Annotated in this window: 103 protein-coding genes, 1 pseudogene and 2 CRISPR repeat arrays (1 of these 106 running past the window's edge); of the genes and pseudogenes, 92 read left to right on the top strand and 12 right to left on the bottom strand. The window is 45.3% G+C overall.

Translation table 11 applies throughout. From position 1 onward, the window contains the following. Window positions 1–881: 881 nt before the first annotated feature. The 4 genes from ACMQ5W_RS00585 (at window position 882) to guaA (ending at window position 6,779) form a co-directional block, all read left to right on the top strand. The gene (locus ACMQ5W_RS00585; protein ID WP_419022504.1) at window positions 882–2,675 is read left to right on the top strand and encodes a hypothetical protein; all 1,794 of its coding nucleotides are present in this window, start codon (window positions 882–884) and stop codon (window positions 2,673–2,675) included. Window positions 2,676–2,826: 151 nt separating this feature from the next. Next, a complete protein-coding gene (locus ACMQ5W_RS00590) occupies window positions 2,827–3,366 on the top strand; it encodes a DUF4352 domain-containing protein (RefSeq protein WP_419022506.1) in 540 nt (179 codons plus the stop codon). A gap of 207 nt (window positions 3,367–3,573) precedes the next feature. After that, window positions 3,574–5,082 (top strand): IMP dehydrogenase, encoded by a 1,509-nt coding sequence (locus tag ACMQ5W_RS00595; RefSeq protein WP_419022508.1) that lies wholly within the window; start codon window positions 3,574–3,576, stop codon window positions 5,080–5,082. Window positions 5,083–5,237: 155 nt separating this feature from the next. Beyond that, window positions 5,238–6,779, top strand: coding sequence for a glutamine-hydrolyzing GMP synthase (guaA, locus tag ACMQ5W_RS00600; RefSeq protein ID WP_419022510.1), 1,542 nt, complete (start codon window positions 5,238–5,240; stop codon window positions 6,777–6,779). Window positions 6,780–6,918: 139 nt separating this feature from the next. On the opposite strand, the gene ACMQ5W_RS00605 is transcribed toward guaA, so the two are convergent. Further along, window positions 6,919–7,440: a helix-turn-helix domain-containing protein gene (locus ACMQ5W_RS00605; RefSeq protein ID WP_419022512.1), complete on the bottom strand. Its 522-nt coding sequence runs from the start codon at window positions 7,438–7,440 to the stop codon at window positions 6,919–6,921. A gap of 187 nt (window positions 7,441–7,627) precedes the next feature. Between ACMQ5W_RS00605 and ACMQ5W_RS00610 the strand changes: the two genes are divergently transcribed. From ACMQ5W_RS00610 to ACMQ5W_RS00660, 11 genes are all read left to right on the top strand, one after another. After that, entirely contained in the window at window positions 7,628–7,825 is a 198-nt protein-coding gene (locus ACMQ5W_RS00610; protein ID WP_419022514.1) for a DNA-binding protein, read from the top strand. A 5-nt stretch (window positions 7,826–7,830) separates the two neighbouring features. Further along, a complete protein-coding gene (locus ACMQ5W_RS00615; protein WP_419022516.1) occupies window positions 7,831–8,913 on the top strand; it encodes a tyrosine-type recombinase/integrase in 1,083 nt (360 codons plus the stop codon). A 2-nt stretch (window positions 8,914–8,915) separates the two neighbouring features. After that, window positions 8,916–9,236, top strand: a complete 321-nt coding sequence (locus tag ACMQ5W_RS00620; protein WP_419022518.1) for a plasmid mobilization protein — start codon at window positions 8,916–8,918, stop codon at window positions 9,234–9,236. Between the two features lie 7 nt (window positions 9,237–9,243). After that, window positions 9,244–10,398 carry a helicase RepA family protein gene (locus ACMQ5W_RS00625; RefSeq protein WP_419022520.1) on the top strand — a complete coding sequence of 385 codons (1,155 nt, stop codon included), beginning with the start codon at window positions 9,244–9,246 and terminating at the stop codon, window positions 10,396–10,398. A 448-nt stretch (window positions 10,399–10,846) separates the two neighbouring features. Further along, window positions 10,847–11,953 (top strand): plasmid recombination protein, encoded by a 1,107-nt coding sequence (locus ACMQ5W_RS00630; protein WP_419022522.1) that lies wholly within the window; start codon window positions 10,847–10,849, stop codon window positions 11,951–11,953. A 253-nt stretch (window positions 11,954–12,206) separates the two neighbouring features. Then, on the top strand, window positions 12,207–12,521 hold the full coding sequence (locus tag ACMQ5W_RS00635) for an ArsR/SmtB family transcription factor (RefSeq protein WP_419022524.1): 315 nt from the start codon (window positions 12,207–12,209) through the stop codon (window positions 12,519–12,521). 89 nt (window positions 12,522–12,610) lie between these two features. After that, window positions 12,611–13,612, top strand: coding sequence for a permease (locus tag ACMQ5W_RS00640; protein ID WP_419022526.1), 1,002 nt, complete (start codon window positions 12,611–12,613; stop codon window positions 13,610–13,612). Between the two features lie 19 nt (window positions 13,613–13,631). Beyond that, a complete protein-coding gene (locus ACMQ5W_RS00645) occupies window positions 13,632–13,976 on the top strand; it encodes a thioredoxin family protein (RefSeq protein WP_419022528.1) in 345 nt (114 codons plus the stop codon). 3 nt (window positions 13,977–13,979) lie between these two features. After that, window positions 13,980–14,378 (top strand): arsenate reductase ArsC, encoded by a 399-nt coding sequence (locus ACMQ5W_RS00650; protein ID WP_419022530.1) that lies wholly within the window; start codon window positions 13,980–13,982, stop codon window positions 14,376–14,378. Window positions 14,379–14,899: 521 nt separating this feature from the next. Continuing rightward, window positions 14,900–15,556, top strand: coding sequence for a hypothetical protein (locus ACMQ5W_RS00655; protein ID WP_419022532.1), 657 nt, complete (start codon window positions 14,900–14,902; stop codon window positions 15,554–15,556). Between the two features lie 187 nt (window positions 15,557–15,743). Further along, window positions 15,744–16,310, top strand: a complete 567-nt coding sequence (locus ACMQ5W_RS00660) for a hypothetical protein (RefSeq protein WP_419022534.1) — start codon at window positions 15,744–15,746, stop codon at window positions 16,308–16,310. Between the two features lie 83 nt (window positions 16,311–16,393). On the opposite strand, the gene ACMQ5W_RS00665 is transcribed toward ACMQ5W_RS00660, so the two are convergent. Further along, on the bottom strand, window positions 16,394–16,948 hold the full coding sequence (locus ACMQ5W_RS00665; protein ID WP_419022536.1) for an ABC-three component system protein: 555 nt from the start codon (window positions 16,946–16,948) through the stop codon (window positions 16,394–16,396). A gap of 255 nt (window positions 16,949–17,203) precedes the next feature. Between ACMQ5W_RS00665 and ACMQ5W_RS00670 the strand changes: the two genes are divergently transcribed. The 9 genes from ACMQ5W_RS00670 (at window position 17,204) to ACMQ5W_RS00710 (ending at window position 26,167) form a co-directional block, all read left to right on the top strand. Beyond that, entirely contained in the window at window positions 17,204–17,662 is a 459-nt protein-coding gene (locus tag ACMQ5W_RS00670; RefSeq protein ID WP_419022538.1) for a DUF1801 domain-containing protein, read from the top strand. A gap of 195 nt (window positions 17,663–17,857) precedes the next feature. After that, window positions 17,858–18,367 (top strand): pyridoxamine 5'-phosphate oxidase family protein, encoded by a 510-nt coding sequence (locus tag ACMQ5W_RS00675; protein ID WP_419022540.1) that lies wholly within the window; start codon window positions 17,858–17,860, stop codon window positions 18,365–18,367. Between the two features lie 43 nt (window positions 18,368–18,410). Further along, a complete protein-coding gene (locus ACMQ5W_RS00680) occupies window positions 18,411–19,940 on the top strand; it encodes a PucR family transcriptional regulator (protein ID WP_419022542.1) in 1,530 nt (509 codons plus the stop codon). Between the two features lie 179 nt (window positions 19,941–20,119). Then, on the top strand, window positions 20,120–20,959 hold the full coding sequence (locus tag ACMQ5W_RS00685; RefSeq protein WP_419022544.1) for an EamA family transporter: 840 nt from the start codon (window positions 20,120–20,122) through the stop codon (window positions 20,957–20,959). A 65-nt stretch (window positions 20,960–21,024) separates the two neighbouring features. Further along, window positions 21,025–21,726, top strand: a complete 702-nt coding sequence (locus ACMQ5W_RS00690) for a lactate utilization protein (protein WP_419022546.1) — start codon at window positions 21,025–21,027, stop codon at window positions 21,724–21,726. 164 nt (window positions 21,727–21,890) lie between these two features. Then, the gene (locus tag ACMQ5W_RS00695; protein WP_419022548.1) at window positions 21,891–23,282 is read left to right on the top strand and encodes a YfcC family protein; all 1,392 of its coding nucleotides are present in this window, start codon (window positions 21,891–21,893) and stop codon (window positions 23,280–23,282) included. Window positions 23,283–23,297: 15 nt separating this feature from the next. Then, a complete protein-coding gene (locus ACMQ5W_RS00700) occupies window positions 23,298–24,710 on the top strand; it encodes an amidohydrolase family protein (RefSeq protein WP_419022550.1) in 1,413 nt (470 codons plus the stop codon). Window positions 24,711–24,968: 258 nt separating this feature from the next. Beyond that, a complete protein-coding gene (locus ACMQ5W_RS00705) occupies window positions 24,969–25,553 on the top strand; it encodes a DNA-3-methyladenine glycosylase I (protein WP_419022552.1) in 585 nt (194 codons plus the stop codon). Further along, a complete protein-coding gene (locus tag ACMQ5W_RS00710) occupies window positions 25,550–26,167 on the top strand; it encodes a hypothetical protein (RefSeq protein WP_419022554.1) in 618 nt (205 codons plus the stop codon). The genes ACMQ5W_RS00705 and ACMQ5W_RS00710 overlap by 4 nt, the downstream gene beginning before the upstream one ends. A 124-nt stretch (window positions 26,168–26,291) precedes the next feature. On the opposite strand, the gene ACMQ5W_RS00715 is transcribed toward ACMQ5W_RS00710, so the two are convergent. From ACMQ5W_RS00715 to ACMQ5W_RS00725, 3 genes are all read right to left on the bottom strand, one after another. Then, the gene (locus tag ACMQ5W_RS00715) at window positions 26,292–29,408 is read right to left on the bottom strand and encodes an FtsX-like permease family protein (protein WP_419022556.1); all 3,117 of its coding nucleotides are present in this window, start codon (window positions 29,406–29,408) and stop codon (window positions 26,292–26,294) included. A 10-nt stretch (window positions 29,409–29,418) separates the two neighbouring features. Next, window positions 29,419–30,117, bottom strand: a complete 699-nt coding sequence (locus ACMQ5W_RS00720; RefSeq protein ID WP_419022558.1) for an ABC transporter ATP-binding protein — start codon at window positions 30,115–30,117, stop codon at window positions 29,419–29,421. A 189-nt stretch (window positions 30,118–30,306) separates the two neighbouring features. Then, on the bottom strand, window positions 30,307–30,942 hold the full coding sequence (locus ACMQ5W_RS00725; RefSeq protein ID WP_419022560.1) for a TetR/AcrR family transcriptional regulator: 636 nt from the start codon (window positions 30,940–30,942) through the stop codon (window positions 30,307–30,309). 193 nt (window positions 30,943–31,135) lie between these two features. Here ACMQ5W_RS00725 and ACMQ5W_RS00730 point away from each other — a divergent pair, with 193 nt between their 5' ends. The 37 genes from ACMQ5W_RS00730 to ACMQ5W_RS00910 all read left to right on the top strand — a co-directional run bounded on the left by ACMQ5W_RS00730 (window position 31,136) and on the right by ACMQ5W_RS00910 (window position 75,735). Next, window positions 31,136–31,495 (top strand): molecular chaperone Hsp90, encoded by a 360-nt coding sequence (locus ACMQ5W_RS00730; protein ID WP_419022562.1) that lies wholly within the window; start codon window positions 31,136–31,138, stop codon window positions 31,493–31,495. 128 nt (window positions 31,496–31,623) lie between these two features. Further along, on the top strand, window positions 31,624–33,153 hold the full coding sequence (locus ACMQ5W_RS00735; RefSeq protein ID WP_419022564.1) for a BCCT family transporter: 1,530 nt from the start codon (window positions 31,624–31,626) through the stop codon (window positions 33,151–33,153). Between the two features lie 331 nt (window positions 33,154–33,484). After that, the gene (locus ACMQ5W_RS00740; RefSeq protein ID WP_419022566.1) at window positions 33,485–35,347 is read left to right on the top strand and encodes a response regulator; all 1,863 of its coding nucleotides are present in this window, start codon (window positions 33,485–33,487) and stop codon (window positions 35,345–35,347) included. Window positions 35,348–35,374: 27 nt separating this feature from the next. Further along, a complete protein-coding gene (locus tag ACMQ5W_RS00745; RefSeq protein ID WP_419022568.1) occupies window positions 35,375–36,166 on the top strand; it encodes an SDR family oxidoreductase in 792 nt (263 codons plus the stop codon). A 21-nt stretch (window positions 36,167–36,187) separates the two neighbouring features. Next, on the top strand, window positions 36,188–37,078 hold the full coding sequence (locus tag ACMQ5W_RS00750; RefSeq protein WP_419022570.1) for a LysR family transcriptional regulator: 891 nt from the start codon (window positions 36,188–36,190) through the stop codon (window positions 37,076–37,078). A gap of 563 nt (window positions 37,079–37,641) precedes the next feature. Further along, the gene (locus ACMQ5W_RS00755) at window positions 37,642–38,868 is read left to right on the top strand and encodes a PLP-dependent aminotransferase family protein (RefSeq protein ID WP_419022572.1); all 1,227 of its coding nucleotides are present in this window, start codon (window positions 37,642–37,644) and stop codon (window positions 38,866–38,868) included. Continuing rightward, window positions 38,862–39,635, top strand: a complete 774-nt coding sequence (locus ACMQ5W_RS00760; protein ID WP_419022574.1) for an HpcH/HpaI aldolase family protein — start codon at window positions 38,862–38,864, stop codon at window positions 39,633–39,635. Before ACMQ5W_RS00755 ends, ACMQ5W_RS00760 begins: the two co-directional genes overlap by 7 nt. A 21-nt stretch (window positions 39,636–39,656) precedes the next feature. Continuing rightward, window positions 39,657–41,099, top strand: a complete 1,443-nt coding sequence (locus ACMQ5W_RS00765; protein WP_419022576.1) for a Na+/H+ antiporter NhaC family protein — start codon at window positions 39,657–39,659, stop codon at window positions 41,097–41,099. Between the two features lie 261 nt (window positions 41,100–41,360). Further along, the gene (locus ACMQ5W_RS00770) at window positions 41,361–42,710 is read left to right on the top strand and encodes a hypothetical protein (protein WP_419022578.1); all 1,350 of its coding nucleotides are present in this window, start codon (window positions 41,361–41,363) and stop codon (window positions 42,708–42,710) included. A gap of 108 nt (window positions 42,711–42,818) precedes the next feature. Next, window positions 42,819–43,958 carry an exonuclease SbcCD subunit D gene (locus ACMQ5W_RS00775; protein WP_419022580.1) on the top strand — a complete coding sequence of 380 codons (1,140 nt, stop codon included), beginning with the start codon at window positions 42,819–42,821 and terminating at the stop codon, window positions 43,956–43,958. Further along, entirely contained in the window at window positions 43,955–46,717 is a 2,763-nt protein-coding gene (locus tag ACMQ5W_RS00780) for an AAA family ATPase (RefSeq protein WP_419022582.1), read from the top strand. Before ACMQ5W_RS00775 ends, ACMQ5W_RS00780 begins: the two co-directional genes overlap by 4 nt. A 163-nt stretch (window positions 46,718–46,880) precedes the next feature. After that, window positions 46,881–47,900: a hypothetical protein gene (locus ACMQ5W_RS00785; RefSeq protein WP_419022584.1), complete on the top strand. Its 1,020-nt coding sequence runs from the start codon at window positions 46,881–46,883 to the stop codon at window positions 47,898–47,900. A 2-nt stretch (window positions 47,901–47,902) separates the two neighbouring features. Then, window positions 47,903–48,043: a DUF3990 domain-containing protein gene (locus ACMQ5W_RS00790; protein WP_419022586.1), complete on the top strand. Its 141-nt coding sequence runs from the start codon at window positions 47,903–47,905 to the stop codon at window positions 48,041–48,043. Next, on the top strand, window positions 48,013–48,261 hold the full coding sequence (locus tag ACMQ5W_RS00795; protein WP_419022588.1) for a DUF3990 domain-containing protein: 249 nt from the start codon (window positions 48,013–48,015) through the stop codon (window positions 48,259–48,261). Before ACMQ5W_RS00790 ends, ACMQ5W_RS00795 begins: the two co-directional genes overlap by 31 nt. Then, window positions 48,258–48,401 carry a hypothetical protein gene (locus ACMQ5W_RS00800; RefSeq protein ID WP_419022590.1) on the top strand — a complete coding sequence of 48 codons (144 nt, stop codon included), beginning with the start codon at window positions 48,258–48,260 and terminating at the stop codon, window positions 48,399–48,401. The genes ACMQ5W_RS00795 and ACMQ5W_RS00800 overlap by 4 nt, the downstream gene beginning before the upstream one ends. 9 nt (window positions 48,402–48,410) lie before the next feature. Then, complete coding sequence (locus tag ACMQ5W_RS00805; RefSeq protein WP_419022592.1) at window positions 48,411–48,728, top strand: hypothetical protein; 318 nt, start codon at window positions 48,411–48,413, stop codon at window positions 48,726–48,728. 72 nt (window positions 48,729–48,800) lie between these two features. After that, complete coding sequence (locus tag ACMQ5W_RS00810) at window positions 48,801–48,986, top strand: hypothetical protein (RefSeq protein ID WP_419022594.1); 186 nt, start codon at window positions 48,801–48,803, stop codon at window positions 48,984–48,986. 68 nt (window positions 48,987–49,054) lie between these two features. Next, entirely contained in the window at window positions 49,055–49,468 is a 414-nt protein-coding gene (locus ACMQ5W_RS00815; protein WP_419022596.1) for a UPF0158 family protein, read from the top strand. A 118-nt stretch (window positions 49,469–49,586) separates the two neighbouring features. Further along, window positions 49,587–51,878 (top strand): DEAD/DEAH box helicase, encoded by a 2,292-nt coding sequence (locus ACMQ5W_RS00820; RefSeq protein WP_419022598.1) that lies wholly within the window; start codon window positions 49,587–49,589, stop codon window positions 51,876–51,878. Window positions 51,879–51,884: 6 nt separating this feature from the next. After that, window positions 51,885–52,625: an AAA domain-containing protein gene (locus ACMQ5W_RS00825; RefSeq protein WP_419022600.1), complete on the top strand. Its 741-nt coding sequence runs from the start codon at window positions 51,885–51,887 to the stop codon at window positions 52,623–52,625. A 195-nt stretch (window positions 52,626–52,820) separates the two neighbouring features. Further along, window positions 52,821–53,598: a CRISPR direct-repeat array (repeat unit 33 nt; unit sequence GTCTTGCTCCGCATGGAGCAAGTGGATTGAAAT). A 493-nt stretch (window positions 53,599–54,091) separates the two neighbouring features. Then, a complete protein-coding gene (locus tag ACMQ5W_RS00830; RefSeq protein WP_419022602.1) occupies window positions 54,092–54,415 on the top strand; it encodes a nucleotide pyrophosphohydrolase in 324 nt (107 codons plus the stop codon). Then, window positions 54,415–56,100 carry a DNA/RNA helicase domain-containing protein gene (locus tag ACMQ5W_RS00835; protein ID WP_419022604.1) on the top strand — a complete coding sequence of 562 codons (1,686 nt, stop codon included), beginning with the start codon at window positions 54,415–54,417 and terminating at the stop codon, window positions 56,098–56,100. Before ACMQ5W_RS00830 ends, ACMQ5W_RS00835 begins: the two co-directional genes overlap by 1 nt. 24 nt (window positions 56,101–56,124) lie before the next feature. Then, window positions 56,125–56,637, top strand: a complete 513-nt coding sequence (locus tag ACMQ5W_RS00840) for a DUF6933 domain-containing protein (RefSeq protein ID WP_419022606.1) — start codon at window positions 56,125–56,127, stop codon at window positions 56,635–56,637. Further along, complete coding sequence (locus ACMQ5W_RS00845; RefSeq protein ID WP_419022608.1) at window positions 56,634–58,109, top strand: sensor histidine kinase; 1,476 nt, start codon at window positions 56,634–56,636, stop codon at window positions 58,107–58,109. The genes ACMQ5W_RS00840 and ACMQ5W_RS00845 overlap by 4 nt, the downstream gene beginning before the upstream one ends. Next, on the top strand, window positions 58,109–58,813 hold the full coding sequence (locus ACMQ5W_RS00850) for a winged helix-turn-helix domain-containing protein (RefSeq protein ID WP_419022610.1): 705 nt from the start codon (window positions 58,109–58,111) through the stop codon (window positions 58,811–58,813). The genes ACMQ5W_RS00845 and ACMQ5W_RS00850 overlap by 1 nt, the downstream gene beginning before the upstream one ends. Window positions 58,814–58,879: 66 nt before the next feature. Continuing rightward, window positions 58,880–59,299, top strand: a complete 420-nt coding sequence (locus ACMQ5W_RS00855) for a hypothetical protein (RefSeq protein ID WP_419022612.1) — start codon at window positions 58,880–58,882, stop codon at window positions 59,297–59,299. A 304-nt stretch (window positions 59,300–59,603) separates the two neighbouring features. Continuing rightward, window positions 59,604–60,215: a response regulator transcription factor gene (locus tag ACMQ5W_RS00860; protein WP_419022614.1), complete on the top strand. Its 612-nt coding sequence runs from the start codon at window positions 59,604–59,606 to the stop codon at window positions 60,213–60,215. Further along, window positions 60,212–61,189 carry a sensor histidine kinase gene (locus ACMQ5W_RS00865; protein WP_419022616.1) on the top strand — a complete coding sequence of 326 codons (978 nt, stop codon included), beginning with the start codon at window positions 60,212–60,214 and terminating at the stop codon, window positions 61,187–61,189. The genes ACMQ5W_RS00860 and ACMQ5W_RS00865 overlap by 4 nt, the downstream gene beginning before the upstream one ends. A 77-nt stretch (window positions 61,190–61,266) precedes the next feature. After that, window positions 61,267–62,031: an ABC transporter ATP-binding protein gene (locus ACMQ5W_RS00870; protein ID WP_419022618.1), complete on the top strand. Its 765-nt coding sequence runs from the start codon at window positions 61,267–61,269 to the stop codon at window positions 62,029–62,031. Beyond that, window positions 62,021–63,997, top strand: coding sequence for an FtsX-like permease family protein (locus ACMQ5W_RS00875; protein ID WP_419022620.1), 1,977 nt, complete (start codon window positions 62,021–62,023; stop codon window positions 63,995–63,997). Before ACMQ5W_RS00870 ends, ACMQ5W_RS00875 begins: the two co-directional genes overlap by 11 nt. Window positions 63,998–64,002: 5 nt before the next feature. Continuing rightward, window positions 64,003–65,985, top strand: a complete 1,983-nt coding sequence (locus ACMQ5W_RS00880; RefSeq protein ID WP_419022622.1) for an FtsX-like permease family protein — start codon at window positions 64,003–64,005, stop codon at window positions 65,983–65,985. 82 nt (window positions 65,986–66,067) lie between these two features. Next, complete coding sequence (locus ACMQ5W_RS00885; protein ID WP_419022624.1) at window positions 66,068–67,345, top strand: amidohydrolase family protein; 1,278 nt, start codon at window positions 66,068–66,070, stop codon at window positions 67,343–67,345. A 129-nt stretch (window positions 67,346–67,474) separates the two neighbouring features. Continuing rightward, on the top strand, window positions 67,475–70,786 hold the full coding sequence (locus ACMQ5W_RS00890) for an SNF2 helicase associated domain-containing protein (protein WP_419022626.1): 3,312 nt from the start codon (window positions 67,475–67,477) through the stop codon (window positions 70,784–70,786). A gap of 11 nt (window positions 70,787–70,797) precedes the next feature. Then, window positions 70,798–71,289, top strand: coding sequence for an L-2-amino-thiazoline-4-carboxylic acid hydrolase (locus ACMQ5W_RS00895; RefSeq protein WP_419022628.1), 492 nt, complete (start codon window positions 70,798–70,800; stop codon window positions 71,287–71,289). Window positions 71,290–71,402: 113 nt separating this feature from the next. Further along, window positions 71,403–71,705: a YunC family protein gene (locus ACMQ5W_RS00900; protein WP_419022630.1), complete on the top strand. Its 303-nt coding sequence runs from the start codon at window positions 71,403–71,405 to the stop codon at window positions 71,703–71,705. Window positions 71,706–71,915: 210 nt separating this feature from the next. Next, window positions 71,916–73,208, top strand: coding sequence for an MFS transporter (locus ACMQ5W_RS00905; RefSeq protein ID WP_419022632.1), 1,293 nt, complete (start codon window positions 71,916–71,918; stop codon window positions 73,206–73,208). Between the two features lie 145 nt (window positions 73,209–73,353). Next, window positions 73,354–75,735: a response regulator gene (locus tag ACMQ5W_RS00910; RefSeq protein ID WP_419022634.1), complete on the top strand. Its 2,382-nt coding sequence runs from the start codon at window positions 73,354–73,356 to the stop codon at window positions 75,733–75,735. Window positions 75,736–75,786: 51 nt separating this feature from the next. On the opposite strand, the gene ACMQ5W_RS00915 is transcribed toward ACMQ5W_RS00910, so the two are convergent. Further along, window positions 75,787–76,116: a hypothetical protein gene (locus ACMQ5W_RS00915; protein WP_419022636.1), complete on the bottom strand. Its 330-nt coding sequence runs from the start codon at window positions 76,114–76,116 to the stop codon at window positions 75,787–75,789. Between the two features lie 489 nt (window positions 76,117–76,605). Between ACMQ5W_RS00915 and cas5 the strand changes: the two genes are divergently transcribed. From cas5 to ACMQ5W_RS01000, 17 genes and pseudogenes are all read left to right on the top strand, one after another. After that, a complete protein-coding gene (gene cas5, locus ACMQ5W_RS00920) occupies window positions 76,606–77,211 on the top strand; it encodes a CRISPR-associated protein Cas5 (protein ID WP_419022638.1) in 606 nt (201 codons plus the stop codon). Beyond that, window positions 77,201–79,324, top strand: a complete 2,124-nt coding sequence (locus tag ACMQ5W_RS00925) for a hypothetical protein (RefSeq protein ID WP_419022639.1) — start codon at window positions 77,201–77,203, stop codon at window positions 79,322–79,324. Before cas5 ends, ACMQ5W_RS00925 begins: the two co-directional genes overlap by 11 nt. An 18-nt stretch (window positions 79,325–79,342) precedes the next feature. Then, window positions 79,343–80,215: a type I CRISPR-associated protein Cas7 gene (locus ACMQ5W_RS00930; protein ID WP_419022641.1), complete on the top strand. Its 873-nt coding sequence runs from the start codon at window positions 79,343–79,345 to the stop codon at window positions 80,213–80,215. Then, complete coding sequence (locus tag ACMQ5W_RS00935) at window positions 80,203–82,368, top strand: DEAD/DEAH box helicase (RefSeq protein ID WP_419022642.1); 2,166 nt, start codon at window positions 80,203–80,205, stop codon at window positions 82,366–82,368. Before ACMQ5W_RS00930 ends, ACMQ5W_RS00935 begins: the two co-directional genes overlap by 13 nt. Window positions 82,369–82,420: 52 nt before the next feature. Then, window positions 82,421–82,885 (top strand): annotated as a pseudogene (cas1, locus tag ACMQ5W_RS00940) (CRISPR-associated endonuclease Cas1); the annotation flags it as partial. 12 nt (window positions 82,886–82,897) lie between these two features. Then, entirely contained in the window at window positions 82,898–83,188 is a 291-nt protein-coding gene (gene cas2 / locus ACMQ5W_RS00945) for a CRISPR-associated endonuclease Cas2 (protein WP_419022644.1), read from the top strand. A gap of 165 nt (window positions 83,189–83,353) precedes the next feature. Beyond that, window positions 83,354–84,142: direct repeats of the CRISPR family, unit length 33 nt; unit sequence GTCGCACTCCGCATGGAGTGCGTGGATTGAAAT. Window positions 84,143–84,761: 619 nt separating this feature from the next. Continuing rightward, a complete protein-coding gene (locus ACMQ5W_RS00950) occupies window positions 84,762–85,184 on the top strand; it encodes a hypothetical protein (RefSeq protein ID WP_419022646.1) in 423 nt (140 codons plus the stop codon). 10 nt (window positions 85,185–85,194) lie between these two features. Beyond that, window positions 85,195–86,466 (top strand): MFS transporter, encoded by a 1,272-nt coding sequence (locus ACMQ5W_RS00955; protein ID WP_419022648.1) that lies wholly within the window; start codon window positions 85,195–85,197, stop codon window positions 86,464–86,466. Window positions 86,467–86,715: 249 nt separating this feature from the next. Continuing rightward, on the top strand, window positions 86,716–87,438 hold the full coding sequence (locus tag ACMQ5W_RS00960) for an ATP-binding cassette domain-containing protein (RefSeq protein WP_419022650.1): 723 nt from the start codon (window positions 86,716–86,718) through the stop codon (window positions 87,436–87,438). Between the two features lie 2 nt (window positions 87,439–87,440). Beyond that, window positions 87,441–88,364: a SufB/SufD family protein gene (locus tag ACMQ5W_RS00965; protein ID WP_419022651.1), complete on the top strand. Its 924-nt coding sequence runs from the start codon at window positions 87,441–87,443 to the stop codon at window positions 88,362–88,364. Beyond that, a complete protein-coding gene (gene mutY / locus ACMQ5W_RS00970) occupies window positions 88,364–89,395 on the top strand; it encodes an A/G-specific adenine glycosylase (protein WP_419022653.1) in 1,032 nt (343 codons plus the stop codon). The genes ACMQ5W_RS00965 and mutY overlap by 1 nt, the downstream gene beginning before the upstream one ends. Window positions 89,396–89,442: 47 nt before the next feature. Further along, a complete protein-coding gene (locus ACMQ5W_RS00975) occupies window positions 89,443–90,837 on the top strand; it encodes a L,D-transpeptidase family protein (RefSeq protein ID WP_419022655.1) in 1,395 nt (464 codons plus the stop codon). Between the two features lie 186 nt (window positions 90,838–91,023). Continuing rightward, on the top strand, window positions 91,024–91,836 hold the full coding sequence (locus tag ACMQ5W_RS00980; protein ID WP_419022657.1) for a hypothetical protein: 813 nt from the start codon (window positions 91,024–91,026) through the stop codon (window positions 91,834–91,836). Window positions 91,837–91,992: 156 nt separating this feature from the next. Then, on the top strand, window positions 91,993–93,513 hold the full coding sequence (locus ACMQ5W_RS00985) for an AbgT family transporter (RefSeq protein WP_419022659.1): 1,521 nt from the start codon (window positions 91,993–91,995) through the stop codon (window positions 93,511–93,513). A 10-nt stretch (window positions 93,514–93,523) separates the two neighbouring features. Further along, a complete protein-coding gene (locus tag ACMQ5W_RS00990) occupies window positions 93,524–94,711 on the top strand; it encodes a M20 family metallopeptidase (RefSeq protein ID WP_419022661.1) in 1,188 nt (395 codons plus the stop codon). A gap of 156 nt (window positions 94,712–94,867) precedes the next feature. Then, window positions 94,868–95,317 carry a MarR family winged helix-turn-helix transcriptional regulator gene (locus ACMQ5W_RS00995; RefSeq protein ID WP_419022663.1) on the top strand — a complete coding sequence of 150 codons (450 nt, stop codon included), beginning with the start codon at window positions 94,868–94,870 and terminating at the stop codon, window positions 95,315–95,317. A 21-nt stretch (window positions 95,318–95,338) separates the two neighbouring features. Then, the gene (locus ACMQ5W_RS01000; RefSeq protein ID WP_419022665.1) at window positions 95,339–96,682 is read left to right on the top strand and encodes an MATE family efflux transporter; all 1,344 of its coding nucleotides are present in this window, start codon (window positions 95,339–95,341) and stop codon (window positions 96,680–96,682) included. A gap of 47 nt (window positions 96,683–96,729) precedes the next feature. Here ACMQ5W_RS01000 and ACMQ5W_RS01005 read toward each other — a convergent pair whose 3' ends face one another. Both ACMQ5W_RS01005 and ACMQ5W_RS01010 read right to left on the bottom strand, forming a co-directional pair. Continuing rightward, the gene (locus ACMQ5W_RS01005; protein WP_148493408.1) at window positions 96,730–97,353 is read right to left on the bottom strand and encodes a phosphoribosyltransferase family protein; all 624 of its coding nucleotides are present in this window, start codon (window positions 97,351–97,353) and stop codon (window positions 96,730–96,732) included. Window positions 97,354–97,407: 54 nt separating this feature from the next. After that, window positions 97,408–98,811: an MATE family efflux transporter gene (locus tag ACMQ5W_RS01010; protein ID WP_419022667.1), complete on the bottom strand. Its 1,404-nt coding sequence runs from the start codon at window positions 98,809–98,811 to the stop codon at window positions 97,408–97,410. Window positions 98,812–98,897: 86 nt separating this feature from the next. Here ACMQ5W_RS01010 and proC point away from each other — a divergent pair, with 86 nt between their 5' ends. The 8 genes from proC to ACMQ5W_RS01050 all read left to right on the top strand — a co-directional run bounded on the left by proC (window position 98,898) and on the right by ACMQ5W_RS01050 (window position 105,462). Beyond that, window positions 98,898–99,686 carry a pyrroline-5-carboxylate reductase gene (gene proC, locus ACMQ5W_RS01015; protein ID WP_419022669.1) on the top strand — a complete coding sequence of 263 codons (789 nt, stop codon included), beginning with the start codon at window positions 98,898–98,900 and terminating at the stop codon, window positions 99,684–99,686. A gap of 556 nt (window positions 99,687–100,242) precedes the next feature. Continuing rightward, window positions 100,243–100,659, top strand: a complete 417-nt coding sequence (locus tag ACMQ5W_RS01020; RefSeq protein ID WP_419022671.1) for a YjdF family protein — start codon at window positions 100,243–100,245, stop codon at window positions 100,657–100,659. 35 nt (window positions 100,660–100,694) lie between these two features. Then, window positions 100,695–100,949 carry a TfoX/Sxy family protein gene (locus ACMQ5W_RS01025; RefSeq protein WP_419022673.1) on the top strand — a complete coding sequence of 85 codons (255 nt, stop codon included), beginning with the start codon at window positions 100,695–100,697 and terminating at the stop codon, window positions 100,947–100,949. A gap of 91 nt (window positions 100,950–101,040) precedes the next feature. Continuing rightward, window positions 101,041–101,664, top strand: coding sequence for a class I SAM-dependent methyltransferase (locus ACMQ5W_RS01030; RefSeq protein ID WP_419022675.1), 624 nt, complete (start codon window positions 101,041–101,043; stop codon window positions 101,662–101,664). 293 nt (window positions 101,665–101,957) lie between these two features. Then, window positions 101,958–102,620, top strand: a complete 663-nt coding sequence (locus ACMQ5W_RS01035) for a TetR/AcrR family transcriptional regulator (protein ID WP_419022677.1) — start codon at window positions 101,958–101,960, stop codon at window positions 102,618–102,620. A gap of 88 nt (window positions 102,621–102,708) precedes the next feature. Further along, window positions 102,709–103,953, top strand: a complete 1,245-nt coding sequence (locus tag ACMQ5W_RS01040; protein ID WP_419022679.1) for an MFS transporter — start codon at window positions 102,709–102,711, stop codon at window positions 103,951–103,953. A 144-nt stretch (window positions 103,954–104,097) separates the two neighbouring features. Further along, on the top strand, window positions 104,098–104,901 hold the full coding sequence (locus ACMQ5W_RS01045; RefSeq protein WP_419022681.1) for a DUF6179 domain-containing protein: 804 nt from the start codon (window positions 104,098–104,100) through the stop codon (window positions 104,899–104,901). Further along, window positions 104,902–105,462, top strand: coding sequence for a DUF6323 family protein (locus tag ACMQ5W_RS01050; RefSeq protein WP_419022683.1), 561 nt, complete (start codon window positions 104,902–104,904; stop codon window positions 105,460–105,462). It abuts the gene before it with no gap. Here ACMQ5W_RS01050 and ACMQ5W_RS01055 read toward each other — a convergent pair. Beyond that, entirely contained in the window at window positions 105,445–106,353 is a 909-nt protein-coding gene (locus ACMQ5W_RS01055) for a ribonuclease Z (RefSeq protein WP_419022685.1), read from the bottom strand. The genes ACMQ5W_RS01050 and ACMQ5W_RS01055 overlap by 18 nt on opposite strands. 106 nt (window positions 106,354–106,459) lie before the next feature. On the opposite strand from ACMQ5W_RS01055, the gene ACMQ5W_RS01060 reads away from it, so the two are divergent. Then, entirely contained in the window at window positions 106,460–107,110 is a 651-nt protein-coding gene (locus ACMQ5W_RS01060) for a GDSL-type esterase/lipase family protein (RefSeq protein WP_419022687.1), read from the top strand. A gap of 25 nt (window positions 107,111–107,135) precedes the next feature. On the opposite strand, the gene ACMQ5W_RS01065 is transcribed toward ACMQ5W_RS01060, so the two are convergent. Together ACMQ5W_RS01065 and ACMQ5W_RS01070 are read right to left on the bottom strand one after the other, a co-directional pair. Further along, window positions 107,136–107,687, bottom strand: a complete 552-nt coding sequence (locus ACMQ5W_RS01065; RefSeq protein ID WP_419022688.1) for an NUDIX hydrolase — start codon at window positions 107,685–107,687, stop codon at window positions 107,136–107,138. Window position 107,688: 1 nt separating this feature from the next. Beyond that, a complete protein-coding gene (locus ACMQ5W_RS01070) occupies window positions 107,689–108,234 on the bottom strand; it encodes a TIGR00730 family Rossman fold protein (RefSeq protein ID WP_419022690.1) in 546 nt (181 codons plus the stop codon). A 169-nt stretch (window positions 108,235–108,403) separates the two neighbouring features. On the opposite strand from ACMQ5W_RS01070, the gene ACMQ5W_RS01075 reads away from it, so the two are divergent. After that, window positions 108,404–108,625: a hypothetical protein gene (locus tag ACMQ5W_RS01075; protein WP_419022692.1), complete on the top strand. Its 222-nt coding sequence runs from the start codon at window positions 108,404–108,406 to the stop codon at window positions 108,623–108,625. Between the two features lie 67 nt (window positions 108,626–108,692). On the opposite strand, the gene ACMQ5W_RS01080 is transcribed toward ACMQ5W_RS01075, so the two are convergent. Then, window positions 108,693–109,079 (bottom strand): helix-turn-helix domain-containing protein, encoded by a 387-nt coding sequence (locus ACMQ5W_RS01080; protein ID WP_148493394.1) that lies wholly within the window; start codon window positions 109,077–109,079, stop codon window positions 108,693–108,695. Window positions 109,080–109,307: 228 nt separating this feature from the next. Between ACMQ5W_RS01080 and ACMQ5W_RS01085 the strand changes: the two genes are divergently transcribed. The 4 genes from ACMQ5W_RS01085 to gap all read left to right on the top strand — a co-directional run. After that, a complete protein-coding gene (locus tag ACMQ5W_RS01085; protein ID WP_148493393.1) occupies window positions 109,308–109,679 on the top strand; it encodes a helix-turn-helix domain-containing protein in 372 nt (123 codons plus the stop codon). Beyond that, window positions 109,628–110,242 carry a sigma-70 family RNA polymerase sigma factor gene (locus ACMQ5W_RS01090; protein ID WP_148493392.1) on the top strand — a complete coding sequence of 205 codons (615 nt, stop codon included), beginning with the start codon at window positions 109,628–109,630 and terminating at the stop codon, window positions 110,240–110,242. Before ACMQ5W_RS01085 ends, ACMQ5W_RS01090 begins: the two co-directional genes overlap by 52 nt. 99 nt (window positions 110,243–110,341) lie before the next feature. Then, window positions 110,342–114,649, top strand: coding sequence for a PAS domain-containing protein (locus tag ACMQ5W_RS01095; protein ID WP_419022694.1), 4,308 nt, complete (start codon window positions 110,342–110,344; stop codon window positions 114,647–114,649). 89 nt (window positions 114,650–114,738) lie between these two features. Next, window positions 114,739–115,343, top strand: the 5' portion of a protein-coding gene (gap, locus tag ACMQ5W_RS01100; protein ID WP_148493390.1) for a type I glyceraldehyde-3-phosphate dehydrogenase. It continues 415 nt past the right edge of the window; 605 of the gene's 1,020 nt are visible here — the first part of the coding sequence; its start codon is at window positions 114,739–114,741; its stop codon lies off the right edge, out of view.

The following is a 115,343-nucleotide window of genomic DNA, read 5'->3' on the forward strand; positions in this document are numbered from 1 at the left end:
AATTTCTTCATTTTAAGAATTCCTCCCTCTTTTTTGTTCGTTTTGTAAGATTATAGTTATGCGCTTTTTTGCACAAAACTTACAAATGAAATGATAGTTCACAATGATCTTAGGGGAAAGGCATAGAGGTGTTGGGGTTTTGATGTTTCTGATGTGGATTTAGGGGATTTTAATTGTAAAGGGAACCTGGAGGGAATGGGGCCATGGCTTTAGAGAATGTTCAAATTAGGTGCTATTTCCAGAAGATTTATGGTAAAATGGAGGTATATAACAAGCGTGTAGTAAATGAAAACGCCCAGGTGCGAAAGATAAGTGAACATGGAATCCCCGGGTCTTTCGCACCTCAATATGGTAGAATATGCTTAAAATGTAGGAATGAATCGTCACTTTAAAGACTTGGTTATATATATGGTTTCTGTATTTAGTGTATGATTCTCCCATGACTACCATATTTTGCGGTCGCATCCTCATGGATGCGTGGATTGAAATTTACAATGATCTTAGGGGTCGGGGGTGGATTTACATCAAGAAATTAAATTTTAAATTGTTTTGATGATGGTTAGTGCAAAAACAAGAAAAAGGCCAAGTGGGTATCCTTGACCTTTTCTCGCCATTAAAACCGCATAACTCTAGGTTGCATTTTAATAGAATTTTGGTGTTTTGCTTTGAACAAAGCAAATTGTAGATTGTGAGACCAGTTTAATGTCTGCAATCCACTATTACATTATACAGAAAAATCAAAAAAAAGTAAGCTAATGATTAAAAACGGAACATTTTGTTTACGTTTAACTACATCGATATGGGAAGAATTGTATTGGTGACAATGTAAAAGATTTATGTTAGAATAAATCTATTGATAGAAACTAGAAAGGAAAGAAAATATGAAAAAACTAATGGCGTTAGTATTATCAGTTGCAATGGTGATTTGTGCATTGCCAGCGACAATTTTTGCCGACGATACGGCAGCAACTGCAACTGACTTAAGCACAGCGACGATTGCCGCTATTGCAGACGTTACTTATACTGGTAAAGAAATTACACCAGAAGTGAAAGTGACATTGGACGGAAAAGAGGTAGCAGCAACAAACTATGATGTTGCATACGAAAGCAACACAAATGTTGGTGCAGCGAAGGTAACTATAACGGGAAAAGCTCCCGCTTATACCGGCAGCGCAACAAAGAACTTCAACATTGTAGAAAAAGCTTTCAGCAACGCAAATAAGCCGACGATCACGATTCCTACACAGCTGACAGGCGCAGAGGAAATTAAAGGCGTAAAGATTACTTGGAATGGTAATACCCTTGCAGAAGGCACTGACTTTACGATTGAGCAGCCTGCAGAAAAACTTACAGCAGGGACAGAAACTGCAGCAATTTCATTCAAAGGAAATTATGCAGGAACAATTACGCACCAGTTCAATGTAGTAACCAATGATTTCAGCAAAGCTGCTGTATATTTTGAGCAGATCAACCAGACATACACTTTTGATGGAACTGAGCAGAAACCTGCAATCAGAGTAGAACTTGGCGGCAAAACCCTTGTAGAGAATACGGATTATACTGTAGAATACATGAACAATGTGAACGCTGGAACTGCGAATATTGTTGTAACAGGAGCGGGCTCCTATGCGGGAACAAAAGGTGTTTCTTTTACTATTAATAAGGCAAAATTAGCAGATGCTATTTTGACGATTAGCCCAGATTCCTATGGCACTACAGGACAGCCTATCATGCCTACTTATACAGTAAAACTTGGAGGCTATGACCTAAAGGCGACAGACTATACAGCAAATGCAACAAATAATGTAAATACGGGTACTGCGACATTGACTTTGACTGCAACTGAAGCAGGCAACTTCACTGGGGCAATCAGCGGCACATTTACAATTGCAGGTAAAGACGTTTCAACATTAGACATCGCTTTAACTGGCGCTGACAATCTGAAGTATGACGGAACGGCAAAAACACCAGCGGTTGCTGTAAAAGATGGAGCTAAGACCCTTGTTCAGGGTACAGATTACACGGTTACCTATGAGAACAATGTAAACGCAGGTACTGGCAAGGCGATTGTGAAGGGGATTGGCACATATGCTGGCGAAAAGACTTTGGAGTTCAAGATCAAAGGTGCAGACAGCAAAGTGATTACTGGATATACTACTTATACAAGATACACGAACAGTGTTTCATTCAACCTCAATGCTAGAATTTCAACTGCAGAAGCAGGCGTTACTTTCAAGTACACTTCAGCTGATCCTGAGGTTGCAACTGTTGATGAAGATGGATATGTGACCATTGAAAATACAGGTGTTGCAAAGATTACTGTTGAAACTGTGGGAACAAAGACTTCTGATCCGGCATCAAAGGTAGTAACTGTGAAGGTGAAACCTGTAAAACCGGGCGTAGCCCTTTCAAAGCCTGCCAAGAAGCAGATCAAAGTACAGATTACAAAAGTAAAAGGTGCAACAAAATATGAAGTTAGATACGGCAGAAACGGTAAGTATTATTCTAAATACGTTAAACATATCGACAGCAAGTATACGAAGACTTCAACAACTTTGAAAAACCGCACGTCTGGAAAGACATACTATGTCAAAGTTCGCGCTATCAAAGTGTTGGATAATGGGGATACCTTAGTTGGTAATTGGTCCGCCAATAAAAAGATCAAAGCAAAATAACTTGCTACAAATTTCATAACAAAACAAGTAACGTGGCTGCTCCAAGGGAGCGGCCACTTTGCATATCTTCACAAAAATCTCATTTGCATTCGATGGAATCTTCAAGTTATAATGATATTGTAATTAAAGATAACAGTGATAGGAGAAAGATATGAAACACAAAAAATTGCTGGCAGTCTTGCTTGGAATCATGTTGGCTTTGACATTTACGGCATGTGGAAGCGACGATAAAGAACCCGGGCCGCTTTTAAATGAACTGAAAGAAGCAGAGTTTTATCAAGGGGAACTTACCACCGGGATGGTTGGTGATACGATGAAGAATTCCTTCTTCGAATGGAAAGTGAATTCCGTCAAGACAGAGACAGAACTGAGTGGAAAGTCTGCTGGTGCAGGCAAGAAATACGTAGTTGTCAATATTTCGGTGAAAAACACCACGAAAGAGTCTTTTGTAACAGGCAACTATGACTTCATTGGATACATGGAAGCATCAGAAGACGGACATTTGGACACAGCTGACAGCTTTTACGACGATATGTACCCAGATGAAACCGACCTGGCAGCGGGCAAGACTTTGACAGGGGATATCGTGTTCCTTGTAGACGAAGATGTGGACGAGATTGTCATGGACTATATGGAGTTTTACGGTGACGAGAGCATAGGCAATACCAACTGGGTAGATCTCAAATTATAACTAAATTTTTAGTCTTTCAGGCCGGGCTCTTTGCACCGGCTTGAAAGATTTTATCTTTGCTGCGAGAAAGGGTAAATTTACCCTTGCAAATGACAATAAAATAGTATAAAATAATTGGAAACATGAGACGGCACGCGCTATAAAAAGCCGTCTATTTTCATAAGTAATTTGTATTTCAATATTATTTTTAGGAGAGGAGAACAACACATGGCCCACTATTTTAATGAACCATCAAGAACTTTCAACGAGTATCTGTTAGTACCAGGCTATTCATCAAAAGACTGCAGAATTGAGAATGTCAGCCTGAAAACCCCTATTGTAAAATATAAGAAGGGTGAAGAACCCAAGATTACAGCAAATATTCCACTGGTTTCAGCAGTGATGCAGGCCGTATCAGACGATAAGATGGCAGTAGCACTTGCAAAAGAAGGTGGAATTTCTTTTATATTCGGTTCACAGAGCGTGGAAAACCAGGTCGAGATGGTGAAACGCGTAAAGTCCTACAAGGCTGGATTTGTTAAGAGCGACACCAACCTGAGACCGGATCAGACTTTGACGGATGTATTAGAACTGAAAGCCAGGACAGGCCATTCCACCATTGCGGTAACAGAGGATGGAACAGCAGAAGGCCGAATCCTCGGTCTGGTAACCAGCAGGGACTATCGTGTCAGCAGAATGGATCCAGACACGAAGATCAGTGAATTTATGACGCCTTTTGAGAAGTTGATTTACGCAAAGGAAGGCTGCACCCTGAGCGAAGCCAACGATATCCTTTGGGATAATAAGCTTAATGCAGTACCTGTCATCGATGATAACCAGAGACTGACTCATTTTGTATTCAGAAAAGACTACGACAATCACAAATCAAATCCTAATGAACTTCTCGATTCTCACAAGAGATATGTGGTAGGCGCAGGTGTCAATACTCGCGACTACGAAGAGAGAATCCCGGCTCTCGTTGAGGCAGGTGCCGACGTACTCTGTATCGACTCTTCTGAAGGATATTCTGAGTGGCAGCTGGATACAATCAAATGGGTGAGAGAAAGATACGGCGACACTGTCAAAATCGGAGCAGGTAACGTCGTAGATAAAGACGGCTTTAATTTCCTTGCAGAAGCAGGCGCTGACTTTGTTAAAATCGGTATCGGCGGCGGTTCCATCTGCATCACGAGGGAGCAGAAAGGCATCGGCCGCGGTCAGGCTTCCGCAGTGATCGAAGTGGCAGAAGCGAGAGACGAATATTTCAAGAAAACGGGCGTTTACGTGCCAATCTGTTCTGACGGCGGCATCGTTTACGATTACCATATGACCCTGGCGCTGGCCATGGGGGCGGACTTTATCATGCTGGGCAGATATTTCGCCAGATTTGATGAATCACCTACAAACAAATTGAACATCAACGGAAATTACGTCAAAGAGTACTGGGGCGAAGGTTCCAACCGTGCTCGCAACTGGCAGAGATACGACCTGGGCGGTGACGCCAAGATGAAATTTGAAGAGGGTGTCGATTCCTACGTTCCGTACGCCGGTTCACTTCACGACAATGTAAACCTCTCTCTGAACAAAGTGAAAGCAACCATGTGCAACTGCGGCGTTCTCTCTATTCAGGAACTGCAGAAAGACGCCAAGCTGACGTTGGTATCTGCAACTTCTATCGTAGAGGGCGGAGCACATGATGTTATTCTTCGTGACAGCAGTCAGAACGCAATCAGATAGCACCCAAAATTGCCTGTAACGGTGTTTGGCTTCAGCTGTGCACTCCCCACGTGCGTACAAGTACGCTCTGGGGCGCACAGCTTTGCCGTCTTGTTACAAACAATTTGTGGGCACTATCCGTATATATAGAAACTAATTTAACATAGGGAGTGTGTATGAATAAAGAATTGATTATTGTTTTGGACTTTGGAGGTCAGTATAATCAGCTGATTGCGCGCCGTGTGCGCGAATGCGGCGTTTACTGTGAAGTTCAGCCTTATACAATGTCGATTGACGATATAAAGAAAAAGAACCCGAAAGGGATCATTTTAACTGGTGGACCGAACAGTGTCTACGATATGGCATCACCGCATTATGACAAAGCGTTGTTCCAGTGCGGGATTCCAATTCTGGGTATTTGTTATGGTGCGCAGCTGATGGCCTGGAGTTTGGGCGGTCAGGTAAAGACTGCACCAGTGAGTGAGTACGGCAAAACGGAAGTAACCGTTGCCAGCAGGAAGACTTTGATGAAGGATGTCCCTGACACGACCATCGCCTGGATGAGTCACACAGACTACATCGAAAAAGTTCCTGAAGGCTTTGAAATCACGGCACACACACCAGTGTGTCCAGTGGCGGCTTTTGAGTGCGATGAGTTGAAACTCTATGCTACGCAGTTCCACCCTGAAGTGGAGCATTCTCGTCAGGGAAAGGAAATCCTGTCGGCCTTTGTCTATGGCCCGTGTGGGTGCAAGGGTGACTGGCAGATGGATTCTTTTGTCGAGGCAACGATCAAAGAAATCCGCGACAAAGTGGGCGACGGCAAGGTTTTGTGCGCCCTTTCGGGCGGTGTGGATTCTTCTGTTGCAGCTGTGCTTTTGTCAAAAGCCGTTGGCAAGCAGTTAACCTGCGTGTTTGTCGATCACGGTCTCCTGCGTAAAAACGAGGGAGATGAAGTGGAAGCTGTCTTCGGCCCTGAGGGCGCTTATGACTTGAACTTCATCCGCGTCAATGCACAACAGCGTTTTTACGATAAGCTGGCAGGCGTTACGGAGCCTGAAGAAAAGAGAAAAATCATTGGCGAGGAATTTATCCGCGTCTTTGAGGAGGAAGCGCAGAAAATCGGTGCGGTGGATTACCTGGTTCAGGGTACGATCTATCCCGACGTCATTGAGAGCGGACTGGGCGATTCTTCTGTAATCAAATCCCACCACAATGTGGGTGGTCTTCCTGACTATGTGGATTTCAAGGAGATCATTGAGCCGCTTCGCATGTTGTTCAAGGACGAAGTGCGTAAAGCCGGTTTGGAGCTTGGTATTCCGGAGTATCTGGTATTCCGCCAGCCATTTCCGGGTCCTGGTCTTGGCATCCGTATTATCGGTGAAGTTACTGAAGAAAAGGTCAAAATCGTGCAGGATGCAGATTTCATCTATCGTGAAGAAATCGCAGCCGCTGGTCTTGATAAGGAAGTCAATCAGTACTTTGCAGCGCTGACCAACATGCGTTCCGTGGGCGTTATGGGCGATTTTAGAACCTATGATTATGCTGTGGCGCTAAGAGCAGTGACCACTAATGATTTCATGACCGCAGAAGCAGCAAAGCTTCCGTGGGAACTGATCGAAAAGGTGACCACTAGGATCATTAACGAAGTGGATCATGTCAATAGAGTGTTCTATGATTGCACAGGAAAACCACCAGGAACTATAGAGTGGGAATAATGTCGGAGGCTGAAAAAAGCCAGTAATACCGGGCTTTTTCAGCGCCTAACCCCCGCTGTGGCAACGATTTGGCAACACTTTTCATGATTCCATCAAAAATGGACTATCTGATTTTGAAAATCAGATAGTCCATTTTTTGTTATTTATCAGACTTTAGGCCCTCTATCAGCATATCACCCAAAGCCTGTGAGGGAACCTTGGCCCACCGCTGTGTGGTGTCAAATTCGGGGTAGTGATAGCGCCACTGGTCGTATTCCTCCTTGGTGATTTCCCCGGCCTCCAGCTTGGCGGCCTGTTCTCTCCAGGCGGTCAGCATTTTCATCATGTCGTCATAGGTGCGTCCCCTGGACTTGTCCAGCCGCAGACAGATTTCACCGTCTGCCTCGCTGACTTTGAGGCCCCGCAAATCTTCAAGGGCAAAAAGTGTGTGCATAAGCCCGATGTCGCTGTCTATGTCAGGAACGTCAAGCGCCTGGGGCGATACGTCCAGCGTGTGGGCCAGGGCGGAGGTCAAGTCGGCCTTGGGTGTCCGGGTGCCGGATTCATACTGCGCCATGCGGACATCGGCGGTCTTTTCTGGAAAGCCCACCGTCATACCAAGATATTTCTGTGTCATGCCCCGCAGGTTGCGGAGGAACCGTATCCTCTCACCAATCGCCATACCAGCCAACTCCCATCTGTTTTCTTGTCGAAATCAGTATAGCATATCTGTTTAAGGATAGTCAAGCAGAACTTAAACAAAAAAGATAAATATTTTCCTGCAAACCCCTTGACTAAAACAAATAGGTTTAGTATAATGCGAATAAGAAGTTAAACAAATATGATTAACTTCGGAAAGGAGGTCTAACATGAGCGACACCTTTATGCGAGTAGACGACGTGGCGGCAGAGTTGGGCGTGTCCAAGTCCTACGCTTACAAAATCGTCCAAAAACTGAACGCAGAACTGAAAGGCATGGGCTATCTAACCGTAGCAGGCCGGGTCAACAAAAGGTATTTCATGGAAAAGGTCTGCTACGGCGGACGGGACAAAACAGAAAGGAAGTGATTCAAATGGCGGTCTATAAGGAAGAAAAAACCAACACATGGCGGGTCATCTACCGATACACCGACTGGAAAGGGGAGCGCAAGCAATCCCAAAAGCGGGGCTTCACCACCAAGCGGGAGGCCCTGGCGTGGGAGCGGGAACAGGAGCATAGGGCCACTGCCGACCTGGATATGACCTTTGAGAGCTTTGTGGCGCTCTACACAACGGATATGCAAAGCCGGGTCAAGGAGAACACCTGGGGAACCAAGGAGCATATTATCCGTACCAAGCTGCTCCCCTACTTTGGCAAGCGGAAGATGGCGGAAATCCAGTCCAAGGAAATCATGGCGTGGCAGAACGAGATGATAAACTTCCGGGACGAGAGCGGCAAGCCCTATTCCCCGGTCTATCTCAAAACCCTACATAATCAGCTGAGCGCCATTTTCAACCATGCTGTCAAGTATTACAACTTAAAGACAAACCCCGCCGCCAAGGTGGGCAACATGGGCAAGGCCAAGGGGCGGGAAATGCTGTTCTGGACAAAGGACGAATACCAAAAGTTTTCCGATGTGATGATGGACAAGCCCCTGTCCTACTACGCCTTTGAAATGCTCTACTGGTGCGGTATCCGGGAGGGGGAACTGCTGGCCCTCACCCCGGCGGACTTCGATTTTGAGCGGGGTGCGGTTTCCATCTCAAAATCCTACCAGCGGCTAAAGGGCCGGGACGTTATCACCGACCCCAAGACACCCAAAAGCAACCGGGTCATCAAAATGCCCAACTTCCTGTGTGAAGAAATGCAGGACTTCATCAAGAGCATTTATGGAGCCGAACCGACTGACCGTATCTTCCCAGTGACGAAATCTTATCTTCACAGGGAGATGGACAGGGGCGCAAAGGAAACCGGGCTAAAGCGTATCAGAATACACGACTTACGTCACAGCCACATTTCTTTGCTGATAGATATGGGCTTTTCGGCTATCGCCATAGCCGACCGGGTAGGCCATGAGAGTATCGACATCACATATAACTACGCCCACCTGTTCCCGACCCGGCAGACGGAGATGGCGGAAAAATTAGACTGTCTACGGACAGAGGAAGGAGAATAACCATGTCACTCAAAAACAGGGACAACAAAAACCGCTGGCGCAACAAAACGGTTGCGTTCCGGGTGTCGCCGGAGGAAGATGAACAGATTGAAGCTGCGGTGCGGCTCTCCGGGCTGACCAAGCAGGACTACATCACCCGGCGGCTCCTGTGCCGGGATGTGGTGGTACAGGGCAATCCCAGGGTATATAAGGCCCTGCGGAACGAGATGGCCGCCGTCCTGGAGGAACTGCGGCGCATTGAGGCCGGGGGCGGTGTGGATGATGAACTGATGGACACCATCGAACTGATCGCCGCCATCATGGGCGGTATGGGGGAGGACTGATAGATTGATGGAAGATAAGAAAATGAAAACGACTGCCCCGGTTCCATCTGTTGGCGCAGATGGGGGACAGCCGCTCATACAAAAACCTACACCGAGTATAACAGAGGATTGTGCCGAAAACAATCCCCAGGAGAAAGATTTGGACGAAGTGCTGCGGCAAATGCAGAGATTCAGCGACCCGGCGTATCTGCCCACCATTTCCATGAACGACCTTTACGAGAACGTGTACCAGAGCAGGCCGCCGGTCATCGACGGCTTGCTCTACCCTGGGGCCTATCTGTTTGTAGGAGCGCCCAAGGTGGGCAAGTCCTTTCTCATGGCCCAGCTTGCCTACCATGTCGGCGCTGGCCTCCCCCTGTGGGGCTACCCGGTCCATCAAGGGACTGTCCTCTATCTGGCGCTGGAGGACGACCATCGGCGCTTACAGGAACGGCTTTACCGAATGTTCGGGACAGACGGCACCGATAACCTTTATTTTTCCATTTATGCCAAACAGCTTGGTGGGGGCCTGGAGGAACAGTTAAAGAGGTTTGTCCAGGAACACCCGGACACCCGGCTTATCATCATTGATACTCTGCAAAAAATCCGGGAGGCTGGCGGCGACAAGTACAGCTATGGAAACGACTATGACATCATCGGGAAACTGAAACAGTTTGCCGACCAGATGGGCATTTGCCTCCTGCTGGTACATCATACACGCAAACAACAAGCCGATGATAAGTTTGACATGATTTCCGGCACCAACGGCCTGTTAGGGGCGGCAGATGGGGCATTTCTGCTCCAAAAGGAAAAGCGGACGGACAGGGGTGCTACCTTGGAACTGTCCGGGCGCGACCAACAAGACCAACGGCTCCATCTGAACCGGGACATGGAGCGGCTGGTGTGGGAACTGGAACGGGCCGAAACGGAACTTTGGAAAGCGCCGCCCGACCCGGTACTGGAGGCTGTGGCGGCTCTGGTGACAGCGGACAGGTCAACGTGGACAGGGACGGCCACCGAACTTGTCCAGGCCCTCCAACTGGATATAAAGCCCAACACGCTCACCATGCGGCTGAATGTGAACGCTGGGCGGCTCCTGGAGGAATACAATCTCCAGTATGAGAGCAGCCGCAACCGTACCGGGCGGCAGGTCAAGCTGTCCCTCATTCCAAAGGAGGCGTGACGATGGTGACGGTTGTGACGATGATTTTGAGTGTGGGTGCGGTACTGAAAAGACCGTCACCATCGTCACAACCGTCACAGGGAGCGAGGTCGGTAGTCAAGGGGGCATACCTGCGGGTGGAGATTGCCGCAAGGCAATACAACCCGAACCCCTTGACTTCCGGCCTACGGAACACACTTACCGGGTGGAGGGAAAGGCTGTGGCCTTTCCCTCCTGCCCAACGGCGAGTGATAAAGTTTAGGCGGGGTGCAGGGTGCCCTTTTCAAAGGGCGGCCCTGCTGGGGAGGCAACCGCAGTTGCCGGGGCAAAGCCCCCTCCACCCCGTAGGGCGCAAGGGCGCTTTTGATACGAAGTGTCAAAAGTGCTTTTGCGTTACTTTCGCAGAAAGTAACAAAGGCCGCCGATAAAGCGGCGAGAGGAACGGATTGGAAAGGAGCGTGAAAAGCCTTTGCGTAGGACTATCAGCGGCATGGTGGGCAGAGGGTCGCTGACCCACAACAACCGGAACTTTATCGCAGAAAACATCGACCGCACCAGGACGGGGGACAACATTACCTATTGCCATGAGGACTTGAAACAGGTCTATCAAGAACTGTTTGGGGCGGCACTGGAGCGATACAACGACAAGCAGAAACGGAGCGACAGAAAGATTACTGACTACTACGAGCATATCCGTACCGGGAAACAGGAAAAGTTGTTCTATGAGGTCATATTCCAGATTGGGAATGTCAAAGATACCGCCGTTGGGACAGACGAGGCAAAACAGGCCAAGACGGTGCTGGACGAGTTTATGAAAGGGTTTGGGGAGCGCAACCCACAACTGCGGGTGTTCTCCGCTCACCTCCACATGGACGAGGCCACCCCCCACCTACATATTGATTTCGTCCCTTTTATCACCGAGAGCAAGCGGGGGCTTGACACCAGGGTGTCCATGAAAAAGGCGCTGGCGGCCCAAGGCTTCGAGGGTGGCACCAGAGGGGCCACGGAGTTGAATGAGTGGATAAACGCCGAAAAGAAAGTGCTGGCCCAGGTCATGGAGCGGCATGGTATCGAATGGGAGCAGCTTGGCTCCCACAAAGAGCATCTATCGGTACTGGACTTTAAGAAACAGGAGCGACAAGCGGAGGTCAAGGAACTGGAACAATCTATATCCAGACTGAAAAAGAAACAGTTGGATATAGCGGCGGTGGAGCAAATCGAGGCAAAAAATGTCCCTCTTTCCAGCAAAGTAATGATTGACCGAGAGGACTACCAAAATCTGATGACAGCGGCGCAAAAGTATGTTGTACAAGAGAAAAAGACCGGCAGGCTGGAACGGCTGCTCAAGGCCGCTGAAAAGACCATAGCCGACCTAAAGACAAAGTTGTCGGAGGTCATGCGGGAGCGTGACGAGCTGCGTTCTGTCCGAGGTTTTTTGAGTATGGGGGCGCTGGAAAAAGAAAACAGGGACTTGCGCCAGCGAGTCAAGCAGTATCAATCCATCATGGAGCAGCATGGCCTATCCCACTTGTTCGGGAAACGAAAAGACCAGCGGCAATCAAAGGAGGTGCGCTAACCGCCTTGTAGACGCTTAGAGGCTCGTTTGAGGGGTCAGAGGGAAAGTATATAGGTCCCCTCTGGAAAGTAACCGAAAAGCCGCATGGATAGAGACTTTTTCAGCCCCTAACTGTCCACAAACCAGCATTGGCCCAGGAGAGGAAAGGAACATTCCACCCTCTCCTGGGCATTTTTTTGCAAATGGGGGTTGACAATTTAGATGTTTCTGCATATACTAATCATATCAAAAGATTTTGATTTGAGGTAATAGCATGGAAACATATCAAGAGAATGCAAAAGTGTTTAAGGCACTGTGTGACCCCAAGCGCCTTGCCATTTTGGAACAGCTACGCAGTGGAGAAAAATGCGCCTGCGTTCTGCAAGAACCGATGGACTTAACGCAGTCGGGCCTTTCCTATCACATGAAGATACTTTGCGATTCCGGCCTTGTGGCAAGCCGTCAAGAGGGCAAATGGACACATTACCGATTGAACGAGGCTGGGAGGGAAAGGGCTGTAAAGCTACTGCTGGCCCTTACCACGCCGACCACGGAGCAAGCGGACGGTTGTCTTTCCAGCGGCAGATAAACGCCATCAGAAGAGATGGCGTTTATCTAAACACAAAACATCAAAATTTTTTGATATGTTGTCCAACAAAATGAAAGTGAGGTTTCTTTATGGGCGTATGGGAGTTTATCCAAGACCAAGTTTTGGGCATGAAGTGGTTGAATGAGTTGATTGGCAACGTCCTCTCTATGCTGGGGGTGGATATAGCTGGTCGTGTAGGCGGCAGCGTTCAATTTTTTATTTACGATGTGCTGAAAATCACGGTGCTACTCTGCTTTTTGATTTTTGCCATTTCCTACATTCAAAGTTATTTTCCGCCGGAGCGGAGCAAGCGTATTTTGGGACGGTTCCACGGGATTTGGGCCAATATCGTGTCCGCCCTGCTGGGGACGGTGACGCCTTTCTGTTCCTGCTCGTCTATCCCCCTGTTTATTGGCTTTACCAGTGCGGGGCTGCCCTTGGGCGTGACGTTCTCTTTTTTGATTTCTTCTCCGATGGTAGACTTGGGAAGTCTTGTTCTGCTTATGAGTATCTTTGGGGCAAAAGTCGCAATTATCTATGTGGTGGTCGGACTTATCATCGCCGTAATAGGCGGTACAATCATTGAAAAGTTGCATATGGAAAAACACGTTGAAAGTTTTATCATGTCGGCGGGCGGGGTAGATATTGAATCGCCCGATCTGACCCGGCGGGAGCGTGTGATATATGCGAAAGAACAAATGCTAGGGACATTCAAAAAGGTGTTTCCTTATATCCTCGTCGGCGTCGGCATTGGGGCGCTCATTCACAACTGGATTCCCGAAAGCTGGATTGAGGCTGTTTTAGGCAGCAACAACCCATTTGGCGTTATTCTGGCTACACTGGTAGGCGTTCCCATGTATGCGGACATTTTTGGCACAATCCCAGTGGCGGAGGCTCTGCTATCCAAAGGAGCGCAGCTTGGCACAATCCTGTCCTTTATGATGGCGGTCACTACCCTGTCCCTGCCGTCCATGATTATGCTCCGAAAGGCCGTCAAGCCCAAACTGCTGGCCCTGTTCATTGGCATTTGTACGGTAGGAATCATTATCGTGGGCTACCTGTTTAATGCGTTCCAATTCATGTTGATATAATTTTTAGGAGGATTTGATTATGGGACTGTTCGGAAAGAAGAAAGAAGAAACTGCGTCTTGCTGCTGCGGGGGCAACTGCACCCCGGAAACTATGGCCAAGGCAGAGGCGGCCAAGGCCGCCACAGGAATCAAGGTGCTGGGTTCCGGCTGTGCCAAGTGTAACGCGCTGGAGGAGGCCACCCGCGCCGCCCTTGTGGAGTTGGGCATGGATACCACTATCGACCATGTGACGGACTTCACACAGATTGCCGCCTATGGGGTGATGACCACCCCGGCTCTGGTGGTGGACGGCAAGGTGGTGTCCTATGGCAAGGTGCTGAAAAAGGACGAGGCAAAGGCCCTTATCCAAAAGGCCAGGGGGTAACATATGGGACAAAAAACCAAAGTGGCATTTGTCTGTGTTCACAATTCCTGCCGTAGTCAGATTGCGGAGGCTCTTGGCAAGCTGCTGGCCTCCGATGTGTTTGACAGCTACTCGGCGGGGACGGAGACAAAGCCGCAGATCAATCAAGATGCAGTACGGTTGATGAAACAGCTTTATAGCGTTGACATGGGACAAACACAACACAGCAAACTGCTGGCCGACATTCCCCCTGTGGATATAGTGATAACGATGGGGTGTAATGTAGAGTGTCCTTATCTGCCCTGCAAGCGCCGGGAGGACTGGGGTCTGGACGACCCAACAGGCAAAAGTGACACTGAATTTATAGCGGTTATTCAAAGCATTGAACAACATATTTTGCACTTGAAACAGACTTTGATGTGATTGCCAAACCTCGGCACTCATGCTATAATCAAGCTACACACCAGACAGCTTTCCGGTAAAACTGCGGCAACAAAATGGCAACAGAAAATTGGATAGCCCATCATTTATGGGGAATGGAAAGAACTAAAATAATTTGTGCTAAATCGTCCTAACAGAATTGTTTAAGAAACATCTGTTAAGAGCGAGTTTGAATAGTTACACCTAAGCTGTAGAGCCCTTAGATAAAGGGTTTTACAGCTTTTTTTCAAAATTGCATTGTCATTACATTATTTTATTTGATTTCTCTGTGATAGATAGCGGGATATTGCTTATGAGAGTAATTTGCAAGGCCATATGTCGACTGTGGAAAGATGCAAAGCTAATTCAGATTCTAAAATAGAAAATAATGAACGACTGATACTGCTTAATATGTTATTAAGGTGTAGAGTATGAAATATGTCTATTGAAAAATTATTTAAATTTAGATAAAATATATCGTGAATATATAAAATAGGCTAGGATATTGATAGGAGGTAGAATTAATGATTGACAGAATCCTATTAGAGTATAAAAAAAATATTTTTTGGAACGAATTAAATGAATCAGATAAAGAAGAAACAAAATGGCAGACTTTTAAACATAATGCGATGTTTATGCCAGAATATACAGTACTTGGCATTATAATGATTATTTTTGAAGTAATCGCATTAGCTTTGCTTATTTTGAGTAGAATCAACGCCTATAGTATACTTCAATTGGCTGTGATTAGTTATTTATTGTTAACTATTATCATTAGTAATAAGGTAAGGGCGCAGCAAATTACAGATCATCAATATGAGCGAACATATAGTTATGCGCTGGTATTGAAGGAATATCTAGGTAAAGAATATAAGATAAGTGACAAAGACGATTATAGACTGATTTTATCAAGTGTACATGATATGCGAACTGCTGAATCAGATGTATATTTGGCCACACAACCATGCATTACTGTATTAATTGCATTAGTAAGTGCATTTTTAGGAGGAATGTATGGTAAGGCTAATGATACGAAAGAAATATCACTTATTTTTTTTCTTTCATTAGCTGTAACAATAATTTTTATTGGAATTGGATTCTTTATTTTTGGAATGAAGAAAGCTTCAAAAAATAGAATAGCAATGTTATCATTGGAAAATGCGCTTCTAATATTAGCGTAGGGGTTGAAAGATATTCTCAAAGTCCTAAGTATCATAACTGTAAACAAAGATATAAACAACAGAAGAAAGCGATTAGTAAGAAAATACAAAAGAAAAATCAACGCAGAACATAACAGCTCAGAATTCTATGTCAGATGAAATTAAAGAGTTGCTAATAGATAGGTCTATTTGAGGGAAAGAGAAATACATGAAGGAACGAATAGAAGAATTAGAAAAAATTTTTGAAGCGGCTAATGAGCGATTTTTAATAAATAATACAATGCTTTTTGAAACTAGAGTATCAGAAAGAACATTTTGCGGCGCACTAATGATGGAACTAAAGAATATTATTGCTTCTACGAAATTTTCGGATTATTATGTAGATGTTGAATATAATCGTAACATCGGCGGTAAGGTTAAAACAATAAAAAAGACTATTAAAGGATTAGATCAACAGATAGTCACGATTAATTGCGATTTAATTGTACATAGTAGAGGATTGAATATGTGCCATGATAATCTAATTGCATTAGAAATGAAGAAATCAACAGGAAGAAAATGCGATAAAGAAAATGATAGAATAAGATTAGAATGTCTTACTAAAAGCCCTGATCAAGAGGTTTGGAGTTATGACGGAAAAACATTACCGGAATATGTATGCGGGTATGATTTAGGAATATATTATGAGATTAATTTTAATCGTAATACTATATTAATAGAGTACTATCAAAAAGGTGAGTGCTATCGACAATACAAGTGCTGTATTAGCAAATAATGCTATTCGAAAAGACGGTAATTTAAGGATGCTATACAAATGCTGACTTGTGAAATAGATTTTTTGACTAATATATATTTTATTTAATATAAAATCTCTTTGATATAATCAAAATAGTCAACAACATCATGTTTAATTGTTCTTTTAACATGTGATGGTAATGTATCATTAGTTTTCTCTTCAATTTTTAAAGAGTTGTAACTTAAAGGTGTTTCCTGTAGTTCGAGTTGGTCATTATCCAGCTTTGATAATATTTCTTTAATTTCTTCTTCCAAATTAAAGAAAAAATAATTATCTCTTAGATTTTCTTCTAAAATCAATTTTTTCTTTAATTCATACCACAACATGTATTCCTCTTTAGTCCTTGGATTATCAAACTTCGTATGGCATTTCGGACATACTGCAAGAACATTGTTCAAACTATTTACATCACTATCAAGCCTTGGTGATTCTTTTAATTCTTCTTTTTGCTCACTGGTAGGATTCAAGGGGTATATATGTGCAATTTCAAATAACTTGTATATCTTACCATTTTTAAAGTAAGTTAGTTTTTCATTACACAAAGGACAATAACCGTCTACTTCATTGAAAAGTAATAATTTTTCATTGTCTGTATAACTCTTTCTTTTATCTTCCATAAGACTCACCTCTCATAATAATTATATCATGTATAAGATACACAATAAAGATTTATTATTTTGACACTTCACAGAAGTTCTTAAAATAGAGCATTAATTTTTTTATAAGTAGTACAAACTATTTCAATATCTGTTATCACGAGGAAGTATGGATTTTAAACTGAAATTCGCATGGAAGCTACTCATATTAATGAAATGCAGCACATTTCTCCGTAAAGATAACCGTTACATAAAATAAAAAATTAGGAGTTATATATGAGCAGCAAGTACAAGCTAAAAACGCAGCCCACGGATCGCAGTCCTTTGCAAGTAATTTCAATGATCCTAAGCGAAAAAAAGCAAGCGGATGCAAAAATTTTACTTGATATATTTGAGAAAAGTACGGGTGAGTCGCCCGTAGTGTGGGGAGAAAAATTTATCGGGTATGGAACCTACAGATATACCTGTACTTCCGGATACAGCGGTGAAATCTACGCAACAGGGTTCTCTGTCACAAAGAAACAAATAACGCTGCATATCTATCTGGATGAACCAGAGCTTCAAGATTACTTACAGCGCCTGGGCAAAACTACTTCGGGTAAGAGCTGTGTCTATATAAACAAACTTACAGACATTGATACCGCTGTTTTGACAGAAATGATTGGCAGTGCAGTAAAGTACGTGAGGGAACTTTCGGACAACGATTCGAAAAAATCGACAAGTAAAACGGATTGACAAAGAGCAGGTTTACCAAAATATATCAAAGAAAGAAACTGACCGAAAAGAGTTTATTTTCCAGAGGTCAGTTTTTTTATGTCCACTCTAAATAATATTGGCAGCCTTTGTACAGATATTTTAAATATCTATGGTGAAAAGCTGGCACAGATGATAAGATGTATATAGATTATTACAAGAAAGAGGAGAGCGAACATGAACAGAGGAATTACCCGCCGCGAGCGTGAAGTGACGGACAGAAACGAAATCATCGAAATTTTGGACAAGTGCAAAATTGTACATCTAGGTCTTATCGACGAGGATATGCCCTATGTGGTGCCGATGAACTACGGCTATACCATGGAAGAGGGCCAGCTGACCCTGTACATGCACGGAGCGACGAAGGGCCGCAAGACTGACCTGATCAGAACCAATCCCAATGTTTTCTTTGAGATGGAATGCGATGTAACGCCTTTTGATGGAAAAGCTGCCTGCCAGTACGGCACGTCCTACCAGTCGATTATGGGAGAAGGGCGAGCAGAGATTTTAGACGATGTAGAGGAAAAGAAAAAAGCGCTTTCCATCTTCATGAAATCCCAGACGAGCAGGGACTTTGAGTTCCAGGACAAGATGGTTTCCGTGGTCAACGTAATCAAAATCCAGGTCAGTGACTATACTGCCAAACGCCGTCCGCTGCCACCGGCAATGCAGGAAATTACCCAATAGACCTGTTTCAAAATCTGACGACCAAAGAATGGAGAACATACAAATGCTGCGAACCCTGAATACGATTTTGGATATGTCAAAGGAGAGGGGATATGAGGAGCTTTCTGCTGTATTGGAATACGCCATGCCGCAGTTGACCTTGAGGAAAGTTAGTAACGCCGAGATTGCAACAGAAAATTTTACTGAGCCAGATACCTTGTATTTTTGCTGCCAAAATGTCAGTGATGGGCACCACCAAGGGAACGTGATCTATTTTGATGGCGAGGCAGAGATGCATAAGGCGGCCTACCAAATGATGTCCGTCTTGTATGACAGCGAGAAACTGTGGTACGAGAAGGTGATCGAGACAAATTTGCGATTCAACGATATCACGTTAAAAGCACCGGATATCATCACCATGATCAAGTATTTCAATCAGCTGATGCAAAACCCCGTGATCATCTATGACGAGTTTTTCAACATTTCAGCAATCACCCATGAATATTTGAGGGAGTACGACGAAGACGAGACGGATATCCAGAGGCACGAAATGCGCAACCTCTTCTATTATAAGCAGCGCGTGATCTTTCAGAGTGAGGACTGCCCAAAGAAAAGCTGCAACAGACTTCTGTTTCCAGTCATTTCAGAAGGAATGTGGAAAGGCTATCTGGCCATCTTTGATATGGAGACGCCATATGAGGACATGGACATGATGATTCTGGAAATTTTCGCTAACTCTGCGCTGACGGAGATGCGCAGAAGACTGGATCTGCTCAATGTGGAGAAAAAATTTATCAGTGACTTTGTCTATGACGTGATCTATCGAAAAGAGGACAGAGACGAGATAGACAGGCGCGCCAAAAGGCTCCATGTAGCAAAAGATGCCGAGTATGTGATGATCGCAATTAATCCCTTGTGGGCAGATGACCAGAAAAAAGCGGAATCCGAGTTCATGAACGATCGCATCATGAGCAGCGTGCAAAATTACAACAAAGAGTATTTTGAGCAGGATATCGTGACGAAATTCAATACGTCCATCTATATTTTACATAAGGTAAAACAGCACCAGGAAGAGGAAAGTTACGACCATATCAAAAATCACTGCGAAAAAATTATGAAGATGCTTGAGGAGCTATTTGTGAAAATACCCTTTCAAATCGGCATTGGTGAGATAGTGGGCGGATTGGTCAACGTCTCCAATAGTTTTCACCAGGCATGGGCTACCATATCCTATGGAGAAATTCTCAATGGGAAAAAACAAAGCTTTATCGCCTGTTATGCTGATGACAGCCTCTTGAAACTCTTTGGAAGATTGAATGAAATCGGGTGTCTGGAAGAGATGATTCCTGAGAATCTGAGAAAGATCTGCCAGTATGACCTGAAAAATCACACCGAATTTTACCAGACCTTAAAGGCCTATCTGAATTGCAACTGCAACGCAAAGAAAGCGGCAGAGAAGATTTTTGTCCATTATAAGACCATGCTGTACAGGATTGAGAAAATTAAAAACACCTTTGAAATAGACCTGGAGGATTCTAATTCAAGGCTGCTCGTTGAACTTGGCATCCAGTTGCTGGACATCAAGCAAAAGTAAATAGATTCGATTTTAAAGGATATGTTGATACGCAACATATCCTTTTTTGCTGATAATCAGACGATATTTTATCTATTGTGGATAATGATACTGCAGCACATATGTAATATACTTGAACTCATGGATATCCAACAAAATCGAAATAGATATTTAAGGAGACGTTGTTTGAGGAAAAATATATGGTAAGTTTGATAGTAGCAATTGCTGCAAATACGATGATGATTTTTGCAATGAAGTATGCAGAAAATGCGGGCACCAACCGAAATAGCGTGATTTTCTGGAACTATGTTTTCGGAAGCCTTCTGGCGGTCATTTTAAGCGGAGGAATTGAGAGCGGACTGTTTTTCAGAAAGGAACTTGTATTTCCACTCTGTCTGGCTGTTTTCAACGCTTTCTTGATGGTATCGTGTATGTTGACCCAGCAGGTCAGTATCAGTGCCAACGGGGCGGGTATTTCAACCACATATAACAGGCTGGGGGTTTTAATTCCCACAATCCTTTCTATTTTTTTGTTTAAAGAGTACCCTACGATACTAAAAATAATTGGAATTGCCATATCCATAGGGGCAATTTTATACTCTTACGAGAAAAATGAAAGGGGTCTGAAGAAAAATTATGCTCTTCTAGGGGTGATCCTGGTCAGTGGAGGTTTGATTGACTTTGATTCGAAACTGTTAGGCGCTTTTGCAGGAGATGACATGAGAGAAATCTATATCTTTTCTACCTTTTTCTTCGGCGCCTGCATCATGGGAATCATTACCCTGGTGAAGAAATCCAAGATGACCAGACAGGACATCTGCTATGGAGCCATGATCGGCATACCCAACATACTGATTACCTTCGGAGTGGTCAGCGCAGCAGCAAAGCTGGACGCGTATATTGTGTTTCCAGTGTATAGTGGCGCAGTGATATTGCTGGTAAATGGGATCGGCGCCCTTTTGCTAAAAGAGAAGCTGACCAGGCGGGAGCTGGTTTCTACTGGCATGATTGCCATCGCCCTGGTGCTCCTGAACATTTAAGTTGCGTGTAATGAGAGGAATATAGAATGGATAAAAAATCAAATAAGAAAATAAGGATGAGAGATATGGCACATGATGTTAAAGCGATCAGAAATACATTTTATTCTACAAAAGGTAGAAATGCGGTAAAGCAACTGAAAAAGAATGGTTTTGAAGCCTATTATACAGACAACAGGCGGGATGCAGCCAAACTTCTCATCTCTATAATTCCAGATCAGTCTTTAATCGGCGTCGGAGATTCTCACACCGTTTTTGCACTGGATGTGGATGATGCACTAGAAGAAAAGGGATGCACTTTGGTGTTTAACAAAGAAGCGCTGAATTTGCACCGATACAACAGTACGGAAGAGAAGGGGTATATCAAAGCACCGACAAGAGAAGAGGCGAGAGCGCAGCTGGCTGATTTTTTGACCAGCAACGTGTTTCTCCTAGGTGCAAATGCCATCACCATGAAAGGTGAAATCGTCAATATGGACGGTGTGGGAAACCGCATAGCGGGAAGCCTTTATGGTGCAGATCGGATCATCGTTGTGGCAGGCATCAACAAACTGGTACCTGATGAAAATGCAGCAAAAGAGAGAATCCATTTTACCGCGGCCCCGATGAATAAAATTAAGTACGGAGATGAATGTGCATGTGTAAAGACGGGCATTTGCCATGATTGCAGCGGACCCGAACGCATCTGCAACATCATGACGATCTTGCACAGAAAGCCGTTTGACTCCGATTTCCATGTGATTATCGTTGGAGAGGAACTCGGATTTTAGACAAGTTGTGAATTTATCCTTTTTTGGCAATATTGCGATAACTGATTAGCAATTGTGGATAATGAATTCTAAAAGCAGATGTACTATACTGACTATAGGATATCCAGAAAAGCAAAAATTTAAGGGTAATGAAAATGCTATAATATTTAATAGGAGACAAGATCATGAACAAAAGGAAAAAATTTGCTGTACCACACGTGTACATTCTATTATTGGCTTTAGTGGTGATTTGTAGTATACTTTCGTATATCATTCCTGCCGGGCAGTATGATATGATGGATGTCGATGGCCGCCAGGTTGTAGATGCTTCCACCTATCATGCCATTGAGAAGACACCGATCACACTGATGCAAATGCTGACCTCCATCACACGAGGCTTACAGGGAAGCGCACAAATCATATTTTTCATTTTCATCGTGGGAGGTGCGATTGCGGTTATCCAGTCGACAGGCGCACTGGAGGCAGGCATAGGCAGAGTTGCCACCTTGCTGCGAGGGAAAGATATTTTGATTGTTCCCATTGCAATGGGACTGTTCGCTTTAGGCGGAGCCCTATTTGGAATGGGTGAAGAATGCATACCATTGGTACCGATCTTCGTATCCCTGTGCCTGGCCATGGGATATGACTCCATAACTGGAGCCGCACTGGTGCTTTGCGGAGGTGCAATCGGCTTTGCCGGCGAAATGATGAATCCATTTGCATTACAGGTAGCCCAGAGCATTGCCGGTCTTCCAAGCTTATCTGGACTGTGGTTCAGAGCCATTATGTTTACTGTTTTCCTCATTATCACCGTGGCATGGGTGATGCGATATGCCTTAAAGGTTAGAAAAAATCCAAGCCTATCTTCGATGCATGACTTCGACCGAACGAGGGAAGACTTGCTGAACCTTAGCCAGCTGCCGCCTTTTGGAAAGCGGGAACAAGGCATTTTGTTAGTATTTGGACTCACTATTGTGGTCATGGTAGTAGGTGTTCTCAAATATGAATGGTACATGGATGAAATCTCAGCAGCATTTATCGCATGTGCGGTGATCTGTGCAGTGATCGGCAGAGTTGGATTTAACAAATTTGCCGAGGAACTCGGTAAAGGTATGGCTGACATTGCATCAGGAGCGCTGGTCGTGGGCTTTGCAAGAGCTATAGTCATTATCTTAGAAGAAGGAAATATTTTGCACGTCATTTTGCATTCGGCAGCAGGAATGCTAGAAGCTTTACCGTCAGCTTTATCGGCAGTAGGCATGTATATCTTCCAGTGCCTCTTAAACTTTGTCGTAGTATCAGGATCAGGACAGGCAGCGGTCTCCATGCCGATTATGGCACCCCTTGCCGACCTAGTCGATGTCACGAGACAAACCGCTGTAGTTGCATTTTCAGTTGGTAACGGCCTTTCCAATATTTTGACACCAGTTTCAGGTGTTTTGATGGCCAGTCTTGCACTGGCAAAGATTCCATGGGAAAAATTTGCAAAATGGCTTCTGCCGCTGATCGGAATACAGTATTTGATCGGCGCAATATTTGTAATCATTGCTCAATCCATCGAGCTTGGACCATTTTAAGAGAAGGAGAGAATTATGCTGGATTTATTATTGATAAACGGAATGCTCATTACGGTTGATGAGGAAAATACCATCATTCCTAAAGGATATATCGCAGTCAGGGGCGGCGACATTGTAGAGATGGGTTCTATGGACAAGCTGGGGGAATTACCAGAGGCAAAGAAAGTTATGGATATGGACGGGCATGCTGTTTTGCCAGGGCTGATTGATGCTCACGGCCACGGCGGACACTGTCTGACCAGGACTTTGGCAGAGCATATCGAAGAGTGGGATGACATTGCTGAATACATATACTATTCCTGTGCCGATGAGGAATTTTGGTATCATGAAGGGGTTCTGGCCGCTGCGGAGAGAATTAAATTCGGCACAACGACAGGCGTATCGATGATTGGAAGCACGCCGAGAATTGATAGCATCGAGCCATTAGAAGCAAATCTCGCCGGGTCGGTTTCCACGGGGATCAGACAGTTTTCTGGTATCGGTTTTCCCGATGGAAAGTGGCCAAAAAAATCGAGGAAATATAAGAAGGATGGAAGTTTTGAAGAACTGACCATCACCCCTGAACTGGCTGCAGTCAATACGGAGAAGTCCGTAAGGCTGCTCAGGGATAAGTATAAAAGAGGGACTTGCATCGTTGCTCCAGGGCGCATGGGAGCAAGACCAAACGTGAGTAGGGAAATGAATATTTTACAAAATAAGGAGATGCTCAGAATCGCCAAGGAGTACGACGTGCCCCTTCACACCCATGCCTTTGGCGGCGATGTGAAATTCATGTATGAAACCAGCCCGGAGGTTTTGAATCCATCCACATCCCTTACTCACAGCACAGGCTACAGCGACGAGGAATTGGACATTTTGGCAGATACGGGAGCCTATGTATTTCATGGTCCGACCACTTATTCCAATGCAGTCGGACATTGTAAGGTAATGGAAATGCTGGAGCGAAAGGTGAATCTTGCTGTGGTCACCGATGGGACCGCCCCGGATCGAAGCTACGACTTGTGGAGGGATATGAAAAATGTGCAGTTGATTCAGCGGTTCCGCTTCCGGGACGGAGGACTGTTACCTTGCGGCAAGGTACTTCGCTTAGTGACCATGGAACCTGCAAAAGCACTGGGCATCGATAAGATCACTGGTTCTTTGGAAGTTGGAAAGAGGGCTGATATCATCTCTGTGGATGTCATGCAGCCTCATCTTGCACCTTTTGGCGTTATGCCAGTGCAAAAACTCGTTTATCATGCAATGGGTCAGGATGTGGACAACGTGATCATTGAGGGCGAAGTAGTCATGGAGCACAGAGTCTTAACCAAAGTGGACCAAAAGAAAGTCCTCGCGGATGCAGAAAAGTCTTTTAATCTTATGTTTGAGAGATTAAATCGAAGGGATGTCGTTGAAAATCCTAAGTTATATGAACTGAGACAGTATTAGATTACAAGATCTGTTTTAGGTGCAATGCTGTGAATGAATTCTGTTAGAAATAATGGAACTCATTCACAGCATTTTATTTGAATGACGAATAATAGAATGGTACAATGAATATGTAAATTCTTTTAAATTTATAATCTGTTGGGAGGGTACTTTTGAAAAAATTGATAGCTATATGACTTTGCTTGCCATTTTAGAAAGAAATGGAACAGTGGAATATATTTTGTAACGCTTATGTTAAATGAAGAAAGGAATATCATTATGACCAAATGTGCATGGTGTCAATCTGACACTTTATCAGAAACCTATCACGATGAAGAATGGGGAATTCCTCTCCATGATGACCACAAACACTTCGAATATCTGATGATGGAAGTCATGCAATGCGGTCTCAGCTGGACTTTGATGCTGAAAAAGCGGGAGACTTTTCGCAAATGCTTCGATGATTTTGATTATGATAAAATTGCTCTATATGATGATAAAAAAATTGTAGATATTTTGCAGACCGACAATATGATCAAGTCTGAAAGAAAGATTCGCGCTATCATCAACAATGCCATTTTATACAAGCAAATCATCAATGAGTTTGGAACTTTTGACAAGTTTCTGTGGGACTACAGCGGGCACAAAACTATTGTCTACAAAAGCCACCAGAAAACCCATGTGGCAAGCAACGATCTTTCAGAACAGGTCAGTAAAGAACTGAAGCGGCGCGGATTCAAGTATCTGGGCGCTATCACTGTTTACTCCCATCTGCAGGCCTGCGGCATCATCAACGATCATGAAGAGACTTGCTTCAGGTATCAGTATATTATGGATCACTTTCCTGTGGAGGTAAGGGAATGATTGTCTTAAATAAATTATGTATGGGAGAAGCTATGTTAGAAAAAATTGAAACAGTAAAAAAAATTGGTTCGGAAAGCTTTTCCAATGGAGTTAGCATGCTAGAATTTTGGTCATGGGCTCATTCTGATATATTAGGAAATGCAGAAAGAGGCATTCTGGCAGAATTTATTGTGGCAATGGCGCTTCATGCGACAGACAAGTGCAGAACTGAATGGGATGCATATGACGTATTAACAAATGAAGGCATCAAAATAGAAGTTAAATCTGCAGCGTATTTACAAGTTTGGGAACAGCGAAACTACTCAAAAATACAATTTGGCATAAAAACAACAAACGGTTGGGATGCAAATACAAATACCTATTCTCCAGATAAAAAAAGACAGGCTGATGTATATATCTTCAGTCTCTTTAAATGCAAAGATCAGAGGAATGCCAACCCTATGGACTTTTCTCAGTGGGATTTTTATGTAGTCTCTACAAAGGTGTTAAATGAGAAATATCCCAATCAGAAAAGCTTAAGTCTAGCGGGATTAAAAAGGCTTGGAGTTGAACCAATAGCTTTTGAGCAAATTAGCAAGACTGTAAAGGACATATATTTAAAAGATATTAAATAAGATAAAGAGATATCAAATCTAAACAAGAATGATATCTCTTTTAATATCAAAGACAATAAAGTTCTCAAGTACTCACTTGCAGCTCTGCTACATGGGAGGGGTTCTAATGTTTAGATACTTTTTCTTATTCCCGATTTGTCAGCACCTCAGCGGGTGCCACTTTCTTTAGCTTTCCGACGAGCACCATTCTAATTAACAGATACCCCAGCAGGATACTGACGTACACGATTGCATATAACACAGGCGGCCAGGTCAGATCAATGCCGCAGGCCACATTGGCAATGAACATAGGATAGACCAAATCCATGAGCACTTTGGCCAGAGGGAGCAGAACCAAAGAGCCGACCGCGATTAGTAGGAAACTGCCATCCAAGTAGAGTCTGCGGATTTCGTTGTTTCGATAGCCGAAGATCTTCATCAGAGAGATGCTGGAGGCCGAGCGGTCTATCATCACCTTCATCATCTGATATAAGACAATCAGGAAAATCAAAGCGGCAGCGCCAGTCATCATAGATATCAGAGGTATCATGATCTCCATAAAGATTTCTGAACTTTTTTCTACGTCCTCTTTGGTAGAAACAGAATAGAGTCTGCCGGTGTCTACGTCCAGGGCGTGATCTGCGTAGATTACGTTGTAGTAGTCCTCTTCCCGGTCAAAGAGGGCGCGCATGCTGTCAGCATTCATAAAGCAGGTGAGTCCCACAGAATAGGGGACGACCTCCTTTACGACAAAGCCGTAATTTTTTTCACTGATTTCATCGCTGAAGAGGACTTTATCACCGGCAGAAAGTCCATATTTTTCCGCTACGGAAGTAGAAATACTGATTTCATTCTGCTTCTCGCTTTTGATGAATGGAAAAAACGGATTACCATCCTCGATGCCGACGAAGCTGACCTCCATGTTGTATCCCAGGGCCTCCTTTTTTAATCCTTCGATATAGGCGGCATGACCGCCGGCAGGGGCAGACTTAGCAGGATACTTGTATTGATACATATAGGTGTATTTCGTATCTTCTGCATTCTGAACCTGCACGTTGCGGCAGAGTGCGTAGCAGTTGAGTCCCAGTATCAAAATCAACAGGGACACGAAGATACCGGCCAGTACGGCAAAGCAGCTTCGCTTTTCTCTGAGAAATTGTCTGATCTGGAATGCCTGAATGAACCCCAGTCCCTTCAAAACTGCATGATTGAACTTTTTTGCCGGCTGTTCTTTCCGCAGTAAGGACAAAGCTGTGCGTGAAAGCCGTCTGCCTATGATCAGCCTATTGACAATCAATGCAATCAGAGGCGGAAGTATCAACCCATAAATCAGCAGATAAGGACTATAGAAAGTTTCAATGATAGGCGTCGAATAGTAAGAGCGGGAGGCTCCTGACATCACAGTGATGCCCCAGTCTGAGTAGCCCAAAGCCGTTCCGACGATACCACCCAATAGGCAAAGTACCACTGGCAGCATGGTGTAATGGAGCATCAGCTGCTTCCTTTTTATCCCTAAAGCATAGAGGGCACCGATCATGGCACTTTCACGGTCAATAGAATGAATGACAAAGACGGAAATCACATAGGTGAGCAGGATCAAAACAATGGCTCCCGCCATCAGTCCGACATTAATACTGATTGACACATCATCGTTAGCCGCTTTGATTCGAGGGTTGTCAGCCGCCTTGAGAAAATCTGTCAAGCCTTGAATCTTAAAGGGAAAATGCTTATCCATCAGTCGATTTGTCTCTTCTTGCAGCGAGCTGACTCCTGCATAAAAGTCTTCACCTTTTTCCGACAGCTGTTTAGAGCCTACAGCCATGCTTTTAGATCCTGCTGCGATTTGTTCATAACCATTGAAAATCTTTGCGACGCCATCTGTGTAAGCGGTGACGCTGCTGTCGAGACTCTCGTATTCCGTGCGCAGAACTGTGACCGCATCTGTCAAAGCTTTCAGACTCGAATTCAGCTGCAGGATGGCATCGGGCAGAGTATCCATGGCATGATCAAATTCTGAAAAGTTTTTATTGAGCGAGGCAGAGCCTTTTGCCGCTTCTGTAAGGTAACCATTAACCTCAGTCAGATAACCTTTTGCTGTGCCGAGGATTACCTGTGCATCAGGAGACAGATCAGATGGATTCATATCTGCCTTCCTCAGCGCGGCTTCTGCCGCAGAGTGAAACCTTTCATAGGTCACTTGCGCTGACAGCTTCTGCAGGTTTGCGTTGAGATCCCGCGTACCGATCAGCAAAAGAGCTGAAGCCTCTCGTAAATTCGTTATGGAAGCAGACGAGGATGAGAGTTTAGCCGTTGCTGATTCTAGTTCCCTTAAGGTAAAGAGAACTTTTGCGGAACCTTTGACCAGATCGCCGGATTTGTCGTCTAAGGCAGCGAGGCCGGAATAAATGGCAGCGATCCCTATATCGAGCTGACTGGAGCCGTCAGCGAGATCGTCCAGCGTCTTGCTGATGCTGGACGCACCATCAGATAACTCTTTGACGCTTTCTCTCATCTCATCACGATCGGCAGAGGAATCTTTGATCATTTGTTGAAAATAGGGATCCTTCACCTGATCTGTATCGACTTCGATCTGTAGCAGATAGTGTTTTAAGTCATCACTGGAGGTTCCTTTACCAAGACGGTAACTGTAGCGGTATTCTTGACTATGAATCGCCTTGCCGCTCTCACGCAGCTGGTCATAGGCTGAGGAGGTGACGAAGGCCGTGCCGAAGAGTTTGCCGTCGGAGGACATGTCGGACAGATTCTGCAGGCATTGATCGTAGTCTGGTGATGTGGCGATACCGGTGACTGTGTACGCCTCTCCGGCTATAAGCAGCGTGTTTCCGGGTACCAGGTTGTGCGCATCAGCATAGATGCGCTCGATGACGACCTCCTTTTCAGCTTTGGCCAGGCGGCCTTTTTCTAACTCCAAGAGATTGATACGCTGACGATTTTTCATCAGGCGAAGGGTCGCATCGTCTGACATCTGAAAATCAAGATAAAAACAAGGTTCCAGGGATACGTTCATCTCTTTGATTTCGTCCATCTGTCTGTCTGTCAGAGGAAGAAACATTCCAAATTGCCCGTCCTCCAGGTGATGCGCTTCCGCTTTGCGATCTACGGTCTTAATGACGCTTTCGGCAGAAGCGACAGTGCTGACGACCATGAACATCGCTAGGACGATGAGCAAGAACAGAGTCAGATAGCGAAAGGTGTTTGCTTTGAAATCCCGAACTGTTCGTCTGAGTAATATTTTCTGCATCTCTGCCTCCTTACCATTCCAATGCTTCAGCGGAAATCCGTTTTTCGTTCTCATACGCTTCGACAATCTGACCGTCTCTGATTTTTATCACCTTATGTACCATGGCGCTGATTGCGTCGTTATGAGTAACAATTAACATGGTAGTGCCATATCTTTCATTAATTTCTTCCAAGAGTTTGAGCATATCCTTTGCGGCCTTGGAGTCCAGCGCCCCGGTAGGTTCGTCGCAGAGTAAGAGTTTTGGATTTTTTATCAGAGCGCGAGCCAGGGAGCAGCGTTGCTGCTGACCACCAGAAAGCTGGGCTGGAAATTTATCCTGATGTTCGGTCAGCCCGAGAATTTCCAGGAGTTCATAGACATCCAGCGGTGAAGGCGATAGGTAACGGCAGACCTCGATATTTTCTTTGACAGTCAGGTTGGGAATCAGGTTATAGAACTGAAACACAAAGCCCAGGGTATCTCGGCGATAATCAGAAAGGATTTCTGGTGATAGCGAGGTGATTTCCCTGCTGTCAATGCGGATAGAACCGCTGTCCACCGTATCCAGACCGCCGATGATATTAAGCAAAGTGGACTTTCCGGAGCCAGAAGGTCCCAAAATGACACACATTGCGCCTCTTTCTATTTGCGTCGAGATACCGTCCAGAACCTGAACGCAGCTGCTGCCTTCTCCGTAGCTTTTTTTGATATTTTGAATTTCTATAAACATATTGCCTTCCTCCTTAGTGACCCCTGTGCAGTTTTTAAAATAACGGTGTTATGTTAATGTTATTTAAAAAGACCCATGAGGCCTTTTGTAATTATGTAAGAAATATCAAAGAATATACCTTGCGAAGCGTCGCCCCTTACGGGCGTCATGTGGAAATAGGAATCTTTCAGTTCGTCATTTATACGTTTTTTAAATGGTAATTCCTGCTACTAGGGATAGCATACCGCCCCGCAGAAAACGAGTGACGATTTTCAGCTGTTCCTTTGCTCGATCTTTGTCAAAGTCGTGGGAAAGAATGTGAATGACGGAATCGATGAGCAGGTAAGAAAACCAGTGAACAGTACATTCATTAAAGGTATGATCAGTGATGGCACCTGGTGCGAGGACCTTTAACAACAATATGGTTTGGCGATCCATCATCTCTGCAAGCTGGTTAAAAAATACTTGCACGACTGGATGGTCCTGATTGTCTAACAGAATACGGCAGAGCACCTTGTTTTGGTAGTAGAATTCGAGGAATTCTTCTCCGGCACGCACATCTTCGTTTTCATCGGTGATGAGTTCCTGCGCAGGACTGGCAAGTTCTGTCTCATAATGCTCCTTCATCAACGTGAGGATGCCGTCTGTTACAGGCGCGATGACGTTAGCGAACAAATCCTCTTTATCCTTAAAGAAAAAATAGAGTGCGCCTGTGGTGACGCCAGCTTTTGCACAGATTCTGCGCAGGGAGGATTTTTGAAATCCGTATTCTGTAAACTCTGAAATTGCTGCATTGATGAGGTTTTTTTGCGTATCCTCGGAGACCGTCCCGGCTTTTCTTGACATCTGTTCACCTCCTGGTAAATAACAATGTTATTTTACCTTGAATGGATTGATTTGTCAACTCTTCTATTTTCCCGCGGACTGAGCTATGAAAGCGAGATGATTTTTACAGATGAACTGCTGTGTAACATCAATTGCAAAGACTGCATGGTTATGGTAAAATATAGATAAATTTATAAAGAAGGAAGGCGTAGCGATGATAGATAAAAAAGTTTTAGATTTTGTTGTTGGGAAAACCAATGAACTGATTGACGCTGCAACATGCAGCAGCGAAACAAAGGCAGCCGCCCAAAGCTGGCTTGCTGCAATAGGCACGGAAACAGAGGCTGAGGAAACAAAAAAATATGTAGCAGAACTGGAAGAAGACATCATGCCTATTGACACTTTGATCGCCTTTGCAGAATCTGATGCAGGGGCGCAGGTATTCGGTACAGATGCACCAGGTGTAGCGGCTCATGCGAAAGAAATCAAAGCTGCAGGAGGAGCATATTGTGATTGCCCCGCTTGTGCAGCTGTAGGAGAAATTTTGGAAAAGAAGGACCTGCTCCTTAAATAAGACGAACCACAAACAAGGCACCAATCGTCAGCGATTGATGCCTTTGCCTTTTCTGCCTGCAGATGAGACATCGCTGGTAACTCGTGTATCTGGAATTGGAACGGCACATAAAAAGAGAGGAAAAACTATTGAAGACATCAAAATCAGGAAAAGGGAATGCAGTATTTGCAGTTTCCCTGTTAGTAACGCTGCTGACGGCGGCCTGGGCTATTTGCGGCAGCTACAGCTTTATGAACTTTGCGTCTGCTTTGTACGGATTTTTGAGTAAAGATATGGGTTGGCTGTATCTGTTGCTTATCGGCGGTTTTGTCCTGTTCTGTTTGTTTCTGGCTTTCAGCAGATATGGAAATATTAAGCTGGGGGCGGATGATGAAGAACCGGAATATGGGGCTGTATCTTGGTTCGCCATGTTATTTTGCGCTGGCATGGGAGTCGGGCTGGTATTCTGGAGCGTTTCTGAACCTTTAGCCCATTTTTTATCCCCAGACGGCATAGAAGGAGGCACTGGAGAAGCGGCGGATTTCGCCATGCAGGCTACATTTATGCATTGGGGCATCCATCCTTGGACCATTTACGCAATCTGCGGTCTGGCTATAGCATACTTTAGCTATCGAAAAGGGGAAAAGAATTTACTCAGCTGCTCTTTTATTCCTATCATCGGCAGAGAGCGGGTGAGAGGATGGATGGGAAAAACGATTGATATCTATGTGGTATTCCTTACGGTCATGGGCGTTTCATCTTCTCTAGGCCTCGGTGCTCTGCAGATTAACGGAGGCTTGTCTTATTTGTCAGATGTGGAATACAGCCTGAGGGTTCAAATCGTGATTATCGTTGCCGTAACGATAGCGTTTACTATCTCATCTGTCAGCGGCGTAGACAAGGGAATCAAAATGTTATCCAATGGCAATCTGCTATTGGCTGTTTTCCTTGCAGCAGCAGCGTTTTTAATAGGACCGAGGGTCGAAATCGTCAACAGCTTTGTCAGCGGCGTGGGTTCGTATCTTTCGGGAATTTTAGAAGAAAGCTTCAAATTTCATCTCTATGGTGACAACAGCTGGATTATCAACTGGCGCGTATTCTACTGGGCCTGGTGGATTTCCTGGGGACCTTTTACAGGAAGTTTCATCGCTAGAATCTCCAGAGGCAGGACCATTCGACAATTCATGATTGGCGTTTTGCTGGTGCCTACCGTATTCTCCTGTATCTGGTTTGCAATTTTCGGAAACCTGGGAATCAGTCTGGCAATAAAACGCGTATTTTCTCTGGATGCATTATCAGAGATGGTTGCAACACCAGAAACAGCTTTGTTTACCATTCTGAATGAATATCCAGTTGGGGTGGTGCTGTCGGTGATAGCAGTCGTTTTGCTGTTTACATTCCTGATTACCTCGGCAGATTCTGGATCCTTTGTCCTCGGTATGTTTACGTCGGACGGCGATGAGAATCCATCTACTAAGAGAAAAGTCACTTGGTGTGTTGTCATTTCCCTGCTTGCGGTTGGATTTCTAGTAACCGGCGGCCTTTCATCGGTGCAGACCATATCGCTTGGTATTGCCTTCCCATTTTTATTTATCATGCTGGTATGCTGTTGGTCCTTGTTAAAATGTCTGAGAAAAGAAGGAAAAACCTATCGAAATAGAGTGGAAAGAAAGCTTTGAGGAGAACAATGTTTCAGTATTAAGCGCCGCGCGTCTGAGGCTGATGGCGCTGTAAGTTCGCAATGAAGTGTATAGAGCAGCCGCAGAGCAAAAGCGGCTGTTCTATTTTTTTGATGCCGATGGCACAAATAATGGTCCCAGAGCTGCAAGAAGTGGTATAATGAACGCATAACCTAACGGCGTTGCCGCAAGGAGGCGTTCATTGAATCATGACGTTCGATTCCATTTTCAGAGGTATCGTCATGGTATAATGAACGCATCGATCTAACGAAATTGCCCGCAAGGTTGAAATAATGGAAACCCTGCATTTAGAGAGAAAGAAGGTTCGGCTATGTGGCACGTGGAAACAGATTACTTCGCCCTGGCGGTGTTCCTCATCATGCTGATTAAAAAGCGTCGCATCAAGAAGGATATCAACTTTCAGGACAATGTATTTTCAATGGTATTGATTCTGAGCATCATCAGTGTGACGGTGGATATCATCGCCTCAACAGCAATGAACGACGTTACCAATTGGTGGATTTATCAACTGACCATGACGACTTATGTCATCACCATACCGATGTTGGCGGCCATTTGGGTATGCTATACTGTGGCATTGATTTACCACGACAACATAAAGAAAGTGAAATATATCATAGCAGCTGTAATGACTCCATTTTTAATTTATATGATATTGGCACTTTCCAATCCAGTAACGGGCTGGTTCTTTCACTTGACAAAAGATATTGAATACTCACGCGGACCATTGTTTATCTCGGTGGGTGTCGGTTTGATTATGGTCTATTCTATCGTGGGAATTGTACTTGTCTTGTGGAACAGAGAGCGGATAGAACCGAAATCCAACATCCTTCTGCTGATATCCTTTTTTGCGGTATCGGCAATATCAATCTGGGTGCAGTTAGCGAATCCGGGTTGGTTAATTATCAACGCGGCCTATGCCGTGGTATATGTTTTTTGCGACATGACGATAGAAGAACAGCGGAGAGATCTCCTCTATGAGCAGATTAACAGACAGAATCAGTCTCTGGAAGATGCAGTGAAAAAAGCAGAGATTGCAAATATGGCAAAGTCCGACTTTTTGGCAAAGATGAGTCACGACATGCGAACACCGATGAATGCCATCATCGGGTTATCCAATCTGGCATCAGACACAGAGGATGTATCAGAGCTGAAAGACTATATGACAAAGATTCATACGTCGGGAAAACAACTGCTGAGTCTGATCAACGATGTTTTGGATGTAAATCGCATTGAAAATGGGAAGTTGGAGATCCATCGGGAATCAATCATGCTCTCTGACTTGCTTCAGCAGTGTGCTATTTCCAGTCAGACTGTGGCTGAAGAAAAAGGTGTCACGTTTCTATTGGAAAAAAAGAAATTCACAGACGACCTTGTCTGCGTAGATACTGTCAAAATCATGAAGATCCTTACAAATCTGCTCTCTAACGCCGTGAAGTTTACGCCAAAAGGAGGGCGAGTGACTTTGTCTGTTGAAAAAATCGATGACGGAGGAGCTGTTGTTCCGTATCACATATCTATTGCAGACACAGGCATCGGCATGAGTGAGGAGTTTGTCAGCCATATCTTTGAACCCTTCACACAGGAAAAAAGAGAATATGTGACAAACTACACAGGGACAGGTCTGGGGATGACTATTGTAAAAGAACTGGCCGATTTTCTCGGATGCAGCCTAGAGCTACACAGCCAGCCAGGAACGGGCACGGAAATTATCCTGGATATAGGGTTTCCATTGGCGGAGAAGCAAATTGCAGCTAGAAGAGAATCTGCTGAAACAGAGGAAACTGTTGGCGGACGAATTTTAGTGGCCGAGGATCATCCGCTTAATAGAGAAATTATCGCAAAGCTGCTAAAAAAAGAAGGCTATCAAGTAGAATTGGCAGAGAATGGAATAGCATGTATTGATTTGTTCCAAAGCCGCGGAGCGGGATACTATGACTTGATTTTGATGGATATTCGCATGCCGGAGATGGACGGTTTGACAGCAGCAAAAACGATTCGTCAAATGAAGACGAAAGATGCTGCATCGATTCCTATTGTAGCCATGACTGCCAATGCCTTTGATCAGGATATCGAGAATTCTATGGCAGCGGGGATGAATGCGCATCTTTCAAAGCCAATTGAGCCGGATTTGCTCCAGGCAGTGCTAAAGCAGCAAATGCGTCAAAAATGATAGTAAAATAGAAACAGGGGTGATGAGATGAACGAAAAAAATGCAATCGTGACCGGGGCTTCAAAGGGAATTGGCTTTTCCCTTGCTAAGGCTTTGCTGACAGAAGGATATACAGTCTTTGGGCTTTCACGAAAGCCGGGCAGTCTGGAGGAAGTAAGATGGATGACTTGCGATGTGACAGATAAAGAAGATGTGAAGCAAGTCTTTGCAAAGATTGTGAAAGATGCGGGCAGGATTAATCTCTTGGTCTGCAATGCAGGAATCGGTATTTCGGGAGCCGCGGAATTCACTTCGGCAGAAGATTACGCCCGTCAGATGGAGGTCAACTTTATGGGTGCCGTCTGCTGTGCTTTGCAGGCTGTACCTTTGATGCGAGAGCAGAGAAGTGGCAGGATTCTCTTCATTTCCTCTCTCGCGGCAATTTTCCCCCTGCCTTTTCAGAGCTTTTATTCGGCCAGCAAAGCAGCAATCAATGCTTTCAGCGATGCTTTGGGACTGGAACTGCGTCCCTTTGGGGTGGAGACCAGCACCTTGATGCTCAACGATGTGAAGACAGAATTCACCGATAACCGCCGAAAAACCGCAACGGGCGACGATGTCTACGAGGGAAGAATCGGCGCTTCTGTTGAGAAGATGGAACAGTCAGAACGTAGCGGTATGTCGCCTGATCAAGTTGCAGAGACGGCGTGTAAGCTGCTGAAGAGAAGACATCTGCCCTCCCATAAGATTGTGGGCATGTCCAACGAATTTCTCGGATTTTTGTGTCGTATATTGCCGACGAATCTAATGCTGTACCTGCTGGGAAAAATATATGGCTGATAATCATGAAAGGAGCCGGCTATGACGCTTTATCCATGGTATGTATTTATTACGGTAGCAGAGCAGAAAAGCTTTGTAAAAGCTGCTCGCATATTGAACGTCACACAATCAGCTGTCAGCCACACCATCGCTAAGCTGGAAGCGGAGTACGGCTATTTTCTTTTTGTTAGAAACCGAAATAACGTGGAGCTGACCACAAACGGCAAACTGATGATGCCCTATGTACGCAATTTACTAGCCTGTATGGAATCTTTGGATCAGGAGATTGCCAACTTGGGCAATATCAGCAAAGGTCAGGTCAAGGTTGCAGCCTTTAACAGTGCGACGCTGTCCTGGATTCCGGAGATATTGAAAGAATTCCAACAAGAGTATCCAGGCATCAGAGTGATTGTAAGACAAGCTGGGGATAAGAATATCCAGCGCATGATTCAGGCGGGGGAAGTGGACCTGGCCTTCGTCTCCAAAGACATGATAGACAGCAATACTCTTTTTTTTCCGCTGCACAAGACACCGCTCGTCTGCCTGACGCCGAAGGATTATACGCCGATCAATGGCAAGAGCATTACAGCAGAGGATTTGAGAGGAAAGCCTTTGATTCTGCAGTCAGAGGGATACGATACGGAAATGATTAAATTCTTACGGCAAAATAAACTACCGGTTGAAGCGGATTTTCGAATTGAAGTGGATGCAACTTGCCACGCCTATGTGGAAAAGGGCTTCGGCTTCTGCATTGCACCGCTGATGACCTTTCACTGTAATCCGAGGGATGTGAGCGTGTGGCCCATTGAGCCTGCCTATATGCGTATCATCGGTTTGGTAACTGTCTTTCCCGATTTTATTTCTCCCGCCGCCAGTCTGTTTAGAGATCACATTATCAGATATATGTCAGACTCACAGCTGATGAATGTATAGAGTTTTATTACAATAAACTGCTTCAGTGAAAGCCGCTGAGGCAGTTTTTTTGTCCCCAAAAGGCAGATACATGAGAATTTGCTCAACTTAGTATGATTTTCTGATGTATCTGACGGGTGGATGCGATGGGATTTGCAAGGGTGCGTTATGCAGGATTGGCAAAAATCGCTCTTTTGGTTACGCAGGCGGCCCGGTCAAAGGCGGTTTTGCGTAACTGCAGTCGCCTGGGCAAGGGTGCGTTACGCAGATTCGGTTGGTTTGCGGAGTTTCGTTAAGCAGTTCGTGGCTGGACGCCCGCAAATGCGTAACAGGCCCAGACTGTGCTAGTGACAGTTACGCAAGATTGGGCTGGTTTGCGGAGTTCTGTTAAGCAACCTGTGGCTGGACGCCTGCAAATGCGTAACAGCCTCACGCTGGGGTACATTGATTGCTCTGATAGTTGAGTAATTACTCATGTTTACATGGTTATAAATGCGCTTTTCTACAACCGGGAGTGCGCTTATAATGATTATAACAACAGAAGATTCAGATAATTGGACTAAAAACACAAGGAGGTAATCATTATGAGTGAATTTGCGAAGAGAGTTTCAGTGATGGCAGAGGAAGTAAAGAACCTGAAGGTTTTAACGGAGTCCTTGGTATCGCCTGACATCATTTCTTTTGCTGGAGGTGCACCGGCAAAAGAAGCCTATCCTTTTGAAGTCATCGGCGACATTGCCAAAGAAGTGTTTCGGCCGGATGCCAGGGGGTTCGGCTCCGTGGTCTACGGCACGACCATGGGTGTGGCCTCTCTCAGAGAGGCTGTGAGAGATGTTTTGCTGGCGCCGCGCGGGCTCAGTGTGGACATCGACAATATCATGATTACAGCAGGGGGGATTCAGCCCATCAATATGCTCTGCCAGTTGTTTATCGATCCTGGCGACACCATCCTGGTGGAAACGCCGACCTTTGTGCACACCAGCATGATCTACAAGATGTTTCAGGCAAATCTGGTACCTTGTGAAATGGATGACGATGGACTGGTCATTGCAGACATAGAAGCGAAAATCAAGAAATATCATCCGAAGATGATCTACACCGTGCCGACCTTCCAGAACCCGACAGGTGTTACCCTGACCCAGGAGAGAAGAAAACAGCTGGCTGAGCTGGGAAGCAAATACAATGTCATTATTTTAGAAGACGACCCGTACAGAGAAATCAGGTACAGCGGGGAGGAACTGATTCCGATCAAAGCCTTTGACCAGACAGGGAATACTGTCTTTGCCGGCAGCTTTTCTAAGATCTTTGCTCCAGGCAGTCGTCTGGGCTTCATGGTGGCCAGTGACGAATTTATGGATAAACTCTGCAACATCAAGCTGGGCACGGACACCTGCACCAATACCATGACCCAGACCATCGCCGGCGAATTCTTCAAGCAGGGGTATTATCCGCGGCACCTGGAAAATCTGAAGAATTTGTACAGAAGCAGAAGAGATGCTATGGTAAAAGCTCTGGATGCTTACTTCCCGGAAGGAACAAAACATACCTATCCAGATGGCGGCTACTATGTATGGGTGGAATTGCCGAAGGAACTGGATACAGGAAAACTAGCGCCGGAAGTGGCAGAAAAGCTGAATATCTGCTACGGAGACGGCTCCATCTTCTTCAGTGAAGGAAATCCGGAAGGCGCTGGCAGCAACTGCATGAGAATGAACTTCAGCGGGCAGACAGAGGAATCTATCACAGAAAATCTGGAAAAGTTAGGCAACTTCTTTAAAGTGAAACTGCAGCAAGGAGGTGCATCATGTTAAATTCTTTGAGAAAAAAGTTTGAAAAGGGCGAGCAAGCCATCGGTACATTTTTCTGTATGAGCAACGTGGCAGTGATGGAATGCCTGGGGTATACAGGGCTCGATTACGTCATCATCGACACGGAACACGGAGTCTTTGACACCCAGCCTATGAGTGACCTGATCAAAGCTGCCGAACACGGCGGCATCACACCTCTGGTCCGTATTGCAGACGTGACACACAAAGAAATCCAAAGAGCTGTGGACAATGGTGCTGGAGGCCTGATCGTGCCATGCCTTCGGGATATCGAAGATATCAGGAAACTGGTTGATCTGGCAAAATTTGCGCCGATCGGAAACAGAGGTTTCATCAAAAGCCGCGGCTGCGGGTTTGGTAACGAACCCTGGGCAATGGGAACTTTGGAAGAGTACATGGCGAACAGCAATGAAAAGGTATTGGTGCTGCCCCAGTGTGAAACCGTGGAATGCCTGGAATCCATCGAGAAAGTCGTCGCCATCGACGGCGTGGACGGCATCTTTATTGGTCCATTTGACCTGTCTATAACCATGGGGATTCCGGCGAAATTTGATAAACCGGAATTCAAGGCGGCCGTGGATCGTATTTTGAAAGCCTGCAAGGCTGTCGGAAAGCCGTGCTTTATCTTTACAAACAACGCCGAGGAATCCAGGAGATACCTGGAGGCAGGTTTTGACGCTGTAGCAAACAGTATCGATTCGGTAATCATCACGGAGGCATACAGGTCTTTCGTGAACAAAATCCGCGGCTAGCGGATGGGAAAGGAGGAAAAAATGGAAGAGAAAAAATATCCTCTCGTATTTAGAGGGAGTAAGGCAATGAGCCTGATTCCCCTGGTTGTAATGATCGCTTTTGCAGTCTACTTCTTTGGTTTTGCAGGCGTTTATGACACTTTGGCTCTGGCCCTTGGGGGACTGGTCGCTTTGATTATCGGCAGTTTCTTTGCCAAAAATATTTTGTCCTTTTGGGACGCAGCCATCGGCGGCATGGCTGATGAACTGGGAAACGTCCTTGCACTGATTTTGCTGGTAGTTGGCATCTTTGGCAAGATGATGACGAGAGGGCACATTGCAGAAGGATTTGTCTGGATCGGTGATTCCCTCAACGTGAGCGGCAGCACCATCTGCGTGTTTGCCTTTATCGTTACTGCCATCATTGCTACGTCCACAGGAACGTCTATCGGCACGATTTTGACTATGGTACCGATTTTAATGCCTGTTGCTTCCATTATGGGGGCCAACATGAACATTTTGATCGGCGCTATTATGAGCGGCGCTCTGTTTGGGGATTCCATCGGTCCGGTTTCCGACGTAACCATCGCATCATCACAGACTCAGGAGTTCAGAGACGGCGCCAGACCGGATATCGGGGGCGTTGTAAAAGCCAGGATAAAATATTCGCTGACTGCCGCAGCGCTGTCCATCGTATTGTTTTTCATATTTGGAGGCGGCGGTGAGATGACGGCGGAGAGCAAAGCCCTGCTGACACAATACTCCGATCCTAAGGGCCTGCTGATGCTCATACCGATGGTCGTTTTGCTGCTGGTGGCATTTAAGACGAAAAGCATATTCCTGGCGGCTACCGTCGGAATCGTCGTCGGCACCATCGTAGGTCTGGTTTCCGGCATCATGCATCCGTCGGATATTCTGATGGTAGAGGACGGCGGTATGAGCGGCTTTATCATCGATGGCATCAACAACATGATTGGAACGGTTCTGGCAGTATATATGATTGTGGCTATGATCGGCATCCTCAAGAGCTGTGGTATGATGGACTCCATCGTCACAAAGCTGACAAACAGCAAAGCCGGCAAAAACCCGCTGGGCGCAGATTTGATGATTTCATTGGGCACAGCGATAACCAGTTTGATGCTGGGCTCCATGAACGGACCTTCCTGCCTGATGTATGGTCCCATTGCCAACGAAGTAGGGAAAGGGGCGGGCCTGCATCCCTATAGGCGTGCAAATCTGCTAGCCTGCTTCTCATCGACTTTGCCAGCTATGAATCCATTTTCCAGCGTATTTGTCATTCTCACTCTGGGCGGTGTAAGCGGCGTGGTCGAGCAATACAGCTTCATTGACCCGGTCAGCCCAATGTCACTGCCGGGCGGCATGTTCTACTGCATGATGTTCCCGCTGGTATTCTTCGTCACCATGTTCACCGGCTGGGGGAGAGAATTTGAAGGAGAAAACGGGGAGATTGTGAAGAAAAAATAAAAAACTGGACGGCAGTGATCCCTGGGTTACCCGTCATTGCATCCATTTTGCGCGAAAGCATCTATCAATCTGGCAACGGCATTCCCTTTGCTGTCCAAAATTGTCAGGTGCTTTTGTCTTTTTTGTGATATGACGGGGAAGGGGGAGGATGCTTTCGTATTGATAACTCTTTTTAGACAAAAACAGTTGAAATTGGATTTATTTTACTGTATAATAATAACAGTTAAATAATGTAATTTTATTGCCGAAAGGAGTACAACCATGGGAGTATATCTTGGATTAAGTATCATACCAGAAAGGATTGCCGACGAAGAATGGGCGGCGGTATATCAAGAGACGCTGAAACTAACCGCCCAATATCCCTTTATGGACATAGTCGACGGAGAGCGGAACGGATTAACGTATTCATTTGTCAGGCCGGCACAGCATCGTAGCAACATTGAGGGCGGTTATGACGGCTGGCTGTCAGTGGGGGATCTTCGTACCTTCGCCGGAACAGAATGTTTTACGGTACTTTCAGATTTGGAGGCATATCGTAAGTCTTCAAAACGGGCAAAGGACAACGGTGCTGATGTGTGGCTGGGGGACTTGAACCGTGACATCGATGTGACCAGGCCATCTACCGGTTCATCGATATGGTTTTCTAAGACATGCGGGAGGGATTCCTGGAAGTATCTGATCGCAGTGGCATGTCTGATCATTTCCCGCTTTCCGAATGCGGCAAAGGTTTCTTACGATGTGAATGCCGCATTGTGCAGGAAGGCTGTGAACTGGGCGAATATGTATTTGGACAGGCCCATCGACGTGCCTGACACGGCGGTGAGGGAAAAACTGATGAAGCGGCTTGTCCTGGCAGGGGTTCCGCGGCAGCAGCTGCTCAATGCATTTTTTCAGCTGACCATTGAAGAGAAGGATCCGCAGATGGGGCAGTATATTCTGAGGGAGTTCTCAGAGGAAGAAATACGGCAATACTATCAAGAGCGACTTGCGATTGAAGGCTGTGCGGACGACGCTTTCTTTGAGTATCTCTATATGGGCTTTGACTTTGGCGATCTCTGCGATATCATTGCTGAGGAGGGAGCTTCTGACCTTGCCAGGACACTGTTGAAAAATGAATTGAAGGCGCGGGAGCACGGTGAATCGACGCAGTACAGTTATTACGATTTCTATGGAAGAGCCAGGCAGACTGGCCGAGAGATACATGAAGAGCAGCGCTTGCAATATGAGAAGTATGACATCGTGTATTATGAGGATCTGTGTAAATTTACATCTGGATGCAGAATAGATCCTGACCTGGAAGCACATATCAAGAAAAATTTTATGAAAGTCCGCAGGGAAGGGATAGAAGAAGCAAAGGCCTTTGTCAGTCTGAGCAGAATCGAAAGGGAAAATTGGTTTATACAAAACGCAAGACATCTTCGTCTGACGGAAGACACCTGGAACTACATTTTCGACAGAGTCATGGATGATAACAATATCCGGCGTTTTGTCGCACTTTTCACAGCACCGGACTACACATTTGGAGATAGCGACAATATGAATATCATCATCAATCATATTCCGGTTTTGGATTATTATTGGGAGGCGTCAAAGCCTGCCACCTGGAATTAAAAAATGGGTAAAAAATCAGGCAGCAGGTTGCTGTCTTTTTTCTGCTAAAATCCCTCAATCTGTGGTAAGATGAAAGGAAGAGATTGTTTAAATACAGAAGGAGTTACGATGAAATTTATACATTTATCTGATCTTCACCTGGGAAAACGCGTCAACGAGTTTTCTATGATCGAAGATCAGCAATATATTTTAAATCAGATTGTTGAAATTGCAGCCAGGGAGAAACCAAACGGGGTATTCATCGCAGGGGACGTCTACGACAAATCCGTGCCGCCCACAGAGGCGGTGCAGCTCTTTGACGATTTTCTCGTCCGCTTGGCAGAACAAAGCCTGCCAGTGTTCATCATCAGCGGAAACCACGACAGCGCGGAACGTGTTGCTTTTGGCAGCAGGCTCATGACTGAAAGTAGCATCTATCTATCACCAGTTTACGATGGATCTGTAAAATCTGTGACTTTGGAAGACAAATATGGCAAAATCGATATCTATCTGCTGCCGTTTCTGAAGCCGGCTCACGTGCGGCGCTTTTTCCCTGAAGAGGTAATTGACAGCTATACGGATGCCATGAGAGTGGCGATTGAACATTTAAACTTGAATCCGGACAGACGGAACGTTTTGATCACCCATCAATTCGTAACAGGTGCAGTGCGCAGTGAATCAGAAGAAATTTCTGTAGGCGGGGCTGACAATGTAGATGCCTCTGTCTTTGATGCCTTTGATTATGTGGCTCTGGGTCACCTTCACAAGGCGCAGAGCGTGACCCGCGAGACAATCCGTTATTGCGGAACGCCGCTGAAATATTCTCTTTCAGAAGCAAGTCATGAGAAGTCAGTGACCATAGTGAATCTTGCTGCAAAGGGCCAGGTATCGGTGGATACGCTACCCCTTGTACCGCTTAGGGACATGCACCAGATCAAAGGCACCTATGAAGAGGTCACTTTGAAGCGTTTTTATGAGGGAACGGACTATCAGGAATCTTATATGCATATCACTTTGACCGATGAAGAGGATATCCTAGATGTGATAGGAAAACTGCGGGCAATCTATCCCAATCTCATGAAACTGGATTTTGATAATGAACGAAACTGCGCTAATGGAGAAACTGAGGGGACGGATTCCGTGCAGCAGAAATTCCCCATAGAGTTGTTTGCAGAACTCTATGAGAAACAGAACAACCAGCCCATGAGCCAGGTGCAGGAGTGTTTTTTGGCGGAACTGATTGAAACGATTTGGGAGGAGGAGCGATGAGACCGATAAAATTGACGATTTCGGCCTTTGGGCCTTATGCCGGCAGGCAGGTTCTGGACCTGGACAAGCTGGGGACAAAGGGAATCTATCTGGTTACAGGGGATACTGGAGCGGGAAAGACCACCATTTTTGATGCCATTACCTTTGCTCTCTATGGGGAAACTAGCGGAGACACCCGCAGGAGCGACATGCTCCGATCAAAATACGCTGCAGACGATGTGCCGACGGAGGTGGAACTTTCCTTTATCTATGGCAGCAAAGAGTATACCGTGTGCAGAAATCCGGAATACCAGCGTCCGGCCAAAAGGGGAGGGGGTATGGTCACCCAGAAAGCAGATGCCCAGTTAACGTATCCCGATGGAAATATCGTGACTAAGACCAAAGATGTGACAACTGCAGTGGAGTCGATACTGGGTGTAAACCGAAATCAGTTCACCCAGATTGCCATGATTGCCCAGGGGGAATTTTTGAAACTGCTTCTGGCGCCCACAGAAGATCGGAAGAAGATTTTTCGCAAGATTTTCAAGACAGAGCTGTTCCAAGAGCTACAGGAGCGCCTCAAATCGGAGTCAGGCAAGCTGTCCCACAGGTATGAAGAAATCAAAAACAGCATCAGTCAGTATCTTGACGGACTGACCATTGATGAAAACGAAGGACTATTGGAAAACGCAAAAGAATCCGATGTATTGTTAGCTGAATTAATTGAAAAAGTTGACGATATAATCGCTTGTGACCAGGCAGAGAAAGACAAAATCGAGGGCGAAATCTCTAAAAACGAAAAATGGCTCACGCAAGTCAATGTAGATCTGGGCAAGGCAGTAGATGTGGAACGGACTGAGGCCGCCTTGAAGGAGGCAAGTTCCGCTTTGCAGGAAAAGACTGAAAAACTGCAGCAGCTTTTGGCAAAGTACGAAACAGAGCAGAAGCGGGAGCCAGAGCAAGCCGCTTTGCGCCAGCAGGGCGCCTTAGCAGAAAACGAACTGCCTCAATATGATCAGTTGGAGCAGGTGCAGAAGGAGTTGGATGCCAAGCGAAAGGCTCTTGAGACGACATTGAATCAAAGGGAAGAGCAGAGGAATCAGCATGGAAAGTGTGAATTGTCGTTAAACGATGCGAAGAAGAAGCTGGAAGTGGTCAAGGATGCCGGCAGAGAAGAAGTGGTCTTGAAAGGCAGACTGCAGCAGGCAGAAAGCAGGCTGAAAGCCGTGGAGGGATTTTCAGAGGCTTTGACGGAATGGGAGCTGCTCGCAACAGGTCTCGCAGAGGCACAGAAAAAGTATCTCGCCGTCGCTGAAAAGGCGGAAACATTACAGCAGAAGTATCAGCAGATGAACAGGGCATTCCTCGACGAACAGGCTGGCATTCTAGCATCGACTTTGGAGGCAGACATGCCATGCCCGGTGTGCGGTGCGACGGAGCATCCGTCGCCAGCGGCGAAGACAGCCGATGCCCCTTCGGAAACTGATCTGGAAAAGGCAAAAAAGAAGAGTGAAGCGGCACAGGCAGATGCTGCTTCTTGCAGTGCCGAGGCCAGCACCCTTGGGGGCAAGGTTACTGCGAAGGAAGAAGAAATCAAGAAGAAAGGAGCGGAGCTCTTTGACGAGGTGGTCTTTGCGGGACTCGACAAGAAAATCGCTGGGGAAATGGATGAAAGTAAATCGCAGATTGGCGAATTAAACGAGTTTCTGCGACTGGAGCAGGAAAAACTGCAGCAAAAAGCACGGCTGGAGGAGCAGATTCCAAGACTGGAAACAGATCTTCAAAAACGCCAGGAGACGCTGGCAAGGCTGGTTCAACAGTCCGCAGCTTTAGAAGGTGAAATCAAGGAGAGCGAGAAGAGGCTGGATTCTATAGCAGGCAGACTGAAATATGAAAGCAAGGTCCAGGCAGAAAAGCAAGTTAAGAAACTGCAGTCTGAAGCGGATGCAATTCAGAAATCCATAGAGCGGGCCAGGAACCAATTCTCTATCTGCAAAGAGGAAGTGAGCGCTCTGCAGGGACGAGTGGACAGCCTTTCTGACCAACTGGCAAAGGCACCGGAATATGATGTCGGTGTTATGCGGCGCAGGCAAGCTGAACTGACGGAAGAGAAGAAAGCCTTGAGCGAGTCATTTACAGGGATTTCGGCGCGGATTGGGTCCAACAGCGCAGCCCTTGAGAAAATCCGCAGGCAGGCGGAGAATTTGGCAGAAATCTCGGAAAAATGGGGCTGGGTCAAGGTTCTTTCCAATACGGCAAACGGCAATCTCGGCGGCAAAGAGAAAATTATGCTGGAAACCTACGTGCAGATGCGGTACTTCGATTTGGTCATTCAGCGCGCCAACAGGCGGCTGATGGTTATGAGCAGTGGACAGTATGAGCTGAAACGGCGAAATGAGGCGGAGAACAATCGCAGTCAGAGCGGCCTGGAACTGGATGTCATCGACCACTATAATGGGTCACAGCGCAGCGTGCGTACCCTGTCCGGCGGCGAGTCCTTCAAAGCCTCCCTCTGCCTAGCTCTGGGCCTTTCTGACGAAATCCAGTCCTCGGCAGGGGGTATCCGCCTGGACACCATGTTCGTAGACGAGGGCTTCGGCTCTCTGGACGATGAATCTCTGCAGCAGGCCATCCAGGTACTGGCAGGCTTGTCCGAAGGAAACAAGCTGGTAGGCATCATTTCCCATGTGGGCGAACTGAAAGAAAAGATTGAGAAGCAGATCGTGGTGAAAAAGAATAGAGCAGGAGGCAGTCGGGCGGAGATCAGAGTGGAAGCGTAATCGCAGGCTGTAAATCGTTTGAAATTTGTGATAAAATATATTAAAAGTATTCATTCTGAAGGATAAATATGTGGAGAAGATTGATATAAGATATAGCTAACTAATTGTTTGATTCATAATTGTATGCCATATCGTAAAAACATACAGATAACGGAGGTTTACTATGGCGAATAGTTCGTTAAAGGGTCATGCATTAGAGTATTTTGTAAGGACGCTATTGTATCATTGTGGTTTTAAAGCTGTGCCGTCCGACGGCTTGCTTGTTTTTGATGGATCGGCGGGACAAATGATACAGGGCTTGGGGGAGTGTCATAATGCAGATGTTTTAGTTTCGCCACCAATTCAAACTCCTTTTTATTTTCAAACAAGACTAGTAGTAGAGTGTAAATGCTATTCTGATAAATTAGGGATTGGAGTAGTACGCAATGTTTTGGGCTTGAGAGAAGATATTAACAACTTTGACATAGTGACTGAAGATATATTGAATAATCGTAAAAGTGGACGAAGTACAAAACAAAGAAAATTCCCGATGGAAAGATATTTGTATCAGGTTGCATTAGCGTCCCTTAGCGGGTTCAAGAAGACCACTATTTCATTCGCAGCCACACATAAGATACCCTTAATCTCTTTTGCAGATAGTCAAATTTTCGAAGATATTAGAAATAGAATAGAAAACTTGGATCGGATGAAAAATAAAGAAGATATTAAAATATTAGAAAGGTTTTTCAGAACGTCAAAAAATGAATATTACGATGATAGAATATGGGAATTAGCGGATGCTTTTATCCAGGAAGTTGATAATTTGGCACAGAAGGTTAAAATTGGTTTATTGGAAAACGGCCTTATTCTATTTTTAGTCGAGAATGAGAAAAATAATCCGCACTTAATTACTGATGACTGGATGGACTACGGAGACGGTTATACATTGCATTGGGCGGATGACAAAAAATCTTGGCTTCTCTGTAATCGAGACAAATCATACTATTTTGAACTTCCGGACGATTTGATGCGAAAATGGGAGGAAAGTGTTGAAGACAGCAGAAGAGGGGCAATTTCGCTAAAAGAAATGTTCTTATCTCGAATTATCTTATTTGGAGGTAATAGTGATTTTCCTGAGATCATGGAGTTATCAAATGCGTTTATGGATAATGCGAAGAGAAAGCTTGAGATTGACAATAGATAATTATGGTGGACGATCTGAAAATATTTCATGGAAGCAGCGTGGTTGTACAGAACCCGAAGGTAATGATAAATGGGTATTACAAAGATTTCGGTTGTGGCTTTTATTTACGAATATGGAAAAGCAGGCATGGCTGGAGTTTGTAGTGAATTGCCGCAAAGGAATTGAACATCATTATGATATCGTTGAGGGACCAATGGCAGATGATACGATATGGGATTATATTGAAGATTATACAGCCGGAGCTATTTCTAAATCTGCATTTTGGGAACTGGTGAAATTCAAATATCCAACCCATCAGATTGTATTCTGCACAGATAAAGCACTATCAACCCTGAATTTTGTAAGGAGTTATGAGATATGACAAATATATTTTTCCTTGATGAGGAAATCAGAAGAGATGATTTATACTTCCTATGCTATATGATTGAACGAGTTGCAAGACGACTACATCAAAAGAATTCCTATGTGGTTAACGCCATTGGAAAAGACCAGTTTATCTGATTAATCAGCTTGGCTAACGTATTGCATTGTGAAAATCCGTTAAAAATCGAAGACCAATGGATTCAAAAGTACAACTTGCAGGAAGGTAACTTTGACATCAAAAACGTGAATAAAGATTTAGTTCAACAAATCCCCACAGAGACACAGATAGGCAAAGTATATATGCGTTTGATTATTGATACGCTGCCGCCAGATAAGAACTTTGTTGAAGGGCTGATCAGAGTATATAATCATTCTATTTGTGAAACGATAGATAATTACAATGCCAGTGCGTATTATGAGCCTTCTTATGTGATTGCTAGAGGATATAATGAAGGCGGATTTTAACAGAAATGAAACGTTTTCGACTAAAAAATATTTTACTTTATAGAAGTTAACGTCGAATTTGGGAGAAAAACGATGGACTGGGAATACTTATTCAAACCACACATCCTCGACCAGGGATACGAGTATCACTGCGATGATGCAGTGGAAAATTTGAACGAAGGAAACGGAAAGGTAACTGCGGAGGTTTTGGGCAGTGAAAGATACGACGTTGAAAAAATATTCTGGTGGTACTGCGGTCACAGCGGATTTGGTGCATGAATGGAAGACTTTATATCGAAACAGAAGAGCAATGATGGGAGAATTGGATAAGGTATAGGAGGTGCAAGATGAAAGTAAAACTGAATGATGTTGCGGAAGCGCTGGCGATTTCCAGTGATGAATCGGCATACTATTACAACAAAGAAACAGAGGCATTGGTTTTTGTCATGGACCCGATTTTCGGCTGCGATGATCAGGAACTACTCGATGATCTGGAGGAAAATGGAGAGAAATACATTCGGCTGCCCTCAAAATATGAAATCAATGAATATCAACTGATGAGAGCATTCATCAGAAGTCTTCCGCCTGGCAAGGTGCAGAAGCGGTTAGAACGTGCAATCAGGGGAAGTGGTGCTTTCCGGTATTTTAAAGATACTCTCTACGATCTAGGGATTGAAAAGCAATGGTACGAATGCAAAGACGAGGAGTTTCGCAAGATTGCAATCCGCTGGTGCGAGGAAAATGGAATTGAATACAAGTAAAAGCAAAGCCCCGCTTTGAGTGCCTTTTGTGCGCAGATAGCGGGGTTTTCTATCCCATCTCTGGACAAAGCAACCTATCCATACTAAAATAGACCTATCAAAGCAAGGGAGGGAGTCTATGACCAGCATTTATCGTGATATTTTCCGCGCCATCCATGAGGGCAGGTGGATTAACATTGAGTACCGCAACAAGACGGGACAACTCACAAAATACTGGATCGCTATCAAGGATCTGGATCCGCGGACGAAGACTTTGTCGGTAGAAGGCCTTCACATCGGTCAGTATACCATTGAGAAATTTCCTTATATCTACATAGACTCTATTATGTCATCCCAGGTGATAGACGGTTCCTATTACCCGGTCAATGAACGTCTCGTCAGGGACATTGCAGAGAATCCCCATAAATATCAAAATCTCTTTGACCATGCAGCAAACTTGAAAATCTTGAGCTATTTGGAAGAATGCAGCCGCATGGACAGGACGCCTTATGAGACGGATTTTGCGCTGATCAGATTTCTGGATCGAGACCGTATCGCTGGCGCAGACTACATACTCAGTGAAGAACAATTTCGTCAGATCGTCAGGAATTTTCAGCGAAAGGCAGAGGATGACAAGAAAACAACGCAGAGATTTCAGATCAAAAGGCTGGCAATGAACGTGCTCAGTGTGCATACGCCAAAAGGACTTTACGTGCTCGCCTATCGCAAGCTGGATTTGGATGTCAAAAACAAAAGGCTCCGCCCCGATGAGGATATTACCATTTGCACTGAATTTACGATTAATGGGGAAAAAGAAAGCATCCGCCAATTCCTGGATGCCGAAGACTTTTTACTTTTGGAAGATTTTGAGGCAAATCAGGAACGCATCAAAGACCGGATTACGGAGAATAATCGCCAGATTAACGGGGTAGATGACATGCCTTATGTGATTGGTTTGGGAATGGACCTCGTACTGGATTTGCACGAGGAATACGGTGCCATCATCGACATGTATCACGAGGAGAATATTTCGGTACCGCTGCAGGCTTTCTTTGGCGGACTGCTGAACAGACCCATCAGGAGAAAAGCTTACCCCATTACGTTGCTCAATCGAAGGGTCAATCTGGATCAGCTTCTTGCCATCAACAATGCTATGAAATATCCTCTCGCATACATCCAGGGTCCGCCTGGAACGGGCAAAACCAATACGATCATCAATACTATTGTGACGGCCTTCTTCAATGAACGAACCGTCTTGTTTGCGTCAAATAACAATCATCCCATCGATGGCGTTTATGAGAAGCTGTCCCATCTCAAGTACAACGGAAAGGAGATTCCTTTCCCCATGGTTCGCCTGGGAAACAACGACAAGGTGGAAGAGGCGGCAATGACCATCAAGCGGCTTTACCTTGAGACCAGAGACATCAAAATCTTCGATAGGACTTTGGACAGGAACAAGGGAGACCGTACCCAGAGAGCTAGGGAACTGGCAAAGCTGCTGAAGAGATACGAAGACGTATTGGAGCTGAAAGAGCGCAGCGAGACCATTGATCGGCTGCTGGATTTTGAAGGGAAACAGGAGTCGAATATGCACCTCATTCCCTTCCAGATGGATATCCGCAAGCGGCAGCACCGTTGGGTTCAAGAAGAAATCGAAAAGCGAGGCGAAATCAGTGATGCGGACGCTTTTTCGCTTTTGACCGATGATATAGAGGACTTTAAGAAATACCTCTATTATACATCAGCAAAATATATCAAAAGACTGGATGAGCCGAAGTATGCAGACTTGAAAGAAATCATTTTGGAATTCACCGGAAAAGAACAGAGGGAGGCGATGAATCACTACCTCAGCGAGGGGGAAAACTTAAAGAAGTTTCTGCGCATCTTTCCTATCGTAGCGACCACCTGTATTTCAGCCCACAAATTAGGAGAACCTGACTGCTATTATGATATGACCATCATGGATGAAGCCAGTCAGTGCAATGTAGCGGTGTCTTTGATCCCGATTCTGCGGGGCGAAAACCTGATGCTGGTAGGGGATCCGCAGCAGCTGAATCCTGTGATTTTGCTGGATGAATTGACTAACAAAAAGCTGCGAAGGAAATATCGGGTGTCAGAGGAATATGACTACCTGCAAAATTCTATTTACAAGACGTTTTTGACCTGTGATTCTGTCAGTGATGAAATTTTGCTCCACAATCATTATCGCTGCAATAAACAGATTATTGAGTTTAACAACAAAAAATACTATCATGACAAATTGGCGATTCTCTCAAAGAGTGAAGAAAAAGAACCTTTGGTATTTATCGATGTGGAGGATCAAATGTGCTGCAGTAAGAACACTGCGCCGGGTGAGGCAGAGGAAATCGTCAGTTATGCAGCGTCTCATCCAGAGAAATCCATCGGCGTCATCACCCCTTTTGTCAATTAAAGGAAAATGATTGAGCAAAGCCTGGAAGCGGCAGGAATTCAGAATGCTGTCTGTGGGACTGTCCACTCCTTCCAAGGTGACGAGAAGGATGTGGTGCTGTTTTCCACTGCCATTACGGGCGCCACTCATGAGACGACCTACCAGTGGCTGAAGAACAACAAAGAACTGCTCAACGTCGCAACCTCCAGGGCGAAGGATAAGCTGATCGTTCTGGGCAGCCTGCAGAATTTACATCGCCTGCATCAAAGGAATGAAGAGGATGATCTTTATGAGCTGGTGGAATATGTGAGGACCAATGGAAGGTCTGAGGTGACACCAAAATCTGCCGCTTCCAGGGCGCTGGGAGTAAAACCGTTCAGCACAGCCACAGAAGAGGCTTTTTTGCAAAATATGCATCATGCGCTGGAAAACATCTGGCTTTCTCACAATCGTTTTGTGGTGGAGAAAGAGGTGGGCATCGCCCATGTATTTCAGGACAATACCACCTGCAGCGACTTGTTCTATTCCGGCAGATTCGATTTTGTGGTCTATGAAAAAATCGATGAGAATCACAAACTGCCGGTTTTGGTGATTGAGCTGGACGGACGGGAGCATTTTGAGGATGAAGTGGTAAAACGCCGCGATGCGCAAAAGAAGGAAATCTGCCGGGCGCACCAAATGGAACTGATTCGGGTGGAAAATTCCTACGCGAGGAGGTATAATCATATTAAGGATATCTTGGAGAACTACTTCAAGGCACTCAGGTAACACAAAGAAAATACCAAACTGTTCCGTTTTCTGCTGGTGCGAAAGGCAAGTGAACATGAATTCCCTGGGTGTTTCGCACCAAAATCTTTGAGCGTAAAATGACATAGATGGGTAATAATGGGAGATAGTTTGCTGAAAAAAGGAAAAAAGTGCTAAAAAATATGAATATTTCTAGAAAATTGGAGATATTTTGCAGTCTTGCTCCGCATGGAGCAAGTGGATTGAAATTTTTCCTCTTTCGGCGGTTCTGGAGGTTCCTCCATCGTCTTGCTCCGCATGGAGCAAGTGGATTGAAATAAGCACTTTGCTAGGCAAGGACTTTAGAGCATTTAGTCTTGCTCCGCATGGAGCAAGTGGATTGAAATATGTCCTCTAGTTTAGTCTCAAAATCCGTAATTTTGTCTTGCTCCGCATGGAGCAAGTGGATTGAAATTACTGTCACCCACTCCAACGGTAGTCGGGTCAGTTGTCTTGCTCCGCATGGAGCAAGTGGATTGAAATAAGTCATCAAATTCCACCTGCACATTCTCTCTGGTCTTGCTCCGCATGGAGCAAGTGGATTGAAATTAGTTCGGTTTTTAGCCAAAACTTAATTCTTTCCGTCTTGCTCCGCATGGAGCAAGTGGATTGAAATCCATATCCGTGCTAGAACCGATAGCGAAAGTTTTAGTCTTGCTCCGCATGGAGCAAGTGGATTGAAATGGATATCGAAGTCGAGGAAAGCAAAGATTATAAGTGTCTTGCTCCGCATGGAGCAAGTGGATTGAAATACGCATGACTTTGTGGAGGAGTGTGCGGCCTTCCCGTCTTGCTCCGCATGGAGCAAGTGGATTGAAATAATGAAGTACATGCAGGTAATGAACAGGTGAGTCGTCTTGCTCCGCATGGAGCAAGTGGATTGAAATGGGATACAGTAGAGGATTAAGTACAAACAGAATAAGTCTTGCTCCGCATGGAGCAAGTGGATTGAAATTTCATCAAGATCAATTAAGAAATCCGAATTCAGCGTCTTGCTCCCTTGCGGAGCAAGTGAATTGAAATCCGGTTTCGGAGTTGGTCTTTACCACCTTGATCTTGTCTTGCTCCCTTGCGGAGCAAGTGGATTGAAATTGATACCTCGAGCGGATGTGTCTCGTCCGCAGTGGTCTTGCTCCCTTGCGGAGCAAGTGGATTAAAATTCCGTATGTGGCAATCTTACACCAACTTGCACAGTGTCTTGCTCCCTTGCGGAGCAAGTGGATTGAAATAGTGATTTCAACGTGTTCAGCAGACGTTAATTATGGTCTTGCTCCTTGCGGAGCAAGTAGGTTAAACTTTGTCGACTATCTGCACCAGTGGCAGGCGTTATCGATAATAATTATTTAAAAGCAGGAGAATAGAATTTTACATTTAGAAACTATAGCGTATTCAATATTAACAGGAACACATGAAGAAGATTTATTTATAAAAGAAACAGGAGATTAATTATGAACGAAATCAAAGAACAATTGAGAATTTTTAACGAGGAGCGGGATTGGGATCAGTTCCATTCACCTGAGAATTTGGCGAAATCAGTCGCCATAGAGGCAGGAGAACTCTTGGAATGTTTTCAGTGGAACAGCGACTATGACCAGAGAGCAGTCTGCGATGAAGTCGCAGATGTAATGATGTATTGTATCATGTTAGCGGATAAAATCAATATCGATCTAAAACAAGAAATTCTCAGAAAATTAGAAGCCAATAAGAAAAAATATCCTATCGAAAAATGTAAAGGGAGCAGTAAAAAATACGACAAATTAGGAGACGAATAATGGCTGTAATAGAAAGTATAAAATTCGATGACCGCACACCGGATAGATTGAATGAATTGAAATATGGAAAGAATTGGCCAGTCGTCTATATACTAAATAACGACAGAGAAGCCTATATCGGTGAAACTATCAATGCAGTCGTCAGATCATCTCAACATCTGAAAACAAAAGAACGAAAGAAGCTGAAACATCTTAATTTGATTAGTGATGATGATTTTAACAGATCAGTTATATTGGATTTGGAGGCGTTTTTAATCAATTATATGTCCGCCGATGGAAAATATAAATTACAGAACAGCAATATGGGCGTGCATTTACACGACTATTACGAGAGAGATAAATACGAAAAGACCTTTGACGGTATTTGGCGTCAGCTCAGAGAACGGCAGCTTATCGCCAATAGCATCCATTATATTGAAAATACAGATACTTTTAAGTATTCTCCATACAAAGCTTTAAATTTAGATCAATATCGGGTCGTGGACGCTATTATTCAAGATTTGGTCGATATCAAGAATACGAACAAACAGTTTACCTCCATAATTGATGGCGGAGCAGGTACGGGAAAAACCGTTTTGGCGATATATTTAATGAAACTGCTGTCAGAAGCAGGAGATGATATTGTCGTTATGGATACCGAAATTGATCCCGGCCTTCATTACATCGCACACAATCTCAGCAAATTAAAACCGATGAAAATTGGCTTGGTTGTGCCGATGCAATCGCTGCGATTCACGGTTAAAAAGGTATTTGGCAGCATAAAAGGTTTGAAGAGAAATATGGTTCTCAGTCCATATGATGTTGTAAAAACAGAGGAACCTTATGACCTGCTTATTGTAGATGAAGCCCATAGACTGCAACAGAGAAAGGCGCTATCCAATTATACGACCTTTGACAAAAATAACGAGAAGCTGGGCTTTGATCAAAGCGGTACCCAATTAGACTGGATATTGAAATGCAGCAAGAATCAGATTTTCTTTTACGACAGCATGCAGTCGGTCAAGCCTTCCGATGTAAAACGACAGCGCTTTTACCAGATGAAAGAACAGGAAAATACCAATGTGTATTGTCTTATGTCTCAGTTTAGATGCAGGGGCGGAAACAGCTACATTAAATACATCAAAGAATTATTGAGTGACCATCCGCCAAGAACAGCAAGATCTATTGAGAACTACGAGTTCAGATTGTTTGAAGATGTAGATTACATGGTAAAAGTGATCCGTTCAAAAGATAAAGAACATGGCCTTTGCCGGGTGGTAGCAGGTTATTCCTGGAAATGGCTGTCCAAAAAAACGAAAAACAGAAACGATATTTTTATAGATGGTTATGAGTATAGGTGGAATAGCGTAAATAAGGATTGGGTCAACTCAGAAAATGCGATTAATGAGATAGGATGCATTCACACAGTGCAAGGGTATGATCTCAATTATGCAGGCGTTATCTTTGGAAACGAGATAAAATATGACCCACAGACAAAAAGTATTTTTATCGATAAGAAAAATTACTTCGATCTCCAAGGGAAAACATCTTTGGAAGATGAGGGCGCATTAAAAAACTATATCATCAACATCTATTTAACTCTGCTCACACGGGGCATCAAAGGGACATATGTTTATGCGTGCGACAAAAATTTAAGGAACTATTTAAAGAAGTTTATCCCTCTTTATCAGAATTGTAATCTGTAAAGGATAATAGAGAAATGGAGTATTATGGAACTAGGTATTACGATTCCACTACAGAAACATCTAAAAATAAAGGAGCTGAGTTACGGCGGCATCACAGATCTTTTTTTCTGCTGGGAGCTTCACATTATTCGCTTTCAAAAGAAAAACCTGCTGATTGTGGTTAACGCCAGCAATCGATTTTGCTGTATTATGGCGGGTATGATGGCAAAAGACTGGAATGCCATTGCGCAGCGGGCAGAAGAGGCGATTCGCAAGGGTTTTGCCAGCGAAGGTTATACTGAAGAACAGATTGCACGGTATTTTGCCATAGCGGGAATTCCCATAATGACCAAAACCCACGGCAGAAGACCTGTTGCCGGCCTGAACCGTGCCATTGAAAGGCTTTTTTACATACCGATACCTGCCGAAGAACAGCTGTATCAAAGCCTTTGGAGTCTAGAAGTAAATCGTGATCTGTGTCATGCGGCAGGGTTTGACGGCTGGGACGAGCCGTGGAGGTTTTTGCAAAGGGATATGCAGAGAGTGGGAATCCAATGACCATCAAAAGAAAAATATTTATTACGAATACTATCATGATATTAGTTGCCCTTTTGGTGTTGCTGGGAGTAGGAAGTCTTTTGCTGACGATTTTCCAACATACCTTTCTGACTCATCAAAGCGAAAATTCCGAGCTTTCAACTTATACAACGCAGGTGCAGCAAATGTTGAAAGAAGAAGGGTACGGTACAGACTGGCAGCAGTGGGCCGATGCTTTGGGCGATTATGACTTTCATTTGGCAGTCTTTGATACAGATGGAGAAACCGTCTACTCCAATTTGAACGAGAATGAGACAGAAAGTGTAGCTTCTATCGGTGAACAAGGCGATAACAATACTGAATCGGGACACCATGACCATGGACATGCTTCAGAAATCACTGTGAGCACTTTCTTTATCAACAATGTGACTGTGCTTTCAGCAGGTTTTCCGGCTGACGACACCCTGTATCACTTCTATGCAGCCAGCGGCGGGAGCGGAGATACTTTTTTCAGTACAGATAAACATGTTTTTCAGTTATTTCTTCTGCTGTTCATCGCCATTGGAGCGGTTGTGATACTGGCAATTTTATTCTGCAGCCGCATGTTCACAAAAAAGCTGGTCATGCAGATTATGGAACCTGTGGATCAGCTGGCTGCGGCTGCTGAGCGCATTGAAGGCGGTGACCTGACCCAGCCAGTCGTATATCGACAAGATGATGAGTTTCGCAACGTCTGCGACAGTTTTAACCAGATGCAGGAGCACCTCAAAGAGGGCATGGAAAAAAATGCAGCATACGAAAAGGCGCGCACCGAAATGATCAGCGGCATTTCCCATGACCTGAGAACTCCACTCACTTCTGTAAAAGGTTATATCAAAGGCTTAAAGGATGGAGTTGCGGTTACAGAGGAAAAGCGCCAGCAGTATTTGGATATTGCCTATAGCTGTGCTTGTGATATGGAAGAACTGCTGTCAAAACTGTTCTATTATTCAAAGCTGGAGACAGGAAATATGCCGTTTTACAAGCAGAGCACAGATGTAAAGGAATACCTACAGCACTATGTTGAGGGCAGAAAAAAAGACCTGACTGTCCAACCTGCTTTTTTGGAGTTCCATAGCACTTGTCAAGAGGACTGCTTCCTGGATATCGATCAGGAGCAGATGAAACGAGTTTTCGATAACTTTGTGGAAAACAGTATCAAATACGCTGGGACAAGGCCGCTGATTATGAGAATCTTGTTGGAAAAAAGATCTGATGACAGTGTAGTCATTACTTTTTCTGATAATGGTAATGGGGTGGAAAGGGAGAAACTGCCATATTTATTCGACCAGTTTTATCGAGGAGATGAAGCCCGCAGCGATGGCGAGGGCAGCGGTCTTGGTCTCTACGTCTGTCAATATATCGTCAAAGAACACGGCGGCATCATCAGAGCAGAGAACCAGGGCGGACTGCATCTGATGATGTATTTTGGAAATAATGAGGGGGAAGTGTGATGGCACATATTTTGATCGCAGAGGATGATAAACGAATCGCCTTGCTGGAAAAAGACTATTTGGAAATCGACGGCTTCCATGTGACAATCGTTTCGGATGGCGATGATGTAATGAAACGGATTTTGTCAGAAAATTTTGATCTGCTGCTATTGGATATCATGCTGCCAGGAAAAGATGGCTACGATATCTGCCGAGAGGTCAGAGATAAAATTGACATTCCGATTCTCATGGTGACAGCGAAGCAGGAGTCCATTGACAAAATCAGGGGACTGGGTCTCGGTGCGGACGACTACATCGTTAAACCTTTTGACCCGGCGGAACTGGTGGCCAGAGTCAAGTCTCACTTGGCAAGATATGAACGGCTGATGGCAGGCAGAACTGTACATGGAGATATGGCAGAGGATTACTTGATTCAAGTCGGTGGACTGAAAATTCTCGCCAAGAGTTGGAAGGTTATTAAAAATGGAGAGGAGATTCATTTCCCTAATAGAGAATTTGAACTGCTCAAATACATGGCGATGAATCCTAACATCGTGTTTTCTAAAGAGCATCTCTTTGAGAAAATCTGGGGTTATGATTATGTGGGAGACAGCGCTACAGTGACGGTGCATATCAACCGCATACGAGAAAAAATCGAAGAAGATCCGAAAAATCCACAGATTATCGAGACTGTTTGGGGAGCCGGGTATCGGTTGAATCTTTAGTGAGAGGAAAAGTTTATAATTTGTTTAGAAATAACCTCGAAAGTGTTTATAGTAGGTGGTTATACTGTGAACAAACAACAAAGCATGACTGACCTGGAGGGAATGAAATTGAAAAAAGTAATGAAGAAGAAATGGATTGTACTGGCACTTGCGCTCACAATCGTTGTTGCAGGTGCGGTATCATTGACTGCTTTTGGTGCGGATGAGCAAGGGACGATTTCCGAAAGCCAGATGCAGAAAAAGCAGCCCATCTGCACGATCAATCAGGACTGCCTCAAAAGAGGGGTTCATCATACAGAGCAGAATCGCTCTGCTGCTCCGTCAACAACACCTGCGGCAGGCACATCTACGGCTTCAACTTATGGAAACTGTCAGTATCCTGACTGCGACGGAACTCATGCGAACCACCAAAATTACGGCTATCATAGTAATGGTCAAAATCACCATGGTTCCTCTCACGGAGGCGGGCACGGATGGCACGAGTAGGCGTTTATCCAGACTGCCGCCAGCGAATAAGAGATTCGCTGGCGGCAGTCTCATTTTTTTGATAAAGCGCGGTAATTTCAACTTATGCCGCCGGGCGCCCCGGTTACGCAGAATGAGTCGAAAACGCCAAATCGGTTACAGAAAGTTAAGGCTGAGCAGGCAGAATGCGTAACGGAGCCTCGCGCCAGGCAACCCAGGCAACCTAGTTACGTACTCTGTGTCCCAAACCTACGAACCGGGTATTTTGCAGAGTGTTTTTTTGTGATATACTGACTGTAGCATTTTAAAATAGCAGGAGGGGAAAATGGAAAAGATATTAGTAATAGAAGACGATCATAGCATTCACGAAGAACTATGTGCATTGCTTCGAGCTAACGGCTACATGCCAGTCAGTGAGCCTCCTTGTGATTTGGCTCTTTTGGATATCAATCTGCCGGGTGAAAGCGGATTTGAAGTATGTCGGAAACTGCGTCTGCATTCTGATATGCCAGTGATTTTCCTCACAGCCAGAGATTCAGCTGATGACGAACTGCTGGGTTTTGGTGTGGGCGCTGACGACTACATTCGCAAGCCTTACAATTCCTCTGTGCTTTTAGCGAGGATTGGCAGACTGCTGAAGCGTAAGAGCAGTTCTGTCCTCACTGTGCGCAATCTGACCCTGAATCTCGCTGACATGACCGTCCATTTTCGTGAGTGCTCCCAGGAACTGACCAAAAATGAGACGCGAATTCTAGCCTGTCTGATGCAGAAGGAACTCTGCACAAGAGATGAGATTATTGAAGACCTGTGGAGCAACAGCTTGTACATCGATGAGAACACCCTCTATGTCAATGTCAATCGCCTGCGAGATAAGCTGAAAAAGATGGGGGCAGAGGAATTTATTCGTACCGTTCGGGGCGTGGGGTATCGTTTATGAAATTCAGAGACTACTTATCCGCAAAAACGATTACACTGAGTTTTTTATGCATCGGCGCTTTGCTGGCAGGTGTTTTTTTAGCGTTCGCAGAAGTGAGTATCTCCCTGATTGCTGTCATGGAGTTATTTTTTCTGTTTTTGACCGGCAGCTGGCTGTTGGTCAGCTTTGTTATGGAGCGAAGAAATATCCGCGGCCTGCAAAAACTCGAGAAAGAATTAGACGACAAGTACCTGCTGGGAGAAATTTTGCCGCCGCCGACGGGATATCTTGAACAGCAGTATTACCGCATGTTTAAAACAATTTCACGATCCGCGGTAGGTCTTGTGGAAGAGACGAGACGGGAAAAAGAAGAATACTGTGACTATGTGGAAAGCTGGATTCACGAGATCAAAACCCCATTGACCGCCTGTTCCTTGATTCTGGACAACGATGGCGATGTCAGAAAGTTGAGAAGAGAATTAAAGCGAGCAGATAATCTGACAGAAAACATACTCTATTATGCTAGACTTCGCAGCGCCGAGAAGGATACCAAGATCAAAATCCTGCAAGCGGCAGCTGTTATCGAGGAAGCGGTGAAAAGTCAGATGGAGTTGTTGATTGCATCAAAGATTAGTGTGGAGACAGAGGGGAGTTTCACAGTCTGTACAGACGACAAATCCCTTTGTTTTATTTTAAAACAGCTGCTGATAAACAGCGCCAAATACTGTCCGGGCTGTCATGTAAATATCATCGCAGTAGACGGGAAGATTATTTTTGAGGACGATGGTATCGGGATTCCTTCCCACGAAATCAGACGTGTCACGGAGAGGGGATTTACGGGAAGCAACGGCAGGCATTTTGGCCGCAGCACTGGCATGGGATTGTACATTGCAAATGAACTATGTAAGAGATTGGACGTTGAACTGCAAGTGGAATCAGAAGAAGAAAAATATACGCGGATTACACTGCTTTTCAGAAATCTAACAAAATTGTAAGATTGGTACCCCGTCCGTGTTAGATAAGATATGGCTTTTTCATGCTAATATTAGAGTGAAAAGGAGGAGACGATCACATGAATGAGATTTTAGAGATTAAAAATGTAACGAAGTATTACGGCAAGGGGAGTGTAGTGACGAAGGCACTGGACGGTATCTCTTTTTCCGTAGAGAAAGGGGAATTTACGGCAATTATGGGAGCGTCCGGCTCTGGTAAGAGCACCTTGCTCAATGTGATTTCAACCATCGATCGAGTCAGCAGCGGTGAAATTTTCATCGAAGGTGTCCACCTGACGGAGATGGAAGAAAAGCAGCTTGCCAATTTTCGCAGAGATCAATTGGGGTTCATCTTTCAAGAATACAACCTGCTCGATACCCTGACCATTGGCGAGAATATATTGCTGCCGTTAAATCTGCAGAAGAAACCTCACGCGGATGCTGACAGAGAACTGATGAGAGTGTCCGAGGCCCTGGGTGTCTGCGATCAGTTGTCCAAGTTTCCTTATGAACTGTCTGGCGGACAGCGCCAGAGGGCGGCATGTGCCAGGGCGATGATTACGAAACCAGCGTTGGTTTTGGCAGATGAACCGACTGGTGCTTTGGATTCGAAGAATTCAAAACTGCTGATGGAAACTTTTCAGATGATGAATCAGTCACTCGGTTCTACAATTCTCATGGTAACCCATGATCCGGTCATCGGCTCTTACGCAAATCGAGTTTTGTTTTTAAAAGACGGTCAAATATGGAATGAGATGGACCGGGGGCAGCGGACAAGGCAGGAATTTTACCAGGCGATTGTAACTGTTACAGCGGCGCTGGGAGGTGAGCTTGATGTTCACTAAGCTTGCGGTGCGCAATGTTAAGCGACAGTTGGGGAATTATCTGATTTATTTCATGACCGTTTCCCTGACTGTTTCTTTTATATTCGCCATAAACAATGTGATTTATAGTCCGCAGCTTTTGCAGTGGGTGGAAGAAGCAAGTTCTATGAAAGTCGCCTTAATGGGACTTACCATATTTATCGCTTTGATCGTCGCTTTTGTGCTGGGGTATGCAACTGCTTTTATGCTGAAATTACGTAAGCGGGAGTTCGGTACTTACCTGACATTGGGCATGACAAGAAAAAATATTCTCTCCATCTTTGTCTCTGAAACGATGATCATGTGTTTTACGGCGCTGGGGCTGGGAATTCTGCTGGGATTGTTTATTTATCAGGGTCTGATTATGATTATGACCAATCTGATGGAAATAGAATTCACCTTCGCCGATTATTCTGCTAAGGGTCTGTTTCTCACCATCGTGTTGGTGGCGGCTATGTTTGCTCTATCGTCAATGGCTTCAGCTCGTTATCTGAGAAAAGTCAGCATCTATGAGTTAATCCATGGCGACCAAATGGTAGAAAAAAAGGTAAAACATCCAAACTTTTGGCTGTTCCTGACCCTGGTTTCTCTGAGCATCGTCATAGGAAGCTGCGTTATTTTTTGTAGGCAGGTAGACATCCTGCTTCTGGAAGGCTCTTCGAGTCTGGAATCTGTTTTCATCAGTCTATTTGTGCTGGCAGGCGGTCTGATTTTATTTCATGCGGCAGTTTCCAGAAGCATCGTGAACCTGCTTTTAAAAAGAAAGAAGTTCTGCAATAGCGGCAGTCATACCTTTGTATTGCGGCAGCTCAGCGCGTCCCTGCGTGCAAATTCCACGATGATCGGGATTATCGCTTTTTTGATGGCATTTGCAGTCATCGGCGCCAACGCATCCTTTGTTTTACGAGTGAACACGCGCGCAGTTCTGGACAGAGACATCCCTTTTGACGCCCTCTATATCGAAGAGCAATCTGATACCGACAGCAAATATAGTCCAATCACTGCGGACAAAGGTGAAACGATTATAAAAAAATACGCAAAGATTGAGGGGAAACTTCCATTTGCCTTTTATACAAATGGCAGAGATGACTTATACAGCTGTACGGAATGGTCTGGGGAAGACGATTTGTTCATAGCAGAAAGCGATTTTAACAAAATATGCAAGTTCTTAGGATTCGAGCCAGTTCAGCTGGAGCAGGAATACCTGGTGATAACAAATGACGCATATACACTGCAATTTGATTTTTCCCAGACGAAGATTGGGGCAGGTGGCAGAACTTATCGTTACGGCGGCATCAGCCAGGATTACCCTCATTTTGCCTATACCTATTTTTACGCAGTTATACCAGATAAGGCAGTAAGGCATATGGAAACGGCTACGAGCTGCATCGCCTACGATCTGGCAGACGGAAAGTATGATGGCAATCGTCTAAAAGAGGATTTGAGCTATACAGTGCCGGGTGACGATGAAAATGGCGGCCCCTATGAGATGTGCAACTATGTATTAAAGGAGTATAACCGAATCAGGAGTAATAGTATTCTTGCCGTCTTTGTCGTTGGTGCTCTGTATATTGCTGCTATATTCCTGTTTATGGCCATGGCGATTCTGGCCTTGAAAATTTTATCCACCCTTTCTGAAGACAAAAAAAGATACAGCATTTTGTACCGTCTGGGGGCAGATGAACAGGAGCAGAGCAAAGCACTGTTTCAGCAGACCTTCAGCTTCTTTTTCCTGCCTTTTGCGATACCCATGCTATTGAGCATTCCTACCGGATGGATTTGCGGAAGAATCATGAAGCTGACCGGTTTTGCGGCACAGCAGACAGAAGTGTATTTCATTGCGGCTGTCATCGCCCTTGTCATGATACTGATTTATGTATTGTATTTTACCGCGACATATCAAATTGCAAAGCGGGCGGTTATATTCAAAAACCAATCGGGGAGGTGATTGAGATGTTAGCAAAACTGGCTCTGCGTAATGTAAGAAGACAGATGAGCAATTACTTGATTTACTTTATGACGGTGATACTGACTGTGGCCTTGCTGTTCGCATTGTGCAACATGATTTTCAGTCCGCAGCTGAACCTGGATGCGGAGAGTAACAGCGGCATGAAGAACGGTCTGATGGGGCTGATTGCCTTTATTTTCGTCATCATAACCTTTGTACTGGGATATGCCGCCTCCTTCATGCTTCGGTTTCGAAAGCGGGAATTCGGCATGTATCTGACCCTTGGCATGACGAGAAATCATGTCCTCTTGATTTTTCTGACAGAGACTTTGATCATGGGTTTCGTCGCTTTGGGGCTGGGCATCCTGCTGGGATTATTTTTCTATCAGGGTATGGTGGCGATTATGATGAAGCTGATGCAGCTGGAACTCACATTTGCGGCCTATTCGGTGAAAGGCCTTTGGATCACCATCGGACTGGTCATCGCGATTTTCCTGCTTTCGGCGTTTTCCTCTTTTCTATACTTGAAAATAGTCGATATTTACGACTTATTGCATGGAGCGCAAAAGAGCGAAAAGAAAAGCTGCCATCCAAGGGTTTGGGTTTTCATCATGGCCACCTCCATTTTGGTACTGATTGAAGCGGCTATTGATTTCATCAGACTAATTGAAATTCGCTATTCTGCCAGTAAGGGGAACCTGGAGACTGCAATCATGCTGGATCTGTTTATCATGGCCATGGCGTTCATTTTCCTCCATATAGGAGTTGCCAAGAGTCTGATCCCGTTTCTATCTGAAAAGAAAACCTTCTGCAGCAGAGGCACGAACACCTTTACCCTGAGACAGCTCAGCGGCACCCTCAGCGTCAATTCTGTCATGGTCGGATTGATGGCTTTTCTTCTGACCGCAGCAATCTTTGTGTCTAACGGCGCATTTTTCCTGAAAATACTAGAAAGGACCGAGCATGAAAGATCCAATCCCTTTGACGTGACTTATGTCGAAAATAATGATCCAGGCAGAGAGCCTGATGAGGCTATCCTGCCGGAGGAGGCAGAGACCATCATCGAGAACTATTCAAAAATAGAAAAGAAGTGCGCCTATACCACCTATAGAAATGAAACGGATGAGGTGACGGAGCCTTTGACCACCTGGTATGAGAAAAACGTCCTCTATCTGTGTACGAATATCTCGGAGTCTGACTTCAACGCACTCTGCAGAGCACGTGGCTATCAGACAGTGAATCTGGACGGGCGATTTCTGGTGGTGACAAATTCGACGATCGCCGCTGGTACGGATTACTCTTCTGTCACCTTACATCTCAGCGGCAAAAGTTACCTCTACGGCGGCAGAAGGGAAGGTCAGTCGCCTCTGCCTGACTACATTTATACTGTAGTGCCTGATGAGGCAGTAAAGTATTTGAGGGTGCAGGAGAAAAAAGTCGTCTATGTATTAGAACAAAAACAGTACGATGCAGAGAGCCTTCAAAGAGATTTGACCTATCATTATACGTATGCAGATGGAGAAAACACATCCAATGCTTGCGACTACTGGCTGAAGGAAATGGACCGGCAGGTAAGGGACAGTGAAATTGCCATCTTCATAATCGGCGCCATCTATATCACTACTGTATTTCTGCTCATGGTCATGGCGATTCTGGCGCTGAAGATTATGTCTGGGTTAAGCGAGGACAGGCGCAGATACCTGACGTTGTCCTGCCTGGGAGTCAGTGAAGGCGAACAGGAGCAGACGCTGCTCTGCCAGATGGCAGGTTTCTTCTTCCAACCGCTGATACTCCCAGTTTTGTCCAGCGTTCCCATGGGATGGCTGTTTGGCAAGCTGCTGCAGCTGCACGGCTGCGCAGGACAAGTTCAGGAGATGTACCTTACAACAGGGCTCATCGCTCTGATCATCACAATTCTCTACACTCTATATTTCGTCGCAATCTATCAGATTGCCAAGCGGTCTGTGGTACAGAGAACAAAATCTTAAATTTACAGAAGAATAATTGCTATTTCATTGGAATATTGTTAAAATTAAGACAAGCGAACAAATTAAGGAAGGAGATGTTCCTATGAAATACGCATTTACCCATGCTAACGTGCTGGATGGAAGCCGGGACATGGAGGTACAGCCCTGTATGACGGTCTTAGTGGAAAACGACAAAATCGTATCCTTGAAAGAAAGGGGCAGTGTGCCGGAGGGCTTTGAAGAAATTGATCTACACGACAAGTATCTGCTGCCGGGTTTGATTAATGCCCACGTCCATCTGCCAGGCACCGGTAAACCGACCAACGCTAGTGAAGCCTCTGATTTGGCGGCCAAGGTGGATAAGTCTAAGCTGATGCAAAAGGTGCTCAGCTCTGTCGTAAAGAAGAATATCCTCACCTCTCTCAATGCGGGGATTACGACCATCCGCTCCGTGGGTGAAGTCAGTTATCGAGATTTGGCCAACAGAGATATGATCAACATCGGGAAATACGTCGGACCTCGTCTTCTGGCCTGCGGCTACGGCGTGACAGTTCCCGGCGGCCACACAGATGGACTGATGGGGATTCCCTGCAAAACGCCAGAAGAATGCATCAAGGTCATCGGAGACAATGCTGCAAAGGGGGCGGACTGGATCAAAATCTTTGTCACCGGCGGCGTCTTTGATGCAGCCGTAAAAGGAGAGCCAGGCGTGGTCAGGATGTCCTATGAACTGGCCAGGGCTTCCTGTGACGAAGCCCACAGATTGGGCTTCAAAGTAGCGTCTCATACAGAAAGTACAGAGGGAGTGCGCCTCGCACTGAAGGCAGGTGTGGATACTATCGAACACGGTGCGCGGATGGATGAGGAAATCATCAGTCTTTATAAGGAAAACGGCTCCGCGGTGATTTGTACTATCATTCCGGCGCTGGCTATTGCGCGACTGCCGGGAGAGATGACTAAGATGACAGAGGTGAACCAGTATAATGCAGAAGTGGTCATGGAGAACATCATCGAAAGCGCTAAACAGGCCCTTGCAAATGATATTCCAGTAGGTCTGGGTACTGACGCATCCTGTCCGTACATCACCCATTATGCCTTGTGGCGAGAGGTTTACTATTTTGCCAAGCTCTGCGGCGTATCGAATGCTTTTGCTTTGCACACCGTGACCCTTGGAAATGCTGAAATTCTAGGACTCTCTGATATTACAGGTTCCATAGAGGATGGAAAGTGTGCGGATTTGATCGTTTTAGAAGAGAATCCTCTGAAAGACTTGTCCAGCCTGAAGGATGTGACCATGGTCATGGCCCGCGGCCATCTGCTCAGGGAACCGAAGATCAAGAGAATTGAATATATAGACCAGGAGCTGGATAAATTGCTCTGAAAAGACCAATACTGAATGAGAAAGGGCGGTGCGTGTGCGCCGCCTTTGCTATTGTATCAAAAGTCTGCCTTTACTTGAGCGAAATAGACACGTATAATAGAAGTAGACTTGGATATCAGGGGAGGATTTATGATTACGGATTCATTTATTCGTTCTTTAACTATAGATAAAACCTATCGAAAGGGAATGCAGATTTTTCTTGAGAAAGACAGGATTTTGGAGTTCAAAGCAGAAGAAGATGAGAATGACACAGACCGCAAACACATCGACGCACTGGTCAGAGGATCAGACAGGCGGTACTATGATGTCAGTTTAAGCTATAACGAAAGAACCGACCAGCTGGAGGAAACGTTTTGCGAATGTCCGGCCTTTTCTAACTATGACGGCATTTGCAAACACTGCGTAGCGGTTCTCAGAGAATACATGAATCATCAGCAGGGGACTACTCGTCTAGCTTCGAAGGTCAGACAGACCTCCTGGGACGGAGGCCGCAGTAATTATGCAGCCTATAAGCCTCAGACCACTTACGCCATCAAAAACCTTCTCAATAGGCAGATTCAGAAAAAGACTGCACCGATTTTACAAAAAGACGCCTTTGGCCGCGTCTGTCTTTTGCCGTCCTTTAAAGTAGAACGAGATAACCTGGAAACGAAGATTTCCGCTGCTTTCAAAATCGGCATTGATCACATGTATGTTCTGAAAGACGTTTCTGAATTTGCCAAGAATATGGAAGCAGCCGCCAATTTCGCTTATGGGAAGCGGTTGCAGTTTATCCATTCAATCGAAAGTTTTGATCAGGATTCTCAGCCACTGGCGGAGTTTTTAGTGAAATGGATTAAGGACAGAGAGAAAAAAGAAGCGAGTGATTCCGCTTTTTATTTTACGAGGACGATTCCTAAAGTAAGGGAACTTCCCCTCAGCGGGGGAGAGTTTGAAATGCTTCTCGATATTATGGGAGAGCGGCCTTTTGAGATAGAATTGAGCGATTCAGCTGTCAAGGAATGGCAGATCAGTGAGAGAATGCCGGAAATGGATTTGTATATCACAGGCAAAGAAGGCGGCATCGAAGTGGCTACGGATGCGAACCCTCTGATAAGGGGACAGGAGCATTATCTCTATTTTGCCGATGGAGAAATCTTTAAACTGCCGATTAAAGATGTGAAAGCGATTGACGGTTTACTTTTCTGTATGGAGCGAAAAATAAACAATCCTTTTTTCGTGGCAGAAGACGATATACCGATTTTTTGCCGGGAACTGTATCCGACACTGAAGCAGCAGTTCATCTGCCATATAGAAAATTTTGTTGAAGAGGATTATGGCATCGCAGAAGCAGAATTTAAGATTTACTTGGACGCACCGGAGAAAAACATAGTGACAGGAAAGATTGAAGCCGTCTACGGAGACAGAAAATACAATGTCTATGATCGGCAGAAAGACTACGAAAGCCGGGATTTTGTAAAGGAAATTGAGACTGCCGCATTAATCGTGCCTTACTTTGAACGGATAGATGAAAACAAACAGGAGCTGGTCATCAGCAGGGACGAAGACACCCTCTATGAACTGCTGACCATGGGTATCGACGAAATGCAGGAGCTGGGTCAGGTCTATGTATCAGAGAGCCTTAAGGGCGTGAATATCAGACCGACGCCGACGGTGTCAATCGGAATCTCGTTATCCGGCGATTTACTAGAGCTGACTTTGACGGCTGGAGATATGTCGCGGGAAGATTTGATTGATATTTTGGGCAAATACAACAAAAAAAAGAAGTTCTACCGCTTGAAGAACGGGGATTTTGTTCAGATTGAAGACGACGGGATTACGACGTTGGCAGAACTGCGGGAGGGCTTGAATCTGACTGCCAAGGAACTTCGGCAGGATACTGTGCTGCTGCCAAAGTATCGCGCCCTTTATCTGGACAGTGAATTACAGGCAAAGACTTCTCTTTCCGTTGAGCGCAGCAGAGATTTCCGCGCCTTGATCCGCGATATGAAGACCGTGGACGATAACGATTTTGAGGTACCGGCTACCTTGGCGAAGACCTTGAGAGAATATCAGAAGAAAGGTTTTCTGTGGCTGAAAACGTTGGCACACAACGGTTTTGGAGGAATTCTGGCTGACGATATGGGGCTGGGAAAGACGCTGCAGGTCATCGCTTTTCTGCTGTCGGAACAGGAAGAGAAGGGTAGCGCGGACAGTCGTCCCTCTCTGATTGTCTGTCCTGCATCCCTGGTGTACAACTGGGAGAGCGAAATTCATCGCTTTGCGCCCGCGCTCAGAACGCGGCTGATCATCGGAACGGCCGCGGGACGTCAGACTTTGATTGAGACGATAGAACCTGGGGAGGTATGCATCACGTCTTACGAGCTGCTGAAGCGGGATATCAAGCTTTATAAAGAGGTCGCCTTTGGCTGCCAGGTCATCGACGAAGCACAGTATATCAAAAACCACAATACCCAGGCGGCAAAGTCTGTCAAATCAATTAACGCCGGTTTTCGAGCAGCATTGACAGGAACGCCCGTTGAAAACAGACTCAGCGAGCTTTGGAGCATCTTTGACTTTCTGATGTCCGGTTTCCTGCATTCCTACGATCGATTCCGCAAAGAAATGGAAAATCCGATTGTCCAGGGGCAGGACGAGGAGGCGATGGAGAGATTGCGCAAAATGACGCATCCGTTCATCTTGCGGCGTCTGAAAAAAGATGTGCTGAAAGATCTGCCGGATAAGATTGAAAAGAACATGTTTACCCGCTTGGATGGAGAACAGCAGAGGCTGTACGATGCCCACGTGAAGCAGCTGCAATTGTTCTTAGACGGAGCCAGCGATGAGGAGCTTTCAACCTCGAAGATTCAAATTCTTTCACAGCTGACCAGGCTGCGCCAAATCTGTTGCGACCCGGCTCTCGTCTATGAAAACTATCAAGGGGTATCGGCAAAAACCCAGATGTGTATCGAGCTGATCAGCAATGCAGTCAGTGCAGGGCATAAGATTTTGCTGTTCTCTCAGTTTACTACCATGCTCAGCGATTTAGAAGCCAGACTTGAGCAGGAGGAGATTTCCTACTATATTTTAACAGGCGCCACCAGCAAAGAAAAACGGAACCGAATGGTCAAAGCCTTCAATGAGGACGATACCTCCGTCTTCTTGATTTCACTGAAAGCAGGAGGCACCGGTTTGAACCTGACGGCAGCAGATATGGTCATTCACTTCGACCCTTGGTGGAATCTGGCGGTGCAGAATCAGGCGACGGACAGAGCACACCGCATCGGTCAGAAAAATGTGGTGACAGTCTATAAGTTGATAGCGCAGGATACTATCGAAGATAAAATTCTAGAACTACAGGAGCGTAAAAAGGACCTGGCCGATCAAATTCTCACGGGCAGAGCCGTGGAAAGCGTCGATTTCAACCGAGAAGAACTGATGGAACTATTGCGAAGATCTTGAGGAGGAACAACATGAGCATTGTAAAAAATGAACCAAAGATTAAGTTTGCACTGATTGCGGCTATTCGTGAACAGTTGGAGCAGAGAGCAGCTTGGCTTTATCTTCTCTGTGACGAGGCGCGAAAGAAAGGGCTGCCGCCGATGGATTTCGCACCAGAAGCGATACGCCGTTGCGGAATTGGCGAAGGAAAGTTTTTGATCGAGAAGGGCAAGACGGATAGCCTGAAAGGGCTGCGCAAGACTTTGTTCTCTCTGCCAGCACGAAAAGTCTTTGAAATGGATGTGATCAAAAGCACTGATGATGAATTGGAACTGCATTTTCATTACTGTCCGCTGGTAAAGGCCTGGCAGAAATGTGGCTGTTCTGACGAGGACATTGCTATGCTCTGTGATATCGCCATGTGCGGGGATCGTGGCATCGGCGAGGCTTACGGTTGTGAATTGGAGTTGACGAAGACCATTGCAGGCGGAGATGACATCTGCCATTTGAGATATCATAAATAAGGACGAACAGAAATTGATATCACAGCTTCGAAAGAATGTGGTATAATGGTTCCAAGATCTTACGGCGTTGCCGCAAAGAAGGAATTCATGAAAACGTGAAAGGAAGAGATAAAATGATTCAGATTGAAATGTTAAATGTGAAAGGACAGCCTGTGCAGGGCGTGCGCATTGTAGCACCTGGTGGAGAGGGGCATCCAAATATGCTGGTTCTTCTTTGTAAAAAAGGCTATATCATGTGTGGTTACTTAAATCAGGGGACAGCGGAAGCCGTGAAAGATGCAGCGGCTGTTGTCGGTGGAAGCACTTTTGATGAAATTCTGGCTAACCCAGTAAAGAGCGTTTCGCCTGAAGCAGAAGCTCTTGGCATCGCTGTCGGCATGACTGGCGCAGAAGCTGCAGAAAAGCTCAACGCGTAACAAACTTTGGCTGCCTGCTGGATTCAGTGTGGCAGCTTTTTTTACATATTAAGATGGAATGAAAAGAGGTGAGCCTGAAGTGAAACTGGTAATTGCTCAAGCTCCATGCAAGGTCTATTAGGGCAAAATTGCATGGAGTGAATCGAAGATTTGCCCAAAGACTTTGCATTTTAATGGAAATCATATAAAAATTAAAAGGAGCAAAGTCAAATGAAAAATATCAACTTAATAATGAAAGAGCTTCACAGCTTTCTGATCTTATGGTCGACGCAATCGCTGTCCCTGCTGGGCAGTTCAATGACTAATTTTGCGCTAGTGATGTGGACTTATCAAGAAAAAGGCTCAGCTTTGACGACTGCGCTTTTGTCAGTCTGTTCTTACACGCCTTACATCATGATGAGTATCTTCGCCGGTGCACTCAGCGACAAGTGGAATAAGAAAGTAACCATGCTGGCAAGTGACACTTTTGCTGCTCTCTGTACGGTAGTGGTTTTATTGCTGCTGAAAAGCGGTCAGTTGGAAATCTGGCATCTCTATTGCATCAATGCCTTGAACGGATTGATGGGCACGGTGCAGCAACCTGCAGGAGATGTGGCAATCAGTTTGATTACACCGCGAAAACATTATCAAAAAGTGAGCGGACTGCGTTCATTTTCTAATTCTCTGGTCAACATTCTGTCCCCAGTGGCTGCTACGACGATTTTCGCAGCTTTTGGGTTGGATGCCATCATCTATTTTGATCTGTCTACCTTTTTGGCTGCTTTTTTGGCGCTCTGTTTTTTCGTGGAAATCCCCATAGTACATGAATTGAAGGATAAAGGGGAATCTTTGTTGCAGTCGGCAAAGAGCGGATTGCAGTATCTGAAAGAGCACCGGGGCATTTTAGATTTAATTCTCCTTCTTGCGGGAATCAATCTGACAGCATCCATGTACAACGCTGCCTTTCCGGCAATGCTTCTTTCCAGGAGCGGCGGAGGAGAAGGTGCGCTGGCCATCGTCAACGCCTCGGTGGGAATTGCCATGCTAGCTGGGAGTCTGGCAGCATCTGTCCTGCCTGCACCGAAGAGCAGAGTTCGGGTTATCTGCAACACCTTGTTTTTGTCTATGAGTACCGAGAACTTCATCCTCGCTTTTGGCAATTCGGTGCCTGTCTGGTGTCTGGGCGCAATTTTGGGGTGGATTTGGGTTCCCATAATGAACGCCAACATGGATACCCTTTTTCGCAGCTATATCCCAGTGACGATGCAGGGAAGAGTTTACTCTGCCCGCAATACACTGCAGTTTTTTACCATTCCCATAGGGTACTTTCTGGGAGGCATCCTGGTTGACAAAGTCTTTGAACCGTTTATGGCGCTGCAGGCAGAAGACAGCCTCTGGATTACGTTTTTTGGCAGCGGAAAAGGGTCTGGGGCAGCCATGTTCTTTATGATCATCGGTCTGCTCGGCGTCATGACCTGCCTGGTGTTCAGGAGAGATAAGGAGATTTGGAAACTGGAAGAGTGAAGAGATAATATAGGAGCGCCTGCCTGCAGGCAGCTCCTTTTTGGTTGAATAAATTTAGAAAAAAAGAATTTCATAGAGATGTTCATAAAAGGCTTGACAAGTATGGTAAAATAAGAGGGTTGAAATGAAAAGTACGGAGGTTAGGATGAGTGTGATAAATCTGCAAGGGGCAGAGCTATTAAATGTTTTGAAAAGTACGATGGGATCTTTATGGCTGATTACATTAGAAAGCCAGGAGGTTGAAATAATACAGAATTTCATGATACCAGAATTGACTGGCCGGGTAATGGATTATAAGGAGTTGAACGCTGCTTATCTGCAGGAATATGTCTACCCGGCAGACAAGAAAAAATGGCAGGAGTATATGTCCATATCGGCCTTAAAAGAGATGTGTCAGTCAGCATGCAGTGAAAAAACGTTCGAAATGCGGTTTCGCAATCAATCTTTTGGATTTGAATGGCATCAGGCTTTTCTGCATGTGTTTGAAGACGAAAACGGAGACCCAAATCGCATATTACTTTCAAGCAGGTATATCAATGAACTAAAAAGAGGCGAAATCATCGCGAAGGCTGTAGAAACAGAGTACGATTATGTCAATTACATAGATGCAGATTCGAACAGTTATGTGATGTACGCCTCCAATAAGCAGTCTGGGACGCCGATGCCTCCGATTATGAGTAACGATTACGAGAGGGAAGTTCAGACCTATAACCGTATATATGTTCCTGAGGAGCAACAGGAAGAATTGACTGAGAAAATGAGACTTGCCAATATTTTGCCGGTGATTGAGGAAAAGGGAGAATGCATCATATACGGTAACATGTTTGAAGACGGGGTACTGAAAGACAAGAAAATGCGCTACAGCTATTTTGACCGCGAAAAGAACCTTTTGCTGATGACGCGGACGGACATCACGGAGGTTAAAGAGGAGAAACGCCAAAAACAGTTGCTTCAGGATGCGCTGAATGCTGCTTCTGCGGCCAACAAGGCAAAGTCAGAATTCCTGTCACGGATGAGTCACGATATCAGGACACCGATGAATGCTATCATTGGGATGACAGCCATTGCCGGTGCACATATCGAGGACCAGGACAGGGTTTGCGACTGTCTTGGCAAGATCACTACTTCGTCAAAACTCCTGCTCGGTTTGATTAATGAAGTTCTCGACATGGCTAAGGTAGAAAGCGGCAATATTGTTTTGGCAGAAGAGAAGATTGATATGGCTTCCATGACGCAGGATATTATCAACATGATTCAGCCGATGATTGACAGAAAAAAGCAATTTTTCGAAGCCCATATTGAAGATGTAAAAGATGAAATGGTGATTGGGGACTTACAGCGATTGCAGCAGGTGCTTCTCAATCTGCTCTCCAATGCGACAAAGTATACCCCCGAAGGCGGTCATATTCTCTTTGAAATTAAAGAAAAGCCTTCTATGCAGAGAGGGGTAGGTTGTTACGAATTTTCCGTATCTGACGATGGCATCGGTATAAAAGCGGATTTTTTAGAGAAAATATTTGAACCTTTCGAAAGAGCCGATGATAAAGCGATACGGGGGATTCCAGGAACAGGTCTGGGCATGGCAATTAGTAAAAACATCGTTGAAATGCTGGATGGAACGATTCAGGTGGAAAGCACTTACGGGCAGGGGTCAAAATTCACAGCGACTTTCTGCCTCAGGCTGCAGGATCAGCCGGAATGGAATACAGAATCTCTGGCAGGGCTGCCGATTTTGGTAGTAGACGATGATGAAATTGTTTGCGTAGACGTGTGCGAAAGACTGGAAAATATGGGTATGGATGGAGAATATACGCTTTGCGGGGAAGAAGCCGTGGAGAAGGTCGTGACCGCTCATGACCGGGGCAGCGACTATTTTGCAGTGATCTTAGATTTGAAAATGCCCGGTATGGACGGCATTGAAACTACGAGACGGATACGTGCGGCAGTTGGCAGCGAAGTTCCGATTATCATGATTTCGGCCTATGATTGGTCCGAATTTGAGGATGAGGCCATCAAAGCCGGGGTCAATGACTTTATTGTCAAGCCTTTGTTTCAGTCCCGGCTGGTTTACAAGTTGAATCAGCTCGTTTGCAAGCAAACAGAGCCAGTGCCAAAGGAATACGGAACTTTGCCGAAAGGCGAGTATGGCGGGAAGCGAATCCTTCTGGCAGAAGACAATGCTCTGAATCGCGAAATCGCCATAGAACTGCTCTCTGCTGTCAATCTGGAAGTGGAGGCAGCGGAAAACGGCCAGATCGCGGTAGATATGGTACAAGAAAAACCGGAAGATTACTACGATTTGATCTTCATGGACATGCAGATGCCAGTGATGGATGGCTGCGAAGCCGTGAGAAAGATTAGAGAGCTGAACCGCAAAGATGTGAAGCGGATGCCTATCATCGCTATGACCGCCAATGCTTTTTCTGACGATGTCGAGAAGACAAAGGCGGTGGGAATGGATGAGCACCTATCAAAACCAATCGACATGGAAGTGCTGAGCCAGACTTTGGCGAAGTGGCTTAAGTGACTTAAGAAAAAATACAGCTGGCAGGAGATACCTGCCAGCTGTTCGTTTATATTAATTTAGTAATCGCCCTTCTCTGTAAGACCATTCTAGATAATCCGGATTCTGGTAATAAACACCGGTCTTAAAATTTGAAATCTCGTCACTGATAAAGGATTTGAAGATTTTGATCATTTCATTGACGTTTTCACCAGGTTTTGCGCAGTGCTCGATCATAATGGAGTAGAGTCTGCCAATATCCATGAACGCCGGAATCGTATATTTGCAATTTGTTATGGTATCAAAATCACCAGGTTTGATGCTGTAGATTTCTAAAATTTTATCGCTGACCTGTTCGAAGGATAGGCAGTGGCTAACCTCTGCGTCCTTCAACTGCTTCGGCACGCCGTCTTTTCCAAGAGCATCTATGATCGCATCTCTTCAGTTATTCGTTTTACGTGCTGTGTACTCGATGAGAGAGCATACGTAGAAAAAATCGTTTTGTTGTTTATCAGTTATAAATTACCTCGCTTTCTTTGAAGAATATATTAATAAGGTATAGGGATTACAAAAAAGAAAAACAGCAGTTTATTATAAATAAACAATGCTGTTTTACAAGTCCCATTCAATTAATATTTCAATCCACTTGGTAAAAACCTTTAAAATTATATCATAGAAAAAATTCTAAAACAAGAAAATCAAGCACAATTGATGAAATTAAATCATACTAAGTATTATATATAGTGTTAATTATAAATAATTTTCTTAAAATTTATTAAATGAATAGTTAGACTTCATTAATTGAATTGGTACAATACTTGACGAATTGTCTTTTATCGTGTACAATAGGGGGAACAAATAACTTAAGATTAATCAAGAAAGCGAGGTGATTGTATGATTGAGAAGGTCTACCCGGTTTCCTTTGAAATTGAAGGACCGGCAGCCATGTTCACCAGACCGGATACGGGGTCATCGCCGATATCTTATCCGGCTCCCACTAAATCGGCTGTTAAGAGTATGTTCGAGTGTGTAACGATGTCCAAGCAGGCCTACTTTGAGCCGCAGAGGGTGGAAATTTGCAATCCTGTCGTCTACAGGAAGTATTCCACTAACTACAGTGGACCGCTGAAAAAATCGGGAACGTCTAACTTCCAGTTATTCGCAACTATTCTCGAAAACGTCTGCTATAAGGTGTACGGTGTTGTTTTGGCATACCAGATGCCCAGACAGGGTGAAAACCCACAGCACCAGCTGCAAGAGGTCTTTTTGCGGAGACTGGAGCAAGGATATCTGTTTTCTACACCGTTTCTGGGCTGGAAAGAATTCACGCCGTCTTATTTTGGTCCGCTGAGGGACTGTACCTCGGCAGAGCAGTCGATAAACCTGGTGATTTCATCCATACTGTCTACGATGTATACCAGACCTACAGATGGGCAGAGAAAACCAAAATTTATCCAGGCCGTAGAAATCAAGGAAGGGGTGATGTACTTTGCTGAATGAGGTACTGGAAGCGAGTAGAGACTTAGCGCATCACGGCCTGCTGCAATCTACCACACATCCTGACATCAAAAATGTCGGTAAGGCAGAATGCCTCGTGATAGAGATTGATCAAAATGGCAAAGCCCATGGGTTCCGATTTTTGACAAAGAAAGAAACGGCAGCGCTATGGAAACATTCAAAGGGCAATCATAATAGCTTTCCAGCGATACGCGTACAACATCCTTTGTTGGCAAGCACAGAAAGCAAGAAGATTGATGATGCGGAGTGGAAAAAGGCAAATATTTCGGACAAGCGAGAGGCGCTCCTACGGCTGAATTTTTCGGCTGTAAATGAGAAATGCGAGGAGATAGTGATCTCGGATTGGTCGCTAAAAAAATTAGAAGCTGTTTCCAATACCGAGGAGTCATCTCTGGAGGCGCTGAAACAACTGATTCATGTATTCCCCAGGCAGGGCGGACAAGGAGATTTCATTCGCGGAATTTTGGAGCATACATGTCAAATGCTGCTTGGATGCAATGACGATGGCATCTTGAATTACATAAAAGCGCTACTTGTTGGAAATGAAAAAAATGGACAGTATATTGCAAACTGCATGACCTATTATGACGTCTACGAGGTCAGCCGTTTCGATAATCTGGTCAGTGCAAAGGAAACACAAAGCAGCCTGATTGCTTTGCTCAATGAGTCCGAAGATAGCGATGATGCAGGAGATGAAGCATTGCTAGTGTCCGCTTTGACTGGAAGGAAGACCAAAGGGATTGAAAGCAAGTATCCCAACCCAAACCTGCCAATCCTGGGGTTGACCTACCTGTATTCAAAGAAAGCCGACATACCTTGCCTAGCACGGTATGGCTTAACCAGTGTGGATGCTTTTCCTGCGGGACAGGACGAAGTTATCAAGTTGAACGATACGTTGGCGTTTTTGACATCAGCGGATAGGGAAGGGAAAACATGGAGGCTGATGGGAAGCTGCATCAGTGATAAACCGCAGCTGCTTATCGCATATTTGGAAGACGATCCTAAAAATGACGCACTTTTGGCGAGTGTGTTGAGTGCGCTGTCAGAATACGAGACTAACGATGAATATCGAGAAGAAAAAACTTCATACTATGAGGTCCTGTGTGGGCAAGTAATCGGTGGAATAGAGCAGGTGCTGAAAGGAAATCCCAACACACAGGTGGAACTACTGATCCTAGAAAGCCTTGATGCAGGTCGTAAACAGATTTCTTATGAAGAGCGCTTGAGTGCGAAATTGTTTGTTGATAATTTAAAGCTTTGGGACGCAGCCTTCAAAAATTGGCCGCCTGTTGAACTGAGGCTCTGGCAGAAAAAGAAAGCAGGAGAACAAAAAGGCACGGCAACCGTTTATGGGAAAATCTGCCCTGGTCCTGACGAAATGTGCAGGCTGTTCAAATATAATTACACAAGGAATGGTGTTTCGGAGATGCTCAAGCATAGTGCTGTTTCCATCTCAGAAATATATGGGCTGTATATGCCAAGAAATCGAGGTACAGAAAACTGGAACCAATTGCTGGATAGAATAATGGAAATTACAGTGCAGAAAAGCGGTCAGTTTTTAAGTGATATCGGATGTGTCCTTAATGCGACCTACGCTTTACCATCGGGGAACAGGTCAAAAACTCGGGCTAGGCAGGCATCGCTGTTCATCTCGATGCTGTCAATCTTGCTATATCTGAAGGACATCAGAAAGGAGAATTATATGAAAAGTGTGGCGTATAATGTTGGTCAGTTTCTTCAACTGGCAGATATTTTACACAAGGAGTATCACATCCACGAGAGGAATGGCGGAAATAGAAAGAACCCTTTACCATCAACATTGATGGGAAACGATGTGTTCTTAGTCGCCGCAGAAAACCCAATTGAAGGTATGAATCGGCTTGAAGAAAGAATGAAAATCTATATCGGATGGGCGAGGCTTATGCCGACAGAAAAAAGCGGTTGTGCCAAATGGGCGCTGAAAAGGCTGGAAGAAGTGTCTGCAAGTATTGCAGAAGGAAATTTACCGGAACGCTTTACGCCGGAAGAAAAGGCGCAGGTTCTACTGGGCTATCTGGCAAAAATAGAAGGTAAGGATGAGAAAGATGCAGAATAATGCACAGGAGGAAAAGAAATGAGTGATTTTATCAATAGAGGTACAGGTTTATTACTGATTGACGTGACGAATTCTAACCCAAATGGCGATCCTGACCGTGATAGTGACCCTCGCGTTCGCCAAGATAGAAGAGGAGAAATATCCCCGGTATCTTTTAAACACAAAATCAGAGAACTAATCGAAGAAAAGAGTTCGCCATTATGGCAGGAGATTGCAGAAGAACTGAATTTGCCTGAAATAGGATTTGACATTTTGGAAAGCAAGAATACCAAACGTGTGGAGGCACAGAAATTGACGGCGGAGGAATTGGTCGCAAAATACTGGGATGTAAGAGTATTTGGCACAACCTTCCTTGAGGAAAAAGCGCAATCCTTTATCGCATCAGGCGTAGCACAGTTTGGATTAGGCGTTTCACTAGATCCAGTTGAGGTTGAACGCATGACGACGACAAAGGTGTTCCCAGTGGAGGAAAACAAATCAAGAGGAATGGCGCCGCTGGCATACAGAATCGTAACCTATGGCTTGTATGCTATGCCGTTTTTTATCAATGCAACAGCAGCACAGAAAACTCATTGCACAAAAAAGGACATTGATCTGCTTCTTAGGTTGATTCCACACGCATATAAGGAGACTGCTTCCTATATCCGCTCTCAGGTTGACATTCGCTACGCTTTTTACGTGGAGCATAATCGTGCGAGGGGAACGTTTAATGATTTTAAAATCTTAGAGTCTATGACGCCTGTGAGATTTGAACAGAAAGAAGGTCCGGCTTCTTCGTGGAAAGACTACGATGAAGAGGCATTGCTCAAGAGCATAGAACGCCTCAATCAATCCCTAGAAGGTAAAGCTTCACCAGTAGTGGATTTAATGGAGGAGTTATGGAACCGTTAGCTAGAAGCAGCGCTACAACTGGAACCAATGCGCAGCCCTATCAGACGCATATAAAGGGTGTATTAAAGAAGGTGATAGATAACTTAAAGAGGATTACTCCATTTACCAATCTAGAAAGAGCAGAATATCATAACAGGATATTGAAGCGAGCCGCTCTGACCCATGACTTAGGTAAGCTTGCTGATCAAAATCAAAACGCCTTACGTAAATCTCAAAAGGGAAAACGTCAGCCGTTGCCTATCGATCATCGCGATGCTGGAGTAAAATATTTGCTTGGGTGTCAGTCCGAAAATCCTGAGGCGGTGATGGTGTATGCGCACCATCCTCCAGGACTGCCTAATTTACCTGCTGAAATATTGTCTGCACATCCATATCGCTCAAGTGATGCGATGACGAGAGAAGATTCAGAGCAAAATTTACAGAGGTATGTAGAATTACATACCTCTGTTGTTGGAACCATACCTGAGCCATGTTCATCAAAGAAGCTGTCTGCAATGGAATATCGCATATTGTTAAGTTGCCTCGTGGATGCTGACTATTCAGATGCAGCAAATGTATCACCTGTCAGAATTGACACGAGGTGGAAAGAGCGCCTCGATAAATTAAAGGAGTATACGGCAGATTTGCAAAAACAGGAGGGCAATTCTGAAAGGAATCATTTAAGGAAACTGTTATTTGAAGCATGTTTGCAAGCATCTGTGAAAGATTCAATGACCTATTGCGACAGCCCAGTTGGTACAGGAAAAACAACAGCTGTCATGGCTCATATGCTGAAAGTGGCATCGACTTATGACCTGAGACATATATTTATTGTGCTGCCATACACTAACATTATATCTCAGACTGTAAAAATACTTCGTGAGGCATTAGTTCTTAACGGTGAGAATCCGCAGTCCATCGTGGCAGAGCATCATCATCAGGCAGATTTTGAAAGTCATGAACTGCAGCATTTAGCCACGACCTGGCAGGCTCCGATCATTGTGACGACCAGTGTCCAATTTTTTGAAACTTTGTCTAGCAGTCATCCTGCAAAGCTTCGCAAGCTACATCAGCTGGCGGGCAGTGGGATCATCTTCGATGAAAGCCACAGTCTGCTGCCGATGAAGCTTTGGCCGGTATCCTGGAGCTGGCTAAGCGACTTTACGACCAAGTGGGGAGGACATGTTTGCTTCTGTTCTGGAACAATGATTAAATTTTGGGAGAATCATTGGTTAGTAAAGCGATCAGAGATAGAAGTGAAATCCCTTTTGCCTGATGAGGTCATAGCAGAACTGAATCAAGCTGAAGAGAATAGGATCTTACTGGATATACGGGACAAAAAAGAAATAAGCCATTTTCAAAATACCGAGAAATTGGCAGAACATATTGCACAGTACTTTGGCTCTAAAGTAGTTGTTTTAAACACAGTGTATTCTGCTGCTTATTTTGCATATTATTTAAGACAAAGTGGAAAGGATGTTCTGCACTTGTCAACGGCTTTATCGCCTGAGGATCGAGAAGCAGTAATCGAAGAGGTCAAACATAGATTGTCCCTTGGTGAAGCAGCGGGAGATTGGATATTAGTTGCAACCAGTATTATAGAATGCGGTATGGATTTGTCATTTCATTACGGCTTTTGCGAATGGCGATCATTGGCAAGTTACATACAGCTAAGCGGGAGAGTTGGCAGAAACTTTGAGTATGAAGACAGTTTTCTTTCGCTATTTAGTATAACAGATGATCATATTACGAGTAATCCATGGGTAAGAAATACGCAGCAGATATTTTACCGAATGATTGAAGAAGGATTACTTTCCAAGGAATCGATTACAGAGGCAATAAGTGAAGCATTTGCAAATGAATATAAGCTGGATCCAACGGCCTCTGCTCTTGCGGACTTACTCTACAAGGCCGAAAGACAAAGAAATTTTAAAGATGTCGATGCGCAATACAATGTAATAGAAGATGAAAAACGTATTACTGCAATCGTAAATCCAGAAATTGCTGCTAGAATTAAAGCTGGTAAGTACATCACCGCAACTGAATTACAGAGAGGCAGTGTGAATATACGCAGTTCTCTTCTAGAAAAATTAGGTATTGAGATGTCCGAATTACCAATATTGAATGAAAAACAATACGATAGTTTTATCGGCTATATGAAAAGCTTAATATGATTATAAGTAAGATCACAGTAAAAGTTAAACCAATCAGAAATCAAATTTTGCATTTCATGGACGCAATCGGAGACCACCTCTGGATAACATCAATGCTTTGCTTTCTTTTGCATACACTGTTCTTGGCAATGAATGTGCAGCGGCGCTAGAAAGCGTGGGTCTCGACCCGTATGTTGGATTTTTGCATCGGGACAGACCGGGCAGACAATCGCTGTCGTTAGATTTAATGGAAGAGCTGCGTGGTATCATGGCTGACCGATTTGCTCTGACTTTGATTAATAAAAAAATAATTAAAGGAGAGCATTTTGATCATCAAGGTGATGGTGCCGTTTTGCTAAGTGATGAAGGAAGAAAGCAGTTTTTTGCCGCATGGCAGCAGCGTAAAAAGGAAACGATTACGCATCCGTTCCTCGATGAAAAGATTCCGTGGGGATTGGTGCCATATGTGCAGGCGATGCTTTTGGCACGAACGATTCGAGGCGATTTGGAGAGCTATCCGCCATTTTTATGGAAGTAAGGAGTGTGATATATGTTAGTTTTGATTACTTATGATGTGTCTACCCAGGATGGTGCCGGAAAGAAAAGACTGCGTAAAGTAGCCAAAGAGTGTGTGAATTATGGTCAAAGAGTGCAGAACTCGGTATTTGAGTGTATACTTGATGCATCGCAGGCCTTACTGCTGAAAGATAAGCTCTTGTCAATTATTGATGAGAGCCAAGATAGCCTTCGTTTTTATAATCTTGGAAATAACTATGAGACAAAAGTCGAACATTATGGAGCTAAAGAAAGTTATAAAGCAGAAGGTATTTTGATGGTATAATCTTGGTGCGAAAGGCAAGTGAACATGAAATCCCAGGGTCTTTCGCACCTAATTCGTTGTAGGTATAATCCCATATATGGGAATATATGTTATTGGTTGTTAGTTTAAAACTAAAAGAAATACAAATTAATGGGAATTTCTTTAGGGAGTTAGCATTAATTTGCGGTCGCACTCCGCATGGAGTGCGTGGATTGAAATGCTCTATAAAGGTCGCCTCATCGTATACGCCTCTCTCGTCGCACTCCGCATGGAGTGCGTGGATTGAAATCGTTACCTCCTGTGACCAGTATTCTTCTTGACACGATGTCGCACTCCGCATGGAGTGCGTGGATTGAAATACGAAAGACAACTTTTTTAAAATCCCGAAAGGCATGTCGCACTCCGCATGGAGTGCGTGGATTGAAATGATCGTGTTGGTAGTCCCTGTAAACTTTTCGTAGAGTCGCACTCCGCATGGAGTGCGTGGATTGAAATTCTAAGGTGCCCTTGTCCCTTCTGCAACTCACTTTCGTCGCACTCCGCATGGAGTGCGTGGATTGAAATACCGCCTCCCTTCACAACAGACACTTCGACAGAGTCGCACTCCGCATGGAGTGCGTGGATTGAAATTGCGAGAGGAAATACCTCTCGTCTACCTCGTCCTCTGTCGCACTCCGCATGGAGTGCGTGGATTGAAATCGTTGTCTATACATACATCAATGATGAACAGGGCATGTCGCACTCCGCATGGAGTGCGTGGATTGAAATGATGACCTGTTTTTCAACGCCGCCGTCTTCGTCCACGTCGCACTCCGCATGGAGTGCGTGGATTGAAATGGCATCTATACGGCAGAAGCTATCAAGGGCAGCACGGTCGCACTCCGCATGGAGTGCGTGGATTGAAATCAAAAAAAGACGGGCGGCAGCCATCCGCAATACAAGGTCGCACTCCGCATGGAGTGCGTGGATTCAAATCTTGCTCCAGTCACTCATATTAACGAGCATGTCTTCGTCGCACTCTGCACAGTCTAAAATACGGCAGCATTTTTTTGTACGCCCTGTAATATCAAAGTCACATCTTATGTGGATAATGCGGAGTTCAGCATTATCCATTATCACCATTCTACGAAGCAAAAGATCGGGCAGAAATCCATAGAATCACAAACGTTGGAGCCGAGCACAATAGGCTTTCAGCGTTATTTCTGATACCATAAAAGCCAAAGTCGGCAAGGCAATTGACCCTCAAATCAAAAAAGCAATCCTTTACAAGATGATTCTTTAGCATCTCCTTTGCATGAAATTCTTATTTTCGCAAACACTATCCATACGATAAAATTCGACAAAATATGTATTTGGGATTATATAATCAACGGCAGTCTCTCTAAGTGAGTTAAGTGTCGCACAAGATTATACTGTGCTTACTTGACAATCGCTGCAGAGATGATTTAGTACGAATTCCATCATCGTCGAAGGTTTCGTTTTATTATAATTTCGGTCCTTTCCTAGATAAAACAGGGCGTACTTTACAGTATTGTGCCCTGTTATACGAGAAAGATAATCAAACTTCAATATAAGAATTACGGAGGTGTATATTTTGAAAATGCAAGGAATAACAGAAAACAACGTCATGACTGGTGCTTCAGATGTAAGGGAACCAAAAAACGAAGGTATTCCAGTGGTACAGGGCGACCTTAAGCAGCCTGACGATACAGCTATGGCGGCCATTAATCAGCAAAAATCGACCCAGTCAAAAAGCAACGGTATTCCAGAGGGTCTGCTTGCTTTGATGCAGATCAAGAAGCAGCAGGCAGGATTACAGGAATTTGAGACTTTACAGAACAGCCCGCAAGTGGATATGGGAAACATCAAGTCCCGTGATTTGGGGAATATGCTTTCTGGGGAACTGGTACGCATAGGTGAAGCCGCAGCAAAGGCGCAGAACCCTGGGGTGGACTTTGGTAATCTGCCGTCCAGAGCTTTGACGGAGATGGGCAAAGACGTCATCAAATCGGAATAGGGCGCTTATTATGAAGAAAACAGGACTTCACTACTGCTGGCTGGTGCTGGCCGGCATCATTTTAATCAGAGGCTTTGCTGGCGGCGGCATCAACATGACCTCGGGGCTGTTTTTGGCGCCAGTAGCAGCAGATATCGGCGTTGGAATTGGCAGCCTTTCTATTTATCTGAGCATTACGTCCGTTGTCATGGTACTGTGGCTTCCCACCGCGGGAAAGCTGATTAACAAATATGATATACGCATCATGGCGATAGTTGGTGCAGTTCTTCAGGCCCTTTCTTTTGCTGCATTGGGGTTGATGGACAGCGTGTATGCCTGGTATCTCCTGGCTGTTCCCACCGCTATGGGTGCATCCATCGTGGTCAGCCTGCTGGGACCAATTTTAATCAATCGTTGGTTTGTTAAAAACGCAGGCCTGATGTTGGGCATCCAGATGGCTTTTGTCGGACTGTTCGGCGCTGTACTGCAGCCATTTACTTCGGTGCTTATCGCAGCCGAAGGCTGGAGATATTCGTACTTTATCATCGGCGGAATGACTTTTGTCGTCATCATTGGCGCGGCGCTTTTGCTCCTGCGAAATAAGCCGGAGGACAAAGGGTTACTGCCATACGGGGCTGATCTTGAAGACCGCGGTGAGGGAACTGCAGAGAAAACTAGCGGTCAGGAGTCAATTGAAATTCCTGAGAAAGAAGCCATTCGTTCTGCATCATTTGTCCTGCTGTTGCTTTTTATGATTGCAATTACAGGGGTCGGTGTCTTCACACAACATATTCCTACCTTTGGTGGAACCAGAGGTCTGACCATTGAAGAAACCGGCAAAGCTCTCGCATTTGCTTCTGTGGGGAATGCCATTGGCTCTATAGCCATCGGCGTGATCAGCGACCGCATCGGCAGTCTGAAAACCTGCTTTGGTATCATCGGACTTGGTTTGATTACTGTGGTGGGTTTCATGATCAGCGGACACAGCTTCATCGTCTTTGGCCTCTTGTCTTTTGTCCACGGTCTGGTGACGTCGGGTATCATGGTTTTAGCCCCAATTCTGACAATCACTTTCTATGGGAAAAAGGATTACGAAAAAATCTACGCCAAAGTCTCCATGGGTGCACCGCTGGCTTCAATTATTCTGATTCCAGTCTATGGGTTCATCTATGACTTGACCAAAAACTATACTTTGGTTTTGGCGGGGATGATCCTATTGCTTCTGATTGCAGCCTTTTGTATCACTGCTGGCTGGAAGAAACGGTGCACCGCAGCAGGATGTCCTGCTTTTAGAACAAAGTAATCTGTTTCGATGTAGTTTAGATTCTCCTAAAAATGGTATATATCATACAGCAAATTAGCAAAATTTACGAGTTCCATCCATGGCTCGGCGCAAAGCCGCGGCTGCGGAGGGAACTTTCATATTCTCGATTGGTGAGGGGCGGTCTGACGGCGACGGCGCTTGAAGGTGCTTTTGATGTAAGCCGGGGCTGCCTGCAACCGAGGATTTCATCTGCCAATAAAATCAGGAGAAGAACTGAGGAGGAATATCATGCTCACATTGAACAATGTATGCTGGAAGCCGGATGATGGCGAAGCAGTCTTAAAAGGAATTGACTTAAAGGTCCCTGCCGGGAAGCTGACCGTGGTAACGGGACCAAACGGCGGAGGTAAAACTTCCCTGGCCAAAGTAATTGCTGGTCTGAATGCAACTACAGAGGGCAGCATTTTGCTGGATGATATAGATATCACAGACAAAGATATCACGGAGAGAGCGCAGCTGGGTGTCAGCTATGCCTTCCAGCAGCCGGTGAGATTTAAAGGTGTCGCAGTCAGAGACCTTCTGGAGCTGGCAGCCGGCGGAACCATCGACGAGGAGAATGTCTGTAGCATCCTGGCGAAAGTCGGGCTCTGCACAAAGGATTATATCGACAGGGAGGTCAACGCCAGCTTGTCAGGAGGAGAAATCAAACGTATCGAAATCGCCACAGTATTGGCGAGAAAAAATAGCCGTCTTTTGATCTTTGACGAACCAGAAGCCGGTATCGACCTGTGGAGTTTTTCCGGACTCATTGAGACCTTCGAGGAATTAAAAAAAGAGAAAGACAAGTCTCTTCTGGTCATTTCTCATCAGGAAAGACTTTTGGAAATAGCAGATGAAATCGCCGTTATCGTAGACGGAAGGGTGCGCATCGCAGGCCCTGGTAAAGAAATCATGCCTCAGCTCATGGAGGGTGAGAAGTCAGGATCATGCCCGATGGGAAAGGAGTGGTAATCATGGACAAATTGACGATAGATCTATTAAAAGCAGTATCTGAATATGTAGACGGCGGTTATAGCGGCGCCTTTAATATTCGTGAAAACGGTGGCTGCGCAGGCAGACAGTCGACAGAAAATATCCGCATCGACGGCAAAGAGGACGGAAGCGGACTGGATATCTACATCAAAGCAGGCACGAAAGGCGAAAAAGTCTTTATACCGGCATGTGTGACGAGAGGAAATGTCAGTGATTTGGTATACAACGATTTCCATGTGGGTGAAGGCGCCGACGTGACCATCATCGCAGGCTGTGGTGTACACACTGACGACGAAGGAGAAGCGGCGCATAACGGAATACATAGGTTCTATCTGGAAAAAGGCGCCCATGTCCTCTACGAAGAAAAGCATCTGGGCACTGGTGAGGGCAGCGGTCAGAAGAAAATTGACCCTGTCACCCATGTGGAGTTGGCGGAGGATGCAGTTCTGGAGATGAACACCATCCAGCTGGGCGGTGTCGATCACTCTACGAGAACTACAGGCGGCAGTCTGGCTGACAGGGCAAAGCTGCTGATTCATGAGAGCATTATGACCGATGGAGAAGAATATGCCATGACTGATTTTGATGTGGATATGAATGGAGAAGATAGCGCAGTGGATCTGATTTCCCGCTCTGTCGCTAAGGGCAATTCCTACCAGGAGTATCATTCCCGCATCAAAGGTAATAACCGTTGCAGCGGGCATTCAGAATGTGATGCGATTCTTGTGGGAAAAGGCCGGGTCAATGCGGCACCAGAGCTTTACGCCGGACACCTGGACGCTTCCTTGATTCACGAGGCCGCCATCGGAAAAGTTGCGGGAGAACAGATTCTCAAGCTGCGCACCCTTGGTCTGACGGAAGAAGAAGCAGAGAAAAAGATTATAGAAGGGTTCTTGAAGGGATAATGACGAGCACGTTGGATTTGACTTTTACCCAGGTCTTGACAGACTGGTATAGAGAAAATAAAAGAGACCTGCCTTGGCGTAAGGACAAAAATCCTTACCACGTCTGGGTATCAGAAATCATGCTGCAGCAGACCCGCGTAGAAGCCGTCAGGGACTACTACACTCGTTTTATGAAAGAACTGCCTTCTGTCAGCGATTTGGCGGAGGCCGATGAGCAGACGCTGCTGAAGCTATGGCAAGGCCTGGGTTACTACAATCGCATCCGCAATATGCATAAAGCAGCTGCAGTCATCCAGAATGACTTTGGCGGGGACTTTCCTAAAACTTACGAGGTCATCAAAACATTGCCGGGCACCGGCGAGTACACGGCCGGCGCTATCGCATCAATCTGCTTTGATCAAAGAGTTGCCGCGGTGGACGGCAACGTTCTTCGGGTGATGAGCCGCCTCTGCGAGGATTACGAGGATATCAAAAGTGCTGCTATGAAGAAGCGCATAGCGGCATATCTGCAGGCACTTTATCCAGACGAAGGCTGCGGCGATTTTACCCAGGGGCTCATCGAGCTGGGCGCTTTGATCTGCGTACCCAATGGACCACCAAAGTGTGACTTCTGTCCTGTCAGCGGCTACTGCAAAGCGAGGGCGACGGGTACGACTGGTCTGCTTCCGGTCAAGAGCAGTAAAAAAGAACGGAAGAAAGTGCAAATGACCGTCTTTATCCTGCGATGCGGGGAAAAGCTGGCAGTTCGTCAGCGCGGCAAAAAAGGTCTTTTAGCCGGCTTATACGAGTTCCCCAATGTGGACCAGGAAATGACAGCGGAGCAAGCTGTCAAACAGGTTGAGGAATGGAGCTGCCGCCCGCGGGATTTGCAGAGGAAAGCGGAATACAGGCATATCTTTACACACGTAGAGTGGGAGATGACTGGCTACTATTTTTCCTGTGACAGCGAAAACGAAGAATTTCAGTGGGTGAGCGAAAAAGAGATGGAGATGGAGATTCCTCTCCCTTCTGCTTTCGGATATTTCATTTAATCAGCGCATAGAGTATAAGGACAGATTAATTGAGATAGGGGATTGCAATGACAAAAAAGCAAAAAATATTACTGGTGGCTGCAGGCGTAATCCTATTACTGACCTGCAGTTTTTGGCAGATAAACAAAATAGATGAATACAGCAGTCGGTATTTTCTCGATCATACGATGATTAACGGAGTTGATTGTTCCGGGATGACGGCAGCAGAGGCAAAAGAAACATTGACAAAACACTGGAATGACCACGATTTTGTGATTGAAAGAGAAGGTAAGGTAATGGGCAGGATAGAAAATCTGGATCTTACCTATGACATAGATCAGAAATTGCAAGAAGTGTTAGAGCGGCCGTTGTACAAACGTGTTTTCCATTATTTGACCAAAAAGAATGTGAAAATATCTATTGCTATGACAGTGAGGGAGGAAAGTAAAGGCTTTCAGAAGCAGACTGCTGCGATGAATTTCCTCAATCGAAAGTACACCGTAAAAACGAAAGACGCTTATGTGGATTTGTCCAATCGGAAGTTTGAGATCGTCAAAGAAGTGCAGGGTGATAACATCGACAGAGACCGATTTAAAAAAGCCGTACTGCAGTCCATCTCTGAGGGAAAATTCACCTTAGAGTACAAGGCAGAGGACTATTATCAGCAGCCGAAAATTTACAGTGTTGACCAGAAACTAAAGGAATACAGAGAGTATTGCAGAAAGAATTTCTCTCAGACGATTACTTACCGCTTTTACAACAAAGGCTATACGCTGACACCGGCAGACCTGCAGTCCATGATCACCGTTGAGGACGAAAAACGCCAGGTAAATGAGAAAGCTGTTGAGAAATTCGTTTCTCATCTGGCCATCACCTATGATACCCTGGGGACTGCCAGAAAGTTTCGCTCTACATACAAAGGGAATATCAGCGTAACTGGCGGCAGCTATGGATATCTCATCGACCAAAAGAAGGAGTTCCTGGCGCTGGTCAAAGATTTAAAAAGCGGGAAAGATGTAAGCCGGAAACCAAAATACAGCCAGATACCCTATTATACTGGCGGCGGTCTCAATGATATCGGTTCTGACTACGTGGAAATCGACATTGCAAATCAGCATTTATGGCTCTATCAAAAAGGCCATGTCGTGATCGAAAGCCCCATTGTCACGGGAAGTCTGGCAGGAGGTTATGCGACGCCGAAAGGCGTCTACTACCTGGTCTATAAGGCAGAAGGCGTCAGCCTGCGGGGACGGAACAGCGACGGATCGACTTATAACTCGCCTGTGAAATACTGGATGCCTTTTTATCAGGACTACGGCATGCACGACGCTTCCTGGCGTGGGGATTTTGGCGGCGATATCTATCGTACCAGCGGGTCCCACGGATGCGTCAATATGCCCAGCAACTCTGCGGCCATTCTATATGCGAGGATAACGGCTGGATACCCGGTAGTTGTACATTAAGCAAAGCCTTTCTTCAATAGCGATTATTCGTTTGCATAATGTGACCTTTTTTATTATAATAAACGCAGTGATTTTACGACCAAGAGGTAAGGAAGCGTTTATTGAAACATGAATTCTGATTGTAAATTCAAAGGAATATTCATGTTATATAAAAGATACAACAAAAGGACAAAGAGGAGAGAGATTATGAGAAAGAAGTTTATCGCACTAGCAATGATTGTCGTTTTTGCCTTTGCTGTGACAAGCTGTGGTTCCATCAGAACTGTAGCAGGCCCAGATCTTGAGAAACCGGTTTTCATCAAGCAGCTGGTTTATACTGACGAAATGGATATAGAGCTGTCTTATATTCAAGACTATAACTGGGATAAAGTCGTCTCCAAGGTTGCCGTAGTCGATGGACCAAAGGGCGTAAAATGCAGGGTTTATGACAACGATGAGTACCAGGAAGATGAAAAATATACGCTCATCACAGTTCATGTCGGCATCGGAAGCAGTCAGATTAACGATTCTGGTGAACTGCCGGAAGACATCAAATTTAGCAAGGTGAAAATTACCTGGGACGACGGAAGTGAGACTACAGAGGATGTGGGAAATATCGTGATCTCTTCAGATGATTTTGATTACGATATGATTGACGAAAGCGGCGACGGTGACAGGGGCAATAGTTATGTGAACTTAGAACCAGCAGAGAAGGATACAGAACTTACCGGACTGAAGTTTAGGATGGAAGGCGCAGAGAAGTATTTTACAGATATTTTATTTAACGAAACGCCGTTGAGCGAAATCAGCGTCAAACACCCACTGAAATTAAGAGCAGGAGAATCGATGAACATTACCGTAGACATTAACAACCATGGAGATTATGGCAACGTCTATATAGCAGCAGATGTCATGGAAAAGACAAAGAAGGGGGAAGCCGTCTACGCAACTGTCTTCTTAGGATGGAATATCTGGGACGACGGCAATATCAAAGATTACTTAAAAACGATATTGGAATAAGAATCATGAGACCGGATTAAAAGAAATCCGGTCTTTTTTGTGCAAAAAGTGAAACTGCCATTGACATAGTAAAACACAATCATATATTATAGACTATGTGTCGAAATTGAACTAGTTATGGAAAGAACAATAAATTAACAAAGGTAGGAGTAACAAATGAAACAAAAGCAAAACCGAATTTGGAACGGTATTGAGCGGTTCGGCAACCGCCTCCCTCACCCCGTGTACATTTTCATCATTTTGACCGTCGTCGTGTTTGTCGTGTCTGCTCTGTGTTCCAGCATAGAGTTTCCACATCCAAACACCGGCGAAGCACAGCACATCAGCAACCTGATGAGCAAAGAAGGACTGACCTGGTTCCTGCAATCCATGGTCGAGAATTTTGTAACCTTCAGCCCTCTGGGCGTAACCTTAGTCGCCATGCTGGGTATCGGTATCGCAGAGGAGACAGGACTTGTCAAAACGGTTATCAAATCCAGTATTGCAGGCGCACCGAAGTTCCTGGTGACTGCCATCGTTCTGCTCGTCGGTATCATGGGAAGCCTGGCAGGATCAGCCACCTTCGTCATCATCCCGCCGCTGGGTGCAATGATTTTCAGAGGAATGGGACGTCATCCGATTGCGGGACTGGCTACCGGCTTTGCCGGTGTTGCGGCAGGACTTTCCGCCAACCTGATGGTTACGCAGACAGACATTCTGCTCTCCGGCATCACACAGTCTGCTGCCCAGATTTATGATCCGAACTATACAGTCAACCCTACAGTGAACTGGTACTTCATGGCGGCTTCTACTGTCATGCTGACCATCGTAGGCACAATCGTCGTAGAGAAGGTCATTGAACCGAGACTCGGTGAGTACAAAGTAGAAGAAGGCGAGCCTGGCGCTATTGAGACAGAGGATACCACTCTGACAGCAGTTACTGCAGAAGAAAAATCCGGCATGAAATGGGCTGGTATTGCGGTACTGGTATATCTGGCCATTCTGGCAATCACTATCGTTCCGAAAAACGGAATTCTCAGAGGCGAAGACGGCGCAATCATTGATTCACCGTTCTTTAGCAGCATGGTGCCAATCTTGACTATTTTCTTCCTGGTCGCTGGACTTGCCTATGGCATCAAGACCAAGGTGATCAAAAAGTCGGCTGATGTTGTGCAGCTTTGGGGAAAATCCATGGCCGGACTGGCAGGCTTCGTCGTTCTTTGCTTTTTCGCTGGACAGTTCGTCAAAGCGTTTGCCCAGTCTAATTTGGGGTTATACTTATCAGTAAAGGGATCTGAATTCCTCAGTGGAAGCAGCCTGACCGGAGCGCCGCTGATCGTAGGCTTTATCTGCATTACGATGCTGATTAACTTTATGATTGGCAGCGCGTCAGCAAAATGGGCACTGATGGCGCCGATTTTTGTACCGATGTTCATGAAGCTGGGTTTTACTCCGGCCTTTACACAGGCTGCATTCCGTATTGCAGATTCCGTAACCAACGCCGTTTCACCGCTTGAGCCATTCATGCCGTTTATCATCATGACTGCGCTGAAGTATGATAGAAAATCTGGCCTTGGTTCCATTATTGCGACCATGCTTCCGCTGGTAATTTCCTTTGCGATCAGCTGGATCATTCTGATTCTGATCTGGTACAAGCTGAACCTGCCACTGGGACCGGGAAGCAGCATCTTTATGTAAGGAGATAGAAATGTTAGCAGAGAAATATATAGAAACTTTAACGAAGGAATTAGAGAGCAGACGTGAAGCTCTGACGACAATGAGCCGCACCATCTGGGAAAATCCAGAAATCGGCCATCAGGAATACACGGCATCGAAGCTTCTGACAGAAATGCTGGCAGATAACGGCTTTGAAGTGGAAAAAGGCGTCTGTGACATGGAGACAGCCTTTGCCGCTGTAAAAAAGTCCGGCAAACCGGGTCCTGTCATCGCTTTTGTGGCAGAATATGACGCTTTGCCACAGATCGGACATGCCTGTGGGCACAATCTGTTTTGCTGTTCTGCTGTAGGCGCAGGTATCGCACTTTCGCATCTGCAAGAAGAACTAGGTGGAGAAGTACGCGTTCTGGGCACTCCGGCAGAAGAGGGAACAGTACCAAACTACGGTGCCAAGGTAGTTTTCGTAGAAAAAGGCTACTTTGACGATGTAGATGTTGTGTTTACTGCTCACGGAGAGGGTGAAACGGTGATTGAACGCTCTCTAGTCGCAGCGACTATGATAAAAATAAGATTCAAGGGAGTGGCTATTCATGCAGGCGGCGATCAGGTTCACGGCAAAAATGCCCTGACGGCAGGCATGCTCTGTATCAACAATATGAATGCAATTCGCCAGCAGAACCGGCCATGTGACGTAGTCAATTCTATCGTCACTGACGGCGGCCTTGCTGCTAATACTATTCCGGACAACTGTGAACTGCAGTTCAGCATTCGTTCAGACACCTCAGAACATCTGAAACGGGTATTTACCAACCTGGAACATTCTGCTCAGGCGGCAGCTTTGGTTACAGGCTGTGAGTACGAGATGGAGGCGGTCAAGAATCCGATGAGAGATACGAAATCCAACCATCAGCTGGGTTTGGTGCTGGCTGAGTATCTGGACAGCATCGGAGAACCTTATACACAGGCCGATTCCAGAAACTTCGCGTGGGACGTGGGTGATATCACTTATGTCTGCCCGACTTTGGGATCTTACTTTAAGATGGGACCAGAAGATATCATCTGTCATACACCGGGCTTCCGCGAGGCAGCGGGTTCCAAGCAGGGTTTTGACGGTATGATGCTGGCGGCAAAGGGACTGGGCGCTGTTGCCTGCGAGTATCTGGTCAATCCGGAACTTCGCCAGCAGGCTTGGAAAGAATTCGAAGAAACGCGTAAATAATAAGAAAAAGATGTTTCATCTATGGAAAACTACAGACTTCCATAGGTGGAACATCTTTTTCTTTACAGAGGGATTATTTTATTGACATTAATCCGAAATCGGATTATAATATGTTCTGGATTTGTCCGAAATCGGATTATAATAAGGTGGTTTTAAATGGAAGACAAGATAATTGGTCAGATGATATTGTACAATCAGTTGGCAAAGGAACTAGACGGGCTTTACCATCTCTATGCGAGAAAAAGCGGGCTTTCAGATACGGCTTTCTGGATTCTCTACAGCGTAGAAGAGAGCCAGTCTGTGTATACACAGAAAGAACTCTGTGAGGCGTGGTCCTACAGCCGGCAGACCGTCAACTCTGCGCTGAAAAAGCTGGTCTCACAGGGCATGATAGAGTTGAAGCCATTGGCAGACAATCGGAAGAATAAACAGATTATACTGACGGAAGCCGGCAAAGAACTGGTGGCAAAAGTGATTTCACCTTTGATCGAGGCGGAGAAGAGCGGTTTTATCAGATTGGGGGATCAAGATGCCGATGAATTTCTGAGACTGACTAAAAAATATTTAGATCTGTTTCATGAAGAAATCGAGCAGATTTTGAAATAGATACACAGAAGGAGAAGGGATATGGAGAAGGAAAAGAGAATACAGTTATCAGATCACTTCACATACAGGCGGCTGCTGCGTTTTGTAATATCGCCGATATTGATGATGATTTGTACCTCGTTATATAGCATCGTAGACGGTTTTTTCGTCTCGAATTTCGTAGGAAAAACGCCCTTTGCGGCGGTAAACTTAATCATGCCCATTGCCATGGGCGTAGCGGCCATCGGCTTTATGATAGGCACAGGCGGAAGCGCCATCGTGTCCAAGACCTTAGGGGAAGGGAAGCCGGACAAAGCAAATGAATACTTTTCCCTGTTGATTTATACGGCTATCGCGATTTCTGTAACGCTGTCGGTTCTGGGATTCCTTTTTATCAGGCCGATTTCTGTTCTGCTGGGTGCCAGCGGGGAATTGCTGGAAAACTGCGTCGTCTATGGGCGGATTCTCTTCGTCTCTATGCCGGCATTTATTTTGATGAACATTTTTCAAAACTTCTTCATCGCTGCAGAGAAGCCCTCTCTGAGTTTGAAGGTATCGCTGCTGGCTGGCCTGACCAACATCGTCTTGGACTTTGTGTTCATCGTCGTTCTGAAATGGGGCATTGCAGGTGCGGCGTGGGCGACGGCGGCGGGAGAGTTTCTCGGCGGCATTCTGCCTATGATCTATTTTGCCAGGAAGAACGACAGCCTCCTGAAGCTGACGAAGACGTCATATAACGGCAGAATTTTGCTGAAGGCCTTTACCAATGGCTCATCGGAGATGGTGACCAACCTTTCCCAGTCCGTGGTTGGCGTTCTTTACAATTTCCAGTTGATGAGGCTGGCAGGAGAGAACGGCGTTGCAGCATATGGCATTATCATGTACGTGAACTTCATCTTCATGGCGATCTTTTTCGGCTATTCCATCGGCACCGGCCCCATCGTCGCCTATCAGTACGGTGCAGGAAACCACGAGGAGCTGAGGAATGTCTTCAAGAAGAGCATCCGCCTGGTGGTCGCCACCGGGGTCACGCTGATGGTGCTGGCCGAGGTACTCAATGTTCCGCTGATCAAAGTCTTTGCCAGCTACGATCAGGAGATGTTCGACATGACCAGCCATGGCTTCCGAATTTATGCCATCGCATTTTTGGTCATCGGTATCAACGTATGGGGATCGGCTTTCTTTACGGCGCTGAACAACGGCGTGGTGTCCGCCGCTATTTCCTTCCTGCGCACCTTGATATTCCAGGTATCAGCGATTTTGCTCCTGCCGCAGATCTTAGGCATCGACGGGGTCTGGTCTGCAGTCGTAGTGGCGGAAGTGCTGGCGCTACTGGTGACGGTCATGTTCCTGGTCAAGAACAAAGAGAAATACCACTATCATTGAGTAAAGTAAAAAGAGGATGTCGACCGACATCCTCTTTTGATAGTCATTTATTTTTCTTTTCCTGCAGCTTCTCGCAGACGTTTCTTTGTTTCACATTCGATCGGCGTGAAAGTACCGTCCTCATTCGGTGTAAATACGAAGTGTTCTTTGAGAAAAATGATGTCGTCTCGATAGACGGAGTCCAATTCGGCCAGAACTGCAGCGCGAGCTGCCACCTCTGCGCCAGCTTCTTCTGCCAGCTTTTCCAAGGCATTTAGAGATTCTCCGGTGGCGATGACGTCGTCGATGATGGCCACACGCTTGCCTTTGATCTTTTCTACATCACAGCCGTCCAGATATAGGGTTTGTTTTTTCTGGGTGGTGATAGAATAGACGTTTGCCTCTAAGACGTTCTGCATATAAGGCTTATTGTTCTTGCGGGCAACGACAAATTCTTTGCCCAGGAGGCGGCTGATCTCATAAGTGAGAATGATGCCCTTGGCCTCTGCCGTCAGTAAAATGTCGACTTCTGGTAACTTTTCTGCCAATTTTGGCGCTACAGCTTGTACTAGTTCTGTGTCTGAGACGATACAGAAACTGGCTAAGGCCATATCGTCTTTGATTTTTACAAAAGGCAGCTGCCTCTTTACTCCGCAAATTTCAAAATCAAAATGTGGGGGATGATATCGCATGATGAATCCTTTCTAACGTGCATGAATTTGTTTCGCCATTATTCTACCATATTTTCATCTTTTCGGCAATGGGTCATCGAGTTCTTTCATGACGGTACAACGCATGGTGATATAACAGGCCAAACCGCCTACCAGATTGGAAATCGGTTCCGCTAAGAATACGCCGTTGACGCCCAAACCAGCCACATGGGGCAGCAAAAAGGTCAAGGGCGCTACGATAATGGCCTTTCTCAATATAGAGAAGAACACCGCATAACCTGCCCGATTCAGCGATTTGAAAGTGGCCTGCCCCGCAAACTGAAAAGCCATCATGACGAAACCGAAGAAGTAGATGTGCATCGACGGAACTGCCGCATTTACCAAGTCGGATTCTTGTGTAAAGATTTGGATAAAAAATTGTGGGAAGAAAAAAAGCAGTCCCCAGACGGCCAACGTGTAGAGAAAACCGCACTGTGTCATGAACCTGATCGCTTCTTTGACTTTGGCATATTTCTTTGCGCCATAGTTGTAGCTGATCACGGGTGTGGCACCGTCAGAGAGGGCCCCTACTGGAGTCTGTGCAATTTGCCGGATGGAGTTGATGACCGTCATGACACCGATATAGATATCACCGCCGAAGGTCTGCAGCATGGCGTTTGCGGCGACTTGAACCAGGCTGTCGGTGAAGGACATCATAAAACTGGCAGTGCCCAAAAAGGAGATTTTCCTGATACAAGGAAAATCTGGCCGGAAACCTTTGAAGTTCAGTTTTAACGCTGCTCGTCTGGTCAAAAATAGCAGTACCCAGGCGGCAGAGAGAAACTGGGAGATGACAGTAGCGATGGCGGCGCCTTTGACGCCTAGGTGCAGTGCAAAGATGAAAATCGGGTCGAGCACAATATTGCTGACTGCGCCCAGAAGCACGGTCAGCATGCCAGTTCTGACAAAACCCTGACTGTTGATATAGGGATTGAGCCCCAGTGAAGTCATGACGAAGACGGTTCCCAGCAGATAGATGATGATATAGCCGGCCGCATAGGGATATGTTTCATCGCTGGCTCCAAAGAGATAGAGCAATGGCTTGTGAAAGGAGATGCCGAAAATGGTCAGCAGGATTCCTGCAGACAGCAGCATGAAGTAAGCATTGGCCATGATTTTTTTCGCTTCCTCATCGTCCTTTCGTCCCATGGCAATGCTGCAAAGAGGCGCACCCCCGATGCCAAAGAGATTGGAAAAGGCCGCCACCATGGTGATGATGGGAAAACAAAGACCCAGGCCTGCCAGGGCGATTGTGCCTTCTCCGGGAATTCTACCGATGTAAATGCGGTCGATGATGTTATATAAAAGATTCAAAATCTGCGCTACAAGCATCGGCGATGCAGCTGCGATGATATTATGACGGACCTGGCCGCCAGAAAAGTCTATCTGCTTTGATTTCAATATCTTTCCACTCCTTTCCTTCTTTATTAAGTATACCACTTCTCCTATTGAAATACAAAAGCCGTTGTCAATGAAGCGATGCAGTGTTAAGATTGATATAACATATTTGAAAAGAGGGTTTACCTATGAAAAATGAAGTGAAAATTGGATTTGTCGGATTTGGCAATATGGCCCGTGCCATGGCCAAGGGTCTGCTGAAGATGGACGTCTGTCAGGGTAATCAGATCTTTGCTTGTGCAGGGCATTATGATCAACTGCAGAAAAATGCAGAACTGCTCGGTGTACAGGCGGTCCGCACAGCGGCAGAAGTAGTAGAAAAGTCGGATTACGTCATTTTGGCTGTGAAGCCCAATATGATAGAACCAGTCGTCGAACCGATTGTAGATCTGCTGCATAAAAAAGTAGTGATTTCAGTGGCGGCAGGCTTTGATTTTGAGCGCTATGAGAAGATTCTCAAGACGGGGACGCATCATATCAGCACGGTTCCTAATACGCCGATTTCCGTGGGCGAAGGAATCATGGTGTGTGAGGACAGGCACTCACTCAGCCCGATGGAATTGGAAGATTTTGTGCGCATTTTCAGCAATGTCGCTTTGGTGGAAATGGTGAAACCGGAACAGCTGTCTATTGCTGGCACCTTGAGCGGTTGTTCACCGGCCTTTACTGCCATGTATTTGGAAGCTCTGGCGGATGCAGGTGTCAAACATGGATTGACCAGAGACGCCGCTTACCGCATGGCTGCCAAAATGATCTGTGGAACAGGAAAGCTGTATCTGGAAAACGAAAACCATCCGGGCGTTATGAAAGATGCGGTCTGCTCGCCAGGCGGTACGACAATCAGAGGCGTGGCATCGCTGGAAAAAGACGGATTCAGAGGTGCTGTCATCGGTGCCATCGATGCCATTGAAGGCTGACCGGCTGATAGATGAAGCGTTGATGATAGACATACGCAAATTTACCATTTAAGTCAGGACCAATCATTATCGCCACGGTGATTTTGTGCTTTTTGGGGGATTTTGATGCGCCGTGCACAAATGATACCTGAACAAAGAGCAGGCTGGTGGGAAAAACGCACTACCAGTTTAACAAATTCACATGTAATGCGGGCAAAATGGGCTTCTGGTTATTTTTGAGGCCATTTGAGGGGGATTTAGAAGACGGAAATCCTTGAAAAAATAACTAAAAGTAAACGGTTCTGCTCTGAAAATCCATTATTGGGATAATTTGCAAGGGTGGTTTTGTGCAGGATAACGAAAAGAAGTTCAAAAAGTACAAAACTATCGTGCGGGATGTTCTGAAGACTTCTAATATTGACAAGAAGCACAAAAAAAGATAGTATGAAATTGGCAGAGATAAAAACACATCCCGGTAGGTAGTCCGGGAGCAGCCCTTGGATTTCATTCAAAGACTGTCAGTAACCTTCCTTCCAGGTCGTCCATTCTCATTCATGCCATTTAGGGAGGAATTATTATGGACGTTGTAACACTACGGTTGTACGTATTCTTTGAGGATCCTTTTTGGGTTGGAGTCGTCGAAAGGGTAGAAGGCGGGAAATTGTCTGTCTCTAAAGTTACCTTTGGCCCCGAACCTAAATCATACGAGGTTTATGATTATTTCAGAAGAAATTACGATCAATTGAAGTTCAGTCCAGCTGTGGAAACTGACGTGAAAGAGAAGCGGGTGAACCCAAAGCGAATGCAGAGGGAAGTGCACAAAGCCGTTACGACAAACGGCATCGGCACAAAATCACAGCAAGTTTTGAAGCTGCAGCAGGAACAGATGAAAACCGAACGAAAGGCTGCCAGCCGTGAGCAGAAAAAACTCTCGAAGGAGCGGCGGTTTGAGTTGGCACAGCAAAAGAAAAAAGAGAAGCACAGGGGCAGATGATGCCCCTGTCTCCATTTGCGAAGAGGAGGCATCATATGGGAGAGTTATCAAAACTTCCAAATATCGGGAAAGTAGTAGAGGAGCAATTGAATCAAGTTGGAATTACAACCGTAGATCAGCTGATAGATCTGGGCAGCAAAGAAGCCTGGCTGCGCATTAAAGCCATTGACAAGTCCGCCTGCATCAATCGCTTACAGGGAATTGAGGGGGCCATACAGGGTGTGAAGAAAAAAGATCTGCCGGAAGATGTAAAAAAGGATTTGAGTGAATTTTACCAAACCCATAAATAAATGGAAAATGGAATAAAACGTTAGTTTGCACTAACTCCTGCCGGGGTAATATATAGATAATGTAATTCAAAAGAAGGGCAGGTAGTGGAAAATGAGAAAAGAGATGAATGAAAAATCCTGGGACCGTTTTGCCAAAATTTATGATGGCTTTATGGCAAAAGATACGCTGGCCTATGAGCAGATGTATGATTTGATCCGCCAAAGGGTAAAAGGAAAGACTGTGTTGGAACTGGCCACAGGAACAGGGCTGATAGCTGGGAACATCGTGAAAAATGCAGCCCATATAGAAGCAACTGACTTTTCGGCTGAGATGATAGAAAAAGCGAAGAAGAACTATAACTCCAGAAAGCTTCACTTTTCTGTACAGGACGCGAAAGCTCTGCCTTACGCTGACCAGTCCTTTGATGTGGTCATCATTGCCAATGCCCTCCACATCATGGGGGAGCCGGAGATGGCGTTAGCTGAAATTAAAAGGGTTTTAAAGGATGATGGTGTTTTCATTGCGCCTAATTTTACCGATGCGGAAAGCAGTTTTAAAACTCGCTGCAGGCTTAGAATGATGGGTGTGGCAGGTTTTAAACTGGTCAGCAGGTGGTCAGGCGAAGAATATATTGGTTTTTTGAGGAAAAAAGGCTGGATCATTGAATTGGCCAAGACATTAAATGCCGCTTTTCCCTTAACATATGTAGAGTGTAAAAAGGAAATCAGTTCTTAAGCAGGTGTTTTGATTGCAAAAGCGCAGCGATGTAGGCTGCCAGTAAAGTGTGACACATAGTTAACTGTGCCACACTTTTTTTGTAGGAAATATCGCTCAGAGGACATATCTCCATCTGTTTTATCCTTCGCACCCCCTTGCCGGACGGGTCTCTGCGGTCCGCGAAAATTCGTCAATAAAAATGTTGACATACATACTAGCAGTATGTATAATAAACATACCGACGGTATGTATAAGGTCTGTCCATCAATTTGTTTCAAAAATTAGGATTAGACCATAAAGGAGGGTGTAACGTGGCGAGGAACAAATATCCAGAAGAGACGAGGAATTTGATTATCGAAACTGCCGGCCGCTTGTTTCTTGAAAAGGGGTATGAACGTACGTCGATTCAAGATATTATCAATCATCTGGGCGGCCTGAGCAAAGGGGCAATCTATCATCACTTCAAATCAAAAGAAGAAATCATGATGGCAGTGGGGGATACTTTTTATGCAGATTCAGAAAAAAGAATGAAGTCTGTTTGTCAGCGGCAAGATTTAAACGGTAAGGAAAAGATTCAAGAGGTTTTCAGAGTTTCTTTGGACACACCGGCACAGGCAGAGATGGCGACTATAGCGCCAGATATGTTGAAGAATCCACAGCTTCTCGTCATGTTTCTGAGAGATTCTGTGCAGCAGGAGGCGCCTGATCTGCTGACGCCGATTATTGAAGAAGGAATTCGGGATGGTTCTATCAAAACGGACTATCCAAGGGAGTTAGCCGAAGTGCTGATGCTGATAGGAAATCTTTGGATTAATCCGATGATTTATCCCTGCAGCACGGAAGAAGTCGTCAAAAAGGTTCAATTTTTTAAATATCTTACTGATAAACTGGGGCTGGAAGTCATCACAGACGAAGTGATTGATAAAATTAAAAATTTCTCTGAAGTTTTTCATGAGAATAAAGAGAAGAAATGAAAAATCTGCCTTGTGCAACAGGGCAGACTCATTTTTAACTAAATACATACCGACGGTCGGTATTATACAACGTGAAAGGAATATCATAATGAAACAGAATAAATTTTCAAAGGATTTTATCTTAGTGGTCATAGGGCAGATTATCTCGCTGTTCGGCAACGCCGTCATGCGTTTTGCCCTGCCCATACACTTGCTCAACGAAACAGGTTCGGCAGCTTTGCTGGGACTGGTTTCTGGCTGCGCCTTTATCCCTTTGGCCATCATGTCGCCCATTGGCGGATTGATTGCAGATCGAGTCAATAAGAGGAATATTATGGTCTGCCTGGATTTCTTTACTGCTTTTTTAGTAACACTGTTTGTGTTGCTGTATGGCGAAATCGGTATTGTGACGATCATTCTGGTCATGCTGTTCTTACTTTACGGTATTTCGGGGGCGTATCAGCCGTCTGTCCAGTCCAGCATTCCGCTGTTGGTGCCAGAGGAAAAAGTGATGTCCGCCAATGCTGCAATCAATATGGTATCCTCGCTGTCAGGGCTCTTAGGCCCGGCCCTCGGCGGTATGGCATATGCCGCTTGGGGAATCATGCCCGTACTGTATGTGTGCATCGGATGTTTTGCTTTTTCAGCCGTGATGGAGATCTTCATCAAAATGCCTTTTGAGAAGCGAGAAAGAAAAGCCTCGCTGTTTCACGAAGTGCGAGTCGATTTGATGGAGAGCATACACTATATCGGCAAAGAACGATCAGAAATCGGAAAACTGACCATATGCTGTGCTTTCATCAATATCAGCCTGTCTGCCTTGATGATTATCGGCCTTCCCGTTGTCGTCATGCAGGTGCTTGACTTTCCCTCAGAACAAGATGCTTCTCGAATGTACGGCTTTATGCAGGCAATTTTAGCAGTTGGCGGTTTAGCTGGCGGACTTTGTGCCGGAATTATGGGCAGCAAAATGAATATCACCGGCTTTTGGAAACTGCTTCTTGCCGCAGGGCTGCTGCTGATTCCAATCGGTATCGTCCTCATGGTGGACTGCAGTGCGTATATGGCGTACACCGTTATGGCTGCGAGCGGCTTGATTATCATGGCATGTGCTACCATCTTCACCATACAGACAATGTCCTACGTACAGATTGCCACGCCGCCGCAGCTGATTGGAAAAGTCATCGCATGGATTATCGCCATCTCTACCTGTGCACAACCTATCGGTCAGGTTCTATATGGATTTACCTTCGAGAAGCTGGTGGGGCACCTCTGGATTATATTCTTTGCTGCAACAGCAGTGACGGCAATCATTGCCTTTTTCGGCAGAAAAGTCTGCGCGCAGTTAAAATAGACGAAAACCCATAAAAATAAAGAGGTCTGGCGAATTGTCAGACCTCTTTTCCATCTCTATCATACCACATTTTTGCAAAAAAATCAATTCTTGTAATAGGTTCTGAGAAGGTGTAAAATTTGTCTCTACATGGGAGGAATGGAGATGGAAGAACTGTATGCAATTATCAGCGAGCTTACAAAAAAGTATACTGGAGGTGACAGCACGTCGGTACCTTATGAGGTTGCAGAACAGCTGGCAGAAGCAGTCTGCTACTGTATCGACGAGATTTGGGATCATCATGGCGGTCTAGTTCCAGGCAATCAAGAAGTACGCGGGGTCTATGAGGCAGGCCGCCAGAAAGTTCTGCATAAGGTAGTAGAAGGGCAGCAGCTTTACAGCGAGATCATGAAAGACTTTGACGCTTACGGAAATAGGACCTTGCGAGAGACTATAACTGATGGAATGCCAAAATTTTTCCTTTATTACGATGCAGATTATAACCCGCAGGATCACCTATTGACTCTGGACTATCCAATATTGCAGCCTTTGGAGGAACTGCGGGGAATTGACCGCATTTTGGCTTATCTGACATGTATTGATTTAGAGCAGCGCTTTATGAAGTCATTTCCGCGCCAATACGTCTTAAATGTAGTGAGAAATTATCATCAAAGCTATCCGGTTTTAATCGTCAACCTGCCGGCAATTCTATTGCGAAACCTTTTGGCTCATTTACTGCTCCGCCATCCCCTCTGGAAGATGGAACTCACGTCCGATGATTATGAAAATTTGGCGGAATTGATTCAGCGGCAGGGCAGGGACAACTTGGAATTGACCCTGTATTACCACTTGCAGACCCTGACAGATCCGTCAAAGCAGTTATTTCAGTATTTGAAAAGTGCGCTGCCGGATATAGCGGCAGAGTTTACAAATGGTGCACAGCACACTTGTCTGGAAAGGATGGTATGAATGGGCAGTATTTTTAGTCTTATGCAGAGAGAGCAGAGGCAGCAGGAAGTGCTGAAGGTAATGGAATGCAATCAAGTATCAAAGCGCTACGGTCTGGTTTTGACGGAGGAAGCGGCAAAACAGCTGATGGAGTGCCGGGAAACTTCCCTGCGTGACAGCGGGAGAGTTGAATTTGCAGAGGGTATCTTATCAGCAGTAATCTACGCCTTTTGTGATTCCCCTTACATGAATCAGGAGGAGTATGCGGATAATCTGGCGCAGCTGCAGGAAATTTTCTATCAATACAAAAACGAGTCGTTGGATTTGCTGACCGATGAAGAATTGCTGGGATTTATGCGCAGGCACTTTGACGAAACCTGCTTTGGAGACATGGCGTATCTCAGCGGCACCTGTCTCGAACGCTTCGCCAGGGCTATCCGTCAAGGTTACAAAACCCGCAGTGCAAAGGAAGAACGGGACGAGTACCTGCTGCGCAATGCAGACAGCGAGTATTGCGACTTGAATGAAGAGGGCGGATGGAATGTGGAACTGTTTTGGCAGGCGCTAGAGAACGAATTTTAGACGCTTCTTCATGCCGTCCTGTCCGATGACCGTGTTTGGAAAGACCGTCTGCACGTCACTTTCGTATTCGAAGGGATCGGTGATGGAAGGGCTGAAGTGAGTCAGCCACAGTTCTTCAGCTGCGGCCTGTTTTGCCAGGAGGGCCGCCTCAGAGAAAATCATGTGGGTTCGCTCCTTTGCCTTTTCCAATTTCTCATCTTCCCCGTACATCCCCTCGAGAATCAGGACGTCGGCGTTTCTGCCATATTCTGCTATGGCGGGAACCGGTCTGGTATCGGTGGCATAGGCCACTTTCAAACTCCTCCGGGGAGGCCCGAGAACCATCTCTGGCGTGAACTGGCATCCGGCATTTTGGACAGTCTCCCCTTTTTGCAGGTGGGACCATAGATTGACAGGAATACCCAGGGCTTGGGCTTTTTCTCGGAGAAATTCACCCGCTCTTTGCACCTCTATGGTGTAACCCTGACAGGGGATTCTGTGCTTTAGCGGAAAACTTTCAATTTTCATGAGACCTAGGGAAATTGGCGCATCGCTGCCATCTATCTCTTCCACGTAAACTTCGAAGGGCAGCTCTGGTGCGATAACCAAAAGGCCGGATAAAATCTGGCAGAGACCTTTAGGACCTGCAATGGTGACCGGTTCTGTACGATCGGAATTGCCCATAGAAAGAAGCAGCCCGGCAATGCCGCTGATATGGTCTGCGTGAAAGTGGGTGATACAGATCAAGTCGATGGCCTTGAAGCTGCAGCCAGCTTTCCGCAGCGCAATCTGCGTACCTTCTCCACAGTCGATGAGCAGAGCGTGTCCTTGGCATTTGACGTAAAGTGATGTTAAAAAGCGCTGGGGAAGCGGCAGCATCCCGCCAGTCCCAGCAAGGCATAAGTCTAGCATAGTAGTGACCTCCGAAAGGGATAATTATCTTTAATTTTACCATATTTGGTGACATTATGCTGGAAGAAATATATAATCAAAGAAGCAAATTATATAGGAGGGTTTTATGGAAAGGAAACGAGTTTTAATCTACGGGGATTCTAATACACACGGCTATCGTGTCAGCGATGGGCTTAGGTTCTCGCAAACAGAACGTTGGACGGGAATTTGTCAGCAGATTGTCAGCGAGGAAATAGAAATTTTGGAAGAAGGGCTGAATGGCAGAACTACGTGCGTTGATGAAGCCGGTATGGAATTCAGAAACGGCCTGCAGTACATACAGCCATGCATCCGCACCCATCTGCCCTTGGACATGATCTGCGTCATGCTGGGCAGCAACGATTTGAAAAGCGTCTTTCAGTTAACGCCGGAGGAAATCGCTTCTCAAGCTGCAAAGGTATTAGCCAAAGCAAGGGAAGTGGCTCGAAGCAAGTATCCGGACAGCCTCTGCGAATACCTTCTGATTTCGCCTATAGAGGTGGGGCGTGAGTTGATAACCGGTCCCTTTGGCTGGGAGTTTGAGGGAGAGCTGACCATCGCAAAATCAAAACGCTTCGCGGCCTGCTTTGCAGAGGCAGCCAGAAACCACGACTTTCTATTTTTTGATGCGGCAAAATACGCGGCAGCAGGAAAAATCGATGGTCTGCACTTGGACGCAGAAAATCACAGAAGGCTGGGGGAGGCCATGGGACGATGGCTCCTGGCGCATTATGCCTAGGAAACGATGCCTGCAGCAGCTACCGTTAAATACGAGGCAGCATCTCCAATTCCTCCAGATAGATGCAGTGGGGAAAGCTTTTGTCTTCCATTCTGACCAATTCCTTGCATCTGTTGAGATTTATCCAGATGACGTCTTCGACTTCTGATTCCTGCAGGTTCAGGTGAGCAGGATCTACATCCCGCCAGAGGCAATAGATGTTGCTGATTTGGTTATCGATAAAGAGTTCTCCGTGAAAAACTTTTTGCACTTTGATGATACGCTGACCACAGTAATGGAGATCTTCAGCAGATACGTCGGTTATGCCCAGTTCCTCCTGCAGTTCCCGCAGAGCAGAGGTGAGAAAATCCTGTCCATAAGGAATATGGCCGGCACTGGAGATATCATAGCAGCCTGGATTGGAGTCTTTGATTTTACTGCGCTTTTGTAAAAGCACTTCTAAGCCCGCGCCGGCTTGGCGCAGAATCCAGACGTGCGCAGTTCTGTGGCGAATGCCTCTTTTATGGGCAGTTTGCCGATCGACCGTTTCTCCAGTTGGATTGCCGAATTCGTCGACGATATCAAGTATCTCTGCCATTCTATCCCTCCTTGTTTGATATCAAATAATCTAAAAGCTGGTCAGCTCTGTCAAAGATATCGAAGAGTGTTAAGGCCTCTCCCGCCGTAAAACCTTCTGCAGCGGTATGCTCTAAAAGTTCTATCAATTTATCAAAATATCCGTTTACGTTGAACAGCGCGATGGGTTTACGGTGTCTGTTCAATTGTCTCAATGTGAAAATCTCAAAGAACTCTTCCAGAGTGCCGATTCCGCCGGGAACGACGACAAAGCCGTCAGATAGGTCCTCCATACGCTGTTTTCGTTCCCGCATGGTATCGGTGAAAATCATTTGACTGCAGTTTTGAAAGAGAAGCCCCTCCTGATCGAAAAAACGAGGCGCGATGCCGATGATTTCACCGCCATATTTATGCACGCCCCGGCAGACGGCCCCCATCAACCCGGTGGCACCACCGCCGAAGACCAGACCGATTTGACGTCTTCCCATTTCCTCACCCAGGCAGTTGGCTGCTTCAAAATATACAGGCGCCAGCTGATCACTGCTGGCCCCAAATAGACAAACTTTCATGATGTAAATTCTCCTTCTTTTTTCTGCTGTCTATTTTATCACATAGCTGGCGGTTATTGAACGGTATCTTACAATATTGTAAGGATTCTGTAAGCCATTTCTATGGAATCGAATTTTGTCGTAATATATAATATGTACAAAAGGGAGATACATAAAGGAGATGAAATTAATGGGAAAAAGAGGGAAAATTGCCTGCGGCGCTCTGGCAGTCACTGTCATATGCGGGATATTGGGATTGATCGGTCTGGTTGTCTTTGGGGTAGATACGATAACACAGACAGGGGCGGTCCTGCCAGAGCCAGGGGATTTGATGACGGCCTTTTACGCATTACTGTCAGTGATGTTCGGGTCGATGATCATCATGATTGCCGCACTTGCGAAGAAAAAATAGTATTTGGTTAAAAAGACGAAGTGCTGCCGGGCAGAATTGCCAGGCAGCACTTTTTACATCTCAAGACCTATTTCCGCTTTTCCTCTTCCTGTTTCTCCCGCTCCAAACTGAGCAGCATAGAGGCGCGCTCTAGCAGGCAGCCCTGTGCAAAGGGAGAGAGGCGGAAGAAGGTATCGGTCAGTTCGTTCATCATTTCACCGCCCATGCGCTGCAGGGTCACCTGCTTGATGAACTCCTTCTTATCAGGTTCGAGAAGTACGCTGGTTCTCAGGTGATAGAGTTCTGCCAAAGCCACAAGTATGTTGGCACTGATGACTTCTTGGCCTGTTTCACACCTGGTGTACGACATGCGGGAAACATGAAGATATTTTGCCACCTCCTCTCGTGAATAAGCACAAATCTTCCTTAAATAACCGATGTTTTCTGCGATTCTTTCTTGCATTTTCATATCCATTGACGATTCCTCCTGTCGGTCATGTCTCAAATAATAGCGTTCATATATATAGAGTATTGTACTTCAAAAAGGGTTTCAAATTCTGTCGAATTTTTTCGAAAAAAGTCGGAAAAAATAAGAACTTCCCTTCTAAGTTATAGAAAATTCCCCTGTTAGTTTATTTAAAAGAAAGTTAACTACAAATAAACTAGTAGTTGTGAATAACTCGTCTGAGTAGGGGGAAACCAAGTGAAGTGTGATTACGAATTAAAGCATCTGGACTATATCGAGATGGGGCGAAGAATCAGAAAACAGCGAGAATTTTTGAATTTGACCCGTGAAGAACTGGCTGGCCAGCTTGAAGTATCGAGCAAATTTATTGCAGATATCGAATATGGCGAAAAAGGAGTATCAATCAAAAAATTATACTTGCTGACACAGGTGCTGGACGTATCTGCCGATTATATTCTGGCTGGGGAAGAGAATGTATTGGTAGAAGGCACTGAGAAAAGAAGGATCAAAGAAAACATACTGGAACCGCTGAAACAGTGCAATGTGCAGCAACTGCGATGCTTGGAACAGATTGTCAGATTTTATGTCGAGGCATTAAAAGAAAGATGACCCTTTCTAGCAAAGAGCTGGAAGAACGGAGAGACCTTCTCTGTGACCAGCTTGGCCTCGTCAGAGATGCGTTATCCTTCTTCAGAGTCCCAAAGAAATATGAAGACGATTTAATACAGGAAATTTTTATTGTTGCATACAGAAATATTGACAAAATTAATGACATCAGTAAATTGAACTCCTGGCTATATAAAATATCATACAGAAAAATGTTGTCCTTTATGCACAAACAGAGAATCATAAACGAAAGAGAAATCTTGTATTCGCCAGAAGAATGGGAACGGGAAGAATTTCGAGAGTCCGAAGCAATATTAGTATGGGATATCATAGACGGTTATTTTGACGACAGCGATCTCTCCGAATTAGTAGAAAAGCTGAAATATCCGGCACCGCAGATCATCAAGCTTCGTTTTGTAGACGGATTCATGTTAAAAGAAATTTCACAAATGCTCGGTTTGAAGTATAATACAGTCAAAACCATAGAATATCGGGCATTTAAGCAATTGAAACAAATGATAGAAAATGAAGGAAAAGAAGTAAAAGACGATCATATAGAAGCGTAGAGATAGAAAATATTTGACAATTACGTGGCACATCCTGGTGAATTATGGTAAACTTAAGTTAACTTATCGTTTTACTTAAACTCAGGGATGTGCTTTTTTATGGACAAGATGAATCATTCACCATTAAAACTTTTAAAGGATTTCTGCTATGATTATTTTATCAAAAGAGATTATGAACAGGCAGCAGAATATCTGAGCAGGGATATTCATTGGTTCGGTAGTGGAGAGGACGAGGACGTCTACAACAGGATGGACGCAATTCGGTACATGAAGAATGAAATTTCCACTTTTTCTGAAAGTTACCAATTGGAATACGTGGAGGAATCCGAGCAGCTGCTTGCTGACAACATCGGCACTGCCTATACAAAGGTCAATGTGACAGGCGGAGGCGTGTTTTTGCCTTGCAGAATGTCCGCCGCTACTTGTGCAGAAGAAGACAGGAATGTCATCTGTTCTTTACATATCTCTGTGCCGGAACTGATGCCGCAGAGCGGAGACTATATTCCTTTCTCACAGGCAGAGGGATACGTAAAAGAGAAAGCTTTTGAATTTTTTAACGAAGCGGTTTCAGGCGGCATGATGGGCGGATACATAGAGGATGGCTTTCCATTTTATTTTGTCAACAAAGCGATGTTGGACTATTTGGATTATGAAAACGAAGCAGAATTTGTCGACAGCATCGATGGTCTGATTGAAAATTGTATCCATCCTGATGACAGGGAAAAGGTGAATCGGGCGGTGGAGAGCCAGCTGATGCAGGGGGATGACTATCAAGTCACCTACCGCATGCTGAAGAAGGACGGCAGCTTTATCTGGGTAGATGATAAAGGACGAGCGGCCTTGCTTCCCGACGGAAGAAAGGCTATTTACAGTATTTGCATCGACATCACTCCTCTCATAGAGGCGAATGAGAACTTGGAGCGGCTCAATGCAGAGATAAGGAACTTGATTAATTCCATGCCAGGCGGCGTAGTGACCTTTAAATTCATGGAGGGCTTCGTAGAATGTCTGTACTTTTCTGATGGAGTGGCTGAAATGTGCGGATATACACCGCAGGAATACCGCAAGGAACTGGAGACAAACAGTCTGTCTCGCATTATCAATGAAAATGACATGCAGAGAGTTATGACAGCCATGAAAGAGGCTGTCAATAGCGACGAAAGCATCGATCTCACATATCGCTTAAACCACAAATTGGGCAGCGAGACAGTATGGGTGAATTTCCAAGGCAGAAAGCTGCGGGAAGAGGAGGGCTGCCCGGTCATCCACGGCGTTTGTCATAACCTCTCTCAGGAATCACAGCTTTACGTAAATTTGCTCAACGAGACCAATCGAATTATGTTTGTAGCAGATTATCATACTCACGAGATTCTTTATGCCAATGATACGGCGGCAAAATATAGAGACCACGAAGTGGGAAGTCATATCGGAGAGCGTTGTTATCGTTATATCAGAGGACAAGAAGCACCTTGCAGCTGGTGCGATGTTGACAAATTGAATGACACCTGCCTGTCTGGCCGCATTGAAACTGATTCTGAGAGCGGACGGACTTTCAAGGTGCGTGGAAAACTGATCAATTGGCGCGGCAGAGAGGCTTTTGTCAAATTTGCAGAGGATATTACGGAACTTCTTGCAGCCCGAGAGAGGGCAGAGCGGCAGTCAGAATACCATCGGAACCTATATGATACGCTGCCTTGCGGTATTCTGCAGTTTGACACCCACGATTTGCATACTGTCCGTTGTGTTTACGCCAATCGCATGTGCTATTCGGTATTGGGCATGGAAGATGGCTCTCGCAGCCTGATTGAGACTGACGTGATGGATTTTGTCGTGGGAGAAGACAGAGAAGAACTGGTAAACAGACTGCAGAGAGTTGCCAATTCAGAAGAAAGAGTGTCTTTTGAGCATAGAATCGCAAGGCCTGATGGAAGAGATGCCTGGATCAGCGGAGTTATGACAAAAATCAAAGACATCAACGGCAGAGATCTGATACAGAGCGTATTCTATGATATTACGGAACAGAAAAAGATTGAAAGCGCCCTGAAAGAAAGTGAACTGAGAAATATCATGGCTTTGGATTCTACAGAGCTGGCGATATGGACTTACGATGTGATCAATCAGGTCTTTTGCAATACCAGCAAAGGCGCCCATATTATCGACTATGACGAAAAAATTGAAGGTTCTTACCGCACAGTGATAGGCAATAACCATATTATGGAGGAGAGCCTTGACGACTATCTTGCGCTTCACCAGGCGATCGAAAAGGGAGAACCTTATTCGGAGGCTATTATTCACTTCAACCCACTGAAGTCAAATGTTGAATGGCAGAAGATCAGGTATTCTACGATTTACGATGAAAAAGGAAATCCGATCAGTGCAATCGGCGTGGGCGAAGATATCACACCTTTGGTAGAGGCACAGAGCCGCTTTACCGAAGAACTTCTGTACCGACAGGCATTGAGAGATAAAATTATCGCGTCCTATAAGCTCAACCTGACGCAGAATGTGGTAACTAGCGCTGAGACGGACTTTGTTCATTTTAAAAATATCATGGGAAAATCTGTCGATCAATACTTCGAGATGGTATATGCTGATATTCCGGATCGAGGTGACCGAGAGCGCTTCAAAAAAATGTTCAGCAGAAAAGCGCTGCTGAACAGCTTTGCCAGCGGAACGACGACCTTGAATTTGGAAAATACCAGATATTTTAACAGTGATGAAAACCTGTGGCTTCTGACCACCGCTCATATCATGAAAAAACCAGAGTCCAATGAAATCGTATGTTTTATCTACTGCCAGGATATTACTTATGAGAAGATGCTGAAAAACATCATGGATACCATTATTCAGACGGACTATGATTTTGCTGTAGCAATTGATGGGAGAACAGGCATGTCGACCAGATTCAGTGTCTGTGACGATTTTGAAACGGAGTTTGAAGACTTACAGTCCGATACAGCAAAATATGAAGATATCGTCAGACGCAGGGCGGAGGCTTTGATCGGTGAAAAAGACAGGCAGCAGTTTATAGAGCAGGCCAGTCTGGATGTCATATTAAAAAAACTCGAAGAAGAGGACAGCTATAGCTTCACCTATACCATGCTTACCCAAAGGGGTGAGACACGTTATAAAAGTCTGCACTATTGCTATATTGACAGAGAATACCATACGGTTCTCTGCACGCGCTCAGATGTGACGAAAATACTCGCTGAGCAGGAGAAGAAGAATAACGAACTGAAAGCGGCTCTGCACATGGCGGAGGAAGCAAACAACATCAAATCAGACTTCATGGCTAGGATGAGTCATGAAATTCGCACGCCGCTCAACGCCATTATCGGGTTGGCAGAGATACAAAAACAGAGCGGAAATGATGCTCAGATGTGCAGAGAATACTCTGAAAAGACGTTGTCTTCGGCTGAATATCTGTTATCGCTGATAAACGATATTCTCGATATGTCCAAAATTGAAAGCGGCAAAATCGTATTGGCCAGTGAACCGTTCTGCTGCAGCACGATGATCAATGAAATCAACGCCATGATTGCTCCACAGGCGAGTCGAAAAAATATCAACTATCAGTTGGTCAATCATACAGAGCAGGATTTCGTATTTCGCGGGGATGAAACCAGAATCAAACAGATTCTCTTAAATCTGCTGAACAACGCCATCAAGTTCACTGCCAGCGGCGGAATTGTAGAATTACGGTATGAAATTCTAGAAATAACAGGAAAGAAAGTAAAAGTCAGGTTTTCCGTTTCCGATTCCGGCATCGGTATTTCACGACAGTTTATGGGACAGATTTTTGATCCTTTCACACAGGAACACGATGGAACCATAACCGAATATCAGGGCAGCGGACTGGGTCTGGCTATAGCCAGAAATTTAGCCAGACTGATGGACGGCGATATTACAGTCGAGAGTAAGATCGGACAGGGAACTGAATTCCAGACAACCCTCTGCCTGGACATTGCAGAAGAAGGGACTGGCAGGAAAATGCAGAAAGCCGATCAGATGAGCAGGTCTGATTTTAAAACGAAGGTCTTTCTTCTCTGTGAAGATCATCCGCTGAACACCATGGTAGCGACCAAGCTGTTAGAAGTGAAGGGCGCGAAGATCATTCATGCGAAGGACGGCAAAACGGGCGTACGCCTGTTTGAAGAAAGTGCAGTGGGAACCTTTGATTTGATTCTGATGGATATCAGAATGCCGGTCATGGACGGGTTGACGGCGGCGAAAAAAATCAGAGCGCTGCATCGACCAGACGCGCAAACAGTGCCGATCATCGCCATGACAGCCAACGCGTATGCGGAGGACATAGAAAAATCCAGGGAAGCAGGTATGGATGCTCATTTGGCAAAACCCATTGAAGCCGAGCTCCTGTATTCCACCATAGATCAGTTTTTACGATAGATAGATAAAATTCAAGTGCATATCAGTGACAGTCTTTGGTAAAATAAAAAAAGAATCAATGCTGGTATTGTGGACAAAAGGAGGAAATTATGAGTATTAAAGTTGCAATTAATGGATTTGGAAGGATTGGCAGACTAGCGTTCCGCAAGATTTTTGGCGATCCGGAGTTCGAGGTTGTCGCTATCAACGACCTGACCAAGCCGGAAATGCTGGCTTATCTTCTGAAATACGACAGTGTGCAGGGGGCATATAGAGACCATACTGTAGAACATGACGATTCGTCCATCACGGTAGATGGTAAAGCGATCAAAATCTACGCGGAGCCAGATCCAGCAAAGCTGCCTTGGAAAGCTTTGGATGTGGACGTCGTACTCGAATGCACTGGATTTTTTGCATCAAAGGCGAAATCCCAGGCCCACATCGATGCCGGCGCAAAGAAGGTTTTGATTTCTGCGCCTGCGGGAAGTGATTTGCCGACCATCGTATATGGGGTGAATCACAATACTCTTAAAAAAGATGATTTGATTGTTTCCGGCGCCAGCTGCACGACCAACTGCCTGGCTCCTATGGCAAAAGCGCTCAATAACTATAGAGAACTGAGAACCGGTTTTATGACCACGATTCACGCCTATACCGGTGATCAGATGATTTTGGACGGCCCGCACAAAAAGGGTGATTTCAGGCGTGCCCGCGC

The sequence above is a fragment of the Emergencia sp. genome, assembly GCF_048465375.1.
Lineage (GTDB): Bacteria > Bacillota > Clostridia > Peptostreptococcales > Anaerovoracaceae > Senimuribacter.

What these genes read in the sequence shown, in the direction of transcription:
- ACMQ5W_RS00890 (WP_419022626.1), top strand. Translation starts at nt 67,475, where the DNA reads ATGATTACGGATTCATTTATTCGTTCTTTAACTATAGATAAAACCTAT.
- ACMQ5W_RS00720 (WP_419022558.1), bottom strand. Translation starts at nt 30,117, where the DNA reads ATGTTTATAGAAATTCAAAATATCAAAAAAAGCTACGGAGAAGGCAGC.
- ACMQ5W_RS00655 (WP_419022532.1), top strand. Translation starts at nt 14,900, where the DNA reads ATGATTGACAGAATCCTATTAGAGTATAAAAAAAATATTTTTTGGAAC.
- ACMQ5W_RS00825 (WP_419022600.1), top strand. Translation starts at nt 51,885, where the DNA reads ATGATTGAGCAAAGCCTGGAAGCGGCAGGAATTCAGAATGCTGTCTGT.
- ACMQ5W_RS00790 (WP_419022586.1), top strand. Translation starts at nt 47,903, where the DNA reads ATGGTGGACGATCTGAAAATATTTCATGGAAGCAGCGTGGTTGTACAG.
- ACMQ5W_RS00590 (WP_419022506.1), top strand. Translation starts at nt 2,827, where the DNA reads ATGAAACACAAAAAATTGCTGGCAGTCTTGCTTGGAATCATGTTGGCT.
- ACMQ5W_RS00895 (WP_419022628.1), top strand. Translation starts at nt 70,798, where the DNA reads ATGAGCATTGTAAAAAATGAACCAAAGATTAAGTTTGCACTGATTGCG.
- ACMQ5W_RS01080 (WP_148493394.1), bottom strand. Translation starts at nt 109,079, where the DNA reads ATGGATATGAAAATGCAAGAAAGAATCGCAGAAAACATCGGTTATTTA.
- ACMQ5W_RS00650 (WP_419022530.1), top strand. Translation starts at nt 13,980, where the DNA reads ATGGGACAAAAAACCAAAGTGGCATTTGTCTGTGTTCACAATTCCTGC.
- ACMQ5W_RS01030 (WP_419022675.1), top strand. Translation starts at nt 101,041, where the DNA reads ATGAGAAAAGAGATGAATGAAAAATCCTGGGACCGTTTTGCCAAAATT.
- ACMQ5W_RS00640 (WP_419022526.1), top strand. Translation starts at nt 12,611, where the DNA reads ATGGGCGTATGGGAGTTTATCCAAGACCAAGTTTTGGGCATGAAGTGG.
- ACMQ5W_RS01090 (WP_148493392.1), top strand. Translation starts at nt 109,628, where the DNA reads ATGCTTGGAACAGATTGTCAGATTTTATGTCGAGGCATTAAAAGAAAG.
- ACMQ5W_RS01095 (WP_419022694.1), top strand. Translation starts at nt 110,342, where the DNA reads ATGGACAAGATGAATCATTCACCATTAAAACTTTTAAAGGATTTCTGC.
- ACMQ5W_RS00725 (WP_419022560.1), bottom strand. Translation starts at nt 30,942, where the DNA reads ATGTCAAGAAAAGCCGGGACGGTCTCCGAGGATACGCAAAAAAACCTC.
- ACMQ5W_RS00705 (WP_419022552.1), top strand. Translation starts at nt 24,969, where the DNA reads ATGACCAAATGTGCATGGTGTCAATCTGACACTTTATCAGAAACCTAT.
- ACMQ5W_RS00710 (WP_419022554.1), top strand. Translation starts at nt 25,550, where the DNA reads ATGATTGTCTTAAATAAATTATGTATGGGAGAAGCTATGTTAGAAAAA.
- ACMQ5W_RS00870 (WP_419022618.1), top strand. Translation starts at nt 61,267, where the DNA reads ATGAATGAGATTTTAGAGATTAAAAATGTAACGAAGTATTACGGCAAG.
- ACMQ5W_RS00795 (WP_419022588.1), top strand. Translation starts at nt 48,013, where the DNA reads ATGGAAAAGCAGGCATGGCTGGAGTTTGTAGTGAATTGCCGCAAAGGA.
- ACMQ5W_RS00810 (WP_419022594.1), top strand. Translation starts at nt 48,801, where the DNA reads ATGGACTGGGAATACTTATTCAAACCACACATCCTCGACCAGGGATAC.
- ACMQ5W_RS00685 (WP_419022544.1), top strand. Translation starts at nt 20,120, where the DNA reads ATGGTAAGTTTGATAGTAGCAATTGCTGCAAATACGATGATGATTTTT.
- ACMQ5W_RS00885 (WP_419022624.1), top strand. Translation starts at nt 66,068, where the DNA reads ATGAAATACGCATTTACCCATGCTAACGTGCTGGATGGAAGCCGGGAC.
- ACMQ5W_RS00815 (WP_419022596.1), top strand. Translation starts at nt 49,055, where the DNA reads ATGAAAGTAAAACTGAATGATGTTGCGGAAGCGCTGGCGATTTCCAGT.
- ACMQ5W_RS01075 (WP_419022692.1), top strand. Translation starts at nt 108,404, where the DNA reads ATGGGAAAAAGAGGGAAAATTGCCTGCGGCGCTCTGGCAGTCACTGTC.
- ACMQ5W_RS01055 (WP_419022685.1), bottom strand. Translation starts at nt 106,353, where the DNA reads ATGCTAGACTTATGCCTTGCTGGGACTGGCGGGATGCTGCCGCTTCCC.
- ACMQ5W_RS01050 (WP_419022683.1), top strand. Translation starts at nt 104,902, where the DNA reads ATGGGCAGTATTTTTAGTCTTATGCAGAGAGAGCAGAGGCAGCAGGAA.
- ACMQ5W_RS00960 (WP_419022650.1), top strand. Translation starts at nt 86,716, where the DNA reads ATGCTCACATTGAACAATGTATGCTGGAAGCCGGATGATGGCGAAGCA.
- ACMQ5W_RS00900 (WP_419022630.1), top strand. Translation starts at nt 71,403, where the DNA reads ATGATTCAGATTGAAATGTTAAATGTGAAAGGACAGCCTGTGCAGGGC.
- ACMQ5W_RS00625 (WP_419022520.1), top strand. Translation starts at nt 9,244, where the DNA reads ATGGAAGATAAGAAAATGAAAACGACTGCCCCGGTTCCATCTGTTGGC.
- mutY (WP_419022653.1), top strand. Translation starts at nt 88,364, where the DNA reads ATGACGAGCACGTTGGATTTGACTTTTACCCAGGTCTTGACAGACTGG.
- ACMQ5W_RS00740 (WP_419022566.1), top strand. Translation starts at nt 33,485, where the DNA reads ATGTGGCACGTGGAAACAGATTACTTCGCCCTGGCGGTGTTCCTCATC.
- ACMQ5W_RS00865 (WP_419022616.1), top strand. Translation starts at nt 60,212, where the DNA reads ATGAAATTCAGAGACTACTTATCCGCAAAAACGATTACACTGAGTTTT.
- ACMQ5W_RS00995 (WP_419022663.1), top strand. Translation starts at nt 94,868, where the DNA reads ATGGAAGACAAGATAATTGGTCAGATGATATTGTACAATCAGTTGGCA.
- ACMQ5W_RS00770 (WP_419022578.1), top strand. Translation starts at nt 41,361, where the DNA reads ATGGGAGTATATCTTGGATTAAGTATCATACCAGAAAGGATTGCCGAC.
- ACMQ5W_RS00595 (WP_419022508.1), top strand. Translation starts at nt 3,574, where the DNA reads ATGGCCCACTATTTTAATGAACCATCAAGAACTTTCAACGAGTATCTG.
- ACMQ5W_RS00975 (WP_419022655.1), top strand. Translation starts at nt 89,443, where the DNA reads ATGACAAAAAAGCAAAAAATATTACTGGTGGCTGCAGGCGTAATCCTA.
- ACMQ5W_RS00615 (WP_419022516.1), top strand. Translation starts at nt 7,831, where the DNA reads ATGGCGGTCTATAAGGAAGAAAAAACCAACACATGGCGGGTCATCTAC.
- ACMQ5W_RS00750 (WP_419022570.1), top strand. Translation starts at nt 36,188, where the DNA reads ATGACGCTTTATCCATGGTATGTATTTATTACGGTAGCAGAGCAGAAA.
- ACMQ5W_RS00820 (WP_419022598.1), top strand. Translation starts at nt 49,587, where the DNA reads ATGACCAGCATTTATCGTGATATTTTCCGCGCCATCCATGAGGGCAGG.
- ACMQ5W_RS00775 (WP_419022580.1), top strand. Translation starts at nt 42,819, where the DNA reads ATGAAATTTATACATTTATCTGATCTTCACCTGGGAAAACGCGTCAAC.
- ACMQ5W_RS01000 (WP_419022665.1), top strand. Translation starts at nt 95,339, where the DNA reads ATGGAGAAGGAAAAGAGAATACAGTTATCAGATCACTTCACATACAGG.
- ACMQ5W_RS01040 (WP_419022679.1), top strand. Translation starts at nt 102,709, where the DNA reads ATGAAACAGAATAAATTTTCAAAGGATTTTATCTTAGTGGTCATAGGG.
- ACMQ5W_RS00845 (WP_419022608.1), top strand. Translation starts at nt 56,634, where the DNA reads ATGACCATCAAAAGAAAAATATTTATTACGAATACTATCATGATATTA.
- ACMQ5W_RS00860 (WP_419022614.1), top strand. Translation starts at nt 59,604, where the DNA reads ATGGAAAAGATATTAGTAATAGAAGACGATCATAGCATTCACGAAGAA.
- ACMQ5W_RS00980 (WP_419022657.1), top strand. Translation starts at nt 91,024, where the DNA reads ATGAGAAAGAAGTTTATCGCACTAGCAATGATTGTCGTTTTTGCCTTT.
- ACMQ5W_RS00610 (WP_419022514.1), top strand. Translation starts at nt 7,628, where the DNA reads ATGAGCGACACCTTTATGCGAGTAGACGACGTGGCGGCAGAGTTGGGC.
- ACMQ5W_RS00930 (WP_419022641.1), top strand. Translation starts at nt 79,343, where the DNA reads ATGAGTGATTTTATCAATAGAGGTACAGGTTTATTACTGATTGACGTG.
- ACMQ5W_RS00585 (WP_419022504.1), top strand. Translation starts at nt 882, where the DNA reads ATGAAAAAACTAATGGCGTTAGTATTATCAGTTGCAATGGTGATTTGT.
- ACMQ5W_RS00695 (WP_419022548.1), top strand. Translation starts at nt 21,891, where the DNA reads ATGAACAAAAGGAAAAAATTTGCTGTACCACACGTGTACATTCTATTA.
- ACMQ5W_RS00755 (WP_419022572.1), top strand. Translation starts at nt 37,642, where the DNA reads ATGAGTGAATTTGCGAAGAGAGTTTCAGTGATGGCAGAGGAAGTAAAG.
- ACMQ5W_RS00785 (WP_419022584.1), top strand. Translation starts at nt 46,881, where the DNA reads ATGGCGAATAGTTCGTTAAAGGGTCATGCATTAGAGTATTTTGTAAGG.
- ACMQ5W_RS00910 (WP_419022634.1), top strand. Translation starts at nt 73,354, where the DNA reads ATGAGTGTGATAAATCTGCAAGGGGCAGAGCTATTAAATGTTTTGAAA.
- ACMQ5W_RS00905 (WP_419022632.1), top strand. Translation starts at nt 71,916, where the DNA reads ATGAAAAATATCAACTTAATAATGAAAGAGCTTCACAGCTTTCTGATC.
- ACMQ5W_RS00620 (WP_419022518.1), top strand. Translation starts at nt 8,916, where the DNA reads ATGTCACTCAAAAACAGGGACAACAAAAACCGCTGGCGCAACAAAACG.
- ACMQ5W_RS00690 (WP_419022546.1), top strand. Translation starts at nt 21,025, where the DNA reads ATGGCACATGATGTTAAAGCGATCAGAAATACATTTTATTCTACAAAA.
- cas2 (WP_419022644.1), top strand. Translation starts at nt 82,898, where the DNA reads ATGTTAGTTTTGATTACTTATGATGTGTCTACCCAGGATGGTGCCGGA.
- ACMQ5W_RS01005 (WP_148493408.1), bottom strand. Translation starts at nt 97,353, where the DNA reads ATGCGATATCATCCCCCACATTTTGATTTTGAAATTTGCGGAGTAAAG.
- guaA (WP_419022510.1), top strand. Translation starts at nt 5,238, where the DNA reads ATGAATAAAGAATTGATTATTGTTTTGGACTTTGGAGGTCAGTATAAT.
- ACMQ5W_RS00990 (WP_419022661.1), top strand. Translation starts at nt 93,524, where the DNA reads ATGTTAGCAGAGAAATATATAGAAACTTTAACGAAGGAATTAGAGAGC.
- ACMQ5W_RS00680 (WP_419022542.1), top strand. Translation starts at nt 18,411, where the DNA reads ATGCTGCGAACCCTGAATACGATTTTGGATATGTCAAAGGAGAGGGGA.
- ACMQ5W_RS00605 (WP_419022512.1), bottom strand. Translation starts at nt 7,440, where the DNA reads ATGGCGATTGGTGAGAGGATACGGTTCCTCCGCAACCTGCGGGGCATG.
- ACMQ5W_RS00645 (WP_419022528.1), top strand. Translation starts at nt 13,632, where the DNA reads ATGGGACTGTTCGGAAAGAAGAAAGAAGAAACTGCGTCTTGCTGCTGC.
- ACMQ5W_RS00840 (WP_419022606.1), top strand. Translation starts at nt 56,125, where the DNA reads ATGGAACTAGGTATTACGATTCCACTACAGAAACATCTAAAAATAAAG.
- ACMQ5W_RS00955 (WP_419022648.1), top strand. Translation starts at nt 85,195, where the DNA reads ATGAAGAAAACAGGACTTCACTACTGCTGGCTGGTGCTGGCCGGCATC.
- ACMQ5W_RS01025 (WP_419022673.1), top strand. Translation starts at nt 100,695, where the DNA reads ATGGGAGAGTTATCAAAACTTCCAAATATCGGGAAAGTAGTAGAGGAG.
- ACMQ5W_RS00965 (WP_419022651.1), top strand. Translation starts at nt 87,441, where the DNA reads ATGGACAAATTGACGATAGATCTATTAAAAGCAGTATCTGAATATGTA.
- ACMQ5W_RS00780 (WP_419022582.1), top strand. Translation starts at nt 43,955, where the DNA reads ATGAGACCGATAAAATTGACGATTTCGGCCTTTGGGCCTTATGCCGGC.
- ACMQ5W_RS00765 (WP_419022576.1), top strand. Translation starts at nt 39,657, where the DNA reads ATGGAAGAGAAAAAATATCCTCTCGTATTTAGAGGGAGTAAGGCAATG.
- cas5 (WP_419022638.1), top strand. Translation starts at nt 76,606, where the DNA reads ATGATTGAGAAGGTCTACCCGGTTTCCTTTGAAATTGAAGGACCGGCA.
- ACMQ5W_RS00665 (WP_419022536.1), bottom strand. Translation starts at nt 16,948, where the DNA reads ATGGAAGATAAAAGAAAGAGTTATACAGACAATGAAAAATTATTACTT.
- ACMQ5W_RS00715 (WP_419022556.1), bottom strand. Translation starts at nt 29,408, where the DNA reads ATGCAGAAAATATTACTCAGACGAACAGTTCGGGATTTCAAAGCAAAC.
- ACMQ5W_RS00985 (WP_419022659.1), top strand. Translation starts at nt 91,993, where the DNA reads ATGAAACAAAAGCAAAACCGAATTTGGAACGGTATTGAGCGGTTCGGC.
- ACMQ5W_RS00800 (WP_419022590.1), top strand. Translation starts at nt 48,258, where the DNA reads ATGACAAATATATTTTTCCTTGATGAGGAAATCAGAAGAGATGATTTA.
- ACMQ5W_RS01020 (WP_419022671.1), top strand. Translation starts at nt 100,243, where the DNA reads ATGGACGTTGTAACACTACGGTTGTACGTATTCTTTGAGGATCCTTTT.
- ACMQ5W_RS00730 (WP_419022562.1), top strand. Translation starts at nt 31,136, where the DNA reads ATGATAGATAAAAAAGTTTTAGATTTTGTTGTTGGGAAAACCAATGAA.
- ACMQ5W_RS00635 (WP_419022524.1), top strand. Translation starts at nt 12,207, where the DNA reads ATGGAAACATATCAAGAGAATGCAAAAGTGTTTAAGGCACTGTGTGAC.
- ACMQ5W_RS01060 (WP_419022687.1), top strand. Translation starts at nt 106,460, where the DNA reads ATGGAAAGGAAACGAGTTTTAATCTACGGGGATTCTAATACACACGGC.
- ACMQ5W_RS00670 (WP_419022538.1), top strand. Translation starts at nt 17,204, where the DNA reads ATGAGCAGCAAGTACAAGCTAAAAACGCAGCCCACGGATCGCAGTCCT.
- ACMQ5W_RS00760 (WP_419022574.1), top strand. Translation starts at nt 38,862, where the DNA reads ATGTTAAATTCTTTGAGAAAAAAGTTTGAAAAGGGCGAGCAAGCCATC.
- ACMQ5W_RS00745 (WP_419022568.1), top strand. Translation starts at nt 35,375, where the DNA reads ATGAACGAAAAAAATGCAATCGTGACCGGGGCTTCAAAGGGAATTGGC.
- ACMQ5W_RS00675 (WP_419022540.1), top strand. Translation starts at nt 17,858, where the DNA reads ATGAACAGAGGAATTACCCGCCGCGAGCGTGAAGTGACGGACAGAAAC.
- ACMQ5W_RS00880 (WP_419022622.1), top strand. Translation starts at nt 64,003, where the DNA reads ATGTTAGCAAAACTGGCTCTGCGTAATGTAAGAAGACAGATGAGCAAT.
- ACMQ5W_RS00875 (WP_419022620.1), top strand. Translation starts at nt 62,021, where the DNA reads ATGTTCACTAAGCTTGCGGTGCGCAATGTTAAGCGACAGTTGGGGAAT.
- ACMQ5W_RS01070 (WP_419022690.1), bottom strand. Translation starts at nt 108,234, where the DNA reads ATGAAAGTTTGTCTATTTGGGGCCAGCAGTGATCAGCTGGCGCCTGTA.
- ACMQ5W_RS00935 (WP_419022642.1), top strand. Translation starts at nt 80,203, where the DNA reads ATGGAACCGTTAGCTAGAAGCAGCGCTACAACTGGAACCAATGCGCAG.
- ACMQ5W_RS00700 (WP_419022550.1), top strand. Translation starts at nt 23,298, where the DNA reads ATGCTGGATTTATTATTGATAAACGGAATGCTCATTACGGTTGATGAG.
- proC (WP_419022669.1), top strand. Translation starts at nt 98,898, where the DNA reads ATGAAAAATGAAGTGAAAATTGGATTTGTCGGATTTGGCAATATGGCC.
- ACMQ5W_RS00830 (WP_419022602.1), top strand. Translation starts at nt 54,092, where the DNA reads ATGAACGAAATCAAAGAACAATTGAGAATTTTTAACGAGGAGCGGGAT.
- ACMQ5W_RS00850 (WP_419022610.1), top strand. Translation starts at nt 58,109, where the DNA reads ATGGCACATATTTTGATCGCAGAGGATGATAAACGAATCGCCTTGCTG.
- ACMQ5W_RS01045 (WP_419022681.1), top strand. Translation starts at nt 104,098, where the DNA reads ATGGAAGAACTGTATGCAATTATCAGCGAGCTTACAAAAAAGTATACT.
- ACMQ5W_RS00835 (WP_419022604.1), top strand. Translation starts at nt 54,415, where the DNA reads ATGGCTGTAATAGAAAGTATAAAATTCGATGACCGCACACCGGATAGA.
- ACMQ5W_RS00660 (WP_419022534.1), top strand. Translation starts at nt 15,744, where the DNA reads ATGAAGGAACGAATAGAAGAATTAGAAAAAATTTTTGAAGCGGCTAAT.
- ACMQ5W_RS01065 (WP_419022688.1), bottom strand. Translation starts at nt 107,687, where the DNA reads ATGGCAGAGATACTTGATATCGTCGACGAATTCGGCAATCCAACTGGA.